Origin of the sequence: Mycobacterium sp. SMC-19, assembly GCF_045310815.1 — a bacterium.
In the GTDB taxonomy this organism is placed as follows: Bacteria; Actinomycetota; Actinomycetes; order Mycobacteriales; family Mycobacteriaceae; genus Mycobacterium.
Genome location: NZ_JBJIAM010000007.1, coordinates 56,265 through 166,525 on the forward strand (window position 1 = coordinate 56,265; position 110,261 = coordinate 166,525).

A 110,261-nucleotide genomic window follows, 5' to 3' on the forward strand; every position below is an offset into this window, starting at 1 on the left:
TTGGCCGGATCGGCGGTCGCCTTGAGGAATTCGCGCAGCAGCACATCGGGATCCATGCCCGGGGTCGGTTTGGGCAGCACCGACGGCGGCGGCGCCTCCACGGTGCCGATGGCCTGCGGCGCCGAGTTGCTGGGCACTCCGGCGCACCCCGCGAGCGCGCCGACCACCGCTGCCGCGGCAAGTATGCACGTCGCGATCCTGTTGCGCCGCATCATCCGATCCTCTCGGCGTGCTCGCGGGCCCGCTGACGACGCTCCCGCCGCTCGGCGGCGCTCACCGGTTTCATCGGCAGCGGGCTGGTGGTGACCTTGTGTCCGCGCACCAGCGGCAGGGTGAGCCGGAAGCAGGCGCCCTTGCCCGGCTCGCCCCAAGCCTCCAGCCGGCCCTGGTGCAGCCGGGCGTCCTCCACGCTGATCGCCAGGCCCAGCCCGGTCCCGCCGGAGCGCCGGACCCGCGACGGATCGGCGCGCCAGAACCGGCTGAACACCAGCTTCTCCTCGCCCGGTCGCAACCCCACTCCGTGGTCGCGCACCGTGACGGCCAACGTGTCGTCATCGGCAGCCATCCGGATCACCACCGGCTTGTGCTCGGCGTGGTCGATGGCGTTGGCGATCAGGTTGCGCAGGATGCGTTCCACCCGGCGCGGATCGACTTCGGCGATCACCGGATCGCCGGGCATGTCGACCTTGAGTTGGACGTCGGCGTCGGCAGCCAGGTGCCCCACGTTCTCCAGCGCACTGTTGACCGTCGAGCGCAGGTCCACCGACTCCACGGACAACTCGGCCACACCGGCGTCGTGGCGGGAGATCTCCAGCAGGTCGTTGAGCAGGGACTCGAACCGGTCCAGTTCACTGACCAGCAGTTCGGTGGAGCGCCGCAGCGAGGGCTCGAGGTCTTCGCTGTGGTCGTGAATCAGGTCGGCGGCCATCCGCACGGTGGTCAACGGGGTACGCAGTTCGTGGCTGACGTCGGAGGTGAACCGGCGCTGCAGGTTACCGAACTCCTCGAGCTGGGTGATCTCACGCGAGAGGCTCTCGGCCATGTCGTTGAACGACACCGCGAGGCGCGCCATGTCATCCTCACCGCGCACCGGCATCCGTTCGGACAGATGCCCCTCGGCGAACCGCTCGGCGATCCGCGAAGCCGACCGCACCGGCAGCACCACCTGCCGCGACACCAGCAAAGCGATACCGGCCAGCAGCACCAACAGCACCAGGCCGCCGGTGGCGATCGTGCCGCGCACCATGCTGATGGTGTTGCGTTCGGTGCCCAGCGGATAGATCAGGTAAAGCTCCAGGTTGGTGATTCGCGAGGTCGTCGGCGTACCGATCACCAGTGCCGGCCCGGAAAAGCCCTCGACGTGCACGGTCGCGTACTGGTAGCTGACCTGGCCGGCCTTGACGAATTCGCGCAGGGTGGCGGGCACCTGGTCGACCGGCCCGGCGGTGGTCGCCGCGCGCGGCCCCTCGCCGAGCACCACCAGCACCGCGTCGAACGCGCCGGCGGTTCCGCTGCCGGCCGCCGGGTCGGTCTTGGACATCAGCGTGTTGCGGGCCAGTTGCAGGCTCGACGTCAGTGAGCGGGCCTCTTCACCGCCGACGATGCCGCCGGCCGTGACGCGGGCACGCGCGATCTGCTCGGTGGCCGCCCGAACCTTGACGTCGAGGACCCGGTCGGTGATCTGGCTGGTCAGCACGAAGCCCAACGCCAGAATCACCACTGCCGACAGCCCCAGCGTCAGCACCACGACCCGTAGCTGCAGCGACCGTCGCCAGGCGATCTGCACCGCGCGGCGCAGGGTGTTCACGCCGAGCAGCAGTGGACCCGACCGCCGGGGGCGCCGTTTGGAGCTGAAGATCACTTGCGCCGCTCCCCGGTGGGGATCACGGAGGTCCGGCCTTGTAACCCACTCCTCGGACGGTCAGCACCACAGTCGGGTTCTCCGGGTCTTGCTCCACCTTGGCCCGCAAGCGCTGGACGTGCACGTTCACCAGTCGGGTGTCGGCCGGATGGCGGTATCCCCAGACCTGTTCGAGAAGCACCTCACGAGTAAACACCTGCCGCGGTTTGCGTGCCAGCGCCACCAGCAGGTCGAACTCCAGCGGAGTCAGCGAGATCTGCTCACCGCCCCGGCTCACCTTGTGCGCCGGCACGTCGATGTCGATGTCGGCGATCGAGAGCATCTCGGCCGGCTCGTCGTCGTTGCGGCGCAGCCGGGCCCGCACCCGGGCCACCAGCTCCTTGGGCTTGAACGGCTTCATGATGTAGTCGTCGGCGCCCGACTCCAGCCCGAGCACCACATCGACGGTGTCGGTCTTGGCGGTGAGCATCACGATCGGCACACCGGAGTCCTTGCGCAGCACCCGACAGACGTCGATGCCGTTCATGCCGGGCAGCATCAGGTCCAGCAGCACCAGGTCGGGCCGCAGCTCGTGCACCGCGGTGAGCGCCTGGGTGCCGTCACCGACGACCGCGGTGTCGAAACCCTCCCCACGCAACACGATGGTGAGCATCTCGGCCAGCGACGCGTCGTCGTCGACGACAAGAATCCTTTGCCTCATGGCGTACATGGTGTCACCAGATCGTGATAAAACCCGGCTATCACACGCGCGTTTCGCAGAGTTACCCGCGCATTTCGGCAGTCAGATCGGCCGCCAGAGCGGCCGCGTCGACCGTCGGGCCGACTACCTGCCAGCGTCCAGCAAATCCGGCGTGGGCCAAGCCGCGGTACACCTCGCCGGTGCGGCGCTGCAGACCGTCGTCGCGCTCGTAGCTGTCCCGGGCGCGTGCGGCGTCGCGGTCCTCGCGGTGCCGGGCCCGCTGCGCGGCGAGTTCGGTGGGCACATCCAGCAGCACCTGCCAGTCCGGGGCGGGAAGCGCGAGCCGCTCGAATTCCAGCCGACGCACCCAGTCCACCACCTCGCCGGCGGCGTCCTGATGCAGCCGGGCGGCGCTGTAGGCGGCACTGGAGGCGACGTACCGGTCGAGGATCACCACGTCGTGGCCGCCGAGCAACACGTCGATCTGGTCCTTGGCACCGGCACGATCCAGCGCGAACAACATCGCCATCGCGTACACCGAATCCGCCAGGTCGCCGTGACTGCCGCGTAGCGCCTCGGCGGCCACATCGGCGGTCACCGAGACGCCGTAGCGCGGAAACGCCAGTGTGGCCACCGACCGACCGGCCCCCTCGAACGCCGTGCGCAACCCCTGGGCCAGGGTGTTCTTGCCGGCGCCGTCAACGCCTTCGATCGCGATCAGCACGGCGGGAAGCCTATCCGAGCGAACACAAAAGCCCCCATTTCCAGGCCGGAATGGGGGCTTTTGTGACTGTTCGCGAAAGAGATCAGTACCGGTAGTGGTCCGGCTTGTACGGGCCTTCGACGTCGACGCCGATGTACTCGGCCTGGTCCTTGGTCAGCTTGGTCAGCGTGCCGCCCAGAGCCTCGACGTGGATGCGGGCCACCTTCTCATCCAGGTGCTTGGGCAGCCGGTAGACCTCGTTGTCGTACTCGTCGCCCTTGGTCCACAGCTCGATCTGAGCGATCACCTGGTTGGAGAAGCTGTTGCTCATCACGAACGACGGGTGCCCGGTGGCATTGCCCAGGTTGAGCAGCCGGCCCTCGGACAGCACGATGATGGACTTGCCCGTGTCGGGGAAGGTCCACACGTCGACCTGCGGCTTGACGTTGTCGCGCACCGCGCCGGAGGACTCCAACGCGGCCATGTCGATCTCGTTGTCGAAGTGGCCGATGTTGCCCAGAATGGCCTGGTTCTTCATCGCCTTCATGTGCTCGAGGGTGATGATGTCCTTGTTGCCGGTCGTGGTGATGACGATGTCGGCATCGCCGATGGCCTGCTCGACGGTCTGCACGTCGTAGCCCTCCATCAGTGCCTGCAGCGCGTTGATCGGGTCGATCTCGGTGACGGTCACCCGCGCACCCTGGCCCTTGAGGGACTCCGCGCTGCCCTTGCCGACGTCGCCGTAGCCGCACACCAGCGCCTTCTTGCCGCCGATCAGTGCGTCGGTGCCACGGTTGATGCCGTCGATCAGGGAGTGCCGGCAGCCGTACTTGTTGTCGAACTTGGACTTGGTGACCGAGTCGTTGACGTTGATCGCCGGGAACACCAGCTCACCCGCGGCGGCCAGCTGGTACAGGCGCAGCACGCCGGTGGTGGTCTCCTCGGTGACGCCCTTGACCGACTCGGCGATGGTAGTCCACTTGGTCTTGTCGGTCTCGAAGCGGTCGCGCAGCGTGCCCAGGAAGACCTTCCACTCGTGAGAGTCGCCGTCCTCGGCGGGCGGAACCACGCCGGCCTTCTCGTACTGGGCGCCGCGCAGCACCATCATGGTGGCGTCGCCGCCGTCGTCGAGGATCATGTTGGTCGGCTCGCCGTCCCAGGTCAGGGCCTGCTCAGCGCACCACCAGTACTCCTCCAGCGACTCGCCTTTCCAGGCGAAGACCGGGGTGCCCTTGGGCTCCTCGACGGTGCCGTGCGGCCCGACGACGACCGCCGCGGCAGCGTGGTCCTGGGTGGAGAAGATGTTGCAGGAGGCCCAGCGGACCTCGGCGCCGAGGTCGACCAGGGTCTCGATGAGCACCGCGGTCTGGATGGTCATGTGCAGCGAACCGGTGATGCGGGCGCCCTTGAGCGGGTTGACCCCGTGGTACTCGTGACGCAATGCCATCAGACCGGGCATCTCGTGCTCGGCCAGCCGGATCTCCTTGCGGCCGAACTCGGCCAGCGACAGGTCAGCGACCTTGTAGTCGATTCCGTTGCGGCTGTCCGCGGTCAAACTCATCAGTACGCCCCCGTTAGGTTCGGTGAATTGGCTCCGCTACAAGCTACCGGCGCAAGCCCAAGTCTGCTCGGTCGGGTCATTCGGTGTCGACGACACCGTAGGTCTGTGCCGCCGGGGTGAACAGTCGGGCCAGGTCGGCGGCCACATCGTGGTCGGCTTCCGGCGGCATGGAGACATAGCTCATGGCCAGCCGCACGACGGCCCGGGCCAGGATTCCGGCGTCGTCTTCGCTGACCTTGACCCAGCTGTGCATGAACGACGACGTGAGCCGCGCTGAGCTGCGGGTGATGATCGGGCCGCTGTCGGTGGTGATGATCTGCAGCAGGTCGGGCTTGGCGGCACCGGTCAGCAGCGAGATCACCAGCGGGTCGGCGGCCGAATCGGAGAAGAAGGACCGGAACCCCTCGAGGAACGCGGCGTGGATGTCGCCGACGTTGTCGGACATGGCGCTTTCGACGGCATCGACCAGGCGGTCGGCCAGCCTGACGGCATAGCCCTGCGCCAAGCCCTGACGCGAGCCGAACTCGTTGTAGATGGTCTGCCTGCTGACCCCCGCCGCCTCGGCGACCGCGGCCAGCGTGATCGAGGACCAGTCTCGGCGAGTCAGCAGTTCCCGCATCGCATCCAGCACCGAGTCGCGCAACAGCGCCCGGGATGCCTCGGCGTAGGGGATGCGTTTCACCACCGCGAGATTAGCGGGTGTCATGCCCGAGCAACCTCTACCAACTCGAATTCGGCCCCGGCCGCGCCGCCATCACGCCGCCGCCGCATCTGTCGCGCGATAGCGGGCCAGGATCTTGGCGCGCCGGCGCGGATCGATGTTGACCCGGGTGATGTCCCCGCCGTAGTGCGCCAGCACCCGGTGGTCCATCAGCCGCCGCCACAGCGGCGGGATGTAGGTGAGCCCGATCAGCGACGCGTATCCGCTGGGCAGGTTCGGAGCCCCGGCCATGCTGCGCAACGTCTGGTAGCGCCGGGTGGGGTTGGCGTGGTGGTCGCTGTGCCGCTGCAGGTGGTAGAGGAACAGGTTGGTCACCAGATGGTCGGAGTTCCAACTGTGTTCGGCCGTGCAGCGTTCGTAGCGGCCGTTCGCACGGGTCTGGCGCAGCAGCCCGTAGTGCTCGATGTAGTTCACCGACTCCAGTAGGGAAAAGCCGTAGACGGCCTGAACAATCACGAACGGGATGAGCGCCGGGCCGAACACCGCGATCAACACCCCCCAGAGCACCACCGACATCAGCCAGGCATTGAGAACGTCGTTGGACAGTCGCCAGGGTCCCTTATCGAGCCGGCGCAACCGCGCGGCTTCCAGCTGCCAGGCCGAGCGCAGCCCACCGAAGACGGTGCGCGGCAGGAACTCCCAGAAGGTCTCGCCGAACCGGCCCGACGCCGGGTCTTCTGGGGTGGCCACCCGCACGTGGTGGCCCCGGTTGTGCTCGATGTAGAAGTGGCCGTAGCAGACCTGCGCCAAGGTGATCTTGGACAGCCAGCGTTCGAGCTGATCCTTCTTGTGCCCCAACTCATGCGCGGTGTTGATGCCGACCCCGCCCAAAGTGCCCACCGACAGCGTCAGCCCGATCTTGGCGAACCAGCTGAGAGACCCCTCGACTCCCAGCCAGCTCAGATCGGTGGCGGTGAACAAATAAGCGCCCAGCACCAGGCTGGCGTACTGGCACGGAATGTAGGCGTAGGTGCAGTAGCGGTAGTACCGGTCGTTCTCCAGCTGCGCCATCACCTCGTCGGGCGGGTTCTGCCCGTCGGCGCCGAACCGCAGATCCAGCGCCGGCAGCAGCACGTAGACCAGAATCGGACCGATCCAGAACGGCAACTGTGCGGCCAGGTGCCAACCGAACCGGTTCATCGCCCAGACGAACGGCAGCATGGTGAACATCACCGTCGGGGCGATCAGGCCCATCAGCCAGAGGTATCGCTTCTTGTCCCGCCATACCTCCGCGGTCTGAGTGCTCATCCACGCCCTCCTTGTGAGTTCAACCACCGTCGCGTCTGGACATTACATCCTTGTTCGTACGCCGTCTAGACATTTGACGGCAATTTGTACACGAAAGATGCCGCGCCGCGTCGGGCAGATCCGTATAACTTGAGTGCACAACGCACTCAGGGATGGGCACGACCGCAATGACGACTGCAGGTTCGCAAGCAGGCGCGCGGCCGCGTACCGCCATCCGGGTCCGTGACTACGCGACCGGACTGGCCTTCGCCCACCTGCTGACCAGCGCCGAGGCGATCGCGGTGGTGGTGTCGCTCAACGGCGAAACCCCCCTCACCGACACCACCTTGCTGTCGGTGCCCAACCTGGTGCTGGTCGCGGTGCTGGTCACGCTGGGCACGCTGGCCGTCGTCGCCGCGGGAAGTGCCAGCATCGCGCCGTCAGTGCGCTGGTACACCGCCGGAGCACCGCCCGATCCCGGGCAACGGCGCTCGGCCATCAACATCCTGCGCCGGCAATCGGTGATCGTGCTCGGAACCTGGCTGATCGGCGGGGCCATCGGCCTGGCCGCGCTCCACTCACACAACATGGGGCTGATCGTGCTGCTCAGCGCGATCATCGTGTTCGGGGGCACGGCATCGCTGAGCACCAGCATGTTGTTCACGCAGCGCACCTTCCGGCCGATCGTGGCCGCCGCCTGGCAAGGCACCGACGTCCGCGCGACCGCCCCCGGCGTGTTGGCCCGGCTGGTGACCATGTGGTTCATCACCTGCGCCATGCCTTCGGCGGCCATCATCGCGCTGATCGTCTGCCGTCAGCGGGGCTGGATCATCGACCCGGACTCGTCGGTGGAGATCCCGGTGCTGGTGCTGTGCGTGGTGGCGGTGCTGCTCGGGGTTCGCGCCATGATCCTGGTTTCCCGATCGATCTCCGATCCGGTCGGCGAAGTCGTCAACGCGATGGCCCGGGTCGAGCGCGGCGAGATGACCACCTCCGTCGGCGTCTACGAACAATCCGAGATCGGGCGACTCCAAACCGGATTCAATCGCATGGTGGCCGGTCTGGCCGAACGCGACCGACTCCAGGACCTGTTCGGCCGCCACGTCGGCTCCGATGTGGCCCGGCTGGCGGTGGAGCAGGATCTCGCGCTGTCCGGCTCGGTACAAGAGGCGGCGATCCTGTTCATCGACCTGGTGGGCTCAACCGAACTGGCGGCCACCCACCCGCCGGACGAGGTCGCCGGGGTGCTCAACGACTTCTTCCGCATCGTGGTGGACGCCGTCGACGCACAGCGCGGATCGATCAACAAGTTTCAGGGCGATGCAGCGCTGGCGTTGTTCGGCGCCCCCGTCCCGTCCGACGGGGCCGCCACGGCGGCGCTGGCCACGGCCCGCACCCTGATCGCCCGGCTTCGCCGGCTGCCGCTGGTGGACTTCGGCATCGGCGTCTCGGCGGGGCCGGTGTTCGCCGGCAACATCGGCAGCGAGAACCGCTACGAGTACACCGTGGTCGGCGACGCCGTCAACGAGGCCGCGCGGTTGGCCGACGGCGCCAAGGCCGTCACGGCCCGGGTGTTGTGTTCGGCGACCGCGCTGGAACGCGCCGACGACGCCGAGCGGGCGCGCTGGGTGCACTACGGGTCGGCGACATTGCGCGGCCGGGCGCAACCCACCCAAATGTCGACGCCGATCACCGAGCCCGCGACCGGGGGTGACCTGGCTGCCAGGCTCATGCCAGACTCCGAGCATGGCTTATGACATCGCCCGCCCTCAGATGGAGGGGAACATCGCCGTCGGCGAGAACCGTCAGCTGGGTTTCGCCGAATTCGGTGCGCCGCAGGGCCGGGCGATGTTCTGGCTGCATGGCACGCCTGGTGCCCGCCGGCAGATTCCCGTCGAGGCACGGCTGTACGCCACCGAAGCCAACATCCGTCTGATCGGGGTGGACCGACCCGGGATCGGGTCCTCGACCCCGTTCCAGTACGAGACGGTGTCGCAGTTCGCCGATGACCTGCGCACCGTCGCCGACACGCTCGGCATCGACAAGATGGCGGTCATCGGGCTGTCCGGTGGCGGCCCGTACACGCTGGCATGCGCAGCAGCTATGCCCAAGCGGGTGGTGGCGGCCGGCGTTCTGGGCGGTGTCGCCCCGGCGGTGGGCCCCGAGGCCATCGACAGCAATCTGATGCGGCTGGCCCGGCTCGCCGAGCCGGTACTCGACCACGCCGGGCGACCGATCAGCGTGCTGGCCGCCGGACTGATCCGAATGATCCGGCCGGTGGCCTCCCCGGCACTGGAGCTCTACGCGCGGCTCTCCCCCGAGGGTGACCGCGAGATGCTGTCGCGCCCGGAGTTCAAGGCGATGTTCCTCGATGACCTGCTCAACGGCTCCCGCAAGCAGCTCGCCGCACCGATCGCCGACGCCATCCTGTTCGCCCGCCCCTGGGGCTTCCGGCTCGCCGACATCACGGTGCCGGTGCACTGGTGGCACGGCGATGCCGACCACATCGTCCCGTTCTCACACGGCAAACATGCGGTGGCACTGCTTCCCGACGCCCGGCTCTACCCGATTCCCGGAGAGAGCCATCTGGCCGGATTGGGCCGCGCCGAAGAGATTCTGTGCACCTTGCTTCAGGCGTGGGACGAGGCGGTCGAGCCGACGTCATGACCGCGCCGCAATCGATCCGGGAGTTGTTCGCCCAACTCGGTCTGGAGGAGGTGCCGTCGGCCGACGGCACCCTGACTCTGCAGATGCCGGTCGACGAGCGGGTGGTCAACACCTCCGGCGAGTTGCAGGGCGGATTGATCGCCACCATGGCCGACGTGGCGGCCGGACAGCTCGCCGCGCGTAGCACGCAGTTCGGCAACGGTATTGCCACGACGGATCTGTTCATCCGCTACCTGCGGCCGATCAAGGTCGGGCCGGCCCGGGCCGTCGCGTCCATCCTGCGCACCGGCCGGCGTTCGGTGGTGGCCCAGGTCGACATCTACCGAGGCGACGACGATCAGCTGGCGGCCACCGCGACGGTGAACTTCGCCGCCATCGAGCTACCTGGCTGAACGCCTAGCGCCGACGGCGACGGCATCACCGGTGGCGCTGGAGGCGACGGCGGAATCGGTCACCCGCACGACCACGACCACGACCACTAATGCGAAATCGCCGCTGCGGACGTCACGCGGTCGGTAGCGAACACCTAAAGCGCTCGGCTGGGGTATCCCAGTCGAGCGCTTTACGTTTCCTCCCGTTGTTGCCGGCTGTCGTCGGCTTTATGGTCGACCCGTCCTAGTGCCGGTCTCGCGGACCGCGTCAGTAGCGGCATGCCAAGATCTGCTCATGTCGGTAGTGCTGGTGCACGGAAACCCGGAATCTGACGCGATCTGGGACCCGCTGGTCGACGCCCTGGGCCGTCGAGATGTCGTACGGTTGTCGCCACCGGGATTCGGCGCTCCACTGCCGCAACACTTCTCCGCAACCTACGTTGCCTACCGCGACTGGCTCGAACGCGAGCTCGAAGCCCTCGGCGACGCGGGCGAGCCGATCGACCTCGTCGGACACGACTGGGGCGGGGTCCACGTGGTCAACCTGGCGATGCATCGCCCCGACCTCGTGCGCAGTTGGACCACCGACATCATCGGTGTGTTCGACCCGGACTACGTCTGGCCCGAGACGGCCCAGGTCTGGCGGACCCCAGGCAAGGGCGAGCGGTTGGTCAAGAACATGCTCGGCGGCACAGTGGAAGACCGGACGGCGCTGTGGTCGGCCACCCTGCCGGCCGACATCGCCAGGTCGATGGCGCAGGCGCAGGGCCCGGAGATGGGGCGGGCAACCCTGCTGCTGTACCGCTCGGTGGAAGGCCCCGGGGCCATGGCACAGACCGGCGGCGGGCTCGAGCGCGCGCGGGCCCGTCCGGGCCTTTCCCTGTTGGCCACCGGCGACCCCTACGTGGGGTCCGAGGAGATCCGGCGACGCGCGGCGCAGCAAGCGGGCGCCCATACCGAAGTGCTTGACGGGCTTGGCCACTGGTGGATGAGCCAGGACCCGGGGCGCGGCGCGGCCGCCCTCACATCCTTCTGGGCATCGGTCGCCGAAACTGGGTGACTCAGTTCGGCGCGCTCAGCCGACTCTCGATGAAGTGCGGCAACCGGAACCGCCGAGGCGCATGCATGACCGGTGTGTCCTGTGGCGCTCCGCCGTTCTGGGCGGCGGTGTAGGCCGCGGAATTACCGGTGACGTGCAGCACCTGACCGCGCCAGGTGATGTCGGCCTCCCGGTAGGCCTCCACCAGCGCACGTTCCAGCAGCTTGTCGGCCTCGGCGATCGACAACGCGGTCAGTTCGACGAATTCCCCGTCGCGGGCATCGAGTTTGAGCGTGGTGGGGCCGGTTTCCACCAGGTCGCAGTTGGCCCGGATGCTCAGTTCGGCGTTGGAACGCGCCAGCCCCGCCAGCGCATAGGCGGCCAGCAGGACGCGGCATGCCTCGTCGCCGGCCGGACCGCAGTCGAACCGCAGTTGCCGCAGTGCGGCGAAGCTGAGCACCTGGGTGCGGATGATCCGGGTGCAGCACACACCGGTGTCGGCCACCGCACGGGAATCCGTCGATGCGCCATCGACCAATACGCCGATGATCTCGCCGGACAGCACTCCGCGGAACCGGCTTTGGCCGGTGCCCAGGGCCGCGTCGATCGCACCGAAGACCAGGCTGCCGGGGCTCAACTCCAACAGTGCGCGAGCGTTGTCCGGTGTGCTCTCGCGGGCCACTCGGTAGGCGGGGTGTGCGATCGCGGGCTTGCCGTCGATGGAGCCGGTGAGAAAGTGCCCGTCGAAAATGCGTTGCGGCATTTCAAGATCGGTGTAGGCCAGCCGGCCACCCTCGTAGGAAACCTCCATCCGCGGCACCCGGCTCAACAGCGGATGCTGGTCACGGATGGCCTGCAGAATCGCGGCTTCGACACGCTGGACCTGGCTCTGGTTGTCATCGATGAGCACCGTGGCCGTCGGTTCCCCGTCGATCAATCGGGTCTCAGCGGCCGACGCTGAGCGCGCGGCGCGGTGGACCGGGCTGATCGCGGCGTGGGCTCCCCCGGCGGGCGCCAGCTCGGTGGACAGGCTCAGGGTGCTGGCGCCACCGGCCTGGCAGGCGGCGATCAGCTGTGGAAAGGAAAGTTTGGACAAAGCGATCAACCTTTCTGGTCCACCGAGTGTGGCACAGGCGTCCGGTCCAGGTCCGGCTCGAGATAGATGACCAGCGCCGCCGGCACGGCCGCGCGGATATTGGCTTCGGCGGCGTCGATGGTGGCCGCGACACCGGCCAGGTCCAGCCGGGGAACCACGGCGATCTTGGCCCCCACCAGCATCTCGTCCGGGCCCAGGTACTGGGTGCGGATGTGGATCAGGCGGGTGACGTTCTCGGTTCCCTCCAGCGCCGCGCGAATGGCCTGATCCTCGGCGGCAGTGGCGCCCTCACCGATCAGCAGGCTGTGCATCTCCACCATCAGGAAGACGGCGACCACACCGAGCAGCACACCGATCCCGAGGGTGCTCACGCTGTCCCACACCGGGTTTCCTGTGAGCACACTCAGTCCCACGCCGGCCAGCGCCAGCACCAATCCGATCAGCGCGGCGGTGTCCTCCAACAACACCACCGGCAGCTCGGGATTGCGCGAGTTGCGAAGGAACCGCCACCAGCTGCTCTGGCCCTTCAGCGGGCGCGACTCGACGATAGCGGTCCGAAAACTGTAGGACTCCAACGCGATCGCCACCACCAGGATCGCGATCGCCACCAGCGGCGAGCTCAACTCGACGGGGTGGCGAAGCTTCTCGTACCCCTCGTACAGCGCGAACATCGAGCCCAGGCTGAACAGCACCAGCGCCACGACGAACGACCAGAAGTAGCGGCTGCGGCCGTGCCCGAAGGGGTGCAGCGCGTCGGGTGCCTTGGTGGCGGCGCGCTGTCCGAACAGCAACAGCGTCTGGTTGGAGGTGTCGACCACCGAGTGCACCGCCTCGGCGAGCATGGCGGCGCTACCGGTGATCACGTAGCCGGTGAACTTCGCCACCGCGATGCCGGCGTTGGCCGCCAGGGCCGCGATGATGGCCTTGGTACTACCGGAGGAAGACACTCACAGGCCCATCGTCGCCCGGAACAGAGCGGCTGGTTTTTGGGCGAGCAGCCGGATCGGCCCGTCGTCGCAGGGCACCCAGGCGGACTCGCCGCGGTGCAGCGTCAGCGTCTTGGACTTGGCGTGCACGGTGATTGAGCCCTCGGTGCACAGCAGGATCTGTGGACCGTCGTGGCGCGCCGGCGCGTCGACCTCGTGGCCGAGGTGGGTGCCGTCGAGGGTCAGTCGCGACAGCGCGAATTCCTCGGCGGGGGTCTGGTAGACCACCTCGAGTCCGTCGGTGTAGGTGGCCGGCCGCAGCGCCTCCTCGGTGGTGGGGGTGAAATCCAGCACCCGCAGCAACTCGGGGACGTCGACGTGTTTGGGCGTCAGTCCGCCACGCAGCACGTTGTCGGAGTTGGCCATCACCTCCAGACCTACGCCGTGCAGGTAGGTGTGCAGGTTGCCGGCCGATACGAAGATGGCCTCCCCCGGCGCCAGACTGACCCGGTTGAGCAGCAGCGAGGCCAGGACGCCCGCGTCACCGGGGTACCGCTCTCCCAGTTCGAGGACCGTCTTGGCCTCCGCGGAGAATTCGCCGGCCTCAGAACTGAGGTACTGGATGGCCCCTTCCAGCACGGCGGGCACCAACACGTCCAAATCGGGCTGGGGTGCGGTGATCCATGTGGTGAACAGCGCCCGCAGGCCGTCGGCGTCGGACTGCACATCGGATTGACCGTTGCCGGACTGGCCGCCGAGCAGGTCGATGAACGGGTCCAGGTCCGATACCGCCAGCCCCCTCAGCAGCTCGATGGTGCGCGCCACCGGGCGGAAGCCGGCCAGCGCCTCGAACGGCTGCAGCGCCACCAGCAGTTCCGGTTTGTGACTGGTGTCGCGGTAGTTGCGGATCGGCGAGGACACCGGGACCCCGAGCCGCTCTTCGCGCTCGTAGCCTTCGATCGCCTGCATGGCGCTGGGGTGGGCCTGCAGCGACAGTGGCTCGTCGGCGGCCAGCACCTTGACCAGAAACGGCAGGCGATCACCGAAGCGGGTCTGGGCGAGCGGCCCCAGCTGGCCCTCCGGGTCTTGGGCTAGGACGTGGAGCAACGACACCTCGCCGGTGTCGGTCTCCAGGCAGGCCGGATCCCCGGGGTGTGCACCCAGCCACAGCTCGGCCTCTGGATGTGCCGCCGGAACCGGCCGGCCGGTGAATTCGGCGATAGCTGTCCTCGAGCCCCAGGCGTAGGTCCGTATCGCACCGCGTAGTTGTTCCACTGTTCCCGTCAACCCCGCAAAAGTCGCACATAGGCGGCGGCCATCTCCAACCGCACTGCCAACACCGCAAGTTGTTGTTCGGCCGGGCCTGGGCCGCTCGGGGGCGGCGCCTGGGTCGGGTTCGCGGTTTCCGCCGAGGCACCCGGCGCCACCGGCACATCCCCGGCTGCGACCAGGTCCACATCGCCCAAGCCGTTGATTCGGGCCGCCACCACGGTACGTTCGGCGGCCAGCGTCAACGCCAGCACCCGCAACCGGTCGAGGGCCGGGCCGTCGATCTGCTCGTCGTGGAAGATGTCGGCGTCATCGTTGCCACCGGCGGACCGCGCCCGCAGGGCGCTCACCGCGTCGGCCAGCCCGGTCGCCGCCACCGCGGTCTGACCGATCCGCAGCATCGCCGCGCTGCCGTGTCGCGCCAGCGCCAGGGTCGCCGCGCAGTCACCGGCCAGCGCGACGGCGCGGCCGACAATGCGGTCGGCCAGCAATTTCGCTGGGTTGGTGAACAACTCACGCGCGGCGCTGTTGCGCAGCGCCTCGGCGTCGAGCTCGTCGGCCAGTGCGCCCAGGTCACTCGGCGCACCCGCGCCGCCCAGCTCCAGGGCGTCCATGATGGCCAACCCGGCGGCCAGGTAGCGCGGCAGGCCGAACTCCGCCGCGACGGCGATCCGCGGTTCCAGCACTGCGACGCGGCCGGCGGTCGCGTCGCGCAGCGGCCCCTCATAGGGCGCGACGACCACCACCCGCGCCCCGCGACGTACCCCGGCCGCGGCCGCGGCGACCAGCGCCGGATCGCCCGGGTCATCACCGGCGATCACCACTACGTCCAGCGAACCGATCCACGACGGGGCCTCAGCGGCCAGCACCAGCGGTGCGCGCACCGAATCGCCGTGCGTGGCGGCCAGCAGGCTCCCGGCCGTGGCCGCGGTACCGCGGGTGGCCAGCCAGATGACCGCCCGCGGCGGGTAGTCACGGCTTTCACTGCGCACGGCATCCAGGGCACCCTCATCGACCGCCGCGGCGGTGGCGCGCACCTGTGCCCCGGCCATCGACGCGGCCCACAGCGCGCCGTCGCGGTCGGCCGCCAATAGGGCCTCGGTGTCATCGAGGTCGACGGTGGAGAAGGAGCCGGAGAAAGCGGTCACGGACGAGACTTCTCCGCGGAGCTGACAGCCTCGATCTGCGCAGCGACCCGGGCCACCACCGCGTCCACCGCGGCGGCGTCGGGTGCCTCGACGTTGAGCCGCAGCAGCGGCTCGGTGTTGGAGCTGCGCAGGTTGAACCAGCTGCCCGCACCCAGGTCGACGGTCACGCCGTCCAGGTGGTCCACGGACACCTGGTCGCCGAACGATCCGACCACCGCATCCACGCACGCCTGTGCATCGGCGACGGTGAAATTGATCTCTCCCGACGCCGCGTAACGCTGGTAGTTGGCGGTCAGCTCGGAGAGCGGCCGCTGTTGTTCGCCGAGCGCGGCCAGGACGTGCAGGGCGGCCAGCATGCCCGAGTCGGCACCCCAGAAATCCCGGAAGTAATAGTGCGCCGAGTGCTCCCCGCCGAAGATGGCCCCGGTCTCGGCCATCAGCGCCTTGATGTAGGAGTGCCCGACCCGTGACCGCAACGGTGTGCCGCCGAGTTCGGTGACCAGTTCCGGTACGGCGTGCGAGGTGATCAGGTTGTGAATCACCGTCGCCCCGGGCTCGCGGGCCAATTCGCGGGCGGCCACCAGGCCGGTCACCGCCGACGGGGAAACCGGCTCTCCGCGCTCGTCGACCACGAAGCATCGGTCGGCGTCGCCGTCGAAGGCCAACCCGATATCCGCGCCCTGCTCGCGCACGAAGGCCTGCAGATCGACCAGGTTGGCCGGATCCAGCGGGTTGGCCTCGTGGTTGGGGAAGTTGCCGTCCAGCTCGAAATACAGCGGCAGCAATGTGATCGCGCCGACCGATCCGAACACCGCAGGGGCGGTGTGGCCGGCCATTCCGTTGCCGGCGTCGACGGCCACGCGCAGCGGACGCAGGCCGGAGATGTCGACCAGCGAGTGCAGGAATGTCGCATAGTCGGCCAGCACGTCGCGGTCGGTGACGGTTCCGCGCGGTCCGTGGCCGTCGCCGCCCGGGGCCCAGTCGGAGTCCAAGCCGGCGATCAGCTCATCGCGGATTCGGCCCAGGCCGGTATCGGCGCCCACCGGCTTGGCGCCCGCCCGGCAGAGCTTGATGCCGTTGTAGGCGGCCGGGTTGTGGCTGGCGGTGAACATCGCACCCGGGCAGTCCAGCGCCCCGGAGGCGAAATAGAGCTGGTCGGTCGATGCCAACCCGATCCGGACCACATCCAGGCCGCGGGCGACCACGCCCTCGGCGAACGCCGCCGACAGCACTGGCGAACTGTCCCGCATGTCGTGGCCGATCACCACCTGCCGGGCGCCTTCCTCGGCCATCAGCCGGGCAAACGAGGACCCGACCTCGGTGACGAGGGATTCATCGATCTCCGAACCGACCAGGCCGCGTACGTCGTACGCCTTGATCACACGGTGGACAGCCGCAGCGGGCCGAGACATGGACAGGGCTCCTGACGCAGTGGACTCTTGACGCTCAAGCCTAGCCCGGAACCCGCGATCAGTCCGACGGGTCTGGCAACACCCGCAAATGGCCACGGCGCCGACCATTGGTCTTGCCGGGCGGACCAGGCGGTGCCAGCACGCCGCCACCGGGTCCGGCGGTGGGCGCTCCCCGGGTCGCGGAGTCGACCGGATTGGTCTGGGGGTACCACCCGTTGGCCGGGGCCGCTCGCCCGGATTCACGCTCGCGAACCGCCTCGGCAAGGGCGATCAGGTCATCTTCTTCGGGAGACACCCAGGGGCCGGGGTGGCGGACCAGTTCCCAACCGCGCGGGGCTGTGATCCGGCCCGCATGGTTGAAGCACAGGTCCCAGGAATGCGGCTCAGCGGCAGTCGCCAGCGGGCCGACCACGGCGGTGGAGTCCGAGTAGACGAACGTCAGCGTCGCCACCGCATAGTGCGGACACCCTGGCCGGCAGCAACGACGGGGAACGTTCACGCCCGTGAGGCTATCGTGGCCGCGCTCCCCCGCAGCGCCGGACACGCGCAATGGGCCGGCACCCTATGCACAACCGTTACCATCTTCTGCGTGATCGCCACGCGTCGCCGCAGGCGCGGCCGTGAAACCCGCGGACCGCTGTTGCCGCCGACCGTGCCGGGCTGGCGCACCCGTGCGGAACGGTTCGACATGGCGGTGCTGGAGGCCTACGAGCCCATCGAACAACGTTGGAAGCAACGGTTGACGGCTCTTGACGTCGCCGTCGACGAGATCCCGCGGATCGCCGCCAAGGATCCCGACAGCGTGCAGTGGCCGCCAGAAGTGGTCGCGGACGGACCGATTCCGCTGGCCCGGTTGATTCCCGCCGGGGTGGACGTTCGAGGAAATCCGACGCGGGCCCGAATCTTGCTGTTCCGCAAGCCGATCGAGCAACGCGCAAACGACAGCACAGAACTCGGCGACTTATTGCACGAGATTCTGGTGGCTCAAGTCGCCACCTACTTGGATGTCGAGCCCAACGTCATCGACCCAACGATCGACGACTAGTCGCCGGCTCAGATGATGCCGCGCTTGAGGCGGCGGCGCTCACGCTCGGAAAGCCCACCCCAGATACCGAAACGCTCGTCGTGCCCCAAGGCGTATTCCAGGCACTCGCTGCGGACCGAGCACCGCTGGCAGATCTTCTTGGCCTCTCGGGTCGAGCCGCCCTTCTCCGGGAAGAACGCCTCGGGGTCGGTCTGCGAGCACAGGGCGCGGTCCTGCCATTGCTCATTGGTGGCCGACGCAGGGTCGAACGGCTCGAATTCGTCGTAGTCCTCGGGCTCGGGAACCAGGCTCAGATGCGGCCGGCTGGGCATCGGCTCCAACGCCTCCGGCGCCTCCAGCCCGCTCGGCGTAGCCATTTCGGCACCGGCGTGCGGTGCTCCCCCCATCACGCCCCAAAGGTGCTCATAGGACATGCTCCGCCTCCTCACCTGTAGCGCGATCCTGATATGTCGCTCGAATCGGAAGATATTGACCATCCCAATTCGAACATGTGATCGAATCTCGGTCTGCGACACCGAAATCGGCTGGCCAACCGGGAAATGACACTAGTGTGATTAGACACGGGTTGATCAGCCCGGTCAAGCTGATTGGCCAAATTCCTTACCATCCCGTGATCGATTTCCAACGTGTCCGAGACCGGCGAGTCCCTGTCATCTACCCCACACCCGCCCCTCGGCGTGTCTTACCGCGTCCCCGATGGAGCGACGACGGCGGTCCGCCACGCCAGCCATCTCGGCGCCAAAGGTACTGTCGTGCGCTGTGAAGGTCACCGTTCTCGTCGGGGGGGTCGGCGGCGCCCGGTTCCTGCTCGGCGTCCAGAAACTACTGGGTCTGGGCCAATTCGCCGAATCCCCAGCTGACACCGGGGCCGACGCGCACGAACTGACCGCGGTCGTCAACGTCGGCGACGACGCCTGGATGCACGGGGTGCGCATCTGCCCCGACCTGGACACCTGCATGTACACCCTGGGCGGCGGCGTCGACCCCGAGCGCGGCTGGGGTCACCGCGACGAAACCTGGCACGCCATGGAGGAGTTGGCCCGTTACGGGATGCAGCCGGACTGGTTCGGCCTCGGCGACCGCGACCTGGCCACCCATCTGGTCCGTACCCAGTCGCTACGCGCCGGTTATCCCCTGACAGAGGTGACTTCGGCGTTGTGCCAGCGTTGGCAGCCGGGCGCGCGGCTGTTGCCGGTCACCAACGACAGCTGTGAAACGCACGTCGTCATCACCGACCCGGCCGACGACACCCGGCGCGCAATCCACTTCCAGGAATGGTGGGTGCGCTACCGCGCCCAGGTTTCCACCCACGGGTTCGGCTTCGTGGGCGCAGAGAAGGCCACGGCCACAACGGAAGTCGTCGATGCCATCACCGGCGCCGGCATCGTCCTGCTGGCGCCCTCCAATCCGGTGGTGAGCATCGGCGCCATCCTGGCCGTTCCGGGTGTCCGCGCGGCGCTGCGCTCCACCGCGGCACCGATCGTCGGTTACTCCCCGATCATCGCAGGTAAGCCGTTGCGCGGCATGGCCGATGTCTGCCTGAGCGTGATCGGCCTGGACTCCACCTCTCGAGCCGTCGGCGAGCATTATGGCGCCCGCAGCGGAACCGGGATCCTGGACTACTGGCTGGTACACGAGGGCGAGTCCGCCCATGGCGACGACATCGCCGGCATGACCGTAAGCGCCGCCCCGCTGTTGATGACCGATCCGGCCGCCACGGCCGAGATGGTCCGCACCGGAATGGATCTCGCGGGGGTGTCACCATAAAGGGGCAGGGCGAGCACGGTAGCGCCGCCAAGGTCGAGATCTTGCCGGTGACCGGCTTGGGCGAGTTCCGCCCCGGCGACGATCTGGCCACCGCACTGGCCGAGGCCGCCCCATGGCTGGCCGACGGCGACATCGTGGTCGTCACCAGCAAGGTGGTGTCCAAGTGTGAGGGCCGCATCGTTCCGGCGCCGCACGACGCCGAGGCACGTGATGCATTGCGCCGCCAACTGGTCGAGGCCGAGGCGGTACGCGTGCTGGCCCGCAAAGGCCGCACCTGGATCACCGAGAACCGCCTCGGTCTGGTGCAGGCCGCCGCCGGTGTGGACGGCTCCAACGTCGGCTCCGACGAACTCGCGCTGCTGCCGGTCGATCCCGACGGCAGCGCCGCCGCGTTGCGCGCCGGGCTGGCCGAGCGTCTGGGGGTCAGCGTGGCGGTGCTGATCACCGACACCATGGGCCGCGCCTGGCGCCACGGCCAGATCGACCTCGCGATCGGGGCGTCGGGCCTGTCGGTGCTCAACGGCTATGCGGGATCCGTCGACCGGCACGGCAACGAACTGGTGGTCACCGAAGTGGCCGTCGCCGACGAACTCGCCGCGGCCGCCGACCTGGTCAAGGGCAAGCTCACCGATGTTCCAGTGGCGGTGGTGCGCGGCGTTACCAGCCCCGACAACGGTTCCACCGCCGCCGCACTGGTGCGTTCCGGCCCGGAAGATCTGTTCTGGCTCGGTACCGCCGAGGCTATCGAGGTCGGACGCGGCCAGGCGCAACTGCTGCGCCGCTCCGTGCGCAGCTTCGCCGGCGAGCCCGTTCCGGCGCAACTAATCACCGACGCCATGGCCGAGGCGCTGACCGCGCCGGCCCCACACCACACCCGCCCGGTCCGGTTCGTCTGGCTTCAGACCCCGAGCGTGCGCACGCGGCTGCTCGATGCCATGGCGCAGCAGTGGCGATCCGACCTGACCGGTGACGGCAAGTCCCCCGAGTCCATTGAGGCCCGGGTCTCACGTGGCCAGATCCTTTATGACGCACCTGAAGTCGTCATCCCGATGATGGTCCCCGATGGCGCCCACCACTACCCCGACGCCGCCCGCACCGCCGCCGAGCACACCATGTTCACGGTTGCCGTGGGCGCCGCCGTCCAGGGGCTGTTGGTGGCACTGGCGGTACGGGGTGTGGGCAGCTGCTGGATCGGTTCGACGATCTTCACCCCCGAGTTGGTCCGCACCGAGCTCGATCTGCCGCCCGACTGGGAACCCTTGGGCGCCATCGCGATCGGCTACCCGACCGACCCGCCCGAACCCCGCGCACCGGCCGACGTCGGCGACCTGCTGGTGCGGCGATGAGTCTGCACGACTCCGCGGTCGCGGCACTGAGCGCTTGGGCCGCACCGGATTCCGCGCAAGACTCGCTCCGACATGCGGTGCTGGCGTTTCTGGCTGCCCGCCCCGACGCGTGCCGGCGTGAATGCGTTCCCGGCCACATCACCGCGTCGACACTGGTGCTCGACCACACCGGTGAGCACGCGCTGCTGACGCTGCACCCGCGGGTAGGCCGCTGGCTACAGCTCGGCGGGCACTGCGAGGACACCGACCCCGACATCGTCGCCGCCGCCCTGCGCGAAGCCACCGAGGAATCCGGCATCGCCGAGCTGCGGCTGGATCCGGCACTGGCCGCCGTGCATGTGCATCCGGTGACCTGCTCGCTGGGTCTGCCGACCCGGCACCTGGACCTTCAGTTCGTGGCGCACGCGCCCGCGGGCGCGCAGATCGGAATCAGCGACGAGTCGCTTGCCCTGCGCTGGTGGCCGGTGGATGCGCTGCCGCCGGACGCCGACGACGCGCTGGCGCATTTGGTGGCGCGGGCCGTCGCGGCCGCCTGATCCAGGCGTTGACTCTGCGTCTACTGCGGGAAAGTTCGAGAAGGGTGCGCCCTGAGCGCAGAGTCAGCGGAAAGCCGGCTCACACGTCGGACGAGTAGCGGATCCCGCAGTCCGGGATCGACACCCCGGGCCACACCCGGGCCCCGCGCAGCAACTCGCAGCGGGCCCCGATGTCGGCGCCGTCGCCGATCACCCCGTCACGGATCAGCGCCCGCGGACCGATTCGGGCGCCGAACCCGATGATCGAGCGTTCGATCACGCTGCCGGCCTCGACTTTCACGCCGTCGAAGATCACCGCACCGTCCAGCCGGGCGCCCGGGCCGATCTCGGCGCCTCGCCCCACAACCGTGCCGCCGATCAGGACCGCGCCCGGCGCCACCGAGGCGCCGTCGTGCACCAGGGCCTCACCGCGCTGCCCGCCCAGTGCCGGTGACGGCGCGATGCCACGCACCAGATCCGCCGAGCCCCGCACGAAGTCCTCCGGGGTGCCCATGTCGCGCCAATAACTGGTGTCCACGTAGCCGCAGACCTTCACACCGTCGGCCAGCAGCGCGGGGAACACCTCGCGTTCCACCGAAACCGGGCGTCCCCGCGGGATGCGGTCGATGACCTCCCGGGACAACACGTAGCAACCGGCATTGATCTGGTCGGTCGGCGGGTCCTCGGTCTTCTCCAGGAACGCGGTGACCCGCCCGTCGCTGGTGGGCACGCAGCCGAAGGCCCGCGGGTCGCCGACTCGTACCAGGTGCAGGGTCGCCTCGGCACCCTGCTCGCGGTGGTAGTCGTGCAGCTCGGTCAGATCGGCCCCCGACAGCACATCACCGTTGAACACCATCGCGGTGTCGTGGCGCAGCTTTCCGGCGACGTTGGCGATGCCGCCGCCGGTGCCCAGCGGCTCTTCCTCGGTCACGTAGTCGATCTGCAGACCCAGTGCGGCTCCGTCACCGAATTCCTCGGCGAAGACCTCCGGCTTATAGGACGTGCTGAGGATCACGTGCTCGATGCCGGCGGCGGCGATCCGCGACAGCAGATGAGTGAGGAACGGCAGACCCGCGGTCGGCAGCATCGGCTTGGGCGCCGACAGGGTGAGCGGCCGCAGCCGAGTCCCCTTGCCGCCCACCAGGACGACCGCGTCGACTTGGCTCAGTGTCACGGGTGCCCCTTCGTCAGTTTGCGGCGGGCGTTACGCACCGCCAATTGTGAGCGCACCGCCAGCGCGCCCCGCATGGTCCAGCGCAGCGGGGCCCGCCACCAGCCGGGGTGTCGGTCGGCCAGGTAGGTGTAGGTGCTGCGGTGGTGGGCGGCCAGGTTGCGTGCCGGATCCTTGCCGGTGGCGTGGCCCTTCTGGTGCAGCACCTCGGCCTCGGGCACGTAGACGTTGAGCCAGCCGGCCTTGGCCAGGCGGTCCCCCAGGTCGACGTCCTCCATATAGAGGAAGTAGCGCTCGTCGAAGCCGCCGATGGCGTCGAACGCGGCGCGGCGCACCAGAAGGCAGGCGCCCGAGAGCCACCCCACCGCCCGCTCGCTGGGCTCCAGCCGCTCCTGCCGGTAAGCGCGGGTCCACGGATTGTTGGGCCACACCGGGCCGACCACAGCGTGCATCCCGCCGCGGATCAGGCTGGGCAGGTGACGCGCCGAGGGATACACCGAACCGTCCGGTTCCCGGATCAGCGGACCCAGCGTCGCCGCCCGGGGCCAGCGCGCGGCCGCATCCAACAGGGCCTCGATGCTGCCCGGACCCCACTGCACGTCGGGGTTGGCCACGATGAGAAATTCGCTGCGTTCGCCGTCCTCGGCGTCGAGCAGCGCCACCCCGGCATTGACCGCTCCGCCGTAGCCCAGGTTGGCCCCGGTATGCAGCAATTGCACGTTGGGATAGCGCTGCGCGGCTTCCTCCGGCGAACCGTCGGTAGATCCGTTGTCGGCCATCACCACCCGCACCGGGCGATCGGTCGCCAGCGACAGCGATGCCAGGAAGCGGTCCAGGTGCCAGCCCGGCGAATAGGTCACCGTCACCACCGGTAGCGCCTCACTCACGGCGTAGAGGTTATCTGGCCACGGCGGCGGACAGTGCATCGCTCCACCGGCGCAGCGGTGTCAGGCCGGCGCGCGCCGACTCGGCCCCCGACAACGCGGAGTAGGCGGGCCGGGCGGCCGGGCGCGGATGCGCCGCACTGCTGACCGGCCGCACCCGGTCCGGATCGGCGCCGACGGCGGCGAACACCGCACGGGCCTGTTCGTACCGGCTCGCGGCACCGGCGTTGGCGGCATGCAACACCCGGGCACTGGGCGGTGCGGCCGCCAGCGCCAGCAGCGCATCGACGAGATCGCCGACATAGGTCGGGGATCCAATCTGGTCGTCAACCACCTCCACGTCCGCATCGCCCGCGGCCCGCTCGCGCATCACCGCGACGAAGTCGGAGCCGCCGGCAGCGCCGGTGTAAACCCAGGCGGTGCGCACCACCAGGGCATCCGGCGAAGCTGCCAGCACCGCGTTCTCACCAGCCAGTTTGGTGCGGCCGTAGACCGACAGCGGCCGGGTGGCTTCCCCCGGCTCGTACGGGCGGGGCGCGGCGCCGCCGAAGTCGCCGTCGAAGACGTAGTCGGTGGAGATGTGGATCAGGCGGGCACCGGCTCGCGCGCTGGCGGCGGCCAGGTGACCCGGTCCAGTGGCGTTGACGGCATGCGCCCGCTCGGCATCCTGCTCGGCGGCGTCCACGTTGGTGTAGGCCGCACAGTTGATCAGCACGTCACCGGGCCGCAGGTCCACGGCGTCCACCGCGGCGGCCTTGGTGATGTCGCACTGGGCCGACGTCAGTGCCAGCACGTCATGACCGGCCTCCGCGGCGCGTTTGGCCAGGAAGGTGCCGACTTGGCCGCCGGCGCCGGTGATCACAATCCGCTGCCGAGTACTCATGACCGTCGAGCTTATGCGGCGGTTCCAGCTTCGCCTCTCCTCCGTCGAGGCTCGCTAAACCACCGGTCTGGCACGCCGCACCCGGCTACCGGCGATACAGCAGTTACGCAAGTAATCTGAAGTGATGCCTGCGCAACGTGTGATTCGTGTGATTGCCACGGTGGCAGCCGTCGCCGTCGTCTTGGGTACCGGAGTGGCGTGGAGTCAAGTCCGGTCGTTCGAGGACGGCATCTTCCACGTCTCGTCGCTGGCCCTGGGCAACGGCGGATCCGATGGCGCGGTCGACATCCTGCTGGTCGGGATGGACAGCCGCACCGACGCCCACGGCAATCCGCTGACCCCCGAAGAGCTGGCCGCACTGCGCGTCGGGGACGACGAAGCCACCAACACCGACACGATCATCCTGGTCCGGATCCCCAACAACGGGAAGTCGGCCACCGCGATCTCGATCCCCCGCGACTCCTACGTCGCGGCACCCGGCCTGGACAAGACCAAGATCAACGGCGTGTACGGGGCCACCCGACTGGAGACCGCCGACGCGCTCGTCGAATCCGGAATGGACCCGGTCCAGGCCCAGGCGCGCGGTACCGAAGCGGGCCGGGAGGCCCTGATCAAGACGGTGGCCGACCTGACCGGAGTCACCGTCGACCACTACGCCGAGATCGGACTGCTCGGGTTCGCACTGATCACCGATGCCCTGGGCGGCGTCGACGTCTGCCTCCGGGAGCCGGTCTACGAAGAGCTCTCCGGCGCGGACTTCCCGGCCGGCTGGCAGCGACTCGGTGGCGCCCAGGCGCTCAGCTTCGTGCGACAGCGCCACGAACTCCCGCACGGCGACCTGGACCGGGTCCGGCGTCAACAGACGGTGATGGCGTCGCTGGCGCACCAGGTGATCTCCGGAAAGACGCTGTCCAGCCCCGGCACCCTGTCGCGGCTGCAGGCGGCGGTACAGCGGTCGGTGGTGCTGTCGGCCGGGTGGGACGTAATCGACTTCGTCACGAAAGCCCAAGACCTGGCCGCGGGCAAGGTGGCGTTCGCCACCATCCCGGTGCTCGAGGAGTCGGGCTGGAGCGACGACGGTATGCAAAGCGTGGTGCGTGTCGACCCCGACCAGGTGGCGGACTGGGTCGCGGGGCTGCTGCACGATCAGGACGAGGGCAAGACCGAACAACTGGCCTACAACCCGGAACAGACCACCGCCAGCGTGCTCAACGACACCGACATCAACGGCCTGGCCGCCGCGGTTTCCGGCGTGCTCAGCGCCAAGGGCTTCGGCACCGGAGCCGTGGGAAACAACGAGTCCGGGCATGTGCCCACCAGTCAGGTGCAGGCCGCCTCGGCCGACGACCCCGGCGCACGGGCGGTGGCCAGGGACCTCGGCGGATTGCCGGTGGTGTCCAATGAGTCGCTCCCGGCCGGCGCCGTCCGCGTCGTGCTGGCAGGCGACTACACCGGGCCCGGATCGGGCATGGGCTCCGGGGGCGCCAGCGCGCAGGCGGCCGGCATCTCCAGCTACGACGACGGCGAGGCACCCCAAATCCCCGTTGCGTCACCGATTCTGACCGCGGGTTCCAACGATCCCCAGTGCGTGAACTAACGTCGCTGCGGTGACCAACCTCAGCTCGGCGATCCTTGACCCGATCATGCGCGCCGACCCGGTGGGGCCACGGATCACCTATTACGACGACGCGACCGGGGAACGTATCGAGCTGTCCGCGGCGACGCTGGCGAACTGGGCCGCCAAGACCGGCAACCTGTTGCGCGACGAGCTCGGCGCCGCAGCCGGCAGTCGCATCGCGGTGTTGCTCCCCGCGCACTGGCAGACGGCGGCGGTGCTCTTCGGCGCCTGGTGGATCGGGGCCGAGGTGGTGCTCGGCGATCCGGACGGCGATGCCGATGTCGCATTGTGCACCGCCGACCGGCTCGCCGAGGCCGACGCGGCGGTGGCCGCCACCGGCGGCGAGGTGGTGGTGCTGTCCCTGGATCCGTTCGGCCGGCCCGCCCCCGACCTGCCGGTGGGCGTCACCGACTATGCGACCGCCGTGCGGGTGCACGGCGACCAGATCGACGCCGAGCGCGCCCCCGGCCCCGCCCTGGCCGGATCGTCCGCCGACGATGTGCTGGCCTCGTGCGAGAAGTGCGCGGCGGCACTGGGTTTGACGTCGTCGGATCGGGTTTGGTCGACCAATAGCTGGGACAACCCGACCGAGCTGATCGACAACATGTTGACGGTGTTCGCCGTCGGCGGGTCGCTGGTCCAGGTCGCCAACCCCGATCCCGACCTGCAGGAGCGCCGCCGGGCCAGCGAGAAGGTCACCCGACATCTGAGCTGACCGACGGTCGACAGACCATCGGTCGCACACTTCGCGAGCCATGACTCATGCATAAATGCTTATATGCTGATACGCTTGCCCGCAAGAACCCGCCGTACGAAGAGGAGATGACTCATGGCAGTGCAGGGATTGCTGGTGAAAGCGGCGTCGACGGTGTTCACCGGACTGGTTGGCGTGAGCGCCTATGAGGTGGCCCGCCGGGCACTGGCGAAAGCTCCGCTGCACGAGGCAGCGGTGACCGCCACCGAGTGGAGTCTGCGCGGAACCCGGAGGGCCGAAGAGGTCGCCGAGTCGGCACGGCTGAAGGTGGCCGACGTCGTGGCCGAGGCCCGCGAGCGCATCGGCGAGGAGGCCACCCCGCCGGCCGCGGCCGTCGAGCACGACCACGACCACTGACCGACCGGCGCCGAGGATGGGGAGCGCAGCGATGAACAGCAGCGCCATAGCAACCGTGCCCGCCGGCGATGAGCTGACCGTCATCTCCGACGCGGCCGGCCGGATGCGGGTGCAGGTCTCGTGGGTCCGCGGCGATTCACGGCGTGCGGTGGCCGCCGAAGAGGCCGCCGGCCGCGTCAACGGCGTACGTACCGTGCACGCCTATCCGCGTACCGGCTCGGTCGTGGTCTGGTACTCCCCCAAGCGGAGCGACACCGCAGAGATCCTGGCGGCCATCGCGGCTGCGGCCACCGTCGCAGCCGAGCTGATCCCGGCCCGCACGCCACGCTCGGCCGACATCCGCAACACCGATGTGCTGCGCATGGTGATCGGCGGCGCGGCGCTGGCGGTGCTGGGGGTGCGCCGCTACGTCTTTGCCCGGCCGCCGCTGTTGGGGCCCAGCGGCCAACTCGTCGCGACCGGCGCCACGGTCTTCATGGGTTATCCCTTCCTGCGGGGCGCACTGCGCTCGATCCGGTCCGGCAGGGCCGGCACCGACGCACTGGTGACCGCCGCGACCGTGGCCAGCCTGGTGCTCCGGGAGAACGTGGTCGCACTGACCGTGCTCTGGCTGCTCAATATCGGTGAGTACCTGCAGGATCTGACGCTGCGCCGCACCCGCCGCGCCATCTCGGATCTGTTGCGCGGCAACCAGGACACCGCGTGGGTCCGGTTGCCCGACGGTACCGAAGTACAGGTGCCGATCGACACGGTGCAGATCGGCGACGAGGTGATCATCCACGACCACGTGGCGATCCCGGTCGACGGCGAAGTCGTCGACGGGGAGGCCATCGTCGACCAGTCCGCGATCACCGGCGAGACGCTGCCGGTCAGCGTGATCGCCGGGGCGAGGGTGCACGCCGGTTCCGTGGTGGTGCGCGGCCGGGTGGTGGTCCGGGCCACCGCAGTGGGAAACCAGACCGTGATCGGCCGCATCATCAGCCGCGTCGAGGAGGCACAGCACGACCGCGCACCGATTCAGACGGTCGGCGAGAACTTCTCGCGGCGCTTCGTGCCGGCCTCCTTCATCCTGTCGGCGATCACCTTGGTGCTCACCGGCGATGTCCGTCGGGCGATGACGATGCTGCTGATCGCCTGCCCCTGCGCGGTGGGGCTGGCCACGCCGACCGCGATCAGCGCGGCGATCGGCAACGGTGCGCGTCGCGGCATCCTGATCAAGGGCGGCTCGCATCTGGAGCAGGCCGGCCGGGTGGACGCGATCGTGTTCGACAAGACCGGCACGCTGACGGTGGGCCGCCCGGTGGTGACCAATATCGTTGCCATCCACAAGGATTGGCAGCCCGAACAGGTGCTCGCCTACGCCGCCAGCTCGGAGTTGCACTCGCGTCACCCGCTGGCCGAAGCGGTGATCCGCTCCACCGAAGAACGCCACATCAGCATCCCGCCGCATGAGGAATGCGAAGTCCTGGTGGGGCTGGGCATCCGCACCTGGGCCGACGGCCGCACCCTGCTGCTGGGCAGCCCGAACCTGCTGCGCTCGGAGAAGGTCCGTATCTCCAAGAAGGCGGCCGACTGGGTCGCCAAGCTGCGCGCACAGGCCGAGACCCCGCTGCTGCTGGCTGTCGACGGCACCCTGGTCGGGTTGATCAGTCTGCGCGACGAGGTACGCCCAGAGTCGCGCGAGGTGCTTGAGGCGTTGCGCGCCAAAGGTGTTCGCCGCATCGTCATGCTCACGGGCGATCACCCGGAGACCGCGGCAGCGGTGGCGACCGAACTCGGCATCGACGAATGGCGAGCCGAGGTGCTGCCGGAGGACAAGCTGGCGGTGGTACGCGGCCTGCAGGACGAAGGCTACGTGGTGGGCATGGTCGGTGACGGCGTCAACGACGCACCGGCATTGGCCGCCGCGGATATCGGGATCGCGATGGGTCTGGCTGGTACCGACGTTGCGGTGGAGACCGCCGATGTCGCCCTGGCCAACGACGACCTGCGCCGACTGCTCGACGTCCGGGACCTGGGCGGACGTGCTGTCGAGGTGATCCGGCAGAACTACGGCATGTCGATCGCGGTCAACGCGGTCGGCCTGTTGATCGGCGCCGGCGGCGCGCTGTCACCGGTGCTCGCGGCGATCTTGCACAACGCGTCGTCGGTGGCCGTGGTTGCCAACAGCTCGCGGTTGATTCGTTATCGGCTGGGCTCCGAAGCGTTGGCGCCCGACCCCGCGGTGCCGTAATCTGTCTCCCGTCCCGACTGTTCCTGTCGAGCACCACCACCAGCTCCAGGGCAGTCGGGACTTTGCGTCGGTAGACGCGACGCCTCAGCGGCGTTCAGCAGCCGCAGCCCTCGCCGCGCCAGGACCGGAAGCCCTGCCACACCGAAACGGCGGCCACCCCCAGACCGATCAGCGGGTCCAGCCACCAACCGCCGGACCACTGCGCGGTGAGGGTCAGGCCGACCAGCACCGCGGCGGCCTGGATCGCACACAGGTAGTTCTGCACTCCCTCACCGACGGTCGCCGCCGAGCCGAGCCGCGTGCCGAGCCGTCGCTGAGCCCGGCCCAGCACCGGCATCACCAGCACGGCCGCGGCGGTGACCGCGATGCCGATGGTGCTGCCTTCGCTGCGATGGTCGCCGAAGAGGTGGCGTACCGATTCGGCGGCGATATAGGGCGCGTTGATCCAGAACGAGATCGCCACGCCGATCTGGGCGCGCCGCTCGGCCGTCTCGGACAGGGTGCGGGCACCGGTGAATCGCCAGATCACCACGGCCCCGGCCATCGCCTCGGGAATGGCGCCCAGCGCCCACCCAGTCAGGGCGATCGAACCGGCGGCCAGGCCCTGCCACAGACCCACCACGCCTTCGATTCCCACCAGGACCAGGCTGACCCAGGCAAGCCGTTGCGCCCACGTCGCTGCGCGGTGCCAGCCCCCATCGCGCACGACTCGAACGCCATGGGCATGCCCGGCGTGATCGTGATCGTGATCGTGATCGTGGTCGTGGTGTCCGATGGTCGTGCCCCGGGCGTCGGTCACCGGATCGGTGACGGCCGCTGCGGGGCCCACGACGCTACTGTCCACGCAAAAAATGTTACCTGGCGTTTCGGTGAGGCAGCCGTCACAGCACCGGCGCCTCAGGCGGTCCTCAGCTGTCCGCGTCCACCTTGACGACGCGGTCGTTGCCGCGGTCGGCGACATAGACATTGCCGTGCTTGTCGACCGCAACGTCCAACGGGGCGTTGAGACCGGTGAACGGCAGCACCACCGGGATCGCGGCACCGGCTGCCAATTTCACCACCTTGTTGCGGTTGTGCTCGGTGACGTAGACGTCGCCGGCCTCGTCCACCGCGATACCCCACGGCGCGACGATCCCGGTGAAGGGCAGCACCACCTGCTCACCTGAGGCGGCCACCAGCTTGAGCACCCGGTTGTTGCCGGTGTCGGTGACGTAGACATTGCCGGCGGAGTCCACCGCCACCCCATCGGGCTTGTTGAGGCCGACGAACGGCACCGTGGTCTGGGTGTTGGTGGCCGTGTCCAGCCGCAGCACCACGTCGTTGCCGCGGTCGGCGACATAGACGTTGCCGCCGTCGGCATCCACCGCCACCCCGTCGGGGTCGTCCAGGCCGACGAACGGCAGCACCGTGTGAGTGTCGGCGTCCGCCCCGACCTTGACCACCCGGTCGTTGACGTCGGAGAAGTACACGTTGCCGATGCTGTCGACCACCACGCCGCGCGGCTGGTACTGGTCGCTGAAGGGCACCACCGTCGAGGCAGTCGAGTCGGCGGCCAGGCGCACCACCCGCCCGTGCATGCCCTCACTGGTGACGTAGACATTGCCGTCACCGTCCAGAGCCACCCCACCCGGTGAGAGCCGGTAGTCCAGGTCGGTGAACGGCAAGACGTCCTGTGGGGGTGCCGCGACCGGCGTCGCCGACGAGGGCTCCGACACCAGGTGCGTGATGCCGGCGACGACGGCGACCGCGGCGATCGCACCGGCCGCCACCAGCACCGGCTTGCGGGGCAGCCGCCACCGCCGGGACGGAGTGGGCATGGCCGAGATCGGAGTCTGCAGATCGTTACGCAGCAGGGGCGACATCGGGAACGGAGCCGGGGGCGGGCCGCCCAGACCGGCACCCAATGCAGTACCCAATCCGATGTCCGACGGCGCCCATCCTGCTCGGCTCACGGCGGCCGGCAGAGCAGTGCCGCCCCGCCTCTCGGACCGGGGCTCGGGTTCCAGGCCGCCGGGCAGATGCAGTGCGGGCTCGCCGCGCCGCAGGAACCGGGACACCTGGTGGCGTTCGGGCTCGGTCAGCGCCTGGTAGGCAGCGGCGGCGAGCTCACCGGCGCTGCTGTAGCGCTCCTCGGGTTTGCGAGCCAGCCCGCGGGCCAGCACCGTGTCGATGGCCGCCGGAACCCGCCCCGGGCGCAGCTTGCTCGGCTGCGGTGGCTCGGCGGTGCGACGTTCCTCGATCGCCTCGTCGACGCTGTCGGCTAAGAACGGACGCACCCCGCTGAGCGCCTCGGCCAACACAGCGGCCAGCGAGTAGATGTCGGCCAGGTGGGTGACCTGCTCGCCGGTCAGACGCTCGGGAGCCATGTAGGCGAGGGTGCCGACGGACGGCTTGGCCCGGGCGCCCGGTTCGGCGATCGCCGCGGCCACCCCGAAGTCCATCAGATACGCCAGATCGTCCTGGGTGACCAAGATGTTGTCGGGTTTGACGTCACGGTGCACGACATAGGCATTGTGTGCCGCGTCCAGGGCCGCGGCGACCTGCCGCACGATGGCCACCGCGCGTGGCGGGCTCAGCGGACCTCCATCGGCCAAGACGGTGGCCAGATCCGTGCCGTCGATCAGGCCCGTCTCCAGGTAGAGCACCTCATCGATCTCGCCGTAGGCGCGGATCGGCACCACATGCGGCTCGGTCAGCTGACCGGCGGCTTCGGCCTCGTCCTCCAGCCGGCTGCGGAACGCCTCGTCGGCGGAGAGCGACTCAGAGATGAGCTTCAGCGCCACTGTCTCGTCGTTGCGGGTGTCCTCGGCCCGGTAGACATCACCCACGACGCCGTGGCCGAGCAACCGCCCCAATTGATAGGGGCCGAATCGCGACCCGGTCCGCGAACCCGGCTCGGGATTGTTCACCGACGACGCTCCCTTCGACCACAGTGCCGCGCACTGCGGCGAAAGATTGGCTATCAGACTAACCGGCGCCGACGCCGCAAACGGTCACGAGATCGCGTTGACCGTAGTCAGGAGCCTGGATTTGAAGGACGCCGGCAGTGGAATGAAGCCGTACTGGTCCAGCCCGTCCTGGCCTGGACCGATCGCAGCCTGCAGGAACGCCTTGACCGCAGTGCCGGTGGCGGTGTCGGGGTATTTGGAGCAGACCGTCTGGTAGGTCGCCGACACGATCGGATAAGCACCGTGTTCGGCGGGCCGGTAGAGCGACGCCGTATCCAGCACCAGGTCGTTGTTCGGATTCGCGTCCGACACGAATTTCACCCCAGCGATCGTCTTGCCGACCGATTCGGCGGAGATCGCCACCGGTGCCGAGCCGCCCGCGGTGCTGATCTGCGCCATGGGCAGCTGCCTGCCGACCGCGAACGACCATTCGTTGTACGTGATGGATCCGTCGGTGCTCTGCAGCGCCGCCGCGACACCGTTGTTGCCGGTGGCGGCTTCGCCGATGCCGCCGTTGAACATGTCGCCGCCGCCGGCGAACCACCCGCCGTCAGAGGCGACCTCGAGGTACTTCTGGAAAGTGGCGGTGCTCGGCGACCGGTCGCTGCGATACACCACGTGGATGGGCAGCGCGGGCAGCGCGACACCGGCGTTGAGCGCCTTGATCGCGGGATTGTCCCAGCTCCCGATGGTGCCGTTGAAGATCTTCGCCAGGGTGGGCCCGTCCAGGCTCAGGCTGTTCACCCCGTTGAGGTGATAGGTGACGGCGATCGGGCCGAACACCACCGGCAGGTCCCAGGCCGGCGAACCGCACCGCTCCGCGGCCCGTTCCGGCTGCGTCTTGGTGGGGTCCAGCGCTACCTCGGAGCCGGCCAGATCGATCGCGTTGGCGATGAAGTCATCGACTCCGGCGGTGGAGCCGTTGGCGTTGTAGTCCAGTCCCTGTCCGGGGCAGGCACGGGAATAGGCGTAAGCGAACTGTTCGATCGCCCTTGCCTGGGCGGTCGAGCCGCCGGCGCGCAGTGCCTGCTTGCCCCCGCAGTCCACGCCCGCCGCCGGGTCCTCGGCGGACCCCAATTGCGCAGAGTCGTCACCACAGGCCGAAACCGTCAGTGCGCCAACAACCAGCAAGGCCGGCAGCACGGTCGATCGGCCGAATTTCACAGGACGAAACTGTACCGCGACCCGCCGCGAGCGGGCCTGGTACTGCCGGATGCGATCGGGACCGGCACTCCCCTGCCGCCCGATCAGGACCGCGACGGGATGGGCGACGACGTGTTCGACGCCGGCGAGCCTTGCCCAGAGACCAGCAGCCGCGCACCGGTCAGCGCGGCCAGCATGACCGCGACGCAGATCAGTCCGTCGTCTTTGAGGCCCCACTTGACCGCGACCAGCGTTGCGGCGCCGGCCGCCATGAGCAGCAGGCCCGCGGCGGTGCCACGGCCCGGCCCCGCCGAGATCCGGCCGTCCCAACCGGGCAGCGGGTTGTTCTCCAGTGGCCGCAACACCGTGAACAACAGCGCCACCACGGCGGCCACGACGATCAACTGCGCGACGCTGATGGCGACGAAATGCGGCAGCCCCGGGTAGCGGGCCCAGCCCAGTTGATCGAAGAGCAGGTGCACACCCAGCAGCACCGGGATATGCCACAGGTACAGCGTCATGGCCCCGGAGTTTCCGACCGCGGTCAGCCACCACACCCGGGGCCGCTGCGCCCATCGGGTGATCGCTGGCGCGACGCAGATCGCCAGCGCGCTCATCGCGATCGCGTGCCCGGCCAGCAACAGCGACGGCGGGCTGGTGTTGGACAACTGGTGGTCGCCGGTGCCCACCATGCTCAGTTGGTAGGGCCCGAACCGAACCAGTGCGACGTCGATCGCCACCATGATCACTGCGATTGCCAGCGCCGCGCGCCGCGGCAGCAATGCGCGCCGGTAGCCGACACCGAACATGGCCGGGATGAGCCAGACGGCGAGGTTGAGATAGCCGATCGGCGCCAGCGCCGGGTGTTGCAGTCGTAGTACGTCGACGACCGCTATCGCTCCGTAGACCACGGCGACACCGACGAAAAGCGTTCCGGTGGTGGCGATCCGGCACAGCAGCGGCATCGCGGCCAGCACCAGCACGTAGGCGCCGAGAAACCACAGCAGCTGAATGCTGACGCCGGCCACCGGTTCGTAGACGTGTTGCGGCAACAGCGGGCGCAGCACCGCCAGCGTGGCGGCCCAGAACCCCAGGTAGAAGAAGACCGGCCGGAACAATCGGGTGCAGCGTTTCATCAGCCAGCCTCCCCACTGTTCGCCGGGCCGCCACGTGGTCAGGCAGGCGGCGGCGCCGGCGAAGAAGAACAGCGGCATGATCTGGAAGACCCAGGTCAAGCCGGCCAGCGCGGGCGAGGCCGTCAGGAGGTTGTCCCAGATCAGCACACCGTCGCGGATGACGCTGGTGGCCATCACGGTGTGGCCGATGACGACGCCGAGCAGCGCGGTGATCCGCATGACGTCCAGGGCGCGATCGCGCCCGGCGGGCGTGGCCGCGGCCAGCTCGGTGGGGTCGGGGAAGCCCAGCAGGGTTGTCATCGCCGGTTACCTCTCGTCCTGCTGCGCCAGGCTGCGGGCGTAGCCGGTGCCCATCCCCAGCAGCAGCAGGCCCGCGACGATGAACGCCGCAACCCGGAACATGCCGTCGAGGGTGTCCAGATCGAACAGGAACAGCTTTGCGGTGGCGGCGGCGGTGAGCGCCAGGCCGGCGGTGATCGCCCAGGTGCGGGCCTCGCGGTCAGCCAAACGCAGCGCGTGGCGCAGCAGCCCGGCCGCCATCGCGATCCAGCAGAGGGTGGCCGCCATGTGGCCTGCCAAGAACCCGCCTTCGGTCCCCCCGATCGCGACACCGGCGGTGACGGTGAACGCGGTGACGGCGTAGCCGATCGACGCCCCGCCGGCCACCGCCAGGATCGGCGCATTCGCGGGTTTCGCGCCGTCGGCGCCGGCGTATGCGCGGGCCATGACGATCACCAGCGCGATCAACAGCAGGCTGGCGATCAGCGTGGACACCGTGTCTGCGGTCGGCATCGCCGTCGCGGTGATCAGGTTGTCCGGTGCCGCGTAGCCCAGGTAGACGACCGCGCCTGCGAATCCGAATCCCGCTGCGACCCACCGGGCCACACCGCTGCGTGGGCCGGCGACCGCGACGACTACCGCCATGGCCAGCAGCACCGGGGCCAGCACCGAGCCGTGCACAGCCGTGGTTACCGCGATCAGCGCGGCGACGGCGGACAGCGCCGAGAAAACCTGCACGACAACCGGCGGCAGTGCCCGATGAGCAAGGACGATCGCGAGCATGACGACCGACAGTGTCGCCGCCAGCACGGTGGCCGGCACCGTGTCGACCGCGGCGCCGGCCGCCAACACCGGGAGGGTTCCGGCGGCGGTCAGCAGCGCGAGTGCACCTGGCCGGGTGCTGGTGGGCAGCACCAACAGCCCACTGACCACGGCCAGCACCGCGCCCACGGCGCTGGCGCCGCCGACCAGCCACCGATGGTCGTCACCACTGACCGCGCCCAGCGCCAGCAGCGGCAACGTCGCGGCCGCGATGCGGGCGGCGAACATCGCCGTCCAGTCCTTGCCCAGCTGTACCGGCAGGGCCGCCGCCGACAATGCCAGCAGGAAACCGACCAGCAGCAGGTCGACGTCGCCGGTGATGATCGGGGCCAGACCGATCAGCGGGACCAGCACCAGCACCCCGAGGTGTTCGGAGTCCCAGCGCCGCGCCAGTAGCAGGCCGACGCCGCCGACCGCTGCCGCGACCACCAACCCGACGGCCGCCGGCACCCATTGGTAGTAGGCGGTGACGGCAATGATGTCCAGATAGGCTGCGGCAATCCCGGTGGCGGCCAATGCAATAGCCCCGGTCCGTCCGCCCGGTCGGCTGTGCAGCCGGCACGCCGCACCGACCAGCACGGCCGAGAGCACGAAGCCACCGGCCACCCGGATCTGCGGGCGCAAGATGCCGGCCTGGGCGGCCAGCACCAGCAGCAGCACCACGCCGACCAGCGTTACCGCGACGCCCGCGACGGCCAGTACTTTGCCGATCCAGCTCGTGTCACCCGCTGCGGTAGCAGGTTTCGGTTCTGCCGCCGCCTCCGGAAACGGTGGGTTCACCGGCATGGCCGCCGGAGTCGCCGGCTCCATCGGTACGGGAGGCGACACCGGGGCGGGCGCGGTGTGCAGTTGCCGATCCAGGTCGGCGAGTTCAGTCGAGACCCGGTAGAGCTGCCAGGACAAGGCGTGGCATTCCGCGGTAAGCCGGTGCAGCACGGCATGTGGTTCGGTCACGCAGGAAACGATGCCGCATCGGGGGCGGAGATCGGATGAGTAGGACTACTCGACTTCGCCGGTCAGCTGTCCAGGCCGTGCTCGATCGCGTAGCGGGTCAGCTCCACCCGGTTGGCGACCTGCAGCTTGCGAAATGTCGCCTGGACATGGTTTTCCACGGTGCGGTGGCTCAGGCAGAGCCGCTCGGCGATCTGCTTGGCGGACAGGCCCTTGGCCACGTGACGCAGCACCTCGGTCTCCCGCTCGGTCAGCGCGGGAGTGGCTGGCCCGGCGTCGGGGCTGCGTTCCAGGCGCCGGTATTCGCCCAGCACCAGCCCGGCCAGTCCCGGAGTGAACACCGCGCGGCCGGCTGCGGTGGCGTGCACCGCGTCGGTCAGCTCCTCCCGCGAGGCGCTTTTCACCAGATAGCCGACCGCGCCGGCTTTGACCGCCTGCAGCACGTCCTCACGCTCGTCGGAAGCCGACAACACGAGCACCCGCGATGCCGGGGAGACCTCGAGCACCGCGGTGGTCGCGGCGACCCCGTCGCCGTCTGCCAGCCGCATGTCCATCAGCACCACGTCGGGCTGCACCGCTGCGGCCCGGCGGCGCGCCGCGTCCACCCCCTCGGCGGTGGCGACCACGGTGAAGCCGGAATCGGCCAGATCGCGGGCAACGGCGTCGCGCCAGATCGGATGGTCGTCGACCACCATCACCGTCGGATGGACAGTTCCCATTCGGTTCCCTCCCCGACCTCGGTGTGCAAGACCGCGCTGCCACCCAGTGCGGCGATCCGGCCGATGATCGACTTCGATACTCCGACATGACCTTGGCGCGCGGCCTCTTCCAACACCCCGGCGGCGATGCCCACGCCGTCGTCGCGCACGCTGACGGTCACCGTCTCGCCCAGGTCTTCGCAGAGCACGAAGGCGCGGGCGTGCGCACCGGCGTGGGCCCGCACGTTGTCCAGGGCATTGCCGACGGCGGCATCGAGTTCGGCGGCCGCGTGTTGTTCCAGCAGCACCGGTGTGCCGGGCAGGCTCAGCGACACCCGATCGTCCGCGCGGCGGCTCAGCAGTGCCCGAAGATCGGTGGCGCCGACGTCCGTGGTGAAGTCCGCCGAACTCACCAGCCGGCGCAGCGCGCGTTCCTGCTCGCCGGCCAGCTCAGCCAACTCTGCTGTGGCGCCACCGATTTCGCGTCCTCGGCGGGTGACCAGGGCCAACACCTGGATGACGCCGTCGTGGACGTGTCGCGACAGCCGCTCGCGTTCCTCGGTGGCGGCGGCCAGCCGCGTTGCCCGCTGCAGGTCGTCGTGGGCTCGCCGCGCCGTCTGCGCTGCCATGCCGATCGCCAGGCCGAGGGCCAGCTCGACGATCATGGTGGCGTTGCGGCCGAAGTTGAGGCTCACGTAGCCCTTGACGAAGGCGCTGGCCGCGGTGACCACGGCCGCAGTCGCCATGCCGCCGGTCGAACCGAACTGCAGGGCAGCCGAAATGGTGGCGTTGCTGGCCCACAGTGTCGTCGGCCAGGTCTGATTGTCGAGTTCCCACTGTCGGGAGGCGACCACCTCGGTGGAGAGCATGAGGGCTACGACAACGACGATCTCGGCGATCACCCACGCCGGGCGACGGGCGAAGCCGCGCAGATAGCCGACCGCGCAGAGGCCACTGAAACCGATCAGGACCGCGAACAGTGCCCAGGCCAGCCCGGGCCGGCGCAGATCGTCGTTGATCGCGAGCTGAAATCCCAGCGCGTACAGGCAACTCAGCAGTCGGAACACCTGCGCGGCCCGCCACAGCGGGGCCACCGGGTCCAGATCTCGGGCGAGGCTCACACGAACTGCCAGGCAGCCCTGGCTATCGCCAGCTCTTCGTTGGTGGGAACCACCAAGACGGTGGTGGGCGATCGGTCGGTTGAGATGATCCGGGCGCCCTTGCCTGTGCGGTTGCGTTCGGGGTCCACCACGATGCCCAGTCCGTCCAGGCCGGCCAGCGCGTCCTCGCGCACGCTGGGCGCGTTCTCCCCCACCCCGGCCGTGAAGGCGATGGCGTCGACCCGGCCCAGCACCGCCAGGTAGGCCCCGACGTATTTGCGCAGTCGGTGAATGTAGACGTCGTAGGCCAGCCCGGCTGCCTCGCCGAGCGCGCCGCCGGCCTCCCGCTGCTCCAGCAGCTCCCGAAAGTCGTTGACCCCGCACAGGCCTTTGAGACCGGAGCGGCGGTTCAGCAGCTCGTCGAGTTCATCGACGCCCATGTGAGCGGTGCGGTTGAGGTGAAAAAGCACGCCCGGGTCGACGTCACCGCTGCGGGTCCCCATCACCAGGCCCTCCAGCGGGGTCAGTCCCATCGAGGTCTCGACGGCCACCCCGCCGCGCACGGCCGAAGCCGAGGCCCCGTTGCCCAGGTGCAGCACGATGATGTTCAGCTCGCCGGGGTCACGGCCCAGCACGGCGGCAACTTCACCGGCGACGTATTCGTGTGAGGTGCCGTGGAATCCGTAGCGGCGGATGTCGTATCGGGTTGCGACGTCGTGGTCGATGGCATAGCTGGCGGCGGCCGCCGGTAGAGAGTGGAAGAAGCCGGTGTCGAACACCGCCACATGCGGTACGTCGGGAAAGTCGTGGCGAGCCACGTCGATCCCGATCACGTTGGCCGGATTGTGCAGCGGGGCGAGCTCGGCCAGCCGCGCCACCTCCGCCACCACCTCATCGGTGATCAGTGTGGGCGCGTGGAACAGGTTGCCCCCGTGCACCACCCGGTGCCCCACAGCACGGACGGCGGCCAGGTCTATACCGGAGTCGACCAGCTGCCGATGGATCAGCCGCAGCCCGGCGGCGTGGTCGGCCACCGGACTGTCCGCCTCGCCGATCTGCTCCACCAGCCCGGACAGCAGCGCGGTACCGGCTACCGGGTCGACCAATTGGAATTTGATCGACGACGAGCCGGAGTTGAGTACCAGCACCAGACCGGACGCGGTGTCGGTCACGGAGCCACCCCCTGCGCCTGGATCGCGGTGATGGCGACGGTGTAGACGATGTCGTCGACCAGCGCACCACGGGACAAGTCGTTGACGGGCTTGGCCAGTCCCTGCAGCACCGGGCCGATCGCGATCGCACCGGCGCTGCGCTGCACCGCCTTGTAGGTGTTGTTGCCGGTGTTGAGGTCCGGGAAAACCAGCACGGTGGCTCGTCCCGCGACCGGCGAGTCCGGCATCTTGGCCGCGGCCACCCCTTCGTCGACGGCGGCGTCATATTGGATGGGGCCGTCGGCGAGCAGATCGGGGCGGCGCTCGTGTACCAATTGCGTTGCGGCACGGACTTTGTCCACGCCCGCGCCGGAACCGGATTCGCCGGTCGAGTAGGACAGCAGTGCGACTCGGGGTTCGATGCCGAACGCCGCCGCGGTGGCCGCCGAGGAGATCGCGATGTCGGCGAGTTGGTCGACGGTCGGATCGGGCACCACCGCGCAGTCCCCGTAGGCCAGCACCCGGTCGGACAGGCACATCAGGAACACGCTGGACACCGTGGACACCCCCGGTGCGGTCCGGATGATCTCGAACGCCGGCCGGATCGTGTGGGCCGTGGTGTGCACGGCGCCCGACACCATCCCGTCGGCGATCCCGGAGTGCACCATCATGGTGCCGAAATAGGAGATGTCGCGCATGATCTCGCGGGCACGGTCTTCGGTCACGCCCTTGTGCGCACGCAACCGGGCGTATTCGGCGCCGAAGGTATCGCGCAGGTCACTGGTCTCGGGGTCGATCACCCGTGCCGCGTCCAGGTCCACGCCCAGCTCGGCACCGCGCTGGCGCACCGCGCCTTCCACACCGAGCAGGGTCAGATCCACGATTCCGCGGGACAGTAACCGTCCGGCCGCCAACAAGATCCGGTCATCTGTTGCTTCCGGCAGCACGATGTGGCGACGGTCGGCCCGGGCCCGTTCCAGCAGCCGGTACTCGAACATCTGCGGGGTGATCACGGTGGACGCCGGCACCCGGATCCGCTCGGCCAGCTCGGCGCCGTCGATGTGCTCGGCGACCAGGGCAAGCGCGGTGTCGATCTTGCGCAATGCACCGACGGTGATCCGCGAGCCGGTGTGCGACACCCTTTCAGCGGTGTCGTAGGTGCGGTGGCTGGTGGCGATCAGCGGCAGCGTGGGCCGCAGTCCTTTCACCAATTTGTCGATCGCCGGGTGTGGCAGCAGACCACCGTTGAGAATGATGCCCGCCAGCGATGGGAAGCCCTGTGCTTCATGGGCGTTCACCAGCGCCAGCAGCACGTCGGAGCGGTCGGCCGGCACGATCACCACCTGGCCCTCGGACAGCCGATCGAGAATGTTCTCAGCGGTCATGCCGCCGACCATGACGCTGAGCGCTTCGCGGCGCAGCAACTCCGGGTCGCCGCTGTAGACGGTGCCCTCCAGCGCAGTGCAGAGTTCGGCCATCGTCGGGGCCGACAGCAACGCCACCTCGGGAACCGCGAACGCCGGAACGTCCGCGCCGGCCAGGCGCACCGAGATCGCCTGGGTGACATCGGCCAGCCGGTCCGGGTCGCAACGGTTGGCGATCACCGCTGCCGGATGGGCGTATACCGCGGCCACTTCGGCCAGGCAACGCTCGGTGATCTCCGCGACGGCCTCCGCGTCGCGGTTGTGGCCGTTGACCGCCAGCACCAGTGGCGCGCCGAGGTTCACCGCGACCCGGGCGTTGAAGCTCAACTCACTGGGGTTGACGACGTCGGTGTAGTCGCTGCCGACTACCAGCACGGTGTCGCAATGCCGGGCGACTTCGTGGAATCGCGCGACGATCTCCCCCAGCGCCGCCTCCCGGTCGGCGAAGACGTCCTGGTAAGTCACGCCGCGGCAGGCACTGTGGTCGTCAATGGTGGCGGTGGCATGGGCGAGCAGCAGTTCGAGTTGCCCGTCCGGCTCGTCCAGCGACCGCACGACCGGGCGGAACACGCCGACCCGCGCCGACGAGGCGGCCAGAAGGTGCAGCAGGCCCAGCGCGAGCACGGACTTGCCGGTGCCGCCCTCGGCGGCAGCGAGGTAGATGCTCGACGTGCCGGCGTTACCTTCTGGCATCGGATCAGGCCGAGGCGATCCGGTCGATCGCGGAGCCCAGTCGCGCCACCGTGCCCTCGATATCGGCCAACTTGTCCAGACCGAACAGCCCCAGCCGGAAGGTGCTGAACGTCGCCGGCTCATCGCACTGCAGCGGCACTCCCGCCGCGGTCTGCAGGCCCTGGGCCAGAAACTTTCTGCCGGTGCGGATGTCGGGGTCGGTGGTGTAGCTGACCACCACGCCGGGCGCTTCGAATCCCGGTGCGGCCACGCTGGGGAAGCCCCGCTCGGCCAGCAGCGCACGCACCTTGCGCCCCAGGGTGAACTGCTGCTCGCGCACGGCATCAAACCCGCGTTCGCGGGTCTCGGCCATGGCGTCGCGAAGGCCGCTGATCACGCCGGTCGGCATGGTCGCGTGGTAGGCGTGGCCACCGTTCTCGTAGGCCAGCATGATCTCGCGCCACTTCTTCAGGTCCAGCGCGAAGCTGGTGCTCTGGGTGCGCTCCATGACCTCCAGCGCCCTGCCCGACAGGCCGACCATGGCACAGCCCGGCTCGGCACTCCAGTCCTTCTGTGGCGCGGTCACCAAGACGTCCACCCCGAGGGCCGCCATGTCCGCCCAGACCACGCCGGCGGCGATGCAGTCCAGGACGAACAGGCCGCCCACCGCGGCCGTCGCCGCGCCGATGCGCGCCAGGTAGTCGTCGGGCAGCAAGATTCCACTGGCGGTTTCGACGTGCGGAACGCAGACCACCGCCGGCCGGATTCGCGCGATCGCCTCCTCGACTTCGTCGATGGGCGCGGGAGCGAAGGGCGCCTGGTCGCCGTCGCCGGTCGGACGGGCCTTGAGCACCGTGACACGGTCGGTGATGCGGCCGGCCGCAAGGATCTGGCTCCAGCGGTAGCTGAAGAACCCGTTCCGGACGACGAGCACGTCAGCGTCGTTGGCGAACTGCCGCGCTACCGCCTCCATGCCGCACGTCCCGTTGCCGGGCACAATGACTGCCGCGTCGGCGTGGTAGACCTCGCGCAGCATGGCCGAGACGTCGTTCATGACGTCCTGGAAGCGTGCGGACATGTGGTTGAGTGCCCGGTCGGTGTAGACGACGGAGTACTCCAGCAAACCGTCGGGGTCGACCTCGGGAAGAAGTCCTGGCATGAAGCCTCTCCTAGGTGGGACGGACAGCGCCGACTGCCAATCTTAGGGCGGTCGGATTCCTTCGTTCACCGATGCGCGCGAACGCCTCAGCCGATCTCGACATCGGATATGTTGCGGCCGCCGAGCCATAGGCCCAGCGCTTCTGCGGTGCCGTGCACAACGGTGCCACGGCCACGGGGCCGGCCGATCCCGTTGGTGGGCTCGACCCGATACCGCAGCAGCGTCGGCTGCAGCTTCTGCACGGTCAGGCTCACTCCCTCGGCCAGGATCGCGGCCTCTTCAACCGGCGGGATCTCCCGGCTACGGCCCAGCCCGCGCAGCACATCCTGGTGATGCATCGCCAAGTCGCCCAACAGGAGCCCGGCCACCACGCGATCGGGCACCTGCGCCCAGCGCCGGGCGTCGGCGATCAACTCGGCTCGGTCGCGACCACGTCCCTCCGCGACGACCTCGGCGTTGATCTTGTGCAACCGCCACGGAGCACGCAGGTATCTGCCGATCTCGGAAGTACCGATCAGATGGGCCAGTACGTCACGCGGCGACCATTGGGTGCACAGGGTGGTGCCGTGGTCGAATTCGTCGTCGCCGAGCCCGTCGACTGTGTCGACGAAGGCATGCCGCGCCGCGCGGACGATGTCGATCCGGTTTGTCATCGCCGCGGTGTCAGCGCAGTAGGTGTCGGCTCATGACGACGCGCTGGATCTGGTTGGTGCCCTCATAGATCTGGGTGATCTTGGCGTCGCGCATCATCCGCTCCACCGGGAAATCAGTGGTGTAACCCGCCCCACCGAACAACTGCACGGCGTCGGTGGTGACCTCCATCGCCACGTCCGAGGCGAAACATTTCGATGCCGCCGAGATGAAACCCAACCCGGTCTCACCGCGCTCGGCACGTGCCGCCGCCGAGTACACCATCAACCGAGCAGCCTCGAGCTTCATCGCCATATCGGCCAACATGAACTGCACACCCTGGAAGGTGCTGATGTTCTTCCCGAACTGCTTACGGTCCTTGGTGTACTCAATCGCCGCGTCCAACGCACCCTGCGCAATGCCAACCGCCTGAGCGCCGATGGTCGGACGGGTGTGGTCCAACGTCCGCAGCGCGGTCTTGAAGCCAGTACCGGGCTCACCGATGATCCGGTCGCCGGGGATCCGGCAGTTCTCGAAATACAGCTCGGTCGTGGGCGAACCCTTGATGCCGAGCTTGTGCTCCTTGGGCCCGATGGTGAAGCCCTCGTCGTCGATGTGGACCATGAACGCCGAGATCCCATTGGCATCCAAATCCGGGTCGGTCACCGCCATCACCGTGTACCAACTGGATTTTCCGCCATTGGTGATCCAGCACTTGGAACCATTGAGAATCCAGTCATCCCCATCAGCCTTGGCCCGCGTCCGCATCGCCGCGGCATCACTGCCCGCCTCACGCTCGGACAGTGCATAGGAGGCCATCACCTCACCAGAGGCCAAACCCGGCAACACCTGCGCCTTGAGCTCATCAGAACCCGACAAGATCAAACCCATCGTGCCCAACTTGTTCACCGCCGGAATCAACGACGACGACGCACACACCCGGGCGACCTCTTCGATCACGATGCAGGCGGCGACCGAGTCCGCACCCTGACCGCCGTACTCCTCCGGGACGTGCACGGCATTGAAGCCCGACGCATTCAACGCGGCCAGGGCCTCTTCGGGGAACCGGGCCTTCTCATCAACATCCTTGGCGTACGGAGCGATCTCCTTCTCCGCCAACGCCCGAATCGCCGCCCGCAACTCATCATGCTCCTCGGGCAACTTGAACAGATCAAACGAGGGATTCCCGGCCCACCCAGCCATCACAGCCTCCTAAGCTACTCGCCGGTAACTTTACCTTGAAGCATCGCGTCCTTCGCAAGCACGCTCGCGGCCAGCTGGTCTTGAAATGCCGCCATGCGGGCCCGCAGCGCGGCGTCGGCTGAGCCCAGAATACGCACTGCAAGCAAACCCGCGTTGCGTGCGCCGCCGATAGAAACGGTGGCCACAGGCACTCCGGCCGGCATCTGCACGATCGACAGCAAAGAGTCCATGCCGTCCAGGCGGGCCAGCGGGACCGGCACCCCGATCACCGGCAGCGGTGTGGCCGAAGCCACCATCCCGGGCAGGTGCGCGGCTCCGCCCGCCCCGGCGATGATCACCTCGATGCCGCGGCCGGCGGCGTCGCGGGCGTAGTCGAACATCCGTTGCGGGGTGCGGTGCGCCGAGACCACCCCGACCTCGAACGGGATCTCGAACTCGGCCAACGCGAGCGCGGCCTCTTCCATCACCGACCAGTCGCTGTCGCTGCCCATGATGACGCCGACCCGGGGTCCGGGCTTGTGCTCAGTCATGCGGATCCCATCCATCGCTCCATTCCCCGTGCGACAACCAGTGTGCCGCGCTTTCGGCCCGCTCGCGCAGGTTCGCCGAGTCCTTTGTGTCCGCACCCAAGAGGTTGATGTGGCCGATTTTGCGGCCCGGCCGTTCGTCCTTGCCGTAGAGGTGGACTCGGGCGTCGGGATAGCGGGCGAACAGGTGGTGCAACCGCTCGTCCATCGTCATCGCTGGCGTTTGCGGGGCGCCGAGGACATTGGCCATCACGGTCACGGCCGCCACCGGTGTGGTTGCGCCGAGCGGATAGTCCAGCACCGCGCGCAGATGCTGTTCGAACTGGCTGGTGGCGGCACCGTCCATGGTCCAGTGTCCCGAGTTGTGCGGCCGCATCGCCAGCTCGTTGACCAACACCTGGCCATCTACGGTTTCGAACAGTTCGACGGCCAGTACCCCGACCACGCCCAGCTCATCGGCCAACCGCAGCGCCAATTGTTGTGCAGCAGCAGCGGATTCGTCTGGAAGATCGGGAGCGGGAGCGATCACCGTCACGCAGATTCCGCTCTCTTGAACGGTCTCGACCACCGGCCACGCCGCGCCCTGACCGAAAGGGGACCGCGCTACCAGCGCCGAGAGTTCCCGGCGCATAGCGACCCGCTCTTCGGCCAGTACCGGTACTCCGGCGGCCAGATAGTCGGCAACGACCGCCCGGGCCTGGTCCACGTCGTCGACGATGAACACCCCGCGCCCGTCGTAGCCGCCTCGGGCCGCCTTCACCACCATCGGGCCGCCGGTCAGGGCCGCGAAGTCGTCGAGATCCTCGGACGTCTCGATCGCGGCGAACCGCGGCACCGGCGCGCCCAGCTCTGCCAGCTTGCGGCGCATCACCAGCTTGTCCTGGGCGTGCAGCAGCGCCGCGGGCGGCGGCGCGACGTTGACACCCTCGGCGATCAGTTGGTCCAGCAGCTCGCTCGGGACATGCTCGTGGTCGAAGGTGAGCACGGTGGCTCCGGAGGCGGCCCGGCGCAGGTCATCGAGGTTGGTGTGGGATCCGATCACCAAGTCCGGGGTGACCTGGGCGGCCGGCTCGTCGGCCGCGGCGGCCAGCACCCGCAGCCGCTGTCCGAGCGCGATCGCGGCCTGATGGGTCATCCGCGCCAGCTGGCCGCCGCCCACCATGGCGACGAGGGGGCTGCGTCCGCCCGCAGGGGGCGTCGGGGTGGGGGGGTTCGGCACGGCCAATATCGTGTCACGCCGGTGCGCGGCGATCGCAAGTGCTGCGCAGCGAGGTCGTTACGCAGTCGTTAGGCGCGGAGGGGGCCGAGTCCGTACACTGGCAACTTGTGTCTTTTACCGACGCCACGATCGCCCGCCTGCCGCGGGTGATCCGTCCGCTGGCCGAACGCCATCATGAGCTGATCAAGTTCGCCATCGTCGGCGCGACCACATTCCTCATCGACTCGGCGCTGTTCTACACCCTCAAGCTGACCATCCTGTCGCCCAAGCCCGTCACGGCCAAGGTCATCTCGGGGATCGTCGCGGTGATCGCCTCCTACATCCTCAACCGGGAGTGGAGCTTCAAGGATCGGGGCGGCCGGGAGCGTCACCACGAGGCGCTGCTGTTCTTCGGGGTCAGTGGCGTCGGCGTGGTGTTGTCCATGGCGCCGTTGTGGTTCTCCAGCTACGTACTTGGGCTGCGGGCGCCCATGGTGTCGTTGACCGTCGAGAACCTGTCGGACTTCGTCTCGGCTTACATCATCGGCAACCTGCTGCAGATGGCGTTCCGGTTCTGGGCGTTCCGCCGCTGGGTCTTTCCGGATGAGTTCGCTCGCAGCACCGACGCCGTGCTGGACGCGACGATCGAGACCGGCGCGCTCGCCGAGGCGATCGAGGATTCACTGGAGGGCGGCCCCGATACCGGCGTCGTGACGCTTTTCCGGCGTCCGGCCCGTCATCAACCGCCGGCGGACGGCCTGTCGAAGACGTCCTGACCGGGGCCGCCGAAGTCCTTCCGGTCGGAGCCGTCGAAGACTTCCCGGTAGAGAAGCGTATGAACCTGCTCCACCCGCGGGATGTCGTAGAACTCCAACGGTTCCTGTGAAGCCGACTCGATGATCAGCGTCCCGGTTCGCAAGATCCGGTCAATGAACCCATGGACGAACTCCACACTGTTGATCCGCGCCAGAGCGATATCGATGCCCCTGCGGGTCAGCAATCCGTGCCGGAACATCACGCGCCGGTCGGTGACGACGAAATGCGTCGTCAGCCAACTCAGGAACGGCCAGAGCGTGAGCCAGCCGACCACTACCAGCCAGATCGCCCAGATCACCCCGAAGACGACGTTCTTGGCGACCGGATCCCAAGTCCGCGGGTTGACGAACCCGGCGGCGAACGCGGCGAGGGCGGTGGCCAGAAACAGCGCCAGTACCGGCAGGATCAGACGTTTGACGTGGGGGTGGCGATGCAACACCACCTGTTCGTCCTCGGCCAGCACGTTCTCCGGGTAACCCACGGCCGGCCCTAACCGCTGCCCGTATTCGGGCGCAGCCGGGTGACGTCGCCTGCCGACACCGTGACGGTGCCATTCCCGGTGTTGATCACCAGGCGGCCGGCGTCATCGATGGCCTCGGCGAGCCCCTCCACTCGTTGGTCGCCGGGGATGTCGGCGCGCACCTGGGCTCCCAGCGTGCAGCTGTGCCGCCGATAGTCCGACACCAGGGCGTCGTCCGCCCCACCGGCCGCGCGCCAGGCCGCGACCCGAGCCGCGAGGTGGCGAAGAACCTTGTCGGCAAGGGCATTTCGATCAAGCACCGAGGACCCGAGCATGGCCAACGAGACCGCTACGGGATCCGGAGCCTCCTCGGCGGTCATCGTCACGTTGAGCCCGAGCCCCACCACGATCAGCTGCTTCGGGGCGGCTACCTCGGCGAGGATGCCGGCCAGCTTGCCGTCGCCGGCGATAACGTCGTTGGGCCACTTCAGGCCCACCTGCAGGCCCGAGGCTTCGGCGATCGCATCGGCGACTGCGACCCCGGTCGCCAGCGTCAGCCAGCCCCAACCCGATGTCGGCACCGTCGCGGCGGCGACTCCCACCGACAGCGCGAGCTGGCTGCGCGCCGGGGCACTCCAGTGTCGACCGTGACGCCCACGGCCGGCCGTCTGATTTTCAGCCAGCAGTACGGCGCCGTCGATGTCCTCCCCCGCTGCGGCGCGGGCCAACAGATCGGCATTGGTGGAACCGGTGTCGTCGACGACATCCACGGTGCGCCATGGCCCGCTCGAACCGGCCAGCCCATCTCGCAGAGCGGTCACATCCAGCGGCGGCCGTGGCACAAGACTCATTGCGCCAGCTTACTCAACCGGCGCTGCAGCCACGCCGGTTGAGACGCCCGACGCGCGGGTAATCGGACAGGTGGAGGAGGTGATCGACGTGGTCACCAGGGGATTGACGAGGCGAATTCACCGCCGGCACAGCGCACAATCAGTTGCGGTGGGGCTGGCCAGCCGGTTCGTGGTGAAGAACCTGGTGCGCGCGTGGGCAGTCCGACCGGATCTGGCCTGGCCGCTCGCATCGGTCGACCGCATGGCCGGCTTGGTGCCGCACCGGCACACCGCACACGCCGAGCGCTTCCGCTTGGGTTGCTGTGTCGCCGAACGGGTTCAGGCCGCAGACGTCTCGACGCAACGGGCCATTCTCTATCTGCACGGCGGCGCGTTCCTGACCTGCGGGCTCAACACCCACCGCTCACTGGTGACTCGATTGTCCCGAGCTGCCGACGCCAGCGTTCTCAACATCGACTATCGGATGTTGCCTGCGCACCGGATCGCCGACGCGATCGAGGACGGCCTGAGCGGATTGCGCTGGCTGCTTCGCCATGGCTACGACCCGGAGCAGATCGTGATCGCGGGCGATTCCGCCGGCGGATACCTGGCTTTCATGACCGCCCTGACATCGGCGCAGTTGAATCTGGTGAAACCTGCTGGGATAGTGACAGTTTCACCGTTCACGGACGCAAACCCCACCGCCAAGCTCCAGCACCCCAACGCCCGCCGATGTGCGATGTTCCCCTGCGAGGCACTGCTGGCGTTCACCCGATACCTACTCCGCGCCCGGGCGGCGTCGCCGATCGACGCCGACCTGTCGTTGCTGCCCCCTATCGCCATCCACGCAAGTACTGACGAGCTGCTGCTGCCCGACGCCGAGACCATGGCGCAACGCCTGGATGCCGCCGGGGTCCGCTGCGATCTGCATCTGTGGGAGGGCCAGGTGCACGACTTCCCCTTGGCGGCCGACGTGCTGCCCGAGGCGCGGCGGGCGATCCGCTACATCGGCGAGTTCGTCAAGGAAGTCACCGCGCCCACTAAGCCCGGTACCGCAGCCGCCTGACTTCGCCCGGTTTGTCACTGCATTCACTTGTGTCACAATCATTTTGGTGATGGACGAGTTTCCGCGCCTTGTCGGACCCCGCAGCTACTGTTAGCACATGCGTTCGGATAGTCGCGAGGAGGTCGTCGCAGTCTTCGACGCCCTGTCGACTGACCTGGATCGGGCGCTGGATCTGGACTTCGACGCCCTGACTCCGCGGGAATGCCTGGCACTGTTGCGGCGCTGCGAGGTGCTGCGGCGGCGGCTTCCGGCGGTGGAACATCCGATGGTCAACGCACTGGCCGCCACCGACCCCACCGAACTGGGCGGCAAGCCTCGCTGGGTGCTGGCCGACGAGTTGCACCTGACCCGGGGTGAGGCGGGACGGCGTATCGCTGAGGCTGCCGAACTTGGTGCCCGCCGCAGTCTGACCGGCGAACCGTTGGAACCCGTTTTGCCGAGCGTGGCCGCCGCCCAACGTTCGGGGAAGATCGGGGCCGCTCATATCGCGGTGATCCGTTCCTTTTTCACCTATCTGCCCGCCGATGTCGACGCGGGCACTTGATCCCAGGCCGAAGCGCAGCTGTCCGGCCTGGCCACCGGGTGTCGCCCCGACGAGCTGGCCAAACTGGCCCAACGCCTCGCCGACTACCTGCATCCCGACGGCAACTACACCGAGGACCAGCGCGCCAAACGCCGAGGTGTGGTGCTCGGCCCGCAAGACCGCGACGGGATGACATCCATCAAGGGCCATCTCGATCCCCAAGCCCGCGCCACCCTCGACGCTGTACTCGCGCGATGGGCCGCCCCAGGCATGTGCAACCCCAACGACGAGATCCCCTGCACCGCCGGCACCCCTTCCCAAGCCGCGATCGACACCGACACCCGCAGCGCTGCCCAACGCAACCACGACGCCCTGACCGCCATGGGCCGCGCCCTACTCGCCTCGGGAAACCTCGGTCAGCACAACGGCTTACCGGCCACCATCATCGTCTCGGCCACCCTGGCCGACCTGGAAACCGGCACCGGCAAAGCCCACACCGGCGGCGGCACCTGGCTCCCCATGTCGGATGTGATCGCCATGGCGTCGCATGCGCACCACTACCTGCGGATCTACCACGGCGCCCAAGAACTCGCCCTGTTCCACACCAAACGCCTGGCCTCACCGGCCCAACGCATCGTGCTCTACGCCAAAGAACGCGGCTGCTCCCACCCCAACTGCCCGGTGTCCGGCTACCACTGCGAAGTCCATCACGACCACGACTACGCCGAAACAGGTCGTACGGACATCACCGACCTGACCCTGCGCTGCGGCCCCCACCACCAACTCATCACCACCGGCGGCTGGAAAACTCGCAAGCGCCACGACGGCACCACCCAAACCCTGGCGCCGCCACACTGAGACCACGGCCAACCCCGAACCAACCACTACCACCACCCCGAGCGGCTACTGCGGGAAAACGAAGACGACGACGACATTCCCTAACCGGTCCGGTCGGGCGGTCCGATCGCCCACACTTTAAGATCGTTTCTTATGACCAGTGTTACTGAGCACTCCGGCGAGGCCCACGTAGAGGCGCAAGCCGAGCACGTCGTCGACATCCACACCACCGCGGGCAAGCTCGCCGACCTCAAGCGTCGGACCGAGGAGACCCTGCACCCGGTCGGTGAGGCCGCGGTCGAGAAGGTGCATGCCAAGGGCAAGCTGACCGCTCGTGAGCGGGTCTACGCACTGCTCGACGAGGGTTCGTTCGTGGAGCTCGACGCGCTGGCCAAGCACCGCAGCACCAACTTCGGCCTGGCCGACAAGCGTCCGCTCGGCGACGGTGTGGTGACCGGCTACGGCACCATCGACGGCCGCGAGGTCTGCATCTTCAGCCAGGACGCCACGGTGTTCGGCGGCAGCCTCGGCGAGGTCTACGGCGAGAAGATCGTCAAGGTCCAGGAGCTGGCCATGAAGACCGGCCGGCCACTGATCGGGATCAACGACGGCGCCGGCGCCCGCATCCAGGAGGGTGTGGTCTCGCTGGGCCTCTACAGCAAGATCTTCCACAACAACATCCGGGCCTCGGGCGTGATCCCGCAGATCTCGCTGATCATGGGCGCGGCCGCCGGTGGTCACGTGTACTCCCCCGCCCTGACCGATTTCATCGTGATGGTCGACCAGACCAGCCAGATGTTCATCACCGGCCCGGACGTGATCAAGACCGTCACCGGTGAGGACGTCACGCAGGAAGAGCTGGGCGGCGCCCACACCCATATGGGCAAGTCGGGTACCGCGCACTACGTCGCCTCCGGCGAGCAGGACGCGTTCGAGTATGTCCGGGACCTGCTGAGCTACCTGCCCCCGAACAACTACGCCGACCCGCCGCACTTCCCGGTGCCGGCGCCCGAAGGTGCCATCGAGGACAACCTCACCGCCGAGGACATCGAGCTCGACACGCTGATCCCGGACTCGCCGAACCAGCCGTATGACATGCACGAGGTCATCACCCGGATCCTCGACGACGACGAGTTCCTGGAGGTCCAGTCCGGTTACGCGCAGAACATCATCGTCGGCTTCGGCCGTATCGAGGGGCGCACGGTCGGCATTGTGGCCAACCAGCCCACCCAGTTCGCCGGCTGCCTGGACATCAACGCCTCGGAGAAGGCCGCCCGGTTCATCCGGACCTGCGACTGCTTCAACATCCCGATCGTGCTGCTGGTCGACGTGCCCGGCTTCCTGCCCGGTACCGAGCAGGAGTACAACGGCATCATCCGGCGCGGCGCCAAGCTGCTCTACGCCTACGGTGAGGCCACCGTCGCCAAGATCACCGTCATCACCCGCAAGGCCTACGGCGGCGCGTACTGCGTGATGGGGTCCAAGGAGATGGGCGCCGACGTCAACGTGGCCTGGCCGACGGCCCAGATCGCGGTGATGGGCGCCTCGGGCGCGGTCGGGTTCGTCTACCGCCAGCAGCTCACCGAGGCCTCGAAGAACGGCGACGACGTCGACGCGCTGCGTCTCCAACTGCAGCAGGAGTACGAGGACACGCTGGTAAATCCCTACGTCGCCGCCGAGCGGGGCTACGTCGACGCGGTGATCCCGCCGTCGCACACCCGCGGTTACATCGCGGCGTCGCTGCGGCTGCTGGAACGCAAGATCGTCCAGCCGCTGCCCAAGAAGCACGGAAATATTCCCCTGTGATCGACGCGAGCAGTACAGCTCCGGTGAGCCACGAGAGCGGAGTGAGCTTGTGAGCGAAGAGAACGAAGCGACCACGGCCGTCGAAGAGACTGCTGCGACGGCCGAACCGCACATCAAGGTGCTGCGGGGCAACCCCACCGACGCGGAGATCGCGGCGTTGGTCGCGGTGCTCGGCACGGCAGGCGGCGCGGGTGCCGAAGCCGGTGCGCGGGACCGCAATCTGTGGGGCCACCCCGTCGACAAGCTGCGGATTCCGGTGTTCAGCTGGCAGCTGATCACGCTGCGGGAACGCACCCACATGCGCCGATGACCCGACGGTGACGAACTTTTGACGAGGCTGGTCCTCGGCTCGGCATCCGCAGGCCGGCTGGCCGTCCTGCGCGGCGCAGGGATCGACCCGCTGGTGGTGGTATCCGGTGTCGACGAGGACGCCGTGATGGCCGGCCTGCCCGCCACTGCTTCCCCGGATGACGTGACCGGCGCCCTGGCTGCCGCAAAGGCTGAGCAGGTCGCGTCCACTCTGCGACCTCCGGTGAGTACCGATTGCGTTGTGTTCGGCTGTGATTCGATGCTCTACATCGACGGCAAGCTGTGCGGCAAGCCGCCGACGGTCGATGAGGCCCGCGACCGCTGGCGTGGCATGGCCGGCAATTCCGGCCAGCTCCACACCGGCCACAGCCTGATCCGGTTGCGCAACAACGAGATCACTCATCAGTTCACCGAAACCGCTGTCACCACAGTGCGTTTCGGCCGCCCTGATGACGACGACCTGGAGGCCTACCTGGCCAGCGGCGAGCCACTGCGGGTCGCCGGCGGATTCACTCTGGATGGCCTGGGCGGCTGGTTCGTCGACGGCGTCGACGGTGATCCCTCCAGCGTCATCGGCATCAGCCTGCCGATGCTTCGCCGGCTGCTGCGCCCGGCCGGGCTCTCGGTCGCTGCCCTGTGGGCGGCCAACCCCGTCGCCTGACCAGGTCACGCCCACCTGACGTCGCAGAGATTTCCGGGCAAGAAAGTGGCACAGCGGTTACCGACCGGTAGGCTCGGGATCGTGCCAGTTCCTGCCGACCCCAGCCCCGCCCTGCAGTCCTACGCTCACCCGGAACGGTTGGTGACAGCCGACTGGCTCGCGGGCAATCTGGGCACGCCCGGCCTCGTCGTGGTGGAGTCCGACGAGGACGTCTTGCTCTACGACATCGGCCACATCCCCACCGCGGTCAAGATCGACTGGGTCACCGATCTCAACGATTCCCCGGTCCGCGACTACATCACCGGTGAGCAGTTCGCCGACCTGATGAACCGCAAGGGCATCTCCCGCGACGACACCGTGGTGATCTACGGCGACAAGTCCAACTGGTGGGCCGCCTACGCGCTGTGGGTGTTCACCCTGTTCGGCCACGAGGACGTGCGGCTGCTCGACGGCGGACGCGACCTGTGGGTTTCCTCGGGCCGCGAGACCACTCTGGACGTGCCGTCGAGGACCACCGCCGGTTACCCCGTCGTCAAACGCAACGACGCCCCCATTCGGGCCTACAAGGACGACGTGCTGGCCAACATCGGCCAGGTGCCGCTGATCGACGTCCGCTCGCCGCAGGAGTACACCGGCGAACGCACCCACATGCCGGAATACCCGGAGGAGGGCGTGCTGCGCGGTGGCCACATCCCCACCGCGGTGTCGATCCCATGGAGCAAGGCGGCCGACGACGCCGGCCGGTTCCGCAAGCGCGAGGAGCTCGAGGCGCTCTACGCCTTCCTCAAGCCCGACGACAAGCCGATCGCCTACTGCCGCATCGGGGAACGCTCCAGCCACACCTGGTTCGTTCTGACCCACCTGCTCGGCCTCGCCGATGTCCGCAACTACGACGGTTCCTGGACCGAGTGGGGCAACACCGTGCGCGTGCCGATCGTCGACGGCCCCGAACCCGGACAGCTGCGAGGAGCCCAGGAGGGTTCAGCCAGCTGATGAGCCTGCCGGAGGGATTGGCGCAGGTGGTGTCCGACTTCGCCGAAGTCGAAGGCCAGGACAAGCTCAAGCTGCTGATCGAGTTCGCCGACGAACTGCCCGACCTGCCCGATGAACTGACCGAATCCGCCATGGAACCGGTACCGGAGTGCCAGTCGCCGTTGTTCCTGCATGTCGATGCCGCCGACCCGCAGCGGGTACGGCTGTACTTCAGCGCGCCGGTAGAGGCGCCGACGACGCGCGGCTTCGCATCGATCTGGGCCGCCGGCCTCGACGGCCAGCCGGCCGACGTCATCCTGGGCGTGCCGGAGGATTTCGCGTCTCGGCTGGGGCTGGCCGCCCTGATCAGCCCGTTGCGCCTGCGGGGTATGTCGGCCATGTTGACCCGCATCAAGCGGCATTTACGCGCCGCATAAGGGGCACTGGAACAGGTTCAGCGGTCGCGCTTTACACTGCCTGAAGCTAGATTCTTAAAGACATTTCTTAAACATGCCATCAGGAGGGCCAGTGGCGAACCATGCCAGCTCGAAGATCTCCAAGGTGCTCGTCGCCAACCGCGGGGAGATCGCAGTCCGGGTGATCCGCGCCGCGCGCGACGCCGGATTGGCCAGCGTGGCCGTGTACGCCGAACCCGATGCCGACGCACCCCACGTCCGGCTTGCCGATGAGGCGTTCGCCCTGGGTGGGCAGACCTCGGCCGAGTCGTACCTGGTGTTCGAGAAGATCCTCGACGCCGCGGCCCAGTCCGGCGCCAACGCCATCCACCCCGGCTACGGCTTCCTCTCCGAGAACGCCGACTTCGCTCAGGCCGTCATCGACGCCGGGCTGATCTGGATCGGGCCGAGCCCGCAGTCGATTCGCGACCTCGGCGACAAGGTCACCGCACGCCACATCGCCGCCCGCGCCAAGGCTCCGCTGGTTCCCGGCACCCCGGACCCGGTCAAGGATGCCGACGAGGTGGTGGCCTTCGCCAAGGAGTTCGGCGTGCCGGTGGCGATCAAGGCCGCGTTCGGTGGCGGCGGTCGCGGCATGAAGGTGGCGCGCACCCTCGAGGAGATTCCCGAGCTGTTCGAGTCGGCCACCCGTGAGGCGATTGCGGCCTTCGGTCGCGGCGAGTGCTTCGTGGAGCGCTACCTGGACAAGCCGCGCCACGTCGAGGCCCAGGTCATCGCCGACCAGCACGGCAACGTCGTCGTCGCGGGAACCCGCGACTGCTCGCTGCAGCGCCGCTTCCAGAAGCTGGTCGAGGAGGCCCCCGCGCCGTTCCTGACCGACGCACAGCGCAAGGAGATCCACGAGTCCGCCAAGCGGATCTGCAAGGAGGCCGGCTACTACGGCGCCGGGACCGTGGAGTACCTGGTCGGCCAGGACGGCCTGATCAGCTTCCTGGAGGTCAACACCCGACTGCAGGTGGAACACCCGGTCACCGAGGAGACCTCGGGCATCGACCTGGTGCGTGAGCAGTTCCGGATCGCCAACGGCGAGACGCTCGACCTCACCGAGGACCCCGAGCCGCGCGGCCACTCGATCGAGTTCCGCATCAACGGCGAGGACGCCGGTCGTGGCTTCCTGCCCGCCCCCGGCCCGGTCACCCGCTTCGACCCGCCGACCGGCCCGGGCATCCGGATGGACTCCGGCGTGGAGACCGGTTCGGTGATCGGCGGACAGTTCGACTCGATGCTGGCCAAGCTGATCGTCACCGGCGCGACCCGCACCGAAGCCCTGGAGCGCGCCCGGCGCGCCCTGGACGAGTTCCACGTCGAGGGTCTGGCCACGGTCATCCCGTTCGACCGTGTGGTGGTTCGCGACCCGGCGTTCGTCGGCGACGAGAACGGCTTCACGGTTCACACCCGCTGGATCGAGACCGAGTTCGAGAACAACATCGAGCCCTTCACCGGCGGTGAGCCCCTCGACGACGAGGACGTGCAGCCGCGGCAGAAGGTGGTCGTCGAGGTCGGCGGCCGTCGCCTGGAGGTGTCGCTGCCGGGTGACCTGGCGCTGGGCGGCGGCGGAGCCGGCGGCGCCGCTGGAGCCATCCGGAAGAAGCCCAAGGCCCGCAAGCGTGGCGCGCACGGCGGCGCGGCGGCGTCCGGTGACGCAGTGACCGCACCGATGCAGGGCACCGTGGTGAAGGTGGCCGTCGAGGAGGGCCAGGAGGTCGCCGCCGGTGACCTGGTCGTCGTCCTGGAGGCCATGAAGATGGAGAACCCGGTCACCGCGCACAAGGACGGTGTCATCACCGGCCTGTCGGCGGAGGCCGGATCGGCCATCACGCAGGGCACCGTGCTCTGCGAGATCAAGTAACCGACATCGAGCCCGTCGAGATCAACGCCGGCCCGTGGTATCTGCGGATACCACGGGCCGACGATCGTATAGACGACCGTGTGACCCTGGCCGAACTCGGTGAGACGGATCCGGATTACGTCGCGAAGGCGGAATCAGGCTGGGCCGACGACTCGCGCTACCTGTGGGCGGTCTGCGAGCCGACGACGGGGGAACTGTTGGCCGAGGTGACGCTGAATCCCACCTCGGGCGAGATCGCCAGCCGGCACCGGCCAAGTCATGCGCAGGCCGCGATGACCGGGGCACAGGCGGTGTCCCGGTTCGCTGCGGGCGCGTTAGGTCTGACGCCGGTGATGACCGGCGTGGGTGGTGCGGTTTCGCCCGATGAAGACCCAGGCCAAACCGCCGATCGCCAACGCTAGGACCGCGATCCCGAAGCCCAGCGTCCACCCGGCGTCGTGCTGGGCGGCGGCGCTCATGAAGCCCACCAATGCCAGTGCCGCCATCAGCAGCATGGCCAATCCCGGCAACTCCCGGCGGTCCTTGAACACCAGTCCGGCCCGCGGCTGGGTCGTACGCCTCTGATCGATTCCCTCATCGGTGTCGCTGATGTCGCTCATGAGGCCCCTTGTACCCTCGGCGCTTGCACCCGAAACCCGCTGCGCTGATGGCGGCCACCTGCTACGCCCGGCTCCGCCGCGCTCGCAGTGGCCTTTAAGGTGCGTCGCGCAGTGCCGCCAGCAGCGGCTCTGCGGCCTCCTTGAGGAAGGCCTCCTGGGCCTCCCCGCCGATCTGGATCAGCGCGATGTCGGTGAAACCGGCGTCCCGGTAGGCGCCGACGGCGTCGACAATGGGATCCAGTTCCGGCCCGCAGGGTATGGCCCCGGCGACGTCGCGCGGCTGCACGTAGCGGGTCGCGGCAGCGAACGCCGCCGGTGTCGGCAGCTCAGAATTGACCGACCAGCCGCCGCCGAACCAGCGGAACTGCCGGTGGGCGCGCTGTATTGCCTGATCCCGGTCGAGGTCCCAGCACACCGGTAGCTGCCCGATGATTCGCCCGCCCGCCAATCCGGCCGTCTGTCGTGCGGCGTGCCAGGAGTGGACCAGATCACGGTCGGGCTGCACTGCGATCAGGTGATCGGCCGCTGCGGCGAATCGGTCGACACCTTTGGGCCCCGACATGGCCACGGCCAACGCGACCGGGATGTCCGGCAGGTCCCAGAGCCGCGCCTGGTCGACTTGGAAATAGTCGCCGTGGTGGTCGACGGTCTCCCCCATCAGCAGCTCGCGGATGATCTTGATGGCTTCGGCGAGCATGGCCTGCCTGCGCGCTACGTTCGGCCACCCCGCTCCCGTCACGATGTGCTCGTTGAGGTTCTCCCCGCTGCCCAGCCCCAGGGTGAACCGGCCCTCGGCCAAGATCTGCACGGTGGCAGCCTGCTGGGCCACGATCGCCGGGTGATAGCGCATCGTCGGACAGGTCACGTAGCTGTACAGGCCTATGTCTTGTGTGGCCTGCGCGACCGCGCCCAGCAGCGCCCACGCGTTGGGGGCGTGGCCCTGCGACGCCAGCCACGGAGAGAAATGATCGCTGCACACCGCGAAGTCGAAACCGCGTTCCTCGGCGGCAACGGCGCAGCCGACCAGATCCGCGGGCCCGCTCTGTTCGGTCATCAGGGTGTAGCCGAAGCGTGTCATGCTGCCCGAATACCCAACGGCAGACCACCGAAACGGGGGCCCGTTTGGCGCAGTCCAGGTGGCGGGTATCCGCAATCGTGTCCACCGCAACGATCCACACCGAACCCCGCCTACCCGCCATGTGCGGGCCGTTGTCAGCGGCGGTGTGCGACCTCTTGCGCCGCCCCGCCGGCGCAGTCCAGAAGTTCATCTCCCCGAGCACCGACACCGACCCCTACGGCCGCGACCTTCACCTGGCGCTCTACGTCTGCTACGAGCTGCATTACCGCGGGTTCGCCGGGGTGGACCCGGGCTGGGAGTGGGACGCCACCCTGTTGGACCTGCGTGCCAAGCTCGAACACGCGTTTCTCGATGCCGTCCGCCGAGACATCGGGGTGATACCGCCCCACGCGACGGCCAATGCCGAAATGGATGCCGCGGCAACCGAGCCCATGCAGGGCAGCGGGCCCTCGTGGTATCTGCGTGATCAGGGCACCTGGGAGCAGGCACGCGAGTACTTCGTCCACCGGTCGCTCTACCACCTCAAGGAGGGCGATCCGCACGCTTGGATCATCCCCCGCCTGACCGGCCAGGCCAAGGCGTCGTTCGTCGCGATCGAGTTCGACGAGTTCGGCGCCGGGCGGGGTGCGCGAGTACACCAGCAGCTCTTCGCCGACCTGCTCACCGCGGCCGGGCTGGATGCCGGTTACCTCGCCTACCTCGATGTTGTTCCCGCCGAGTCGCTGGCGGTGGTGAACCTGATGTCGCTGTTCGGGTTGCATCGCCGCTGGCGGGGTGCGGCCGCCGGGCACTTCGCGGCGACCGAGATCACCTCACCTCCGGGCTCGAGCCGGCTGGTCGCGGCGCTGCGGCGGATGGGTGCGCCGCAGCCGTGCGTGGCGTTCTACGCCGAGCACGTCGAGGCCGATGCGGTCCACGAACAGGTGGTCCGCAATGACGTGATCGGCGACCTGTTGGAAGGCAATCCGCATTTGGAGACGGATGTCGTATTCGGTATCCGAGCTCTCGCCGCTGTGGAAAGTCGGCTCGCCGACCTCATGACGTCGGCCTGGTCAGCGGGACGTTCGTCCCTGCTCACAACGTGAAAATTAAGGTTTCACTGGGATTTTCCCGAAATTGTCGGGCACCTCTTTGCCAATCGGATCGGTTCTGGGTAACGTCTGATTCCTCCGGTTGAGTTCACAGCCGCAGTGAAACGTCACCGCGTAAGCGCAGCCCCGGAAGTGATTACGTTGACGTGATCCAACAGCACGATTCGTCGACTGATGGAGCCACAGCATGACGATCAGCAAGGTTACTCAGAACGCATTCGCCACTCCCGCAACGGAAGCCACCCAAGTTTGGCGGAATCATACCGCCAAATTCACGGTCCATTGGGGTCGCACCGGAGCCGTCGTCGCCGTGAACGGCGAGATCGACGCGGCGAATGCCGGCCCATTCGCCGACTACGCCAAGCGCTGCGCCGAATGCTGCGAATGGCTGGTAGTGGATCTGTCTGAACTGACATTCATTGGAACCAACGGGTTTTCAGCCCTTCAGTCGATCAGCGCGCAATGTTCCAGCACGCAGACCAACTTGAAGGTGGTCCCGAGTCCCGCACTGTGCACCTTGCTGCGGATCTGCGACCCACACTCGCGACTTCCGCTGGTGGAGTCCCTGACGGACGCGTTGAGCGAAGTGCAGCGGTCCGGGCGGCCGCTTCGCCTGGTTCCTTGATCTAGCGATCTAGGCAGGAACCGCGTCGGCCGAGCGGCTCCAGACGCGGTGTTCGGCGAGTGCCGCGGCGAACGCGTCGAAGAACTCGTCGTTCAGATCCTTCGCCGCGGCCGTGGTGGTCACTACCCCGGCCGTGGCGACCACCGTGGTGTCCTCGGCCGGCTGCTCGGAGATGCCGGCCTTGGGCAGCAGCTCCACCCCCGCCCCGAATGCCCCGATCACCTTGAGGTGTTTGTAGGCCTCCGTCACGAAGTGCACCGCATATCCGTCGCCGGACAGCGCCTCCACGGCGTCTGGCCCACACGGCACCACCACCGCGTCGTAGAGCACCGATGCCATCGTCGTGAAGGCCCGGTCCACACTCAGCCGGCCACCGGAGCCACCGGCGAGCTCGCCGCCGGCGACCGGCGCCAGCACTTCGGCGATCGCCCCGCGTTCCCGCATCGCCGCGACGAACCGTTCGACGCCCACCACGTCCACGCCGTCGGCGGCCAGCACCGCGATCTTGCGGCTTTCGATGCCGGGCGCCTCCTCACTCGCGGGGGTACCGGCATCGGTCAGCTGCGAGAGCGCAGGTGAGCGCACCACCTCCTCGACGGGCTGCTCGTCGGGTGTGGCCAGCCCCAGTTTCTCGGCCACGTGGCGCGCCAGGTCGTGGTCGATGCGGTTGAGCTGTTCGACGGCGCGCTGCCGGATCTCAACGTGTTCGCATTTCCCCAGTTCAAAGGCGTAAGCGGCGACGATGTGCTTCGCCTCGGGGGTGGACATGCTTCGATAGAACATCCGCGCCTGGCCGTAGTGGTTCTCGAAGCTGGCGGCGCGCTTGCGGATCTTGGCCCCGTCCAGCTTCTCGGTGTAGTGCCGGAACACGCCCTCGTCAGCCAAGGCTGGGCAGCCACCACCCAACGAGTTCTTGTAGTAGCTGGACTTGCCCTGCGGAATCGCGTGTTGGCCGTAGCCGTCGTGCTGGTTATTGCGCACCTGAGCCACCGGCCGATTGATCGGCAGCTGAGCGAAGTTCGGGCCGCCGAGCCGGATCAACTGCGTGTCCAGGTAGGAGAAGTTGCGGAACTGCAGCAACGGGTCGTTGGTGAAGTCGATTCCGGGCACGACGTTGGCCGTGCAGAACGCCACCTGCTCGGTTTCGGCGAAGAAGTTCTCCGGGTTGCGATTGAGCACCATCTTGCCGACCGGGCGCACCGGAACCTGTTCTTCGGGAATGATTTTGGTGGCGTCCAGCAGGTCGAAATCGAATGCGAACTCGTCGTCTTCTGCCACCAGCTGGACACCGAGTTCCCATTCCGGGAATTGGCCGGCCTCGATGGCGTCCCACAGATCGCGCCGGTTGAAGTCGGGGTCCTTGCCGGCGATCTTCTGGCATTCGTCCCAGATCAGCGAGTGCACGCCCAGCTTCGGCTTCCAGTGGAACTTCACGAACGTTCCCTCGCCGCTTGCATTCACGAAGCGGAATGTGTGCACGCCGAAGCCCTGCATCATCCGGTAGCTGCGCGGCAGGGCGCGGTCCGACATCAGCCACATAATGGCGTGCAGTGTCTCCGGCTGCAGTGACACGAAGTCCCACAGCGTGTCGTGAGCCGACTGTGCCTGCGGAATCTCGTTGTCCGGCTCGGGTTTCACCGCATGCACGAAGTCCGGGAACTTGATGCCGTCCTGGATGAAGAACACCGGAAAGTTGTTGCCCACCAGATCGTAGTTGCCCTGATCGGTGTAGAACTTGGTGGCGAATCCGCGTACGTCACGCACGGTGTCGGCCGAACCGCGCGAGCCGGCCACGGTGGAGAACCGCACGAACACCGGCGTCCTGGTGCCGGGCGTGGTCAGAAAGCGTGCCGCGGTGTACTGCGCAAGCGAGTCGTCATAGGGCTCGAAGTAGCCGTAGGCGCCCGCCCCGCGGGCATGCACCACGCGTTCGGGAATCCGCTCGTGATCGAAGTGGGTGATCTTCTCCCGGGCGTGGAAGTCCTCCAGCAGGGTGGGCCCACGCTCACCGACAGTCAGTGCGTCGTCGGTGTGGTCGACGCGCACGCCCTGCTGCGTCGTGAGGTATCCGGACTGCCGGTCGACCCGGTAATCGTCGAGTTGTCGCTGCTTGCCGTCACGGTCCTCGGTAGCCACCGCTTTTCCTCTCGTCGGTATTTGGGAAGTCCCTGGGTGGGTATCCCAGCCAGGTCATCCGCAAACGGCCAGAACCATTCGCGAACGGGAGGGGAAGAGCGTGAGCGCCCAATCGGCTGTGTTGTTCGACGTCGACGGCACCCTGGTCGATTCGAACTACCTGCACGTGCACGCCTGGCGGCGTGCGTTCGCCGAGCTAGACCACGAGGTGGAGTCGTGGCGCATCCACCGCGCCATCGGAATGGACGGATCGGAGTTGGTGCGCCTGCTGTCCGACGACGCACCCGACGATGTCCGCCGGCGCCTGGAGGACCTGCACTCGCAGTACTATCTGCAGTCATCGGACTTGCTGTCGCCGCTACCGGGCGCCCGCAAGCTGTTGGAACACGTAGTCGCTCTTGATCTTCCGGTGGTGCTGGCCACCTCGGCACCCGAGAACGAGTTGGCGGTTCTGCGCAAGGTGCTCGGTTGCGACGACCTGGTCGCGGCGGTCACCTCTTCGGCCGATGTCGACGTCGCGAAGCCGAATCCGGACATCATCTCCATTGCGCTGGACCGGGTCGGAGCAACGGCGGAGCGCGCCGTCTTCGTGGGTGACGCGGTCTGGGATGCCCAGGCGTGCGTGCGGGCCGGGCTGCCCTGTATCGGACTGCTCAGCGGCGGCGTCTCGCGCGCCGAATTGGAAACGGCCGGTGCGACGGTAGTTTTCGACAACGCCGAGGATCTGCTGGGGCACCTGGATCAAACGCCGATCGCCGGCCTGGCCAAGGGGCGGGGCGCCCATGGATGAATCCGCTTTCCTGGCCACCCTGACCCGGACAGTCGGCGCACTGCATCGCGCCGACGTGCCCTTCGCCCTGGCCGGCGGCGCGGCGGTATATGCCCGCGGCGGTCCGCACTCCCACCACGACATCGACCTGCTGGTCGAGCCGTCCGAAGCCGAGCGGGCGGCGATAGTGCTCGCCGAGGCCGGCATGTCACGTGTCCAGCCGCCGGAAGACTGGCTGCTCAAGGTCTTCGACGGTGACGTGCTAGTGGACCTGATCCATCACCTCGGCGAGATCCCGATCAGCGCCGACACCATCTCCAGCGCTCCGCCGATCCAAGTCGGTTCGGTGATCACGCGGGTCATCACCGCTACCGATCTGATGGTGCAGAAGCTTGCGGTGCTGGATTGTCACCGTTGTGATTTCGCCGAGCTGCTCATCGTCGCGCGGATTCTGCGCGAGCAGGTGGAGTGGCCACAGGTGCGCCGCCGGCTGCGAAATTCCCCGTTCGCCGAGGCCTTCTGGCACTTGCTGTGTGGGCTGTCCATCGTCGACCACGACCACACCGAGCAGCCGCAGCCGCCCGCCCATCTGGTCGCCGTCATACGCCGCAGGCTCGCCGAAGACCCCGAGATTTCAGAGCTGGGGATCGGGATCGAGATCGACGACGAGTCGGTGTGTCTCACCGGGTCGGTCAACGGCCCGCAACGCCGAGCGAGGATCGAATCGGCTGTGCGGCGCATCGTCGCTCCGCGCACCGTGATCAACGAGATCGAAGTGGTGCAACTGTTCGAACCCGCAGAGCAGGTGACCGGGTGATTCGGGTTGCGGCCGTCGGTGACATTCATCTGGGCGAGGATTCGCGCGGCACGATGCGCTGGCACGATATCGATGCCCGCGCCGACATGCTGGTGGTCGCCGGCGACCTGACCCGGCACGGGACCGCCGCCGAGGGCCAGGTGGTCGCCGATGAGCTCAGCGACTGCCCGGTACCGGTGGTGTGCGTGCTCGGCAACCACGACTACCACCAGAATCAGCAGCACGAGATCACCGCGGCACTGCGCAATGCCGGGATCGCCGTGCTGGAAGGCGAGACCCACACCGTCGACGTGCGACAGCAGCGGGTCGGCGTCGCCGGCGTGAAGGGATTCGGCGGCGGCTTCGCCGGCAGATGCGCGACGGCCTTCGGCGAACCGGAGATGAAGGCTTTCGTCGGCGCCACTCAAACGGCATCCGACCAGCTGCGTGATGGCCTGCGCGCGCTGCGCACGGACTATCGGATCGCGCTGCTGCACTACTCCCCCGTCGCCGACACGCTGTACGGCGAACCGCCGGAGATCTATCCGTTTCTGGGCTCGTGCCTGCTGGCCGAGGCTATCGACGACGCCGGAGCCGACCTGGCTGTGCACGGCCACGCCCACGCCGGAACCGAACAGGGCCGCACCGCCGGTGGCGTCGCGGTACGCAATGTGGCTCGGCCGCTGATCCGCGCGCCCTACGCCGTGTATCAAGTCAGCGGTAATCCGATAGCGGCAGCCAGTACGGCCAGCGCCGCGAACATCCACGCGACGTAGTCCCCGATGTGCCCCGAATGCACGGCACGCAGTGTGCTGAGCAGTGGCGCGGCGGCAGCGGTGGCCATCCGATGTGCCACCGGATTCCAGCGGACCAGTCCGGCGGCCGCCACCAATGCCGCCGTCAGGGCGCCGCCGGCACTCATGGCGGCCCCGGCCACCGTCCAGCCCGGCACAGTTGCGGCGGACGCTGCGCCGACTTCGACGAAACGTGCTGCGGCGCTCTGCGCCCCGCGCGCGACCCCGGGCAGTAGGCCGGCGGCCAGGCAACCGGCCAGCAGCATCCCGATCGCCAGGTACATGCTGGCCGGTGTTCGCCGCAGCCAGGTGTCGGGTTCCTCGTCGCCTCGGGTCCGGCGCCCGGAGGCCACGTCGTCGGACGGCTCGGTTCGTCCGCCGACACCGGTGAAACAACGGATGCCGGCCCGCAGCACGGCACCACCGGTGAGTGCTGAAACAGCTAAGAACAGCGCCGCTCCCCACCCGCTGCCGATCGCCTCCTCGCACAGGGACTTGCCGAGCGCGGTCCCGAACGGCGGAAGGCCGGCCAGGGCGACGGCCGCGATGCCAAAGCAGGCGGCCAGCATCCGCTGGCCCCGGCCGCGTCCCGCCAACTCCCATTCGTCGACGCTGTGGTGGCGGTCCAGCAGAATCCCCACGATCAGGAACAGTGCCGACTTCGCCCCGGCGTGGCCGATCAGGTAGACCGCTGCGCCGGCTACCCCGTGAGCGGTCAGTGTCGCGGTGGCCACCAGCGCCAACCCCATGTGACCGACGGTGGAGTAGGCCAGCAGCCGCTTGAGGTGGCGCTGCAACAGGCACATCACCGCGCCGACCGCCGCGGTCAGCACTCCTGCCAGCACGAAGACTCGGCTGACTACCTGCGGGGGCAGCACACCCGCGAACACCTCCCAATACACCCGCCACAGCCCATAGAGACCCAGCTCCACCATGACTCCGGAGAACAAGACGCACACACCGGCCGGCGCGACCGCATGCGCGTCGGCCAGCCAGAAGTGCAGCGGGACAATGGCGGCCTTGACCAGAAGTGCCGCCGACACCAATACAAAGGCGGCCACCACCAGGGCGTCAGGCGGGCCGCCCCGTAGGGCCGCCCCGAGCTGGGCCATGCCCAACTGGCCGACGCGCCCATAGAGCATGGTGATGCCGATCAGGGTCACGCACGCACTGAGCGACTGAATGATCCCGAAGTTGAGCGCCCCCTGGATCGCCGAGCGATCCTCGATCTTGATGCCGGTCAACGCGTAACCGACCGCACCCATCAGCTCGAAGAACACGAACAGGTTGAACAGGTCGGCGGCCAACACGAAGCCGTTCATCGCCGCCAGGAAGATCAACAGCAGCACGTCGAAGCGCGTGCCGGCCTCATCGAGGCCGCGGCGGCTGTACAACGCCGCGCACACGGTCAGGGAGCCGACCAGCACCGCCAATCCCGCCGAGAGTGGATCCGCGGCCAGGGCAATACCGACCGCCAAGCCGGACTGCGGGCGCCAGTCACCGATCCAGGCCACCACCGTGTGGCTCGACGCCGCAGCCAGCACACAGCCGCTGCCCGCGGTGCAGGCCGCCGATACGGCCAGCACCACCGCATTGGCCACCGGCCGAGAGACCCGCCCGCTCAGCGCCAACAGCAGGCATGCCATGAGGATCGGCACCGCGACCAGCGTCGGCAACAGAGCGGAGGTGCTGGCCGGCACGGCGATTCAGCCTCGCAGTGCCGAGAGCTGATCCGGGTCCAGGGTGTGGTGGCGCTTGTGGACTTGGATGGCCAACGCCAGAAGCAATGCGGTGACGGTGGCCTGAATGACGATGTCGGTAAGAGTCATCGCCTGCACCACGGGGTCGACCACAGCAGTCGGGCCGGGAGAATCGACAAAGATCGGTGGCGCCGCGCCACGCTGGTAGCCGACGGTCAACAGCAACAGGTAGGTGCCCGCCTGCGCCACCGACAGGCACACCACTGCGTGAATCAGGTTGCGGCTACGTACGATTCCGAACGATCCGACCAATACCAGCCAACCCGCCACGCCATAGAGGTAGCCGCTCACGATTTCTCCCGTCGCGGCGCGACAGTGATCTCCTGAGCCAGGAACTGTGCGAGCAACACGGTTATGCCGCATGCCACCGCGATACCGACCGCCGCATTGAGCAGCGGTACCGTCCCTGCCGACAGCAACTGGCCCCGAGTGCCGGTCGGCAACGTGTTGAGTAGGAACGCTCCGCCGGTGATCAAGGCGACGAGGCCGATGGCGACGAATGCCGCTGCGCCCAGCGCCTCGCCCACGTCGAAGACGTTGACCGGACGCAATCGATCCAGCGCCCGGAAGCTTCCGGTGACGTAGAGCAGGTGCAGACCGGCGGCCAGCAGTACCCCACCCTGGAAACCCCCACCGGGGGTCAGATGTCCGTGCACCACCACATCGACTCCCACCGCCAGGGTCACCGGAAACAGTAGATATCCGACGAACTGGGTGGCGTCCAGGGCCGTTCGGCGACCGCGGTTGTGATATTCACGCTCCTCGACAGCAGGCCGCAGCAGGGCCATCACCCCGGTCACCGAGGCGACCAGGATGGTCTCCTCGACAAGCGTGTCCAGGGCGCGCTGGTCGAAATTCACCGACGCCACCACGTTGGCGGTGGCGTGCGAGAACGCGGCCCGCACCGCCAGATCCCGATACGGGTGATGCGCCTGACCGAACGCGGGAAGCCCGGCGAATCCCAGCCACAGCAGCACGCCAAGTCCGGCCGCGCCGGCGAGGAACAGCGCCGCGCGCACGCCGCGGCTCACCGGCCGATCTCCCGGTGTTGACGCTGCACCGTCCGGACGGTCAGCATCACCATCAAGGGCACGACCACCCCGCCGATCAGCAACTGGGACAACGCCACGTCGGGCGCCTGCAGGAGCACGAACAACACCGTCAGCGCCAGGCCGAAAACCGACAGCATGATCGCCTGGCGCTGTGGGTCGCCGGTCAGCGCGACGATGGCTCCGGTGATACCGACCGTTGTGAGCGAGACCAGGATCAGTGCGGTCATGGCGGCGAATCGGCTTCCACCACACCGGCTTCGTGGGCGGTCAGCCGAGCGGTGGCCGCCGACATCACCGGCGCGGACAACAACACCAGCGCGGCGATGAGCACAACCATCGCCGACGCTTCGGAGATGCCGCGTTGCACTATCAGGCCCAGCGCCATCAGCGGGAAGCCGACGGACGTGGTCACGCTCAGCAGGTGCAGCCGGTCCAACACACCTCCGACCGCCGCGGCCCCAACCGCGCTGCACGCCATGACTGATACGCCACCGAAGATCAACAGCCAGGCGATCATGGCTTGCTCGTCAGCAGCCGGGTGTAAACCAGGGTTCCGGGAAGCGTGATCAGCACCAACACCAGTGGAACGATCAGGGTCCAGTCCTGGTGCCACGAGACGGCCAGCACCATCAAGGTGGATACGGCGCCGACACCGGCGAATTCCAGGCCGACCAAGCGCCGCCGGGGCGAACCGCGTGACGCCATCCACATTCCCGGCGCGAACACCCCGGCCTGCAGCGCCAGCGCAGCCGCCTCTCCCGGGCTCACCGCCGCACCGCCTTCTCCAACCTGCCGGGACGTTGCCCGACCCGGTGTACCCGCACCGCGTGCCCGGCCGCGTCGAGCACCACGGTGCCGGGGGTGGTGGCCAACGCCATGGTTGCGGCGGTACTGCGGGCGGCAGCCACCGCTGCCGGCTCCCGGGGCAACGTCACCGAGTCGACCGCCGATTGGGCACGCCGTGACGGAATCAGGAGGTAAGCCCACACCTTGGCGGGTTGCGTCAGCAACTCACCGGCGACCACCGCCGCCCAGCGCAGCCATACCAGCCGAAAGCGCCACTCACCGCCGTTGGCCCGCCGCGCCGCACGGGCAACCGCGGCACACGGCAGCGTGCACAGTGCCCCGGCAAGCATCTCGGGGGTGGACCGCCCAGTCAGCGTCACCACCCACACCGCGCCGGTGGCCAGCCACCACAACAGTGTTTCGGCGAGAGCTCCCGTGAGCCGGCTATTTACCGCGGACACGGCGATTGTGCTTCTTGATCGCCGTGACCAGTTCGGATTTCCGCATCGTCGATCGTCCGTGAATGTCCAGTCGGCGGGCGACATCCAGCAGATGCTGCTTGCTGGCGTTGGCATCGACGCCCTCCGCGGAGGGTCCGGAGTTGTTCGGACCTCCGCCAGCCGCGCGCTTATCCGACGGGCCGCGCTTCTTTTTGGGCTCCCAATGGTCCCCGACCTTCTCGAAACTGTGCTTGAGCGCCGCATAAGCGACCCGGTGCGCCCGCTGCTCGCTGCCGTATTCCTTGGCGGCAGCATCGTGCGCTTTGGCGAAGGTGCGTTGCGCCTTGGCGCCGGAGCGCTGCAGCGTGCTGGGCAACTCGCCGCGTTTGGCGGTGCCGCTCTTCGTCGTCTTGGGCATGAGACCTCCAATCAGCGACTGTGATCGGGGTTGGTTACCCCCTGAAACGGCTCAGCAACCATTTCGAAAGAGGCCACGATTCGTCGGCACGCCGATCGGGCAAACCCGACAAGTGTGTGCGCCGAATGATTCCGTCAATTGCTCACCGGCCATGCCCAATTCATCTCGGTGTGCCACCCGCTGCCGGCAGCCCCGGCCTGAGCGGTGCCGGTCACCAACCCGTCGGGTCGGCCTGTACCGCAGCGTCCGAGGGCGCCGCTAGGTCGTCATCGTGCAAAACGGCCAGTGGGCAGTGACAGCGCGGCGACAGCGCCGAGCCGACCGAGCCGAAGAACAGATGCCGCAACCGTCGCCGGCTGCTCGATCCGACGACGACCAGATCGGCTTGTCGCGACAATTCTTCGAGCGCGTCAACCGGGTCCGCGAACTCCACCTTGGTGTTCAGCTGCGCGGGCGCGCCGTCTGAGGCGCTGTCGGTCGCGACTCCGACGGCGTCATCGACGATCCGTTGCACACGACGGTGCGGCAGTTCATGTTGACCGAACACCATCCAGCGGGCCATCAGAGGTGACAGCCGGGTTGACGCCGCATGGACCAGAGTCAGTGGTAGTGCGCGGCGTTCAGCTTCCTGGGCGCCCCAGCGCACAGCGTCCTGCGACGCCGGCGACCCGTCGACGCCGACTACGATTCCTGCGGTATTCGAAGCCATAATGGGCGCAGGTTAGCCATTGCACCTTCGGGTCAAACCTCTACGTGTCGTCGCTTCTGGCTTCGGCGCCGGTTTCGCCGGCATCGAAGGCATCATCGGGACTTGTCCGCCCCACATAGCTGCCGTCTTCACCCTTGCCGGCACGCGACCACGCCTGGTGGGCGTCGGGTTCGACGTCTGCCTCGGCCTTCTGGCCTTTCTTTCCAGCCATTGCCGGCTTCCTTTCCTCGTCTTCGTCTCTTCGTCGGGCTCAACGCGGCCGACGTGCGGCCAGTACCCCAGCCCCGGCCACCCCCAGCGCGGTGGCGGCCCCGGCCACCATGCCGGCGGCGTGACGGGCCGCCCAGATCTGCGGGCTGTGCGCGTGCGAGGAGTCGTCGAACGCCCCGCGTGCACCGTGGTCGGTGCCCGGCCGTTCGTCGAGCGGTTCCCAGAGGTTGTATGGCTTGTCGCCGTCGACGCGCTCGCCGGTCTGCTGCGAGTCGTATCCGGTGCGGGCCAAATAGCGATCGAGCAATGGCGCGGCGAATCGCTGAGCCAGCAAGGTGGCTACGGTGCTTTCGCCCACCCAGTACTGCTTGCGCCGGGGATGGTCGGCGGCCCGCAGCACCGCTTTGGCCACCAGCTGCGGCTGGTAGATCGGCGGCACCGGCTGCGGGTGGCGGGGAAGCCGGGACAGCACCCAGGAGAACTGTGGGGTATTGACCGCCGGCATCTGAACGAGGGTGATGTTCACCTTCGAACCGTCATGCAGCAGCTCGCAACGCACCGATTCGGTGAAGCCGTTGACGGCGTGCTTGGCGCCGCAGTAGGCCGACTGCAACGGGATCGAGCGCTCCCCCAGGGCCGAGCCCACCTGTACAACAGTGCCGTGGTCACGCGGCTTCATCCGGGCCAACGCCGCCATGGTGCCGTAGACGAAGCCGAGATAGCAGACCTCGGTCACACGTTTGAACTCCGCGGGCCCGATCTCGGTGAACGGCGCGAAAACCGATGCGAAGGCGACGTTGATCCAGGTGTCGATCGGCCCGAACTCGGCCTCGACACGATCGGCGGCGGCCGCCACCGCGTCGGGGTCGGCGACGTCGGTGGGAATGGGCAGCGCGGTGCCCCCGGCCTCTTCGACATCACGCGCCGCGCCGCGCAGGCCTGCCTCACCGCGCGCGAGCAGGGCGACATTGGCGCCCCGCTTGCCGTACAGCTGTGCAACGGCTCGGCCGATCCCGGCGCTGGCTCCGGTGACGACGACGGTCTGTGTCATGGCTGGACTCCCTTCTGCGAGATGCGCTTACCGGCAAGGCGTTCGGCGAGCCGCGAAGCCAGCGCCATGATGGTCAGCGCCGGATTGGCCGACCCCTGAGTTGGGCAGACCGAGCCGTCGGAGATGAACAGGTTCGGCACACCCCACACCCGGTGGTCTGCGTCGACGACGGAGTTCTCCGGCGCGGTACCCATCCGAGCGCCACCGATCAGATGGGCGTAGCGCTGGATGGTCAATACGTCCTGGGCGCCCGCCGCGTGCAGGATCTCGGTGATCACCCGGGTCGAGTAGGCCATGTTCGCCTTGTCGTTCTCGCAGCGCGTGTAGTCCATTCGGGCCACCGGGATCCCATAGCCATCGACTTCGTCGGCGAGGGTGATCCTGTTGTCGGGCAGGGGCAGCAGTTCATTGAGTACGCCGATCGTGCTCCAGTGGTTGTAGTCGCGCATGTACTCGCGCATCGCCCTTCCCCAGTGCCCGTCGGCGAGCACGTGCTCCGACCAGCCGATCGGCAGCGGCGACACGGTCTGGATGGAGAATCCGCGGGCGAATCCCCGAGCGGAGTCGGTCTCGTAGAACTGTTCGCTGGTCACCTGCGGCGGCGGCGCCTTGTACATCCGCAGTTCCTCGGACCAACGGCCCGCGGTCTGAGCCGCACCTTGAACCATGACGTAGCGGCCGACCTGATCGGAGTTGTTTCCGAGCCCGTGCGGGAACCGGGCGCTGGTCGAATTGAGTAGCAGCCTTGGGGTTTCGATCGAGTACCCGGCGACCGCCACAACCTTGGCACGCTGCAGGTGCTCGCCACCGGTGTTGTCGTAGTAGACGACACCACTAGCCGCCCCGGAGTCATCGAGTTCGATGCGGGAAGCCATGCAGTCCGCACGGATCTCCACACCGTGTGCCAGCGCGTCGGGCAGATGCGTGACGTACGGGCTTGCCTTGGCGTTGACCTTGCAGCCCTGCAGGCAGTAGCCGCGGTAGATACAATGCGGTCGATTTCCAAAGGTGCCGTTGACGATTCCGACCGGGCCTACCCGCATCTCAATCCCCAGATTGCGGGCTCCTTCCCACAGCCTGGATGCGGCAGCGGAGATCGGGTGTGGCGACGACGGGTAGCGGTGCGGATATCCCCATGGCCAGTTCTGCCCGGCGACTGGCAGTTCAGCCTCGAGAACTTCGTAGTGACGACGGATATCCTCATAGTCGATCGGCCAATCCGCCCCCACCCCGTCGAGGCTGAATGTGCGCAAGTCGCTGGGATGAAAACGTGGACAGTAGCCGGCGTAGTGCACCATCGAGCCGCCGACGCCGCGGCCGGAATTATTCTTACCCAGTTCGATCGGATCGTCCCCGCCGATGATGCGCTTCTGCGTCCAGTACAACGGATGTGATCCGGCTTCGTCGGAGACCCAGTCGCTGTCGGGATGCCAGAACGGTCCCGCCTCAATGATCACCGCGCGCCAGCCGGCCCGCGCCAGTCGTTGCGCCAGCACCGATCCCCCGGCACCAGCGCCGACGACCACCAAGTCGACCTCGTCATCGGCGCCATACCGGCGCATCGTCTTCTCGCCGGGCAGCTCTCGCGACTGCACATCCAGCAGGAACCGCGAGTCATTGGCTGGTGGGCCCAACGATCCCTTGAGCAGACCGCGCCAGAAATCGCCCACTACGAATCCTCTTCTTGCACCAGCTCCACCGGGTCCTTGTCGATGGCACCGCGAGTTTCGAACGGTTCACGCGCCGCCGCCGGACCGCTCGGTCCGCCGAGCCGCATGAATCCGCGCGGGTAGGCCGGGCCGCCGAAGCCGATCTCGTTCCACGCCCAGGGGTGGGAGTAGAACGCCGACAGGGTCATTCGCATACACACCGACCAGGCTCGGGTCTGGTTCAGCTGCGACCAGGAGCCACCCTGCAACCGGCCTCGGGAGAACTGATCGACCAGAGCCAGCTGGGTGGGCACCTCGGCCTGCGCGAATGACGCCTTGCCGTACCGCTGGCCGGCGGCCTCGTCCAAGCCGCGCAACACCAGACGCCAGGTGTCCCGATCGTCGGGCATGTCGGCGTACTGGTAACCGTCGAGCTGACCGTCGGCCAGCTTGGCATCGACGAATTCGGCGACCGGCACCCGAGGCTCGCCGTCTTGCGCCAGCACGATGTCACAGAATGCCCGCAGCGTAGGCTCCTCCGCCGCGGTGAAGAACCGCAGCGGCCGCGGCGGTTCCAGCCGGGCCAGCACCACCTGTCTGGTGGCCTCGTCCCAGCTGTCCTTCGACGCCAGCACGTCGAAATCCGGATAGCGCCCGATCATCTGCGGCGTGACGCCGCGGCGTTGCCGGGGCAGCCAGGACGGGTGCGGCGGTTGACGATCCGCCCGCAGATTCGGCAGGTGGTCGGGACGGGAGGTGTCGGCCATGGCTGCCGGCACCTCAGCGTTCGCGGCGTAGCACCGCCGCCAGCAAGCCCATCCCGCCGACCATCGCCATCAGGCCGGGCGCTGCGATCGGCGGCCCCATCGGAACGTTGTAGGACGCCATCTTCCAGCATCCGGGCTTTCGGGCCACCCCGCGAGCGTGCAGGTACTCCCCCAGTAGGCCGTTGGCGGCGTACACCCCTGCGGTCAACGGCAGCCAGCGCTTGGCCCAGCGGCGGGAGAACACCCCACCGATCCCGGCGACCACCACCGGCGGCGTAACCAGAACCGGGCTCCACATCCACTTGTTGCCGAAGCCGGCCTTGTAATGCTCGAGGTAGATTTCGGCGGTCGTGACCATCGCGGCGAACGCCGTCATCGCCGATAAGGATCTTTCGAAGCGGCCATGCGCGACATTGCGCAGCATCCGATCGACGATATCGCCGGCTTCGCCGATCCACTCCGCGTGACTGCCTGCCCGCGCGCCGGATTCGCCTGTTTCCAGCAACATCATCCGCGCACCCCCATTCCATTCGGCAATGTCCCCCGAATCCCGGCAGTACCCCGCCCACGACCGCGGCCAAACATCGCTCGGCTCCCGAAATGGCTCTCAGGTTTCGACAAGGGTCGAACGGGGAACTGATCGGGGTACAGATGAACGGAGGACGGATGCGAATCGGTGGATTGGCCGGGACCATTGTGCTGATCTGGCTGCTGGTCGGCGTCTTCGCTGCATGGCAGCGCGACTACTTCCACGGTAGCCAAACGAGCTGTGCAAATGCCGGAACCATCGCTGTCACCACGTTGGCGGGTCCGTTGAACTACCTCGGGTTCAACCCGGTTGTATCCGATTGCCGTTTACCGCAGCCCTCTTCGCTGGGTGCGGTCGGTTTGATTGTGTGAGAGAAGGGATCGGTAATGATTGCCCTCGGAGTGGTCCTGCTTATTCTGGCGCTCATCTTCAAGATCAATGTCCTCTGGACGATCGGCGTCATCCTGCTGGTCGTCGGCGCTGCACTGTGGATTCTGGGCGCGATCGGTCGTCCGGTCGCCGGTCGGCGCTACTGGTATTGATGCCGGCCGCGACTCAGCGCAAACCGACGGGCCGTGCCTCGCAGAGCCGAGGTTGAGCTAGCTCTGCGGCCCGTTCACGTTGGATGACAGGGGCACACTCGATGACCGTCGCTGCCGACGCTGATCGCGGCTCCTTCAGGCATATCGCGCTGTTCTACCGTTCCCCGCAGGAATACCTTGATTGCCTGGTGCCGTATATCGCCGACGCGGTGGCCGCCCATCTCCCGATCTTGGTGGCGGTACCTGAGCCAAATCTCTCACTGCTCCGCAATGCCCTGCCTGCAGGCGCACTCGAGTCGACAAGCCTGTCCGATATGAGCCAGGTCGGGCGCAATCCCACCCACATTCTGGGCGGAGTGCAGGGAGCTTTCGCTGCCCGACACCCGTCGGGTCCGGTACGGATGGTAGGCGAGCCGGTCTGGAGCGGCCGGTCAACGCTGGAGTATCCGGCCTGCGTGCAGCATGAGGCTCTGGTCAACGAGGCGTTCATCGGACGGGATCTCACGATGCTTTGCCCTTACGACGCAACAACTCTGGACTCCGACATTCTCGTCGACGCCGAGATCACCCACCCGAGCCTGGGCCTTTCCGGGCACCCGGTACGCGCCAGCTCCGGCTTTGCTCCCGACGCCGCGTGGGCGCGCTACAACGAGCCACTGCCCAGCAGCCCCACGGCGGCAAGCTACACCCTGCATCGACTTACCGATCTGGCCGGCGCCCGGCAGTTCTCCGCCAAGTACGCCCGCTGGTTCGGCTTCGCGGGCGCCGATATCGCAGACCTGCAGTTGATCGTCAACGAGCTGGCTTCCAACAGCCTGCAGCATGGCAGGGGCCTGTGCACCCTGCTGTTGTGGGCGGCGGACGACCAATTGATATGTCAGGTCAGCGATTCCGGTCGATTGACTGACCGGTTGGCTGGCCGGCGGCCGATCATCAGCGACTACGACCACGGGTGCGGGCTTTTCGTGGTCAACGCGACAGCCGACCTGGTACGCATTCACACCGCGGCGAGTGGAACCACGGTGCAGGCGCATCTGCGGATGAGAAAGTCGGCGTGATGGGTGCATATCGGGCAGATCGGTCGGGCGAATTCGGCCACGTCGGTTGGGAATACCGGGATCCCGCGGAGTTCCTGCACCACGCGGCGGAGTATGTCGCGGACGGTCTGGACCTCGACCAGCGAGTCGCCTACGTCGGCGCGGACGATCCCGCCACGATGCGGGCGGCCTTGGCGGCGGCCGGCCTCGGAACAGATGCCCGCGAGGTACATGTCAAGACCGTGCCGGAGCACTTCGTGTTCCGGGGTGACGTCGTCGACGCCGAGCGTATGACCGAGCGCTATGCGGCGGCCGCGGTCGCTGCGGTCGCCGACGGCTACAGCGGCCTTCGGATCGTCATCGATGTCACACCGGTAGTGCGCACACCCGCGCAGCGCGACGCCCAGGCGGCTCTGGAATTCCTCGGAGACCGGCGAATCTCCACCCTGCCGGTCGCGGCGATGTGCGGCTACAACGTCGCCGAACTCGGTGAGGCCGCGGCCGGTTTGTTGTGCCTGCACCCGGCGGCCGGACCGAGTTCGGTGCCGTTCCAGCTGTATGCCCAGCCCGCCGGGCGCAATGCCATCGCGCTGGCCGGCACTCTCGACGCCGCCAGCGAGCCGCTGTTCCTCACCACTCTGCAGCGGGTCCTGCCGCTGCTGTCGCACGACACCCTCGAGATCGACGCGCGGGACTTGGACTTCGTCGGGCACCGGCAGCTCTGCCTGCTCGACCGCCTCTGCGCCGCCCACGGCCGAACGGCCTTACTGCGCAGCGATCAAGCAGTCGTGCACCGGCTGGTCAACTTACTGGACTTCGCCAACGTCAGCATTGAGGCGACGGTGTGACGCCCTGCTGATCGACTTCTGTGAGGACGACGAGGCACGCTGCTGCCGGGGAGAGCAGTGGCGGCAGCGTGACCCCGTCGGGCCCTGCGGTGACATCGTGCGCAGCCCAGCCTGTTTCGCTGCCACATCGGTGGCGATGCGCGCGCAGCCTCGGTCTGCGTCGAAGGCGCTCGAATGGTCGGACATCGGTGAGCAACGCACGAGTCACCGCCGGGGTGTCACGGAGGGGACCGCTGCGTGGGCCACACTCTCGTGTTTCGCCGCCGCGTGGCCGGCCGGTGTTGGCGGCTGGCCGGTAGCGATGCATCGCGCTGTTCGGAAATGACGCTCAACAGGGCGAGCTTCAGGGAGCGAGGCCGGGCGACGGGCATTTCGGTGGGAACCGCGGTCCAGTGCCCGGGTACTGCGGCGGTCAACACGCGCAGCCATTCGGCGCGCACGATGTACTCCGCCTCGTCGAGTACCTCCGCGGCCAGAGTGTCGGTGGTCATTGCGCTCACCTCCTACACCGGGTAGCAGGCCGCCGCCCGGCCCCTCGCAATCAAGCGTTGATGGCTCGCTCGCCGTGGCTGCTGGCGATCTTGATCCGCCGTGGCTTTGCCTTCTCGGCGACCGGAATGGTCAACCGCAGCACGCCGTCTTGATAGCTGGCCTGGATCTGCCCGGCGTCCAGATTGTCACCGAGGAACAGCTGGCGGCTGAACACACCGCGTGGCCGTTCCGCGGACACCATCTCGCGGCTTTGATCCAGGCCCGGACGTTCGGCATGCACCGTCAGCACATTGCGTTCGACATCGAGATCCAGGGAATCCTCTGCCACGCCAGGCAGGTCGAACTCGACGATGAACTGGTCGCCGTCACGCCAGGCGTCCATCGGCATGACCGCCGGTCGCGCCGCGGTGCCCAGCACCTGCTGGGTCCAGCGGTCGAGATCACGGAACGGGTCGGTACGCATCAACATCATCTCCACCTCCTCGGTCTGCGGCAGATCATCTATGTCTGCCGACATAGATTTTTATATAGCACCGGTGGTAGGTTCACGCAAGAGGAGCACCAGAAATTTTCGGCGAGTGGAAGAGAAGCGCGGTGGCCGACGAGATGAATGCCCGCTCCGGGCTTGGGGTATACGGCATCTCGGTGGCAGCCGAGTTATCCGGGATCGGTCCGCAGACCTTGCGGCTCTACGAGAGCCGCGGCCTGCTCACCCCGGCGCGCACCGCGGGCGGTACGCGCCGCTACAGCGATGACGATCTTGCGCGGCTTCGACGGATCACGGAGCTGGTAGAGATCGGCATCAATGTGGCAGGTATCGGGCAGATCCTCGGCCTGGAAGCACGTAACGCCCGATTGGAGTCCGACAACACCCAGCTGAGGTCGGACAACTCCCAACTGAAAACGGACTATGCGCTGCTCGCCGCCAAACGTGCCGACCCGCCCCGAACGCGGAAACGAAAGGGGTCATGATGACCAACCCTGATGTTCCAGAGGCAGATCTCGCCGAACAGCGGATCCCCGCCGACGCGAGCGACGACGACGGACTGGATCCCGCCCTTCTGGAGAATGCCGAGGACACCGATGCCAACCCGGCCGACCTGATCGATCAGGCCATCAGCGTTCCACTGCCCGACGACGGCTACGACGCCGACCGATGAGCCAACCGCCGGCATTTACTCGCTTTTGACACCATCCGCGTCGGTACGACGGTCTGACGTTTTCCGGCGCCGATGGCTGGTGTCGCACAGTGGATAGTTGCGGCTGCGCCCACAGGTGCAGATAGCCACCATGAAGCGATCGGATTCGAGGACGCCCTCGGGCGTCTCGATCCGGACCGGGCCGGCGATCAGGACCGGGCCGTTGCGGACCGGTTGTACCACTCTTTTCTCCGGCGTCGTCATGGCTTGTCCGCCCGGATCACCACGAGTTGTTCCACGCGGCAGCCGTGCGACACCCGGCCGGTGGATTCCAGCCAGCCCGCACGCGCCGAAAGCACCGGCCCGAACGGAATATTCTTGACCGCGGCAATCTCGGCTGACAGTCCCGACTCCCGCAACCTCCCCAGTGAGTGCGCGACGTCGGCGAGGGCGGACTGCACCAGCAGCAGGGAACCGCCGCGACGCAACAGCGTCGCCGCCGACCGGCAGAGCGGATCCAACACGACCCGCCCGTCAACACCACCGTTCCACGACCGTTCCGGACCGCCCGCCGAAGGAATGGGCCCGCCATCCCGCGGCGAAGGCACATAGGGCGGGTTGGTCACCACGAGATCGAAAGGGGCGCAGCACAACGCGTCACTCCACGGCCCCCGCCGGACCGCTACGTCCATGCCGGCGGCACGCGCGTTGTCCCGGGCGCAGCGCACCGCGCGCGGGCAGATATCGAACGCGGTGACACTGTCCGCGCCCAGCTCGGCCGCCGCGATGGCCGCTATCCCACTGCCGGTGCACAGGTCCAGCACCCTGGCCCGGCGGGCCAACCCGGTGCGTTCCATGGTCTCGATGAGAAGGTGCGAGTCCTCTTGCGGCACATAGACACCGTCTAAGTTCGGCGGCCGACGACGCAGGGCGCCGGGCACCCCCAAGGTGGTCATCGGCGATTACCCGCCGTTCTTGCTGCGGATGTCGCGCACCGACTGCTTAGCCGATTCGGTGAACTCGTGCATCTTCTGCTTTGCGCCCTTGGTGACCACGCTTACTCGGTCCGGGTCCTTGATGATCGCTTTAGCGGTGTTCTTGGCGATCATCTTTTCGATATGTGGCGGCACCGGCGGGATGTCGGGGTCCACCACGACTTCCAGCACCACCGGCCCGGGCGCAGACAGCGCTTGGTCCCAGGCCTGTCCGATGGTGTCCGGGCTGTCACACCGAATTCCGGTCAGCCCGAGAAGTTTGGCGAATTCGGCGTAGGGCACGTCCGGGATCATTTGCGAGTCTTCGAACTTGGGCTCCCCTCCCATGGCCCGCTGCTCCCAGGTCACCTGGTTGAGGTCCTGGTTGTTGAATACGCAGAAGATCAGCGGCCCGTCAGACAGCCGGTCCAGGTAGCGCTTCACGGTGATCATCTCGGCCATGCCGTTCATCTGGAAGACACCATCGCCGACGACGGCGATCACCGGCCGGTCCGGATGAGCGAGCTTGGCGCTGATCGCATACGGCGTGCCGGGGCCCATGGTCGCAAGGTTTCCAGCAAGTGAGGCCGCCATGCCGCGCCGCAGCCGCAGATGCCGCGCCCACCAGTTGGCGACCGAGCCCGCGTCGGTGGTGACGACGGCGTTGTCGGGCAAGCGCTTGGAGAGCTCGTGGACCACCAGTTCGGGATTGAGCGGATTGGCCTTGTCGTGCGCCCGGTCGTCGAGAACCCGCCACCAGGTCTCCACTTCGCTTTCGATCTTGCGCCGCCAGGACCGATCCTTCTTGCGGTTCAGCAACGGAATCAGTTCGGCCAGGGTGTCTTTGGAGTCGCCGATCAGGTTGGCCTGTACCGGGTAGCGCACCCCGATCATCCGGCCGTCGTGGTTGATCTCCACCCCGCGGGCCTGCCCTTCCTTGGGCAGCCACTCAGCGTAGGGAAAACTGGTCCCGATCATGAGCAAGGTGTCGGCACCCGACATCATTGCCTCGCTGGCCGTGGAGCCCAGCAGGCCAATCGGCCCGGTCACATACGGCAGTTCATCGGGTAGTGCGGCGCGTCCCAATGACGTCTTGGCGACGCCGGCGCCGAGCAGGTCGGCGGCCTCCACCACTTCGTCGGCGGCATCGGCGGCTCCCGCACCCACCAGGATCGCCACCTTCTCACCCTCGTTGAGGATCTCGGCGGCTTTGCGCAGCTCGTGCTGCGGCGGGATCATTCGCGGTTTGGTCCACCCGACACTGCTGAAGACGGCCCCATGCTGGCGCGGTGGCGAAGGGACCGCCTCCTCCTCGGCAACGTCCTCGGGAAGGATGATGGTTGCCACGGTTCGATTGGTCAGGGCCACCTTGCAGGCCCGGTCCACCAGGTGGCGTGCCTGGACCGGCGCCATGCAAGTCTGGACGAAGTCCGAAGAGACGTCCTTGTACAACGAGTTGGGGTCGATCTCCTGCTGGAAGGCCGCGCCCAGCGACATCCGCTTCTGCTGACCGATGATCGCAACCACCGGCTGGTGGTCAAGCTTGGCGTCGTAGAGCCCGTTGAGCAGATGGATCGCCCCGCCGCCGGAGGTGGCCAGGCAACATCCGATCTCCCCGGTGAATTTGGCGTGGCCGGTGGCCATGAACGCCGCCATCTCTTCATGGCGCGGCTGGATGAGTTCCGGGTCTCCCCCGGCCCGGTCCAAGGCGCCGACCATCGACAGAATGCCGTCGCCGGGGTATCCGAAGATCCGGTGCACCCCCCACTGACGGAGCCTATCGAGGATGAAGTCCGCGGTCTTCGGCATTGGTTGCTCCCTTCAACACGCACACGGTTACCCGCCACCGGCTTTGTCAAACGGCGGGGTGCACCAGCGGTGCGCTACCTTCGGTCACGGCGCTGCGGGCTATCCGCAGGTCGTCGACGAATGCCTCGTAGGCCTGCGCATGCTGGTCACTGCGGTCCCGCAGCACCGCCGAGGGATGAACGGTGGCCAGGACCCGCGGCCGGCCGTTGGAGCCCGCCAGGCCAGGCAGACACAGCAACTCACCGCGCCCGCTGGAGACGCGAAACGACGCACCCAACAGTGACTGCGCGGCCGTGGCGCCCAGACAGATCACCACTTCTGGCCGCACCGAGTCGATCTCGGCGATCAGCCACGGCCGACACGCCACCACCTCGGTGCGGCCCGGCTTCTGGTGGATCCGGCGCTTGCCCTCGCGGCGGGTGAACTTGAAGTGCTTGACCGCGTTGGTCACATACGCCGACGACGGATCAACGTGTGCGTCGCGCATCGCACGGTCCAACAACCGCCCGGCCGGGCCGACGAACGGGTGGCCCTCAAGATCCTCGTGATCGCCGGGCTGCTCGCCAACCAGCATCAGCGGCGCCCCCCGGCGCCCCTCGCCGAACACCGTCTGCGTCGCGTCGCGGTACAGCGTGCAACCACGGCACTGCGCGGCCGCCTCACGCAGGGCGCTCAGCGTCCGCCGCTCTGGCAGGTACCGCTGCGCCCCAGGCTCTTTGGTCGCTGCCATTACGCCGACGCCGCCAGCTCGTTGGGATGGAACTCCTCGCAGGACAACGCATAACCCAGGGTCGTCATGAGTCAGACATACCCGTAACGCAGGGGGCTAATCGTGGCAACGATTGCAGGCCTGACCGGGCAGACGACGCTCCTCAGTTCCCGGTGGCCGGGGCGCTGGCAGAAGTGGTCCCCGAGACCGTGGTGACCGCTGAACTCGTGGTGGAAGATGTTGTGTTGGCTTCAGAGTCCGGGTCCGCATTCGCCGGACCAACCGAACCCGGCGCCGCCATCACCACTACGGCCGCCGCCGTGACACCTGCGAACGCTGCCATCGACCCTAGCGCCTTGCCCGTTATTCCCAGCACGCCCATGATGTCCTCCAGTCGGCTCCATCGATATCGCGCCGTCAGTGGCGCGCGATCACGACGTTTACCCCGGTTGCCTTGGGATAAACATCGTGATCGGTCATCCGAATGGGCCCGACCCCCCGATCGGGCCCATCTCGGCTCGGCATCAGGCCTTGCTGGTCCAGATCAGCACGTCCTGGACGCCGTCGTTATAGACCACTCCGTCCGGCGGCGGGCCGGTCACGTCGAAGTAGATCTTCCCGTCGGCGGCAGCACCCTGGGCGATGGGCCCGGGATTGATACCGCCCGGCGTGGGCACCGTGTTGATCACGCGGTAGGTGTCGCTGTTGGCCGCCCTGGCGTTGAAGTCGGTGACTACCGGGGTCACCGTGCCGCGGTCCGCACGAGCGGTCACGTCAGCCTGATACAACTTGCCGTGGGGCTGGTAGCCCGGAATGGTGACGTGGGCCGGGCCCAGGTTGCTGACCGTGTAGGACGTAGCCATCGCCCCGTCGTTGAGCTGTTCGGGCGTGCCGAACGGTTGGATCGCCGGCTCGGCCATGGCGGTGGTCGCGGAGAAAGCGCTCAGCGCGGCGATTCCGGCCGCGCCGGCGGCCGTCTTGGCCGCAGTCTTGGAGAGCTTCACTTGTTGACTCCTTCCATCGAGTCGATACTTCGCGGCGGTCCGCTTTGCTGGAACACGCCTGTCACAGCGCCTACCCGGAACGGCCGACGGGAAAACACGGTGGTAGTTGCGCGGCGCGGCGAAATTGTGGATAGTTACGTCGCTCGGGCGTTCAGCAGGTAGCGCCGGTCTGGATCGTCCGTGCATTCATCCTGCGATTCCAGGCCGCGGTTTGCCCCCGCCGGCCGTTGGAATCAGCTCATACTGTTGTGTACGAGAAGGCGGGTATGCGGTGGTCGGGGATGTCAACGCTTCGTTCGTGACGCCAATGGGCGGCGAGTCTGTGGTCCAGAGTGATCTCGACCTGGTGGTCAGTCACGGCGAGCCGCAACGGGTCGGACGGTTCCATTACTGGCTCGGCGAGCAGCGCTGGGAGTGGTCGGATACGGTCGCCCGGATGCACGGCTACGAGCCGGGCACGGTGACGCCCACGACCGAGCTACTCCTACAGCACAAGCATCCCGAGGACCGGGCCCAGGTGGCTGAGGTGCTGGAGCGCGTCGTGGAGGGCGAGCCGTTCAGCAGCCGGCACCGGATCATCGACACCGGCGGCCAGGAGCACTGGGTGATCGTGGTCGGCGATCGCATGCTCGACGATGACGGCACAGTGACCGGAACGGCCGGCTTCTACGTCGACGTCACCGATGTGCTGCAGGCCGATGTCAGCGCCGCGGTCTCCGAGGTCGCCGAGTCCCGTGCGGTGATCGAGCAGGCCAAGGGCGTTCTGATGGTCGCCTACGGCATCTCCGCCGAGCGCGCATTCGACATCCTGGTGTGGCGCTCGCAGGAGACCAATGTCAAAGTGCGTGACCTGGCAGCCCGCTTCCTGGCTGCTTTCACTGGCAGACTGCCGTCAGAGGTGCTCTCCGATCTGGACCACACTCTGTTGACCGTGACCTGAAATTGCGGCAGCACGACAGGTGAACTTGTCGGCACTGGCGGGTAATTGGTCCCTTAGTGGTGAACGAGTGCGACGACGGACTGAAGACCGGGTGCGGCCATGACTAGGGCGCCAGGTCCAGTCACTGTGTCGGCAAGTGACGTTGGCGGGGTTTGCCTGCTGACCGCCGTCGGAACGCTGGACAGCAGCAACTACCTCGAACTGCGCGACCGCGTGATCAAGGCGGCGCTCGACGAACCGCCGGCGGTGCTGGTCGACGTCGGCGGCCTGGAAGTCCCGGCGCGCTCGGCATGGTCTGTGTTCACCAGCGCTCGTTGGCATGTCAGCGTTTGGCCCGATATCCCGATCCGGTTGGTCTGCGAGCGACCCGACACCATGGCGCGGCTCTCCGAAACCGGTGTGACGCGCTACGTCCCGGCACACCCCAACCTTGAGACTGCGTTGGTCTCGCTGCCACGCCCCAAACGCACCCGCTGCAGGGTCAGCGCAGAACTTCCACGCCGCTTGAGCAGCTTGCGCCGTTCCCGTGACTTCGTCGCGGAGTGGCTGTCCAGCTGGTCGCAGGATCAGCTGATACCAACGGCCAAGGTGATCGTGGACGTGCTCGTGGAAAACGTCTTACGCCATACCGACAGCTCACCGACTGTCCTGCTGGAAAGGGCGGGCTCGACGGTCACCATCGCGGTCCAAGATGCCGATGCCGCCCCGGCTGTGCTCCACGAGGGCCCAGACGGCTTGCCTGCCCGAGCGTCAGGCTTGGCCGTAGTCGGTGCGGTCTGTCGCGCGTGGGGCAGTACACCCACTCGTCCCGGCAAGACCGTCTGGGCGGTGATCAGGCCGGACAGCCGGCTTTAGCCCACCAGCTCACGGCGCCCGGCCGTCGCGTCTCACCAATTGCTGTGCCACCTCAGCCAGCGGCGTGTTGGAGGTCTGCGACAGTCGTTTGAGCAGCTCGAAGGCTTGCAATGCGTCGATGGCAAACCGCTCCATGAGGATGCCTTTGGCCTGACCGATGATGTCGCGGGAGGCCAGCGCACTGCGGAACTGTTCGTCGCGGCGAACCATGTGCCAGGCCAGCGCGGCATGGGTCGCCAGGGCCAAACCCAACTCCACCGAGTCGTCGTCGAAGGCGTTGGCGGCGTGGGAGTAGAAGTTCAGGGCACCCGTGGTGTCCTCGCCGGTGAACAGTTCGAACGCCAGGATCGACCGGATCGGCGTCGTGGCCGCGACCTCCCGGCAATACGACGGCCAGCGCTCGTCGCTCTTGACGTCATCCAGACGAACGACATGATGCTTCCAGGCTGCCGCCAGGCACGGCCCCTCGCGCTGCCGGCGCTGGATGTCATCCAGCACGGCCGGGTACCGGTCTGTCGCAGAAAGGGTTTGGACATCGCCGCTCGACGTCGTGAGCGTGACACCGGCGTGTTGAGCACAGGACATGTACGTAAGCAGATTTGTCACCAGCTCATCCAGCGCGCCGTCGGATTCGATGTGCGATCGCTGATTCAACGTGTGAACCAGATCCGCCACATCGCGCATCATGTCGTTGCGGCTCGTCAACGCCATGTCTTCGTTCCGCTCAGCTCGCCCGTTCGATGTGTCCATGTTCCTCCGATCAGCCTGCAGCGGCAATCGCCCCAGCGTCGTCGGTGACAGACAAACCCTGCCCCGAACCAAGAGCTTTGTGCACCCGGTTCTCAGCCCGTCCCCAACACCCGGGTTGCCGCCGGTGCCGCTACGGGCAGGAGCCGGTCGTACACCCGCAGGGTGTCAGTGGCGACCCGGTCCCAGGAGTACCTCGAGCGGGCCCGCTCTCGCCCGGCCTTGCCGAAGCCGGACGCGGCTCGGCGATCCCGCAGGATGGCGTTGATGGCATTCGCGCAGGCACGCGGATCCTTTGGCGGTACCAGCAGTCCCGTCACGTCGTGGACGACGGTGTCGAGCATGCCGCCCACCGCCGAGGCCACCACCGGCACGCCGCAGGCCATCGCCTCCAGCGGCACGATGCCGAACGGCTCGTACCAAGGCGTACACGCAACGACATCCGCCGAGCGCAGCAAGGCCGGCATGTCCGCCCGGGCGACGGAGCCGCACAGCGACACCCGTTCTGCCACACCGAGGTCGGCGGCCAGTTTGAGCAGCCGACAGGCTTCCGGAACCGTCTCGAGTTCTGCCCGCTGCGGTCCGCCGGCGATCACCAGCTCAGCGCTGGGCACCGTCGTCAATGCCTCTATCACCGTGTCGAATCCCTTGCGGGGGACAAACCGCCCTACCGCCACGATGCGCCGCCGCCCGGAATGTTCTGCGACCGGACCGCGCGGGGAGAACCGCTCCACGTCGACACCACCGGGCACCACCGAGATTCGCAACCGGTCTCGGCCCAGCCGCATCAACTCGAAAGCCTCATCACTGCAGCCAGCTGTCACCCATGTCGCCTCTTCCGCGACGCGGGTCTCCAACCGCAGCCGTTCGGCGGGGCTGGTGTCACGCCGGCCCTGGTGTCGCTGCTTGACCACGCCCAACGCATGAAAGGTCTGAACCGTGGGCACCCGCCGGTGTTTGGCGGCCAGCTGCGCGGCGATCCCGGACATCCAGAAATGTGCGTGCGCGATGTCGGGACGCTCGCGGTCCCACTGCGCGTCCAGGTACCGACCGAAGGCGACCATGTACCGCAAGAGTTCATCTTTGGGCACCTGGCGCGGCGGCCCCACCGGCACGTGAACCACCGTGTAACCCTGGTCGGTGCGCACCCGCTCGGGCAGCTCCGGGTCATCGCGGCGGGTGTAGACGTCGACATCGTGGCCACGGCGGGCCAACGCCGCCGACAGCTCAGCGACGTGGACGTTCTGGCCGCCGGCATCGGCCCCACCCAGCGCGGCCAGCGGGCTGGCATGTTCGGAAATCATCGCGATCTTCACGGCAGTACCCCCCCGCTACTCCCGGCGCTGCACTGCGCCTCGATGACCTGGTCCCATTGATGAAGGAATCGGTCGAGGCCGAAGTGCTCCATGGCGTAGTTGCGTGCCGCCTTACCGACCACCTCGGCCAGGTAGCGGTCGGCGATCAACCCGCTCAGCGCGGTCCGCAAGGTGTCGAGGTCCGCGCTGACGACGCCTGCCTCGGGGGGCACCACCATCGGTGCCATCGTGGCAGCCACCGCCACCACCGGCATTCCCAGGAACATGGCTTCCAGCAGCGACAGACCCAGCGACGTCCAGCGCGCGGTGTGCAGATAGACCCGCCGGTGCGCCAGTTCCTTCATCAGTTGGTCGGTGCGCAGGTCACCGTGGCCGACGACGCCAGCGCACCGATGCGCCGGATCGTTGAGGTCTTCGGTGCCGATTCCCCAGACATCGACGGCCGCGGATTGCCCCAACGGGCCCAGCAAGTCCGCGCCGACGGTGCGCCACCGCCGCAGCGGTTCGTTGATCAGGGCACCGGCGGCCGCGATGTCCCCGGTGTACAGATGGCCCGGATCGGCGATGCCATGATCGATCACCCTGGTGGGTGCACGGCCGTTGTCCCACATCAGCTGGTTGAACGCGGTGACGTGGATCAGCGGGATGTCTGCGCGGTCCGCGATCGGGTGCAGACTCTCCACCACGAACGGCCGCGGGGTGTTGTGCTCGACGTACACCGCGGGAACATCGATTCCGGGCCGCCGGCCCAGCACCCGCGCGGTCAGCTCGATCTCATGTGGCCGCTGCAGCACCACCAGATCGATTTCTTGTTCGCGCAGTTCAGGCAGGGGCACTTCCTGCGCCCTCGGCCAGTCGCGACCGCACAAACCCCGGCCGTCGAGATCACGTGGGGCGTTGACCGGAATGAGGTAGCGGTGTTCGCCGGCGACGAAGGATTCCATCCACGAGCCGTGCACATGCCAGACGAGCAGCGAACGCTGGGTGGTCTGCGGAAATGCCATAAGCGGTTGTTACCCGCGACACCGGCGCTTAAACGTGGAAAAGGTCCCCGAAACGGTTTGCTACAAGGGGATTCGGAGGCGGTCGAAGAAAGCACCGTTACCGAATCGTTGCAGTGCGCCGAACATAGGCGTAGGTTCGTTAGCAGGTTGAGTTAACAGCCACCCGGAAAGACGCGTCAACCACGCTAGCCAGGGAGGCTTCCTCCCTGCATCTCATCCGTGAAGGTGTAACTCGCATCGACGCGATCCACAGTACGAGTTTCGACTGATGGAGTAATTCAATGCCCGCTTTAAGAACCGCCGGATCGGTGTTCCCGGCGACCCGAATAGATTCCCTTCCCCCGTCAGATACCTGGGCGAGCCGCACCGCCCGTTCCGTCACCCGCTGGGGACGCTCAGGAGCAGTGATCAGCGTCGGCGGTGAACTCGACGCCTCCAACGCCGGCCAGCTGGCCGACTACGTGCAACGTTGCGCGAGCTACTGCGAGTGGCTGGTACTTGACCTTAATGACCTGGAATTCATTGGTACCGCAGGCTTTTCGGCACTCAAGACGATAACCGACCGATGCGCCGAAACGATGGTCTATTGCACGACGGTGCCCGGTGTCACGGTGTCGCGCCTGCTGCGGATCTGCGATCCCGGAAACGCACTCCCCACCACCACGTCGGTGGCTGACGCGCTGGCCGGCGTGCAGGGGTTCCGGCAGGTCCGTTAGCTTTTGCGTCCTCGGGCGAGTTCGCGCGCCCGTGCCTCGCTCTCCACTGCCGGCCCCGAGCCGGGTAGTCGCCGTCCGGCGACTTCGGGGGTGAATACCAGCGCGAGCGCACCGATAGCCCCGGCTGCGACCAAAAGGTAGGCCGGGGCCATCGGGTTGCCGGTGCTTGAGACCAGTGTCTCGGCTATCAGGGGTGTGGTGCCGCCGAATGCCGAGACCGACAGGTTGAACCCTATCGCCAGCGCCCCGTAACGCACCGGGGTGGGAAACAGGGCCGGCAGGGTGGCCGGCAATGTCGCATCGAAGCACAGCAGCATCAGCCCGACCAACAGAACTCCGGCGAACGCCGTCGGATAGTCGTGGGCGGAGTGGATCAGGCTGAACGCCGGAATCGAAAGAGCCAGCAGCATGGCGCATCCCGTCCACAGCACCGGTTTGACTCCGATGTGATCCGACAGCCGGGCCACCAGGACCACGGTCGCCATCAGAACCAACAGCGTCAGCACGATCACCAGCAGCCCGGCGGTGTGTGGGATCTGCGCAGTCCTCTGAAGGTACGTGGGCAGATACCCGGTGAGCAGGTAGTCGGTGACGTTGTAGGTCAGCACCAGTGCGATGCACAGCAGTAGGGGCCTCCACTGCCTGGCGGTGCGCCGCAGTTGCCGCGCGGCGGTGTCGTCGGAGTCTTCCTGCCGGCCGCCCGCCTGTTCATAGACCGGTGATTCCTCCAAACGCAGTCGCAGGTAGAGGGCGGCGAGCCCCAGTGGCGCGCTGAGCAACAACGGGATTCGCCACCCCCAGCCAAGCATTTCCTCGTCGCTCAACCGACTCTGCAGTACGGTGACCAGCGCGCCGGCTGCGACGTAGCCGGCCTGCGAACTCAACGGTAGAAATCCGGCCATCATGCCGCGCTTGTTGTCCGGGGCCTGTTCGCCGACGTAGACCATCGCGCCGACGTATTCGCCGCCGGCGGAGAAGCCCTGCACCATTCGCGTCGCGACGAGCAGGATGGGTGCTGCGACACCGATAGCGCTGTAGCTCGGAAGCAGCCCGGTAGCGGTGGTGCCGAGTGTCATCAGCAGCAGGGTGGTGACCAGCACCCGCTTACGCCCGATCCGATCACCGAGTGGGCCGAAGACCAATCCGCCGATCGGGCGCACCGCGAACGCCGCTGCCAGGGTGCCGAAGGCGCCGATCAGGCTGCCGGTGCCGGTGCCTGGGTAGAACACCCGCGCGATGGTGGTGGCCAGATAGCCGTAGACCCCAAAGTCGTACCACTCCATGAAGTTACCGATGGCGGTACCGCGGATGGAGCGGCGGACCTGCTCAGGATCGGTGACCCGGATCTGCTCGCGCCGCCAACGTCGGCGGCGATGTCTGCGACCGGCCAGCGGGCTATCCCACCCGGCCTTGGAGCTGGCGGGCGGCGAAGTCGGCCCCTTGTTGGACCATCGTTGCGTCGTCGCCGGCGTAGCTGTCATGTGCCGCGAAGTTCATGCCGTCAGAGCACACCGCGTCCTCGACGGCGCACACCTGCAGGGTCTTGGCCTGATACAGGGGTCCGATCGCGATCGTGGGTTCTTTGAGGAAGTTCATCGCCCGTTCGTTGGGCATGGCGAACAACACGACCGCAGCGACATGGTCGGCGACGTCGGGGTCCAGCGGCTTGGGCACTGTCGCCGGATCGACGCCGTCGGGCACCTGAGCCGACGTAACGAAACCCATGACCGCCGCGCCCTGTGAGTAGCCGCCCAGCACCATCTTGGTTCTGGGACAGCTGGTCGCCCGGGAGACGACGTGGGCACCGGCGTCCCGAATGCCGTCGACGCCGGTGTCCCAGTGGTCATTGGCCGGGTAATTGACCGCGTAAACGGCTGGGCTTGTTCCCAGCCGTGCGTTCAGCGCATTGAGAAACGCCTGACCGGTCGGGCCCACGCCCGGCGGCTCACCGGTTCCCCGCGCGAAGACCACCTCGGTGTCGGGACACGGCGCAGCCCGAGCGGTGGGAGCGCCGGAAGCCAGAAGCATCGCGGTACCGGCTACCGATACCGCGATTGCCAGCGGGCCAATGGAATCGAGGCTGGTACGCGCGGACATGTCGGTGTAGGTGCCCACCGCGCCACCGCCTCAAACCGTATGTCCAAAAAATTTATATCCCGGCAGCGCTTTGGCGAACACTCTGGACAACGGTCCCCCACTTTGTTAAGACAAGAAGGTTAGATATCTGTCTTCAGACTGCAGGGCAGCCATCCGCGGTATCTCGCAATGCCGACGGCTGGACCCAAAGCCTCCCGACCCTGTGTCGATCTCTCCCCTCTCGCACACCCGGCCGACGGGCCTTGGTGCTCGGGTCTGCGCGAAAGGGGAGAACGATGTGGAACAACGCAACGCACCGGCCGCGCCGGGTCAGCGCGGTCGCAGCGGCGACGGCGTTGCTGCCGGCATTGATCGGCTTGGGCGCATCGGCCCCGCCCGCCGCGGCTGCCGGGCCGGAATTCCTCTCTGTGCCGTCGCCGAGCATGGGGCACAACATCACCGTGGAATTCCAGGGCGGCGGCGCACCGGCCGTCTACCTGTTGGACGGTTTGCGCGCTCGCGACGATCGCAGCGGCTGGGACATCGAGACGCCGGCGTTCAGCGAGTACGCCGGTTCCGGGATATCGGTGGTGGCACCGGTCGGTGGGCGCTCCAGCTTCTACACCGACTGGTACGGATCGGCCAACGGGCAGACCTATAAATGGGAGACGTTTCTGACCAGTGAACTGCCGAACTTCCTCTCGGGGAAAGGTGTGCGCTCCACCCGCAACGCGGTGGTGGGCATCTCCATGTCCGGGTCGTCGGCACTGATTTTAGCGGCCTACCATCCGCAGCAATTCGCTTATGCCGCGTCACTTTCGGCGCTGCTGACGCCGTCCAGCGGCAACGGGCCGACGTTGATCGGGATGGCGATGAACGACGAGGGCGGCTTCAACCCCCAGGACATGTGGGGCCCCTCGGGCAGCGCAGGATGGCAACGCAACGACCCGACGGTCCAGGCCGGGCGCCTGGCGGGCAACGGAACCCGGCTGTGGATCTACAGCGGCAACGGCACCCCGTCGGAGATCGGCGAGGGCAGCCTGCCCGGCCAGGTGATCGAGCAGGTTGTGATGCAGAGCAACGTCGCATTCCGCGACGCCTACACCGGTGCGGGCGGTCACAACGCCACGTTCAACATCGACGCTGCCGGGGTGCACAGTTGGGGCTATTGGAACGCCCAACTGGTGGCCATGAAACCCGACATGCAAGGCACGCTGGGCGCCGGCGGGCGAGTCTGACGTGGGTGCCCGGCGGGGAAGACCAGCAACGGCGATCAGTACCAGTAGCGCCTGCCGGCCACCGGTCGGCCCACCGACCCTAGTATCCAGAACACCGCACCCACGACCAACAGGACGATCCCGACCGCCCACAGCACGTAGATGTTGAAAACCAGACCCAGGATCAGCAGCAACACCCCGAGGCCGATCATGAGTCATACCCCAGGATCGCGTCGCGTGCCCGGTCCACCATCGAGGCAAACGGGCCGACGAAGGCGTTGGCAAGCGCGCCCTCGACCCCAGCGTGCGGCCTGGTCGGTGCGATCGCCTCGGCGAGCCTGACCGCCCGCTCCAACAGCTTCAGTTCTGATTCGCTGAGTTCGTCACGCAGCTGGGCAAATTCGTCGTGTTCTTCGTGGCCGGCATGTTCGAGGACGTCGTCGCGAAGTTCCCGGAGCTTTTCGGTGAAGAACTCCGAATCGACGTTGACGTTCTCCAGCTCGCCCAGGGCCTCTTTGGCCTTCTTCTCCTCGGCCAGCCGTGCGTCGATCATCGCGCGCCCGTTGTCGAGCTCATGGGCTGCCCGCGGATGCACGATCTCTTCTTCTGCCGTCTCGTGAACGGCCAGCAGCCGGCGCAACCGCACGAACGACTCGTCGCGCTCGCCGCCGGCGGCCAGCAGCGTCTCGTCGAACAGCGTTTTGATGCGCTGGTGCTGTTCGGTGAGGAAATCGACCACGTCTGTCCGGCTGTGCAATGTCGTCTGTGCCATGGCTATGGGCTACCCCGACGCAGTTGGGGCAAAACCCGCGCCTAAGCCACCACTCGGATGTGCTCGAGTGACGAATCCGCGGCGTCGGGCAGCGCCATCCCGCCGGCCAGCCCCGAGCGCAGGTAATCGATAACGGCGGTGTTGAGCCGCTCGCCGGGCACCACGGCCGGCACGCCCGGCGGATACGGCGTGATCTGCTCTGCAGCGATACGTCCGGCAGCCCGCGCTGCGGCGATCATCTCGGTGGGGCCGAAGAAGGCATCCCGGGGCAACTGCACGGTTTCCAGCTGCAGTTCCTGCGGGGAAGGCAATCGGATCGCAGGCGGTCGCTGGAAGGACGTCGCGGCGTCGCGCCAGCCGCACAGCGCCTCCAGCAGCCGGTCAGCCGTTCGGTGGTCATCGGCGAAGGACATGGTGATCAGGATGCGCCGGTGATCGGCCAATCCCACGTCGAGGCAGCGCTGTTCGCGTAGCCAGTCTCTGGCCTGATAGCCCGACGTCCCGGTTGCCGACACGTCGACCAGCACCTGCAGCCGGTCCAGGTCGTGGGAGGCCTCCTTGCCCAACAACGCATGCTCAAGCACCTCGACGTCGGGTATCTCATCGATGCGCCCGCGCACGTCGCGCGCCAATTTGATTGCGGCGTCCAGTAGTTCATGCCCGTGGTGCACCATCTGGCGGCGCCAGCCGTCCAGTGCCGCGTAGATCGGCACGCTGGGGCTGGTGGTCATCAACAGATCGGCGCACGCCGTCAGTCGCTCCCGGTCGATGAGATCGCCCTGGATGTGGTAGACCGAGCCCTGCTCGAAACCCGCTCCCATCTTGTGCACGCTGACCACGCAGACGTCGGCGCCGGCGTCCATCGCCCAGGTCGGCAGGTCTTCATGGAAGGGCAGGTGGGCGCCCCAGGCCTCATCGACGATCAGTGGCTTGCCCCGCTCATGACAAATGTCGGCGATGGCAGCCAGGTCCGCGCAGGTACCGTACGGCGACGGGCTGACCACCAGCGCACCCGCGGCGTCGGGATTCTCCTCCCACGCACCGGCCACCCGTTCCGGTGAGGGCGGGTGGCACAGATGCCGTTCGGCGTCCCAGCGTGGGGCGATCCAGCGTGGCTGGATGCCGGAGAAGATCAACCCGCCCACCACAGATTTGTGACTGTCGCGCGGCAGCAGCAGCCCGCCGCTATCGCCGCCGGCCACCGCCATCATCGCGGCACGAACGGAAAGCGAACTGCCACAGGTGGAGAAGAATGCCGTCGAGGCACCCACGGCGTCGGCCATCAGTTGCTCGGCATCGGTCAAGAACTCTGCGCGTGCTTCCCAGTCATCCAAGCCGCCGCGGGCGAGCACATCGGCGCGGAACAGGTCGGCCCCCAACACCTCGAGCACTGACATGTCTGCGCCACGTCCCCGGCGGTGTCCGGGCGGGCTGAACCCATAACGGTCCCTGCGTTGGTAATCGGCCAGGGCTTCCAGAACAGGTGCTCGGCGCTGATCCATATCGGCCATCCGCCCGTCGTTCAGCGTCGGAAGGCGATCACCAGCGCCAGCAGATCGACCCCCAGCAGCACCCAACCGGCCACCGGCACCAGGAAACCGCGGCGGCGTCCCGCCGTGAAGAAGGAGGCCAGAATGGTCAGTGCGGCAATGGCCGGCGCGCCGTAATAGAGCAGTCCGAACACGGCTCCGCTGGGCCCGAGATCGGGACACTCGGCGGTGCTACAGGCGGCGGTGCTCATCACCGCGCCGGTCGCTACCACCATCACCAAGGCGGCCCCGGCGGCGGTCAGCAGAGCAGCGGCCCAGTTCACCCAGAGCCGGGCGCGGCGGTTGTCGGTCTCGACCGGTACCGGCATCGGCTCTGTCATCACAACGTCGCCCCGCGCGCCGCGAACTCTTCCACCAGCGCATCGCAGAAGGCCGGCAGGTCGTCGGGTTTACGGCTCGACAAGAGGATCGATGGCCCGCAGTCGCAGCGCACCAACTCCTCGTCCACCCAATCACCGCCCGCATTGACGATGTCGGTACGCACGCTCGGCCACGACGTAATCCGCCTGCCGGCAACAACTCCGGCTTCCACCAGTGTCCATGGGCCATGGCAGATAACGGCGACCGGTTTACCCACGTCGAAGAACTCCCGCACGAACGACACCGCGCGTTCATCGGTGCGCAACTGGTCGGGGTTGGCCACCCCGCCCGGCAGGACCAGCGCATCGAAGTCATCCGCCGACACATCCTTGACCTGCCGGTCGACGTCGAACTTGTCGGCGCGGTCCAGATGGTTGAAGGCCTGAACGGGGCCGTCGGCTGTGGACACCAGCGCCGGGCGCCCACCGGCCTCAGTGACCGCGCGCCACGGTTCGGTCAGCTCGACCTGTTCGACACCTTCCGGCGCCACCAGAAATGCGACCCGTCGCCCTTCCAGCGATCCGGACATGACCTCTCCTTCCTGTGCTGCCGTCAGCTCCCGGTAGCGACCCGCATACCCGGGTGCCCGGTCGCACAAACGAAGCGGTGTAGTACTGCGCTTACGGGGGTACCCCGCCGTCATGAATTGGGGGGCCGGGTTCGGGGCGACAGTGGCCGGCCTGCTGGCTTGTGCGGGCTGCTCGGCCCCGGTCTCGCAGACCACGGCGGAAGCCGTCTCGGTGCCGGTGCGGATGCCACTGCACTCCCCCGTCTTGTCCTATGCCACCGGCGCGCTGCTCGCACTCACCGACGACGGGCGATTGGCGGCGGTCGATCACCCTGAGCAGCCGGACACGGCGGCCATTCGGCTGTCGCAACCGCTGGGCGCCGGGCGCAACGTACAGATCAGCCGCGCAGATGATCGGACCGTGTTCGTGCCGCAGCCGGCGCGCGATCGCGTAGCAGCGGTCGAGTTGACCGGCCTCCGGCAAATCGGCGACATCGACGCGGGGCCGGCGCCGAACTATCTGTCCGAGGATTCAGGTATGCGGGTGCTGCTCGCGTTATCCAGCGACGGGGCGACGGTGACCCCGGTCGAGGAGGTCGGCCTGCGGAAGCTGCCCGGCGCTCGGGTATCCGCGGGCCCCACCGGTGCCATCGACGGCGCCAACCGCGGGCGCACCATCGAATACCACGTCTATGGGCCGGGCGGGCTCTCGTATTACAAGGGCCCATCGTCGCCGCCGGAGCAACACGGTCATTACGACGCAAGAGTTTTCGTGGCGGCGGGTGACGGCACCGCGACAGCCCGGGTCTATCTGGCCGACGCTCGCGGCGACACGCTGTACGCCGTCGAGCCCGCGCGCGGCGGGCACGGTCTACAGGTCATCGGCCGCTCGCCGGTCGCCTCACCGATCCGCTACCTAGGCTCCGACGATACCCGGGTGTACGCCGCCACCGACACCGGCGTAACCGTTTTCGAGTCGGCGACTTTCACCGGCTACCCCCACGCCAGCATTCCGGTGCTACGCGTCCTTGACTACCGGGCCGGTCTACCGTCCGGGCCGGCCCGGTCCGCTCCCCTGTCCGGCATGGCGATCGGCCCCGACCGGATATACCTGACCTTTCGGGGCCAGCCGGTTGTCGTCAGCGTCGCCAAGCCGCCGCTATGACAATCAGCATCGACGACGACGTCGCGGTGCTGACCGAGCAGCTGCGCGCGCTGCGGGATCTGGGGCGGCGCAGCGAGATCGGCGAGGAACAGGTCTATGACCTGAGCATCCGGTGGGGCACTGCGTTGGCCGGGCGGCTGCGCCGACTGGTGTACTACCACAGCCGTGGCCTGCTCGACGACGACGCCAAGCGCCGCTTTGTCGCGATCTGTGGCGAGTTGCGCGACGTGGCGGATCTGGTGGAGCGATTCGATCTGGCCCGCCCCGACCTGCCCCGCTGACTGACTCTGCGTCCACGGCGCAAAAGTGCGAGTGCACTCCGCCGTGGACGCAGAGTCAACGCCGGGGGGCTAGCCGAGGAATTCCTTGTATCGCAGCCGGATCGCGGTTCGCGGCTGCGGGCAAGCGGGATCACGGCAGGTCAGTGCGACGAGGTAGGCGTCGTGGTCTTCATCGAGGAACAAGAAACCCAGGTACAGCGCTTGACCGACCGCGAAATCGGTTCCACCGCAGGCCGCGCAGTGTCCGCCGCGCACCGTGACCAGTTCCGACACCCGATCGCTGGCGACTTGGCTCAGATCGATCAGTTCCGGGCGGGCATCGACCATTGCGGTCACGTCAGATCTCTCCGTCCATGCCGTAGTAGACGTTGTCCTCACGCCAGCCACCACGCCCCTTCCCGATATGGACATAGTCGTCGACAAACTCGATCTGGTTGATCCACTTGGCCATTTTGAAGCCCACCTGCGTCTCGGCCCGAAGCCGCAGCGGTGCCCCGTGCTTGATCGGCAGCGGCCGGCCGTTCATCGCATAGGCCAACAACATCTGCGGTTTATGGGCCAGCTTGAGGTCGAGTACCTCGTAGAACTGGCCTCCGCCCTCCGCACTCGGCTCGTCTGTGCTGTTGTCCTGCATGCTCATAAAGCAGATGTAGCGAGCCTGCGGCAGCGGCCGCACCAGGTCCACCAGGGTTCCCAGCGCAAGTCCGGTCCACTCGCCGACCGACGTCCAGCCCTGCACGCAGTTGTGCAGTACCCGCTGGGTCTGCGGCTCGGCCAGCGCACGCACCCCGGCCAAGTCCAACGTCACCGGTTGCTCCACCAGCCCGCCGACCCGCAGCCGCCAGTCGACGAAGTTGTGCACCGCCATCACCTTGTAGTACTCGGCGGTCGGCGGCTTGCCATTGACACGGTGCTCCCTCGAGAGCATGCGCACCGGGTAGTTCTGCCGAGAGTCCAAGCGGCGCAGCAGACCCTTGCGCGGAACGCTGATCAGCGCGCCGAGCACCCGACGCACCGACGCGGGGCTGCGCTGACTCCACACGGTGGCCGCAATGTGGACCGCGACGATCGTCGCGATGATGAGCACTGAGAGACCAGTCGCCCAGTAAGCGTTGCGAACCGACCCGAAGATCATCAATGCCGTGAGCCGGCCCCAGCCCCAGAAGAAGACCATCGTCAGGTGGATCGCGATGAAAACCGCGAACGCGACCAGGCCGAGGAAGTGCAGGCTGCGAGCAGCTTGCCGGCCGCCGAACAGCCGCACATACCGCGGCAACCGTGCCTCGATCGCCGGTGACTGCGCGGCCCCGGTGAGGATCTGAAATGGTGCCAGCACGAAGATCACCCCGGCATAGGTCAGCTTCTGAATGGCGTCCAGCGGTTCGCCCGGCAGCAGCGGCGGCAGGTTGAAGCTGGCGTAGGTGACGACGTCGTTCCAGGCCTCGGCGAAGATCGACCAGGAGTACGGCCAGTACCGGTGCCATTGTCCGGTCGCGAAAAGCGATACGTAGTAAGACAATCCGACGAGAACCCAGCCGATGACCGCGGCGAAGTGCCAATGCCGGCCCATGCCCAGTGCTTTGTGGCCAGGCAGCGCGATCAGCGGAGAGTAGTCCTCTTCCTCATCCAGGGTGTCGTAAAGCTTGTCGGTGGGCATCACCTTGCGGGTGAAGCGAGCCCACTCAGTCCCGGGAGCGCTGTCCGCGTGCCAGTACAGCTTGGGATGGGTGGAGAGGATCTCGACGCCGCTGCGCAGCAACAGGGTCAGGAATAAGACGTTGAGCCAGTGGTCAATCCGCAGCCAACCCGGATAGTCGAGCAACATCAGTCATACCAGCCCCTGCGCTGCCCGAACGCCACATTGACCCCGGTCAGCACCGTCAGATACAGCACCAAGAAGGCCGCCGCGCAGGCCAGCGCGAGGTTGCCCGGAGCCAGATCCCATCGCCCGGTCAGCGCCGACAGGCCCGGCAGGCTGACCACCCGGCTGATCGGATAGCCGATCAGGAACGCCGTGCACAAGATGCCGCCCGCCACCCAGCCCGCGGCCGGCACAACGTCGTCGACGTCAATCCAGGTAGTCGCGGCGGCGACCACACAGCCGACGACCACCGTGGCGCAATACCCCGCGAAGTACCCGGGACGGTGCACGGCGGTGGCCAACATGTAGGCATGCATGCCCGCCAAACCCAGCAGGGCGGCGTCGGCGGCCAGCGTCACCGTCCGCGGCAGGTTGAAGGCGATGCTGCGCATTGCGGGTCTAGCCTGCGCACTTCGATACGACCGGCGACCTCGCGGCATCGCGGCGATCCAAGACGCCCGAGCGCTCCAAAGACTCAGTCAGGTGGCCGGCCAGTGCTGTGGTCGTCGATTGCTTCGGCATCAAGGAATCTCCGATCTCACTGCTGGGCCATCTGCTGGGCTTTCGCGTAAGCCAGCTGCAGAAAATCAGCACCTGCGAGCGCGCTGAACGTACCCGCGACCAGCCGGGTCAGCCTCGGGGCCAGTACCAGCCCGGCGGTGAACGCGGTGGCCACCCACATATCCAGACAGAACGGGCATGTCAACAGCTCCCCCAGGCTGTGACGCACCGCGCTGGAGTGCCTGGTCTCCTCCATCACTTCGGCGGGGCCACCGGTGCCCGTGTAGTGGGCGAAAGGTGCGCGCAACGGGCTGGTCACCGCGTCCTTGGCCAACGTTCTGGACAGCTTGTGGGTCCCGAGAGTCACCGTCAGCAAGTCTGCGGTCGCCCAGCCCTGCGGCAGACGACGGCCGGTGGCCGCGGCGGCCACGGTTACCGCCGCGACCAACCCGCCGTAGACCAGCAACACCAGCACGTATCCCCCCAGCGGACGCGGGTTGTCGCCGCGGTACGCGTCGGCTTCCCGCTTGGCCGCGTCCGAGATGGTGCCGCCGGCCCCGGGCGATTGAGCCATCACTCAGTACTTGTCACAGGTCTTGGCGATGGGACCGACCATGTTGACGAACGGCGCCGCCTCCGGCACCCCCTGGGCCTGCTCGAGCATCTGCTCACGCTGCGGCGCCGGAGAGGCCAGGAAGTTCTGCAGGAACGACTGCGCCATGGGTGTGGCGTTGAATTGTGCCGCGGTGTCAGGTGATTGCGCGTTCATTGCCGCAACGACCTGGGAATAGCTGCAGGTCGTGTTCACCGCGGGATTCTGTGACCATTGGCCCGGCTGGCCGGGTTGGCCGGGCTGGGCTGGCTGGCTGGGCTGGGCCGGCTGCCCCGGTTGCGCTGGCTGAGTCGGTTGCGCCGGTGCGGCGTTTGCCAGTCCGGTGCCGCTCGCCAACGCCAGCGCCATGCCGCCGGCCGCGGCCAGCCTGGTCAAAGACGTTGTCATCATGGGTTTCTCCCCTTCAATCCTAGAATTCATGTTTGACACATGCTCCGTCGACGACGGCACCGAATTAGGCTTGCCGTTTTTGCCCGAGCTAAACCACGGTTTGCCCATTGGTTGTACTGGGTATCGGACGAAGTGCTGTGATTACTCGGATCCTCACCGCGGTGACCCTGTCTGGCTGCACGCTGTTGTGTTCGCCGGCCGCCGGCGACGCAGTAGCCGCCGGCTGCCCCGACGTTCAGGTGGTGTTCGCGCGTGGCACCGGCGAACCGCCCGGGGTCGGATGGATCGGTCAGCAGTTCATCGATGCACTACGGTGGCGCACCTGGGGTCGCAACGTGGATGTCTACCCGGTCGACTTTCCGGCAGTACCCGAATTCGGCCCGTCCGCCACCGGGGTCACCGACGCAGCCGGCCACGTCCGCGATATGGCAACCGGTTGTCCGAACACCCAACTGGTCCTTGGCGGATACTCGCGTGGCGCTGCGCTGATGGGGTATGTCACCGAACCGACGGCCGGCGGGCTCGGGGCCGCCCTGCCGCCCGAGGCGGCCGGGCACGTCGCCGCCGTGGCGCTGCTGGGAAAGCCGTCCGCGGCGTTCCTGAATTCCATCGGCGCGCCGCCGGTGACGGTAGGGCCGGGCTATGCAGCCAAGACGATCGACCTGTGCGCGCCCGGCGATCCGGTCTGCTCGGTGGGCGGGGACGGTGCCGCGCACGCGGCGTACGCGGCCAACGGCATGACCGCGCAAGCGGCGGACTTCGCCGTCGAACGTCTCAAACCACCCGAAAGCGTTCCAGGTCAGTCGCTTTGACCGCAAGACCGTGCCCGGCAGAGCTGCGGTCGGGACGCAGCACGCCGCCCGCTTGCGGAAGCAGAACACCGTCGAAGGCCATCTGCTCGATCCGCACATGGTCGTGGAAATACTCCAAATGACGCAGATGCCACAGTGCGGTGCCGACGTGCGCGCTGATCTGGGGTGCGCAATGCAACGACAGATCCAAACCGCGGGCATCGCACAGCGCACCCACCTTGAGCACTCCGGTAATGCCCAAGCAACGGGTGACGTCGGCCTGCAGACAGTCGACGGCACCAGCGTCGAGCATGCGCTGGAAATACGGAACGTCGTAGCCGTATTCGCCGGCGGCGATATCCATGCCCGCCGGACTGCGGTCGCGCAGTAGATGCAGGCCTTCCAGGTCGTCCGAGCTGACCGGTTCCTCGAACCAGCTCACCTGATGTTCGGCGAAGCGCTGCGCCCAGCCCAGTGCCTGCTTGCGCTGATAGGCACCGTTGGCGTCGACGAACAACTCGGTGCTGGTGCCGATCGCCCGGCGGGCCGCGGCGACGCGTGCGGCGTCGACGGCGGGGTCGCGGCCGACTTTCATCTTGACCCGGGCGATGCCCTCTTCCACCCATCCGGCGAGCTGGCGGCACAACGCGTCGTCGTCATAGGAGGTGAAGCCCCCGCTGCCGTAGATCGGGGTGGCCTCGTGTACCGCCCCCAGCGCGACGGTCAGCGGTTCGTCGAGCAGGCGGGCCCGCAGGTCCCACAGCGCGATGTCGACGGCGGCGATCGCCTCGGCCACCACGCCGGGCCGGCCCAGGTTGCGCACCGCGTGCACCATGTCCGCCCAGCGAGCCGGCGGGACGGTGGCGTCGCCACCGGTAACAACCTCGGTCAGCTCGTCACGCACCGCCGTGGCCGCCGCCGTACCGGCGTAGGTGTAGCCGGTTCCGATGTGTCCGGCGGCGTGCACCCTCACCAGCACCATCGTGGTGGAATCCCACCTGGCGGTGCCGTCGGATTCCGGCGCGTCCGTGGGAATCGAGTAGGCGGCGGCCTCCACCGAGTCGACCGGAACCGGCATGCCGCAGGGCAGGCTCATGAATCGGTGACTACCCGCGCGCGGCGGCGGGTATGCATCCGCCATGGACGAGGGACTTCCGCTGCTCGAACGCTTCCCGCCTCAGGTGTTGCGGCAGTATGCGTTGATCGCCGATGGTGAGCGCGGGATCGTGGTCGGACCGCGTGGCGATTTCTGCTGGATGTGCCTGCCCCGCTGGGACAGTCCGGCGGTCTTCAGTTCGCTGCTCGGTGGCTCCGGGGTCTATGCGGTCACCCCGGTGCTGCGCTACGTGTGGGGCGGGCGATACGAGGAGCGCTCGCTGATCTGGCGTTCCCGCTGGGTCACCACCGATGGCATCGTGGAGTGCCGCGAGGCGCTGGCCTTCCCCGGCGACATGCACACCGCCGTGGTGTTACGTCGCATCCGCGCGCTCGATCGGCCGATGCGCATGCAGATCGCACTCGACGTTCGCGCCGACTTCGGCGCCACCGCCATGTCGGGACTCACTTGCGAAGGTGGGGTCTGGACCGGCCGGTCGGGGCCGCACCGATTCCGCTGGGCGGGCGCGGCGAAGGCCCGCCCCGCCGCCGACGGTTCGCTGCGTCTGGTGCTCGACGTCGCACCGGGAAGCGACCACGATCTGGTTTTGGAGTTGTCCGATCGCGAGCTGCCCGCGCAGCCCGCCGGTGCGGCACAGGCCTGGTCAGCCACCGAAAGCGCTTGGAGACAAGCAGTTCCCGAAGTCAACGGCACCCTGGCCGACGTCGATGCGCAACTGTCCTACGCCGTATTGCGCGGCCTGACCAGCACCGGCGGTGGCATGGTCGCGGCGGCGACGATGTCGCTGCCGGAGCGGGCCAAAGAAGGGCGCAACTACGACTACCGCTACTGCTGGATTCGCGACCAGTGCTACACCGGACAGGCGATCGCGGCAGCCGGCCCGCATCCGCTGCTCGATGACGCCGTCCGCTTCGTCACCGAGCGGGTGCTGGCGGACGGGCCTGATCTGCGACCGGCCTACTGCGTCGACGCCACGACGCCACCGCCCGAACACGACCTGTCGCTGCCCGGGTACCCGGGCGCCTCGGCCAAAACCGGAAACTGGGTGGGCCAGCAGTTCCAACTCGACACCTTCGGCGAGGCGCTGCTGCTGCTGGCCGCAGCCGGCCGGCTTGACCGATTGGACGGCGCCCACTGGGGTGCGGTGCACACCCTGGTGGAGGCGATCGAAAAACGTTGCACCGAACCGGACGCGGGCATCTGGGAACTCGACGACCAACGCTGGGCTCATTCCCGTTTGATGTGCGCAGCCGGGCTGCGCCGCATCGCCGGCGTGGCGTCGCTGGCTGAAGGGGCACGCTGGCAACAGCTGGCCGACAGGCTCGTCAGCGATACCAGCGCCGACTGTCTGCACCGAGACGGCAGATGGCAGCGCGCACCCGATGACCCGGGTATCGACGCGGCCCTGTTGCTGCCCGGTCTGCGCGGAGCCGTCGCGACCGACGACGCCCGTACGTTGGCCACCTTGGCCGCCGTGCGCCGGGACCTCGCCCAAGACGGGTTCGTCTACCGCTACCGGCCCGATCAGCGCGGTCTCGGCGAGGCCGAGGGGGCGTTCCTGTTGTGCAACTTCGTCATGGCGCTCTCCGATCACCAGCAGGGCAATGACCTTGCCGCGCTTCAATGGTTCGAGCGAGGCCGCACCGCGTGCGGGCCGCCGGGCCTACTGTCCGAGGAATACGACGTGGGCCAACGTCAGTTGCGCGGCAATCTGCCGCAGGCCTTCGCGCACGCGCTGCTGTTCGAAGCCGCACACGTGTTGGCCCGCCCTGACACGGATTGAGTTACGGCTTGAGCGTGATCTTCACCGCGCCGTCGCGCTTCTCCTGGAACATCGCGTAGGCCTCTGGTGCCTGTTCCAACGACAGCTCGTGAGTGGCGAAGGCATCGACCCCCAGCGGGTCGTCGTCGGTCAGCAGCGGTATCAGCCGCTCGACGCGCGGTTTGACGTTGGCCTGCCCCATCCGCAGGGTGATCTGCTTGTCGAACAAGGTAAACATCGGCAACGGGTCGAGTTTGCCGCCGTAGACTCCGACGATCGACAGGGTGCCGCCGCGGCGCACGATGTCGATCGCGGAGTACAGCGCGGCGAGCCGGTCGATGCCCGCCTTACTGATCAACGGTCCCGCCACGGCGTCCGGCAGCAGGGAACTGAGCTGCTGGACGGCCTTGGCGCCGCCGGAGCCGTGAGCCTCCATGCCGACGGCATCGATCACCGCATCGGTTCCGCGGCCGTCGGTGCGGTCACGAATCACCTCGCCCAGATCGGATACCTCACTCAGGTCGACGATTTCGATCCCTCGCCGCGCCAACCGGCCCAACCGCTCGGGCACCAGATCCACGCCGATAACCCGGGCCCCCTGATGCGTGGCGATCCGGGCCGCCATGTCTCCGATCGGTCCGAGGCCCAGCACGGTCACCGACCCGCCATCGGGTATCGCGGCATAGTCAACTGCCTGCATCGCGGTCGGCAGCACATCGGACAGATACACGAAGCGCGAATCCGGAGGGCCCTCAGGTACTTTGATGTGAGTGTATTGCGCCTGCGGCACCCGCAGGTACTGCGCTTGCGCGCCCGGAACCTGACCGTAGAGCTTGGAGTAACCAAACAGTGCGGCTCCGGTGTCCTGCTCGCGCACCCGAGTCGTGTCGCACTGGGTCGGCAGACCGTGTCGGCACATACAGCAATGACCGCAGGCGATCTGGAACGGGATGACCACCCGGTCGCCCGGTTTGAGATTGCTGACCGAACGACCGACTTCGGCCACAACGCCGATCGGCTCGTGCCCCAGGATGTCGCCGGGGTCCATGAACGGACCGAGCACCTCGTAGAGATGCAGATCGGATCCACAGATGTTGGTGGTTGTCACTTCGATGACGGCGTCGGTCGGATTCTGGATCACCGGATCAGGCACCGTGTCGACCTGAACTTTGCGCTTGCCCTGCCATGTGACTGCCCGCATCGGGTCGCCTCCGTCGTGTCTCGCGAACACCGCCCGGCTACCCGCCCGCAGCCCGGTGCAAACGCCTTGGGCATGCTGGCGAATCTCGTACGTTTCACGGCCGTACCGCGGGGTACCTGATCGACCATGACCTCGCTGTGGCTCGCCGACCGGATCACAACATCACCGGCCTCGGGCACCGCCGACGATCTGCCCGATATCGCCGACGTGGTGGTGGCGGGTGCCGGCATCACCGGCTTGATGACCGCGGTGCTGCTGGCGCGCGCCGGCCGCCAAGTGCTGGTGCTGGAGGCCAGGACGGTCGGCGCCTGCGCGACGGGAAACACCACCGCCAAGATCAGCCTGCTGCAGGGAACTCAGCTGTCGACGATATCGGCGAAGCAGGGCAAGAGTCTGGCGGCTGCATACGTGGACGGCAACCGCGCCGGACAGGACTGGTTGCTGTCGTTCTGCGCGGCTACCGGGGTGCCGGTCCAGCGCGAGGACGCCTACAGCTTCGCCCAGTCCGAGCGTGGCGTGGCGGCGGCGCGCGCCGAGTACGAGGCCTGCCGCGCCCTGGGTCTGCCGGCAACGTGGGAGGCGGACGCCGACGTGCCGTTCTCCTACCACGGCGGCGCACGGCTGGGCGATCAAGCGCAGTTCGACCCGATGCAGTTTCTCGACGCGCTGCGCGCCGAGTTGCTCGCGACCGGCGGACAACTGCTGGAACACACACGGGTACAGCGTGTTTCCAGCAGTCGTCACGGTCTTCGACTGGAAGTAGGCGGTCCGCGCAGGCAGGCGGAACTGCGGGCCACCCAGCTGGTGCTGGCCACCGGGATCCCGATCTTGGACCGCGGCGGATATTTCGCCCGAGTCAAACCCAGCCGCTCATACTGCATGGCTTTCGACGTGCCCGGCGAGATAACCCGCTCCATGATGATCTCCACCGATTCACCGACGCGATCGCTGCGCTATGCCCCGGTCAACGGCTCGCAGCTGCTGCTGGTCGGCGGGGCCGGGCACACCGTCGGCCGGGAAAAGCACCCCATCGATGCGTTGGCCGAACTCGAGTCGTGGACGGTCAGGAACTATCCGGGCGCAACCCGCACCCATCTCTGGTCAGCGCAGGACTACGCGCCCGTTGACGCGCTGCCCTATGTCGGGCCCATCTTGCCGGAGAACGACGCCATCTACGTGGCAACGGGTTTCAACAAGTGGGGCATGACCAACGGGGCGGCCGCCGCATTGGTGTTGTCGGGCCGGCTGCTCGGCGAGCGACCGGGGTGGGAGCGGGCATTCGCCAGTTGGAGTCCCCGCGAGCTGCGCGGCCTGCCGGCGGCTCTGACGGCCAATCTTGCGGTCGGCGTCAATCTGGCGAAAGGCTGGATCACTCCGACGGCCCACATCGGGCGGCAATGCCTGGGCACGGACTCCGGTGTGGTCAGCGGGCCACCCTGGCGCCTGCAGGCCCAGTGCCGGGTGGACGGCGTCGAACATCGCCTCTCCCCGGTCTGCCCTCACCTGGGCGGCATTGTCACCTGGAACGATGCCGACCGGGCTTGGGAGTGCCCGCTGCACGGGTCGCGCTTCGCCCCTGACGGCACCCTTCTGGAAGGCCCGGCCACCCGCGGCCTGACCGCCGGCGACTGACGAGCCGGCGGCCGTCGTTTACCGCACGCCGGGGCGGGTAATCGACCGCTGGGCGGTGAAAGACGGCTGCGAAGCGACGGGGTGAGCGGTGTGCATCATCGACCATGACATGCGCCAGATCGTCGAGAGCGCAAAGCTGGCGTTCGTGGCCACCGTCTGCGAGGACGGCTCGCCGAACCTGTCACCGAAGGAGTCACTGCTGGTCTACGGTGACGAACACCTGGTGTTCATGCACATGGCGTCGCCGACGACGGTGGCCGATCTGCGCCGTGACCCGCGTATCGAGGTCAACGTGGTGGACTTCCTGAAACGGCGCGGCTACCGCTTCAAAGGCACCGCGCAGCTGCGACCCCCCCGGCGACGAGGTTTACGAGTGGCTGCGGCAATGGGTCATCGACACCCACGGACCACAGTTTCCGTGCCGTGAAGCCGTACTGGTACGGGTCGAACGTGTGCTGCCGATCGCCTCACCGGATTACATGTTCGGCGACGCCCACGAAGCAGAACTCAGCCGGTTGTGGTCGGACATCTACGGGCTGCACTGAGCAGGGCTACTGCAGCTGATCACGTAGTTTCGCCAGCGACTTGGCCAGCAGGCGGGACACGTGCATCTGCGAAATACCGACCCGCTCGGCGATCTGGGTCTGGGTCATCGATTCGAAGAACCGCAGCACCAGCACGGTGCGTTCCCGCTCCGGGAGTGCATCCAACAAGGGCCGCAACGCCTCTCGGTCCTCGATCCGGTCCATCCGGGCATCGACCTCGCCGAGGGTGTCAGCGATCGAACGGACGTCGTCTTCATCCGAACTGCCGCCGCCGTCAATCGAGAGCGTGTTGTACGAGCTGCCCGCGACCAACCCTTCGACCACCTCGTCGCGGCTCAACTCGAGCTCGGCCGCGAGCTCGGAGGCGGTCGGCGCTCGCCCCAGTCGTTGCGACAGTTCGGCTGTGGCCACCCCCAGCCGAAGGTGCAGCTCTTTGAGCCGGCGGGGCACCTTGACCGACCAGCTGTTGTCGCGGAAGTGGCGGCGGACCTCGCCCATGATCGTCGGAACCGCGAACGAGACGAAGTCCGAGCCGGTTTCGACGTCGAAGCGTGTTACGGCGTTGACCAGACCGACCCGGGCGACTTGGACCAGGTCGTCCCGCAACTCTCCGCGGCCCTCGAACCGGCGAGCGATATGGTCGGCCAGCGGCAGACACCGCTCCACGATCTTGTCTTTGCGGTTGCGGAAGTCGGGCGAGTCGGCGTCGTATTGGGCGAGCTCACGAAACATGTCGCCAACGTCGGCGTACTCCGATCCGGACTGTGAGCCGCTGCCGGCGGCACGCGGACTCACCTCCCGGAGTCCGCCCGGCGGGTTGTCAACGTGACCCCGAATACCTCACCCGCACCGTTGGATTCATGCCCGTCGCGGAATGCCTGGACGTCATCGACCAGCGACGTGAGCACGTGCCAGCTGAAGCTTCCCGGGGTCAGCACGCCGGCCCCGTCACCGGCTGCCGACGCCTGAATCGTCACATAATCGTCGTGCGGGTCGATGACGACAGTCAGCATCGCGCCGGGCGCGGCACTACGGATCAGCTGGGTGCACAGCTCGTCGATCGCCAGCCGCAGATCAGCGACGGTGTCGACGTCAAGATCCTCGTAGGTAGCGATCGCACCGACCAACATGCGTACCACCGCCAGGCTTTCCAGCCTGGGCGTAACCCGCAGTTCGACGGCCCGTTCGCTGCACGATCGCTGAGCCCGGTCACTGTGAATGTCGGTCATAAGGCCTCCCGGCGAAATCGGACCGAGACTACTGCTGCGTGTCAATCGACTGCTCACCACCCTCGCCTGCAGGCACCCTCGTGCATTTCGCCCTCAGCCGGCACCGTCACCATCGCACGCCGGCTGCCCGGAGATCAGTCATGGGAAGTCTGTACCCGATCGCCGGGGAACTCAATCATCGATTTCGGCACGTAGTCGTAGCGCGGCCCGGCCGGAATACCGGCCGGGCCGACTTGACCCCTCGGGTTAACTCGTGGAGGCCTGCTGACGCATCTCGGCGTGCGCCAAGTGCCACTGATGGTTCACCTTGCCGATCCGGCGATGCTCGAGCAGCAGCCAGACGGTGCCCAGGGCGGCGGCGAGCACTGCGACGACCGCGACTTCCACGCCCTGACGGTCGTGGCCGGTCCCGAATGCGGCGAGGCAGCCGATTCCGGCCACCATGCCCACCACCAGCAAGGAATAGCCCGGCCAGCCCATGACGTCGATCATGGCGCGACCCGCGTGGGGCCGGGTCGTCCGGACATGGTCGACCGGGTCATGAAAAGTGTCACCCATTGCGATTCCTCCTCCTGAACAGCGATTTCAGAAGCCGCCCCAAGCGGTCGACCGGTATGAGGTGGACCCGTCCGCGACCCAAAACTATCGTATGCCGATACGTTGAAGACGCCGCCTCCTTAACAGGATGTTCACAGTCATGCAACAGCGATGCCCATGCCACGGCGGGCGATCAGCCGCTGCCCATGATCGGTACAGCGCTCATGAGCAAGACGACCAGCATCAGCGTCAGCAGGAACCACCCGGCGCCCTGCCAACCCCACCAGGTGCCCCGGGCGCGCCACACCCGGTACGTGCGCACAAACGCCCGCAGCCCACCGGCAGCCAGAATCAGCGGGGCACCAACGGCAAGTACGGTCCGGTAGGGCCGTCCGCACCCCGCCGTGGCCGACTGGGGGTCGCACGAACCCACCCACAACACGGCTATGACGACAAACGCCAGCGCGGTGGCGACGATCAACCCGGCAAATCGAGCGGCCGCGCGGACCTCCCGGTCCTCTTGGCCCAGCCGGTCGCCACCGGAAGTAGAGCGCGACGGTGTGCGCGATTCCACATCTCCCACCGTCCGCGCTGATGAGCTCTGCGTCAAGGCGATTCATTCATCTGCGTCAACGTTTGGGCGCGCGGCAGCCCGGGAAGCCTTGCCGTTGTGGCGGGCCTCTACACCGTGTGGGGCTGCCACAAGAACACGAAGGGAGGGCTCATGTCGGACGACAAGAGCAGCGCTACCGAAGACGGCATCCGCGGCACCGTGGAAGGCGTCAAGGGCAAGGCCAAGGAAGCGTTAGGGGCCGTGACCGGCAACGACGAGCTGGCCCGGGAGGGCCGGGCGCAGCAGGACAAGGGCGAAGCGCAGCGCGACGCCGCCAAGCACCAAGCCGAGGCCGAATCGGCCCGAGCGGGCGCGAAGGCGGCCGAGGCGCGCGAGCAGTCTCACCAGTAGCCCGAGGGGAGGGCAGGCCCGGTCCGCTTGGCGGGCCGGGCCTGTCGCTACGTGATCGGGTTACTTCCTGCGAGCAACGGGTAGTAAAAGCCTTGAGGCGACATAGCATCCATGGGTTGGAGCCACGCGATGAAGATCCTGTTACTGACCGACCGCGACGAATTCGCACGGTCATTGTCGGGGATTGGTGTCTTCGGGCATTCGATCGTCCGTAGTTCACTGACCCTCACCACGCGAGCCGACTGCCACGGGGCGAACGCCGTTCTGGTCGATGGCTGTTCTGACGTGCCGGTAGCGCGGGAGACCTGCCGCAAACTCGGAGCCTGGGAGCCGTCGGCTGCCGTGCTGGCCGTGGTTGCTGCCGAAGACCTCGCCGCAGTCGGCCTGGACTGGCACGTCGACGATGTCCTGATCGCCACCGCAGGCCCCGCCGAGGCGAACGCGCGGCTGCTACTGGCCCTGGCACGTCGGGACGAATCCGCCCCCCACAGGTTGCAATTCGGCGCCTTGGTCATCCACCCGGACAGCTTCACGGCGTCATTGTCGGATCGCGATCTCGACCTCACGCTCACCGAATTCAAACTGCTCAGCTATCTGGTGCAGCACGCCGGCCAAGCGTTCACCCGGGCCCGGCTGCTGCGTGAGATCTGGGGCGGCGAGGGCGGCCGTCGCAAGGTCGACGTTCACGTGCAGCGGTTGCGCGCGAAGCTCGGGGCCGACCACGACTCGATCGTCGACACGGTCCGCGGCGTCGGGTACATGACGCCGGAATCGCCGCAGCCGCAATGGGCCATCGCCAACTGAGAGGGCCACAGGCCATGACTGGACAACCCGATTTCGATTCAGCGGCCACCGACACCACCGGCGACGACACGCTACCGCCGAGTGAGGCCACCGAC

124 protein-coding genes and 1 pseudogene (2 of these 125 cut by a window edge) are annotated in these 110,261 nt (G+C 67.6%); 46 read left to right on the forward strand and 79 right to left on the reverse strand.

The genetic code is table 11. The annotated features are described in order from the left end of the window. From lpqB to ACJH5R_RS16365, 7 genes are all read right to left on the reverse strand, one after another. Positions 1–215, reverse strand: the 5' end (the start) of a protein-coding gene (gene lpqB / locus ACJH5R_RS16335; protein WP_406758133.1) for an MtrAB system accessory lipoprotein LpqB. The gene continues 1,552 nt to the left of window position 1, outside the view; the window shows 215 of its 1,767 coding nt (coding positions 1–215); the start codon lies at positions 213–215; its stop codon lies beyond the left edge, outside the window. After that, positions 212–1,861: an MtrAB system histidine kinase MtrB gene (gene mtrB / locus ACJH5R_RS16340; protein WP_406758132.1), complete on the reverse strand. Its 1,650-nt coding sequence runs from the start codon at positions 1,859–1,861 to the stop codon at positions 212–214. Before mtrB ends, lpqB begins: the two co-directional genes overlap by 4 nt. 22 nt (positions 1,862–1,883) lie before the next feature. Beyond that, on the reverse strand, positions 1,884–2,570 hold the full coding sequence (gene mtrA / locus ACJH5R_RS16345; protein WP_013829915.1) for a two-component system response regulator MtrA: 687 nt from the start codon (positions 2,568–2,570) through the stop codon (positions 1,884–1,886). A 52-nt stretch (positions 2,571–2,622) separates the two neighbouring features. Then, entirely contained in the window at positions 2,623–3,264 is a 642-nt protein-coding gene (locus tag ACJH5R_RS16350) for a dTMP kinase (protein WP_406782371.1), read from the reverse strand. An 82-nt stretch (positions 3,265–3,346) separates the two neighbouring features. Further along, a complete protein-coding gene (ahcY, locus tag ACJH5R_RS16355; RefSeq protein ID WP_406782372.1) occupies positions 3,347–4,804 on the reverse strand; it encodes an adenosylhomocysteinase in 1,458 nt (485 codons plus the stop codon). A 76-nt stretch (positions 4,805–4,880) separates the two neighbouring features. Next, complete coding sequence (locus tag ACJH5R_RS16360) at positions 4,881–5,510, reverse strand: TetR/AcrR family transcriptional regulator (protein WP_406758129.1); 630 nt, start codon at positions 5,508–5,510, stop codon at positions 4,881–4,883. A 48-nt stretch (positions 5,511–5,558) separates the two neighbouring features. After that, positions 5,559–6,773 carry an alkane 1-monooxygenase gene (locus ACJH5R_RS16365; RefSeq protein WP_406758128.1) on the reverse strand — a complete coding sequence of 405 codons (1,215 nt, stop codon included), beginning with the start codon at positions 6,771–6,773 and terminating at the stop codon, positions 5,559–5,561. Between the two features lie 167 nt (positions 6,774–6,940). On the opposite strand from ACJH5R_RS16365, the gene ACJH5R_RS16370 reads away from it, so the two are divergent. The 4 genes from ACJH5R_RS16370 (at position 6,941) to ACJH5R_RS16385 (ending at position 10,850) form a co-directional block, all read left to right on the forward strand. Then, positions 6,941–8,509 carry an adenylate/guanylate cyclase domain-containing protein gene (locus tag ACJH5R_RS16370; RefSeq protein ID WP_406758127.1) on the forward strand — a complete coding sequence of 523 codons (1,569 nt, stop codon included), beginning with the start codon at positions 6,941–6,943 and terminating at the stop codon, positions 8,507–8,509. After that, entirely contained in the window at positions 8,499–9,419 is a 921-nt protein-coding gene (locus ACJH5R_RS16375; RefSeq protein WP_406758126.1) for an alpha/beta fold hydrolase, read from the forward strand. The genes ACJH5R_RS16370 and ACJH5R_RS16375 overlap by 11 nt, the downstream gene beginning before the upstream one ends. Then, the gene (locus ACJH5R_RS16380; RefSeq protein WP_406782373.1) at positions 9,416–9,811 is read left to right on the forward strand and encodes a PaaI family thioesterase; all 396 of its coding nucleotides are present in this window, start codon (positions 9,416–9,418) and stop codon (positions 9,809–9,811) included. The genes ACJH5R_RS16375 and ACJH5R_RS16380 overlap by 4 nt, the downstream gene beginning before the upstream one ends. Before the next feature lie 274 nt (positions 9,812–10,085). Continuing rightward, positions 10,086–10,850: an alpha/beta fold hydrolase gene (locus ACJH5R_RS16385; RefSeq protein WP_406782374.1), complete on the forward strand. Its 765-nt coding sequence runs from the start codon at positions 10,086–10,088 to the stop codon at positions 10,848–10,850. 1 nt (position 10,851) lies between these two features. Here the strand turns inward: ACJH5R_RS16385 and ACJH5R_RS16390 are convergent, their stop codons facing one another. From ACJH5R_RS16390 to ACJH5R_RS16415, 6 genes are read right to left on the reverse strand one after another with little or no spacing between them, the layout of a single operon-like run. Further along, a complete protein-coding gene (locus ACJH5R_RS16390) occupies positions 10,852–11,925 on the reverse strand; it encodes a type I-U CRISPR-associated protein Cas7 (RefSeq protein ID WP_406758123.1) in 1,074 nt (357 codons plus the stop codon). 5 nt (positions 11,926–11,930) lie between these two features. After that, a complete protein-coding gene (locus ACJH5R_RS16395) occupies positions 11,931–12,872 on the reverse strand; it encodes a cation diffusion facilitator family transporter (RefSeq protein WP_406758122.1) in 942 nt (313 codons plus the stop codon). Beyond that, positions 12,873–14,126: a mannose-6-phosphate isomerase, class I gene (gene manA / locus ACJH5R_RS16400; protein ID WP_406782481.1), complete on the reverse strand. Its 1,254-nt coding sequence runs from the start codon at positions 14,124–14,126 to the stop codon at positions 12,873–12,875. It lies immediately after the preceding gene. Between the two features lie 8 nt (positions 14,127–14,134). Next, entirely contained in the window at positions 14,135–15,268 is a 1,134-nt protein-coding gene (locus ACJH5R_RS16405) for a TobH protein (protein WP_406782375.1), read from the reverse strand. Further along, on the reverse strand, positions 15,265–16,680 hold the full coding sequence (locus ACJH5R_RS16410) for a phosphomannomutase/phosphoglucomutase (protein ID WP_406782376.1): 1,416 nt from the start codon (positions 16,678–16,680) through the stop codon (positions 15,265–15,267). Before ACJH5R_RS16410 ends, ACJH5R_RS16405 begins: the two co-directional genes overlap by 4 nt. Positions 16,681–16,738: 58 nt before the next feature. Then, positions 16,739–17,179, reverse strand: coding sequence for a DUF3499 domain-containing protein (locus ACJH5R_RS16415; protein WP_406782377.1), 441 nt, complete (start codon positions 17,177–17,179; stop codon positions 16,739–16,741). Positions 17,180–17,272: 93 nt separating this feature from the next. Between ACJH5R_RS16415 and ACJH5R_RS16420 the strand changes: the two genes are divergently transcribed. Next, entirely contained in the window at positions 17,273–17,725 is a 453-nt protein-coding gene (locus ACJH5R_RS16420; protein ID WP_406758201.1) for a metallopeptidase family protein, read from the forward strand. An 8-nt stretch (positions 17,726–17,733) separates the two neighbouring features. Here ACJH5R_RS16420 and ACJH5R_RS16425 read toward each other — a convergent pair whose 3' ends face one another. Beyond that, positions 17,734–18,138 carry a WhiB family transcriptional regulator gene (locus tag ACJH5R_RS16425; RefSeq protein ID WP_406758118.1) on the reverse strand — a complete coding sequence of 135 codons (405 nt, stop codon included), beginning with the start codon at positions 18,136–18,138 and terminating at the stop codon, positions 17,734–17,736. A 346-nt stretch (positions 18,139–18,484) separates the two neighbouring features. Between ACJH5R_RS16425 and cofD the strand changes: the two genes are divergently transcribed. From cofD to ACJH5R_RS16440, 3 genes are read left to right on the forward strand one after another with little or no spacing between them, the layout of a single operon-like run. Further along, on the forward strand, positions 18,485–19,492 hold the full coding sequence (gene cofD, locus ACJH5R_RS16430) for a 2-phospho-L-lactate transferase (protein WP_406782378.1): 1,008 nt from the start codon (positions 18,485–18,487) through the stop codon (positions 19,490–19,492). Then, positions 19,489–20,838, forward strand: a complete 1,350-nt coding sequence (locus tag ACJH5R_RS16435) for a coenzyme F420-0:L-glutamate ligase (protein WP_406758200.1) — start codon at positions 19,489–19,491, stop codon at positions 20,836–20,838. Before cofD ends, ACJH5R_RS16435 begins: the two co-directional genes overlap by 4 nt. Next, the gene (locus tag ACJH5R_RS16440; protein ID WP_406758116.1) at positions 20,835–21,374 is read left to right on the forward strand and encodes an NUDIX hydrolase; all 540 of its coding nucleotides are present in this window, start codon (positions 20,835–20,837) and stop codon (positions 21,372–21,374) included. The genes ACJH5R_RS16435 and ACJH5R_RS16440 overlap by 4 nt, the downstream gene beginning before the upstream one ends. 79 nt (positions 21,375–21,453) lie before the next feature. Here the strand turns inward: ACJH5R_RS16440 and ACJH5R_RS16445 are convergent, their stop codons facing one another. Genes ACJH5R_RS16445 through rfbD form a run of 3 tightly spaced genes read right to left on the reverse strand, consistent with a single transcriptional unit; the run spans position 21,454 to position 24,291 of the window. Continuing rightward, complete coding sequence (locus tag ACJH5R_RS16445) at positions 21,454–22,527, reverse strand: sugar phosphate nucleotidyltransferase (protein WP_406758115.1); 1,074 nt, start codon at positions 22,525–22,527, stop codon at positions 21,454–21,456. Then, on the reverse strand, positions 22,524–23,393 hold the full coding sequence (locus ACJH5R_RS16450; RefSeq protein ID WP_406758199.1) for a glycosyltransferase family 2 protein: 870 nt from the start codon (positions 23,391–23,393) through the stop codon (positions 22,524–22,526). The genes ACJH5R_RS16445 and ACJH5R_RS16450 overlap by 4 nt, the downstream gene beginning before the upstream one ends. A gap of 28 nt (positions 23,394–23,421) precedes the next feature. Then, on the reverse strand, positions 23,422–24,291 hold the full coding sequence (rfbD, locus tag ACJH5R_RS16455; RefSeq protein WP_406782379.1) for a dTDP-4-dehydrorhamnose reductase: 870 nt from the start codon (positions 24,289–24,291) through the stop codon (positions 23,422–23,424). Between the two features lie 121 nt (positions 24,292–24,412). On the opposite strand from rfbD, the gene ACJH5R_RS16460 reads away from it, so the two are divergent. The 4 genes from ACJH5R_RS16460 to ctpC all read left to right on the forward strand — a co-directional run bounded on the left by ACJH5R_RS16460 (position 24,413) and on the right by ctpC (position 29,253). After that, positions 24,413–25,888 carry an LCP family protein gene (locus tag ACJH5R_RS16460; protein ID WP_406758113.1) on the forward strand — a complete coding sequence of 492 codons (1,476 nt, stop codon included), beginning with the start codon at positions 24,413–24,415 and terminating at the stop codon, positions 25,886–25,888. 10 nt (positions 25,889–25,898) lie between these two features. Continuing rightward, a complete protein-coding gene (locus ACJH5R_RS16465; RefSeq protein WP_406758112.1) occupies positions 25,899–26,624 on the forward strand; it encodes a TIGR03089 family protein in 726 nt (241 codons plus the stop codon). Between the two features lie 114 nt (positions 26,625–26,738). After that, positions 26,739–27,020, forward strand: coding sequence for a DUF1490 family protein (locus tag ACJH5R_RS16470; protein ID WP_046284995.1), 282 nt, complete (start codon positions 26,739–26,741; stop codon positions 27,018–27,020). A 31-nt stretch (positions 27,021–27,051) separates the two neighbouring features. Then, the gene (gene ctpC, locus ACJH5R_RS16475) at positions 27,052–29,253 is read left to right on the forward strand and encodes a manganese-exporting P-type ATPase CtpC (protein WP_406758111.1); all 2,202 of its coding nucleotides are present in this window, start codon (positions 27,052–27,054) and stop codon (positions 29,251–29,253) included. Positions 29,254–29,347: 94 nt separating this feature from the next. On the opposite strand, the gene ACJH5R_RS16480 is transcribed toward ctpC, so the two are convergent. From ACJH5R_RS16480 to ACJH5R_RS16545, 14 genes are all read right to left on the reverse strand, one after another. Next, entirely contained in the window at positions 29,348–29,959 is a 612-nt protein-coding gene (locus tag ACJH5R_RS16480) for a cation transporter (RefSeq protein WP_406782482.1), read from the reverse strand. 202 nt (positions 29,960–30,161) lie between these two features. Further along, positions 30,162–32,162: a serine/threonine-protein kinase PknD gene (locus ACJH5R_RS16485; protein ID WP_406782380.1), complete on the reverse strand. Its 2,001-nt coding sequence runs from the start codon at positions 32,160–32,162 to the stop codon at positions 30,162–30,164. 84 nt (positions 32,163–32,246) lie between these two features. Then, positions 32,247–33,365: a phosphate ABC transporter substrate-binding protein PstS gene (gene pstS / locus ACJH5R_RS16490; RefSeq protein ID WP_406782381.1), complete on the reverse strand. Its 1,119-nt coding sequence runs from the start codon at positions 33,363–33,365 to the stop codon at positions 32,247–32,249. Positions 33,366–33,448: 83 nt separating this feature from the next. Continuing rightward, on the reverse strand, positions 33,449–34,780 hold the full coding sequence (locus ACJH5R_RS16495; protein ID WP_406782382.1) for an acyltransferase: 1,332 nt from the start codon (positions 34,778–34,780) through the stop codon (positions 33,449–33,451). A 6-nt stretch (positions 34,781–34,786) separates the two neighbouring features. After that, positions 34,787–36,535, reverse strand: coding sequence for a DUF2339 domain-containing protein (locus ACJH5R_RS16500; RefSeq protein ID WP_406782383.1), 1,749 nt, complete (start codon positions 36,533–36,535; stop codon positions 34,787–34,789). Positions 36,536–36,597: 62 nt separating this feature from the next. Beyond that, positions 36,598–37,251, reverse strand: a complete 654-nt coding sequence (locus ACJH5R_RS16505; RefSeq protein WP_406782384.1) for a response regulator — start codon at positions 37,249–37,251, stop codon at positions 36,598–36,600. After that, positions 37,227–38,351: a MacS family sensor histidine kinase gene (gene macS, locus ACJH5R_RS16510; protein ID WP_406782385.1), complete on the reverse strand. Its 1,125-nt coding sequence runs from the start codon at positions 38,349–38,351 to the stop codon at positions 37,227–37,229. The genes ACJH5R_RS16505 and macS overlap by 25 nt, the downstream gene beginning before the upstream one ends. Further along, positions 38,348–39,502 (reverse strand): acetate kinase, encoded by a 1,155-nt coding sequence (locus tag ACJH5R_RS16515; RefSeq protein WP_406782386.1) that lies wholly within the window; start codon positions 39,500–39,502, stop codon positions 38,348–38,350. The genes macS and ACJH5R_RS16515 overlap by 4 nt, the downstream gene beginning before the upstream one ends. Then, entirely contained in the window at positions 39,499–41,598 is a 2,100-nt protein-coding gene (gene pta / locus ACJH5R_RS16520; protein ID WP_406782387.1) for a phosphate acetyltransferase, read from the reverse strand. Before pta ends, ACJH5R_RS16515 begins: the two co-directional genes overlap by 4 nt. A gap of 4 nt (positions 41,599–41,602) precedes the next feature. After that, a complete protein-coding gene (locus tag ACJH5R_RS16525) occupies positions 41,603–42,736 on the reverse strand; it encodes an aminotransferase class V-fold PLP-dependent enzyme (protein ID WP_406758102.1) in 1,134 nt (377 codons plus the stop codon). Positions 42,737–42,822: 86 nt separating this feature from the next. After that, the gene (locus ACJH5R_RS16530; protein ID WP_406782388.1) at positions 42,823–43,389 is read right to left on the reverse strand and encodes a maleylpyruvate isomerase family mycothiol-dependent enzyme; all 567 of its coding nucleotides are present in this window, start codon (positions 43,387–43,389) and stop codon (positions 42,823–42,825) included. A gap of 10 nt (positions 43,390–43,399) precedes the next feature. Further along, entirely contained in the window at positions 43,400–44,569 is a 1,170-nt protein-coding gene (locus tag ACJH5R_RS16535; RefSeq protein ID WP_406758100.1) for an acyl-CoA dehydrogenase, read from the reverse strand. Positions 44,570–44,583: 14 nt separating this feature from the next. Further along, the gene (gene purE, locus ACJH5R_RS16540) at positions 44,584–45,099 is read right to left on the reverse strand and encodes a 5-(carboxyamino)imidazole ribonucleotide mutase (protein ID WP_406758099.1); all 516 of its coding nucleotides are present in this window, start codon (positions 45,097–45,099) and stop codon (positions 44,584–44,586) included. Further along, positions 45,092–46,258, reverse strand: coding sequence for a 5-(carboxyamino)imidazole ribonucleotide synthase (locus ACJH5R_RS16545; RefSeq protein WP_406758197.1), 1,167 nt, complete (start codon positions 46,256–46,258; stop codon positions 45,092–45,094). The genes purE and ACJH5R_RS16545 overlap by 8 nt, the downstream gene beginning before the upstream one ends. 164 nt (positions 46,259–46,422) lie before the next feature. On the opposite strand from ACJH5R_RS16545, the gene ACJH5R_RS16550 reads away from it, so the two are divergent. Beyond that, positions 46,423–47,070 (forward strand): GtrA family protein, encoded by a 648-nt coding sequence (locus tag ACJH5R_RS16550; protein ID WP_406758098.1) that lies wholly within the window; start codon positions 46,423–46,425, stop codon positions 47,068–47,070. On the opposite strand, the gene ACJH5R_RS16555 is transcribed toward ACJH5R_RS16550, so the two are convergent. Together ACJH5R_RS16555 and ACJH5R_RS16560 are read right to left on the reverse strand one after the other, a co-directional pair. Beyond that, a complete protein-coding gene (locus tag ACJH5R_RS16555) occupies positions 47,034–47,591 on the reverse strand; it encodes a PH domain-containing protein (protein WP_406758097.1) in 558 nt (185 codons plus the stop codon). The two genes, ACJH5R_RS16550 and ACJH5R_RS16555, sit on opposite strands and share 37 nt — an antisense overlap. 8 nt (positions 47,592–47,599) lie before the next feature. Then, a complete protein-coding gene (locus ACJH5R_RS16560; protein ID WP_406758096.1) occupies positions 47,600–48,421 on the reverse strand; it encodes a biotin--[acetyl-CoA-carboxylase] ligase in 822 nt (273 codons plus the stop codon). 88 nt (positions 48,422–48,509) lie between these two features. On the opposite strand from ACJH5R_RS16560, the gene ACJH5R_RS16565 reads away from it, so the two are divergent. From ACJH5R_RS16565 to ACJH5R_RS16605, 9 genes and pseudogenes are all read left to right on the forward strand, one after another. Then, positions 48,510–49,466: an alpha/beta hydrolase gene (locus tag ACJH5R_RS16565; RefSeq protein WP_406758196.1), complete on the forward strand. Its 957-nt coding sequence runs from the start codon at positions 48,510–48,512 to the stop codon at positions 49,464–49,466. A gap of 97 nt (positions 49,467–49,563) precedes the next feature. Continuing rightward, positions 49,564–50,931, forward strand: a pseudogene (locus ACJH5R_RS16570) (HNH endonuclease signature motif containing protein). Positions 50,932–50,979: 48 nt separating this feature from the next. Then, positions 50,980–52,632, forward strand: a complete 1,653-nt coding sequence (locus ACJH5R_RS16575) for an acyl-CoA carboxylase subunit beta (RefSeq protein ID WP_406758095.1) — start codon at positions 50,980–50,982, stop codon at positions 52,630–52,632. A gap of 49 nt (positions 52,633–52,681) precedes the next feature. Next, positions 52,682–52,942, forward strand: a complete 261-nt coding sequence (locus ACJH5R_RS16580; protein ID WP_406758094.1) for an acyl-CoA carboxylase subunit epsilon — start codon at positions 52,682–52,684, stop codon at positions 52,940–52,942. An 18-nt stretch (positions 52,943–52,960) separates the two neighbouring features. Further along, entirely contained in the window at positions 52,961–53,602 is a 642-nt protein-coding gene (locus ACJH5R_RS16585) for a Maf family protein (protein ID WP_406758093.1), read from the forward strand. Positions 53,603–53,683: 81 nt separating this feature from the next. Beyond that, entirely contained in the window at positions 53,684–54,595 is a 912-nt protein-coding gene (locus tag ACJH5R_RS16590; RefSeq protein ID WP_406758092.1) for a sulfurtransferase, read from the forward strand. Further along, positions 54,595–55,011: a SufE family protein gene (locus ACJH5R_RS16595; protein ID WP_406758091.1), complete on the forward strand. Its 417-nt coding sequence runs from the start codon at positions 54,595–54,597 to the stop codon at positions 55,009–55,011. The genes ACJH5R_RS16590 and ACJH5R_RS16595 overlap by 1 nt, the downstream gene beginning before the upstream one ends. Before the next feature lie 91 nt (positions 55,012–55,102). Further along, positions 55,103–56,899, forward strand: a complete 1,797-nt coding sequence (locus ACJH5R_RS16600; protein ID WP_406758090.1) for an acetyl/propionyl/methylcrotonyl-CoA carboxylase subunit alpha — start codon at positions 55,103–55,105, stop codon at positions 56,897–56,899. A 5-nt stretch (positions 56,900–56,904) separates the two neighbouring features. Continuing rightward, complete coding sequence (locus tag ACJH5R_RS16605) at positions 56,905–57,300, forward strand: hypothetical protein (protein WP_406782483.1); 396 nt, start codon at positions 56,905–56,907, stop codon at positions 57,298–57,300. On the opposite strand, the gene ACJH5R_RS16610 is transcribed toward ACJH5R_RS16605, so the two are convergent. Next, entirely contained in the window at positions 57,214–57,498 is a 285-nt protein-coding gene (locus ACJH5R_RS16610) for a hypothetical protein (protein ID WP_406758089.1), read from the reverse strand. The two genes, ACJH5R_RS16605 and ACJH5R_RS16610, sit on opposite strands and share 87 nt — an antisense overlap. A 94-nt stretch (positions 57,499–57,592) precedes the next feature. Beyond that, the gene (locus ACJH5R_RS16615; protein WP_406782389.1) at positions 57,593–58,576 is read right to left on the reverse strand and encodes a TIGR03557 family F420-dependent LLM class oxidoreductase; all 984 of its coding nucleotides are present in this window, start codon (positions 58,574–58,576) and stop codon (positions 57,593–57,595) included. 77 nt (positions 58,577–58,653) lie between these two features. Between ACJH5R_RS16615 and ACJH5R_RS16620 the strand changes: the two genes are divergently transcribed. After that, positions 58,654–59,661, forward strand: coding sequence for an iron-containing redox enzyme family protein (locus ACJH5R_RS16620; RefSeq protein ID WP_406782390.1), 1,008 nt, complete (start codon positions 58,654–58,656; stop codon positions 59,659–59,661). Positions 59,662–59,854: 193 nt separating this feature from the next. After that, positions 59,855–60,292, forward strand: a complete 438-nt coding sequence (locus ACJH5R_RS16625; RefSeq protein ID WP_406782391.1) for an STAS domain-containing protein — start codon at positions 59,855–59,857, stop codon at positions 60,290–60,292. Positions 60,293–60,301: 9 nt separating this feature from the next. Here ACJH5R_RS16625 and ACJH5R_RS16630 read toward each other — a convergent pair whose 3' ends face one another. Further along, a complete protein-coding gene (locus tag ACJH5R_RS16630; protein ID WP_406782392.1) occupies positions 60,302–62,428 on the reverse strand; it encodes a catalase in 2,127 nt (708 codons plus the stop codon). A 100-nt stretch (positions 62,429–62,528) separates the two neighbouring features. Between ACJH5R_RS16630 and ACJH5R_RS16635 the strand changes: the two genes are divergently transcribed. Genes ACJH5R_RS16635 through ACJH5R_RS16645 form a run of 3 tightly spaced genes read left to right on the forward strand, consistent with a single transcriptional unit; the run spans position 62,529 to position 64,769 of the window. Next, entirely contained in the window at positions 62,529–63,218 is a 690-nt protein-coding gene (locus tag ACJH5R_RS16635) for an HAD family hydrolase (RefSeq protein ID WP_406758084.1), read from the forward strand. Then, on the forward strand, positions 63,211–64,014 hold the full coding sequence (locus ACJH5R_RS16640) for a BON domain-containing protein (protein ID WP_406782393.1): 804 nt from the start codon (positions 63,211–63,213) through the stop codon (positions 64,012–64,014). The genes ACJH5R_RS16635 and ACJH5R_RS16640 overlap by 8 nt, the downstream gene beginning before the upstream one ends. After that, positions 64,011–64,769, forward strand: coding sequence for a metallophosphoesterase (locus ACJH5R_RS16645; protein WP_406758082.1), 759 nt, complete (start codon positions 64,011–64,013; stop codon positions 64,767–64,769). The genes ACJH5R_RS16640 and ACJH5R_RS16645 overlap by 4 nt, the downstream gene beginning before the upstream one ends. Here ACJH5R_RS16645 and ACJH5R_RS16650 read toward each other — a convergent pair. From ACJH5R_RS16650 to ACJH5R_RS16715, 14 genes are all read right to left on the reverse strand, one after another. Continuing rightward, positions 64,703–66,487, reverse strand: coding sequence for a complex I subunit 5 family protein (locus ACJH5R_RS16650; protein WP_406758081.1), 1,785 nt, complete (start codon positions 66,485–66,487; stop codon positions 64,703–64,705). The genes ACJH5R_RS16645 and ACJH5R_RS16650 overlap by 67 nt on opposite strands. A gap of 6 nt (positions 66,488–66,493) precedes the next feature. Further along, positions 66,494–66,838 carry a sodium:proton antiporter gene (locus ACJH5R_RS16655; RefSeq protein WP_406758080.1) on the reverse strand — a complete coding sequence of 115 codons (345 nt, stop codon included), beginning with the start codon at positions 66,836–66,838 and terminating at the stop codon, positions 66,494–66,496. Then, on the reverse strand, positions 66,835–67,578 hold the full coding sequence (locus ACJH5R_RS16660; RefSeq protein WP_406758079.1) for an MnhB domain-containing protein: 744 nt from the start codon (positions 67,576–67,578) through the stop codon (positions 66,835–66,837). Before ACJH5R_RS16660 ends, ACJH5R_RS16655 begins: the two co-directional genes overlap by 4 nt. Then, complete coding sequence (locus ACJH5R_RS16665; protein ID WP_406758078.1) at positions 67,575–67,826, reverse strand: Na(+)/H(+) antiporter subunit B; 252 nt, start codon at positions 67,824–67,826, stop codon at positions 67,575–67,577. Before ACJH5R_RS16665 ends, ACJH5R_RS16660 begins: the two co-directional genes overlap by 4 nt. Next, positions 67,823–68,116, reverse strand: a complete 294-nt coding sequence (locus tag ACJH5R_RS16670) for a monovalent cation/H(+) antiporter subunit G (RefSeq protein WP_406758077.1) — start codon at positions 68,114–68,116, stop codon at positions 67,823–67,825. Before ACJH5R_RS16670 ends, ACJH5R_RS16665 begins: the two co-directional genes overlap by 4 nt. Beyond that, positions 68,113–68,367 carry a hypothetical protein gene (locus ACJH5R_RS16675; RefSeq protein WP_406758076.1) on the reverse strand — a complete coding sequence of 85 codons (255 nt, stop codon included), beginning with the start codon at positions 68,365–68,367 and terminating at the stop codon, positions 68,113–68,115. The genes ACJH5R_RS16670 and ACJH5R_RS16675 overlap by 4 nt, the downstream gene beginning before the upstream one ends. Further along, complete coding sequence (locus tag ACJH5R_RS16680) at positions 68,364–68,846, reverse strand: hypothetical protein (protein WP_406758075.1); 483 nt, start codon at positions 68,844–68,846, stop codon at positions 68,364–68,366. The genes ACJH5R_RS16675 and ACJH5R_RS16680 overlap by 4 nt, the downstream gene beginning before the upstream one ends. Beyond that, positions 68,830–69,243 carry a ChaB family protein gene (locus ACJH5R_RS16685; protein WP_046282948.1) on the reverse strand — a complete coding sequence of 138 codons (414 nt, stop codon included), beginning with the start codon at positions 69,241–69,243 and terminating at the stop codon, positions 68,830–68,832. Before ACJH5R_RS16685 ends, ACJH5R_RS16680 begins: the two co-directional genes overlap by 17 nt. Before the next feature lie 211 nt (positions 69,244–69,454). Next, positions 69,455–69,952, reverse strand: coding sequence for a universal stress protein (locus ACJH5R_RS16690; protein ID WP_406758074.1), 498 nt, complete (start codon positions 69,950–69,952; stop codon positions 69,455–69,457). Positions 69,953–69,992: 40 nt separating this feature from the next. Next, complete coding sequence (locus ACJH5R_RS16695; RefSeq protein ID WP_406758073.1) at positions 69,993–70,163, reverse strand: hypothetical protein; 171 nt, start codon at positions 70,161–70,163, stop codon at positions 69,993–69,995. A gap of 39 nt (positions 70,164–70,202) precedes the next feature. After that, the gene (locus ACJH5R_RS16700) at positions 70,203–71,213 is read right to left on the reverse strand and encodes an SDR family oxidoreductase (RefSeq protein WP_406758072.1); all 1,011 of its coding nucleotides are present in this window, start codon (positions 71,211–71,213) and stop codon (positions 70,203–70,205) included. Next, on the reverse strand, positions 71,210–72,883 hold the full coding sequence (locus ACJH5R_RS16705) for a GMC family oxidoreductase (protein WP_406782394.1): 1,674 nt from the start codon (positions 72,881–72,883) through the stop codon (positions 71,210–71,212). Before ACJH5R_RS16705 ends, ACJH5R_RS16700 begins: the two co-directional genes overlap by 4 nt. Next, complete coding sequence (locus tag ACJH5R_RS16710) at positions 72,883–73,629, reverse strand: gluconate 2-dehydrogenase subunit 3 family protein (protein WP_406782395.1); 747 nt, start codon at positions 73,627–73,629, stop codon at positions 72,883–72,885. The genes ACJH5R_RS16705 and ACJH5R_RS16710 overlap by 1 nt, the downstream gene beginning before the upstream one ends. A gap of 13 nt (positions 73,630–73,642) precedes the next feature. Beyond that, entirely contained in the window at positions 73,643–74,053 is a 411-nt protein-coding gene (locus tag ACJH5R_RS16715) for a hypothetical protein (RefSeq protein ID WP_406782484.1), read from the reverse strand. A gap of 242 nt (positions 74,054–74,295) precedes the next feature. Between ACJH5R_RS16715 and ACJH5R_RS16720 the strand changes: the two genes are divergently transcribed. The 4 genes from ACJH5R_RS16720 (at position 74,296) to ACJH5R_RS16735 (ending at position 76,585) form a co-directional block, all read left to right on the forward strand. Beyond that, positions 74,296–74,529, forward strand: coding sequence for a hypothetical protein (locus tag ACJH5R_RS16720; RefSeq protein WP_406758069.1), 234 nt, complete (start codon positions 74,296–74,298; stop codon positions 74,527–74,529). Between the two features lie 15 nt (positions 74,530–74,544). After that, positions 74,545–74,700 (forward strand): hypothetical protein, encoded by a 156-nt coding sequence (locus tag ACJH5R_RS16725; protein ID WP_406758068.1) that lies wholly within the window; start codon positions 74,545–74,547, stop codon positions 74,698–74,700. A 101-nt stretch (positions 74,701–74,801) separates the two neighbouring features. Further along, complete coding sequence (locus ACJH5R_RS16730) at positions 74,802–75,758, forward strand: anti-sigma factor RsbA family regulatory protein (protein WP_406782396.1); 957 nt, start codon at positions 74,802–74,804, stop codon at positions 75,756–75,758. Further along, positions 75,758–76,585, forward strand: coding sequence for an MEDS domain-containing protein (locus ACJH5R_RS16735; protein WP_406782397.1), 828 nt, complete (start codon positions 75,758–75,760; stop codon positions 76,583–76,585). Before ACJH5R_RS16730 ends, ACJH5R_RS16735 begins: the two co-directional genes overlap by 1 nt. Positions 76,586–76,803: 218 nt before the next feature. On the opposite strand, the gene ACJH5R_RS16740 is transcribed toward ACJH5R_RS16735, so the two are convergent. Continuing rightward, positions 76,804–77,076 (reverse strand): hypothetical protein, encoded by a 273-nt coding sequence (locus ACJH5R_RS16740; protein ID WP_406782398.1) that lies wholly within the window; start codon positions 77,074–77,076, stop codon positions 76,804–76,806. Positions 77,077–77,126: 50 nt separating this feature from the next. After that, positions 77,127–77,549, reverse strand: coding sequence for an Hsp20/alpha crystallin family protein (locus ACJH5R_RS16745; RefSeq protein ID WP_308484012.1), 423 nt, complete (start codon positions 77,547–77,549; stop codon positions 77,127–77,129). 134 nt (positions 77,550–77,683) lie between these two features. Here ACJH5R_RS16745 and ACJH5R_RS16750 point away from each other — a divergent pair, with 134 nt between their 5' ends. Together ACJH5R_RS16750 and ACJH5R_RS16755 are read left to right on the forward strand one after the other, a co-directional pair. Then, entirely contained in the window at positions 77,684–78,049 is a 366-nt protein-coding gene (locus ACJH5R_RS16750; protein ID WP_406758193.1) for a helix-turn-helix transcriptional regulator, read from the forward strand. Then, entirely contained in the window at positions 78,049–78,237 is a 189-nt protein-coding gene (locus ACJH5R_RS16755; protein ID WP_406782399.1) for a hypothetical protein, read from the forward strand. Before ACJH5R_RS16750 ends, ACJH5R_RS16755 begins: the two co-directional genes overlap by 1 nt. A 15-nt stretch (positions 78,238–78,252) precedes the next feature. On the opposite strand, the gene ACJH5R_RS16760 is transcribed toward ACJH5R_RS16755, so the two are convergent. The 6 genes from ACJH5R_RS16760 to ACJH5R_RS16785 form a co-directional block, all read right to left on the reverse strand. Next, complete coding sequence (locus ACJH5R_RS16760) at positions 78,253–78,480, reverse strand: CDGSH iron-sulfur domain-containing protein (RefSeq protein WP_406758063.1); 228 nt, start codon at positions 78,478–78,480, stop codon at positions 78,253–78,255. Continuing rightward, positions 78,477–79,172, reverse strand: coding sequence for a HemK2/MTQ2 family protein methyltransferase (locus ACJH5R_RS16765; RefSeq protein ID WP_406782400.1), 696 nt, complete (start codon positions 79,170–79,172; stop codon positions 78,477–78,479). The genes ACJH5R_RS16760 and ACJH5R_RS16765 overlap by 4 nt, the downstream gene beginning before the upstream one ends. A 6-nt stretch (positions 79,173–79,178) precedes the next feature. After that, entirely contained in the window at positions 79,179–80,999 is a 1,821-nt protein-coding gene (locus ACJH5R_RS16770; RefSeq protein ID WP_406758061.1) for a thiamine pyrophosphate-requiring protein, read from the reverse strand. Between the two features lie 46 nt (positions 81,000–81,045). Further along, a complete protein-coding gene (locus ACJH5R_RS16775) occupies positions 81,046–81,729 on the reverse strand; it encodes a UdgX family uracil-DNA binding protein (RefSeq protein WP_406782401.1) in 684 nt (227 codons plus the stop codon). A gap of 142 nt (positions 81,730–81,871) precedes the next feature. Further along, positions 81,872–82,051 carry a hypothetical protein gene (locus ACJH5R_RS16780; protein WP_406782402.1) on the reverse strand — a complete coding sequence of 60 codons (180 nt, stop codon included), beginning with the start codon at positions 82,049–82,051 and terminating at the stop codon, positions 81,872–81,874. Positions 82,052–82,232: 181 nt separating this feature from the next. Continuing rightward, complete coding sequence (locus ACJH5R_RS16785) at positions 82,233–82,712, reverse strand: MPT63 family protein (RefSeq protein WP_406758059.1); 480 nt, start codon at positions 82,710–82,712, stop codon at positions 82,233–82,235. 307 nt (positions 82,713–83,019) lie between these two features. Between ACJH5R_RS16785 and ACJH5R_RS16790 the strand changes: the two genes are divergently transcribed. Both ACJH5R_RS16790 and ACJH5R_RS16795 read left to right on the forward strand, forming a co-directional pair. After that, positions 83,020–83,652 (forward strand): PAS and ANTAR domain-containing protein, encoded by a 633-nt coding sequence (locus ACJH5R_RS16790; protein ID WP_406782485.1) that lies wholly within the window; start codon positions 83,020–83,022, stop codon positions 83,650–83,652. 126 nt (positions 83,653–83,778) lie between these two features. After that, positions 83,779–84,507, forward strand: coding sequence for an STAS domain-containing protein (locus ACJH5R_RS16795; protein ID WP_406782403.1), 729 nt, complete (start codon positions 83,779–83,781; stop codon positions 84,505–84,507). Between the two features lie 9 nt (positions 84,508–84,516). Here ACJH5R_RS16795 and ACJH5R_RS16800 read toward each other — a convergent pair whose 3' ends face one another. From ACJH5R_RS16800 to ACJH5R_RS16810, 3 genes are all read right to left on the reverse strand, one after another. Next, positions 84,517–85,218 carry an ANTAR domain-containing protein gene (locus ACJH5R_RS16800; RefSeq protein ID WP_406782404.1) on the reverse strand — a complete coding sequence of 234 codons (702 nt, stop codon included), beginning with the start codon at positions 85,216–85,218 and terminating at the stop codon, positions 84,517–84,519. A gap of 131 nt (positions 85,219–85,349) precedes the next feature. Continuing rightward, the gene (locus ACJH5R_RS16805) at positions 85,350–86,570 is read right to left on the reverse strand and encodes a glycosyltransferase (protein WP_406758056.1); all 1,221 of its coding nucleotides are present in this window, start codon (positions 86,568–86,570) and stop codon (positions 85,350–85,352) included. Then, positions 86,567–87,574: a glycosyltransferase gene (locus tag ACJH5R_RS16810; protein ID WP_406782405.1), complete on the reverse strand. Its 1,008-nt coding sequence runs from the start codon at positions 87,572–87,574 to the stop codon at positions 86,567–86,569. The genes ACJH5R_RS16805 and ACJH5R_RS16810 overlap by 4 nt, the downstream gene beginning before the upstream one ends. A 404-nt stretch (positions 87,575–87,978) precedes the next feature. Here ACJH5R_RS16810 and ACJH5R_RS16815 point away from each other — a divergent pair, with 404 nt between their 5' ends. Then, positions 87,979–88,290, forward strand: a complete 312-nt coding sequence (locus tag ACJH5R_RS16815) for an STAS domain-containing protein (protein ID WP_406758054.1) — start codon at positions 87,979–87,981, stop codon at positions 88,288–88,290. Here the strand turns inward: ACJH5R_RS16815 and ACJH5R_RS16820 are convergent. Together ACJH5R_RS16820 and ACJH5R_RS16825 are read right to left on the reverse strand one after the other, a co-directional pair. Then, positions 88,287–89,771: an MFS transporter gene (locus ACJH5R_RS16820; RefSeq protein WP_406782406.1), complete on the reverse strand. Its 1,485-nt coding sequence runs from the start codon at positions 89,769–89,771 to the stop codon at positions 88,287–88,289. The genes ACJH5R_RS16815 and ACJH5R_RS16820 overlap by 4 nt on opposite strands. Further along, entirely contained in the window at positions 89,686–90,405 is a 720-nt protein-coding gene (locus ACJH5R_RS16825) for a cutinase family protein (protein WP_406758052.1), read from the reverse strand. The genes ACJH5R_RS16820 and ACJH5R_RS16825 overlap by 86 nt, the downstream gene beginning before the upstream one ends. Before the next feature lie 257 nt (positions 90,406–90,662). On the opposite strand from ACJH5R_RS16825, the gene ACJH5R_RS16830 reads away from it, so the two are divergent. After that, complete coding sequence (locus ACJH5R_RS16830) at positions 90,663–91,604, forward strand: esterase family protein (RefSeq protein WP_406758051.1); 942 nt, start codon at positions 90,663–90,665, stop codon at positions 91,602–91,604. 35 nt (positions 91,605–91,639) lie between these two features. Here the strand turns inward: ACJH5R_RS16830 and ACJH5R_RS16835 are convergent, their stop codons facing one another. From ACJH5R_RS16835 to ACJH5R_RS16855, 5 genes are read right to left on the reverse strand one after another with little or no spacing between them, the layout of a single operon-like run. Then, complete coding sequence (locus ACJH5R_RS16835; RefSeq protein ID WP_406758050.1) at positions 91,640–91,795, reverse strand: hypothetical protein; 156 nt, start codon at positions 91,793–91,795, stop codon at positions 91,640–91,642. Next, positions 91,792–92,355 carry a hemerythrin domain-containing protein gene (locus tag ACJH5R_RS16840; RefSeq protein WP_406758049.1) on the reverse strand — a complete coding sequence of 188 codons (564 nt, stop codon included), beginning with the start codon at positions 92,353–92,355 and terminating at the stop codon, positions 91,792–91,794. Before ACJH5R_RS16840 ends, ACJH5R_RS16835 begins: the two co-directional genes overlap by 4 nt. Positions 92,356–92,396: 41 nt before the next feature. Then, on the reverse strand, positions 92,397–93,857 hold the full coding sequence (locus ACJH5R_RS16845) for an aminotransferase class I/II-fold pyridoxal phosphate-dependent enzyme (RefSeq protein WP_406782486.1): 1,461 nt from the start codon (positions 93,855–93,857) through the stop codon (positions 92,397–92,399). A gap of 20 nt (positions 93,858–93,877) precedes the next feature. Beyond that, positions 93,878–94,225 (reverse strand): hypothetical protein, encoded by a 348-nt coding sequence (locus ACJH5R_RS16850; protein ID WP_406758048.1) that lies wholly within the window; start codon positions 94,223–94,225, stop codon positions 93,878–93,880. Next, a complete protein-coding gene (locus ACJH5R_RS16855) occupies positions 94,225–94,794 on the reverse strand; it encodes a type 1 glutamine amidotransferase domain-containing protein (RefSeq protein ID WP_406782407.1) in 570 nt (189 codons plus the stop codon). Before ACJH5R_RS16855 ends, ACJH5R_RS16850 begins: the two co-directional genes overlap by 1 nt. A gap of 112 nt (positions 94,795–94,906) precedes the next feature. On the opposite strand from ACJH5R_RS16855, the gene ACJH5R_RS16860 reads away from it, so the two are divergent. Both ACJH5R_RS16860 and ACJH5R_RS16865 read left to right on the forward strand, forming a co-directional pair. Beyond that, complete coding sequence (locus ACJH5R_RS16860) at positions 94,907–95,938, forward strand: hypothetical protein (RefSeq protein ID WP_406782408.1); 1,032 nt, start codon at positions 94,907–94,909, stop codon at positions 95,936–95,938. Then, on the forward strand, positions 95,935–96,219 hold the full coding sequence (locus tag ACJH5R_RS16865) for a hypothetical protein (protein WP_406782409.1): 285 nt from the start codon (positions 95,935–95,937) through the stop codon (positions 96,217–96,219). Before ACJH5R_RS16860 ends, ACJH5R_RS16865 begins: the two co-directional genes overlap by 4 nt. Positions 96,220–96,288: 69 nt before the next feature. On the opposite strand, the gene ACJH5R_RS16870 is transcribed toward ACJH5R_RS16865, so the two are convergent. The 5 genes from ACJH5R_RS16870 to ACJH5R_RS16890 all read right to left on the reverse strand — a co-directional run bounded on the left by ACJH5R_RS16870 (position 96,289) and on the right by ACJH5R_RS16890 (position 99,581). Then, positions 96,289–96,546: a hypothetical protein gene (locus ACJH5R_RS16870; RefSeq protein WP_406782487.1), complete on the reverse strand. Its 258-nt coding sequence runs from the start codon at positions 96,544–96,546 to the stop codon at positions 96,289–96,291. 10 nt (positions 96,547–96,556) lie between these two features. Then, positions 96,557–98,047: a molybdopterin-dependent oxidoreductase gene (locus ACJH5R_RS16875; protein WP_406782488.1), complete on the reverse strand. Its 1,491-nt coding sequence runs from the start codon at positions 98,045–98,047 to the stop codon at positions 96,557–96,559. After that, positions 98,044–98,472: an oxidoreductase gene (locus ACJH5R_RS16880; RefSeq protein ID WP_406782410.1), complete on the reverse strand. Its 429-nt coding sequence runs from the start codon at positions 98,470–98,472 to the stop codon at positions 98,044–98,046. Before ACJH5R_RS16880 ends, ACJH5R_RS16875 begins: the two co-directional genes overlap by 4 nt. Positions 98,473–98,618: 146 nt before the next feature. Beyond that, positions 98,619–99,155: a DUF1360 domain-containing protein gene (locus tag ACJH5R_RS16885; RefSeq protein WP_406782411.1), complete on the reverse strand. Its 537-nt coding sequence runs from the start codon at positions 99,153–99,155 to the stop codon at positions 98,619–98,621. Positions 99,156–99,158: 3 nt separating this feature from the next. Next, entirely contained in the window at positions 99,159–99,581 is a 423-nt protein-coding gene (locus ACJH5R_RS16890) for a hemophore-related protein (protein ID WP_406758189.1), read from the reverse strand. A gap of 164 nt (positions 99,582–99,745) precedes the next feature. Between ACJH5R_RS16890 and ACJH5R_RS16895 the strand changes: the two genes are divergently transcribed. After that, a complete protein-coding gene (locus ACJH5R_RS16895; RefSeq protein ID WP_406758041.1) occupies positions 99,746–100,396 on the forward strand; it encodes a cutinase family protein in 651 nt (216 codons plus the stop codon). Here the strand turns inward: ACJH5R_RS16895 and ACJH5R_RS16900 are convergent. After that, a complete protein-coding gene (locus tag ACJH5R_RS16900; RefSeq protein WP_406758040.1) occupies positions 100,359–101,471 on the reverse strand; it encodes an enolase C-terminal domain-like protein in 1,113 nt (370 codons plus the stop codon). The two genes, ACJH5R_RS16895 and ACJH5R_RS16900, sit on opposite strands and share 38 nt — an antisense overlap. Before the next feature lie 43 nt (positions 101,472–101,514). Here ACJH5R_RS16900 and ACJH5R_RS16905 point away from each other — a divergent pair, with 43 nt between their 5' ends. Beyond that, positions 101,515–103,275, forward strand: coding sequence for a glycoside hydrolase family 15 protein (locus tag ACJH5R_RS16905; protein WP_406782412.1), 1,761 nt, complete (start codon positions 101,515–101,517; stop codon positions 103,273–103,275). 1 nt (position 103,276) lies between these two features. Here ACJH5R_RS16905 and ACJH5R_RS16910 read toward each other — a convergent pair whose 3' ends face one another. Further along, entirely contained in the window at positions 103,277–104,455 is a 1,179-nt protein-coding gene (locus ACJH5R_RS16910) for an alcohol dehydrogenase catalytic domain-containing protein (protein ID WP_406782413.1), read from the reverse strand. Positions 104,456–104,581: 126 nt separating this feature from the next. Here ACJH5R_RS16910 and ACJH5R_RS16915 point away from each other — a divergent pair, with 126 nt between their 5' ends. Together ACJH5R_RS16915 and ACJH5R_RS16920 are read left to right on the forward strand one after the other, a co-directional pair. Then, positions 104,582–106,087, forward strand: coding sequence for an FAD-dependent oxidoreductase (locus ACJH5R_RS16915; RefSeq protein ID WP_406782414.1), 1,506 nt, complete (start codon positions 104,582–104,584; stop codon positions 106,085–106,087). 88 nt (positions 106,088–106,175) lie between these two features. Further along, entirely contained in the window at positions 106,176–106,514 is a 339-nt protein-coding gene (locus tag ACJH5R_RS16920; RefSeq protein WP_406782415.1) for a pyridoxamine 5'-phosphate oxidase family protein, read from the forward strand. Positions 106,515–106,638: 124 nt separating this feature from the next. On the opposite strand, the gene ACJH5R_RS16925 is transcribed toward ACJH5R_RS16920, so the two are convergent. The 4 genes from ACJH5R_RS16925 to ACJH5R_RS16940 form a co-directional block, all read right to left on the reverse strand. After that, on the reverse strand, positions 106,639–107,427 hold the full coding sequence (locus ACJH5R_RS16925; RefSeq protein ID WP_406758035.1) for an RNA polymerase sigma factor SigF: 789 nt from the start codon (positions 107,425–107,427) through the stop codon (positions 106,639–106,641). Next, positions 107,424–107,861, reverse strand: coding sequence for an ATP-binding protein (locus ACJH5R_RS16930; protein ID WP_406782416.1), 438 nt, complete (start codon positions 107,859–107,861; stop codon positions 107,424–107,426). Before ACJH5R_RS16930 ends, ACJH5R_RS16925 begins: the two co-directional genes overlap by 4 nt. Positions 107,862–108,107: 246 nt before the next feature. Further along, entirely contained in the window at positions 108,108–108,419 is a 312-nt protein-coding gene (gene usfY, locus ACJH5R_RS16935) for a protein UsfY (protein ID WP_406758033.1), read from the reverse strand. A 172-nt stretch (positions 108,420–108,591) separates the two neighbouring features. Beyond that, positions 108,592–108,972 (reverse strand): hypothetical protein, encoded by a 381-nt coding sequence (locus ACJH5R_RS16940; RefSeq protein ID WP_406758032.1) that lies wholly within the window; start codon positions 108,970–108,972, stop codon positions 108,592–108,594. A gap of 150 nt (positions 108,973–109,122) precedes the next feature. Between ACJH5R_RS16940 and ACJH5R_RS16945 the strand changes: the two genes are divergently transcribed. From ACJH5R_RS16945 to ACJH5R_RS16955, 3 genes are all read left to right on the forward strand, one after another. Further along, positions 109,123–109,362 carry a CsbD family protein gene (locus ACJH5R_RS16945; protein ID WP_406758031.1) on the forward strand — a complete coding sequence of 80 codons (240 nt, stop codon included), beginning with the start codon at positions 109,123–109,125 and terminating at the stop codon, positions 109,360–109,362. 129 nt (positions 109,363–109,491) lie between these two features. Continuing rightward, positions 109,492–110,166, forward strand: coding sequence for a winged helix-turn-helix domain-containing protein (locus ACJH5R_RS16950; protein ID WP_406758030.1), 675 nt, complete (start codon positions 109,492–109,494; stop codon positions 110,164–110,166). Positions 110,167–110,180: 14 nt separating this feature from the next. Further along, positions 110,181–110,261, forward strand: partial view of a hypothetical protein gene (locus ACJH5R_RS16955; RefSeq protein ID WP_406758029.1) — the start only. 234 nt of this gene lie beyond the right edge of the window; the window shows 81 of its 315 coding nt (coding positions 1–81); the start codon lies at positions 110,181–110,183; its stop codon lies off the right edge, out of view.

Excerpts from the sequence above, each read along its gene's own strand:
- mtrA (WP_013829915.1), bottom strand. The coding sequence starts at position 2,570 with ATGTACGCCATGAGGCAAAGGATTCTTGTCGTCGACGACGACGCGTCG.
- ahcY (WP_406782372.1), bottom strand. The coding sequence starts at position 4,804 with ATGAGTTTGACCGCGGACAGCCGCAACGGAATCGACTACAAGGTCGCT.
- ACJH5R_RS16360 (WP_406758129.1), bottom strand. The coding sequence starts at position 5,510 with ATGACACCCGCTAATCTCGCGGTGGTGAAACGCATCCCCTACGCCGAG.
- ACJH5R_RS16365 (WP_406758128.1), bottom strand. The coding sequence starts at position 6,773 with ATGAGCACTCAGACCGCGGAGGTATGGCGGGACAAGAAGCGATACCTC.
- ACJH5R_RS16370 (WP_406758127.1), top strand. The coding sequence starts at position 6,941 with ATGACGACTGCAGGTTCGCAAGCAGGCGCGCGGCCGCGTACCGCCATC.
- ACJH5R_RS16375 (WP_406758126.1), top strand. The coding sequence starts at position 8,499 with ATGGCTTATGACATCGCCCGCCCTCAGATGGAGGGGAACATCGCCGTC.
- ACJH5R_RS16380 (WP_406782373.1), top strand. The coding sequence starts at position 9,416 with ATGACCGCGCCGCAATCGATCCGGGAGTTGTTCGCCCAACTCGGTCTG.
- ACJH5R_RS16385 (WP_406782374.1), top strand. The coding sequence starts at position 10,086 with ATGTCGGTAGTGCTGGTGCACGGAAACCCGGAATCTGACGCGATCTGG.
- ACJH5R_RS16410 (WP_406782376.1), bottom strand. The coding sequence starts at position 16,680 with ATGTCTCGGCCCGCTGCGGCTGTCCACCGTGTGATCAAGGCGTACGAC.
- ACJH5R_RS16425 (WP_406758118.1), bottom strand. The coding sequence starts at position 18,138 with ATGTCCTATGAGCACCTTTGGGGCGTGATGGGGGGAGCACCGCACGCC.
- ACJH5R_RS16440 (WP_406758116.1), top strand. The coding sequence starts at position 20,835 with ATGAGTCTGCACGACTCCGCGGTCGCGGCACTGAGCGCTTGGGCCGCA.
- rfbD (WP_406782379.1), bottom strand. The coding sequence starts at position 24,291 with ATGAGTACTCGGCAGCGGATTGTGATCACCGGCGCCGGCGGCCAAGTC.
- ACJH5R_RS16470 (WP_046284995.1), top strand. The coding sequence starts at position 26,739 with ATGGCAGTGCAGGGATTGCTGGTGAAAGCGGCGTCGACGGTGTTCACC.
- ctpC (WP_406758111.1), top strand. The coding sequence starts at position 27,052 with ATGAACAGCAGCGCCATAGCAACCGTGCCCGCCGGCGATGAGCTGACC.
- ACJH5R_RS16495 (WP_406782382.1), bottom strand. The coding sequence starts at position 34,780 with ATGACAACCCTGCTGGGCTTCCCCGACCCCACCGAGCTGGCCGCGGCC.
- ACJH5R_RS16505 (WP_406782384.1), bottom strand. The coding sequence starts at position 37,251 with ATGGGAACTGTCCATCCGACGGTGATGGTGGTCGACGACCATCCGATC.
- pta (WP_406782387.1), bottom strand. The coding sequence starts at position 41,598 with ATGCCAGAAGGTAACGCCGGCACGTCGAGCATCTACCTCGCTGCCGCC.
- ACJH5R_RS16525 (WP_406758102.1), bottom strand. The coding sequence starts at position 42,736 with ATGCCAGGACTTCTTCCCGAGGTCGACCCCGACGGTTTGCTGGAGTAC.
- ACJH5R_RS16530 (WP_406782388.1), bottom strand. The coding sequence starts at position 43,389 with ATGACAAACCGGATCGACATCGTCCGCGCGGCGCGGCATGCCTTCGTC.
- ACJH5R_RS16535 (WP_406758100.1), bottom strand. The coding sequence starts at position 44,569 with ATGGCTGGGTGGGCCGGGAATCCCTCGTTTGATCTGTTCAAGTTGCCC.
- purE (WP_406758099.1), bottom strand. The coding sequence starts at position 45,099 with ATGACTGAGCACAAGCCCGGACCCCGGGTCGGCGTCATCATGGGCAGC.
- ACJH5R_RS16545 (WP_406758197.1), bottom strand. The coding sequence starts at position 46,258 with ATGGTGGGCGGCGGCCAGCTGGCGCGGATGACCCATCAGGCCGCGATC.
- ACJH5R_RS16560 (WP_406758096.1), bottom strand. The coding sequence starts at position 48,421 with ATGAGTCTTGTGCCACGGCCGCCGCTGGATGTGACCGCTCTGCGAGAT.
- ACJH5R_RS16575 (WP_406758095.1), top strand. The coding sequence starts at position 50,980 with ATGACCAGTGTTACTGAGCACTCCGGCGAGGCCCACGTAGAGGCGCAA.
- ACJH5R_RS16595 (WP_406758091.1), top strand. The coding sequence starts at position 54,595 with ATGAGCCTGCCGGAGGGATTGGCGCAGGTGGTGTCCGACTTCGCCGAA.
- ACJH5R_RS16610 (WP_406758089.1), bottom strand. The coding sequence starts at position 57,498 with ATGAGCGACATCAGCGACACCGATGAGGGAATCGATCAGAGGCGTACG.
- ACJH5R_RS16615 (WP_406782389.1), bottom strand. The coding sequence starts at position 58,576 with ATGACACGCTTCGGCTACACCCTGATGACCGAACAGAGCGGGCCCGCG.
- ACJH5R_RS16625 (WP_406782391.1), top strand. The coding sequence starts at position 59,855 with ATGACGATCAGCAAGGTTACTCAGAACGCATTCGCCACTCCCGCAACG.
- ACJH5R_RS16640 (WP_406782393.1), top strand. The coding sequence starts at position 63,211 with ATGGATGAATCCGCTTTCCTGGCCACCCTGACCCGGACAGTCGGCGCA.
- ACJH5R_RS16665 (WP_406758078.1), bottom strand. The coding sequence starts at position 67,826 with ATGACCGCACTGATCCTGGTCTCGCTCACAACGGTCGGTATCACCGGA.
- ACJH5R_RS16670 (WP_406758077.1), bottom strand. The coding sequence starts at position 68,116 with ATGATCGCCTGGCTGTTGATCTTCGGTGGCGTATCAGTCATGGCGTGC.
- ACJH5R_RS16685 (WP_046282948.1), bottom strand. The coding sequence starts at position 69,243 with ATGCCCAAGACGACGAAGAGCGGCACCGCCAAACGCGGCGAGTTGCCC.
- ACJH5R_RS16690 (WP_406758074.1), bottom strand. The coding sequence starts at position 69,952 with ATGGCTTCGAATACCGCAGGAATCGTAGTCGGCGTCGACGGGTCGCCG.
- ACJH5R_RS16695 (WP_406758073.1), bottom strand. The coding sequence starts at position 70,163 with ATGGCTGGAAAGAAAGGCCAGAAGGCCGAGGCAGACGTCGAACCCGAC.
- ACJH5R_RS16700 (WP_406758072.1), bottom strand. The coding sequence starts at position 71,213 with ATGACACAGACCGTCGTCGTCACCGGAGCCAGCGCCGGGATCGGCCGA.
- ACJH5R_RS16710 (WP_406782395.1), bottom strand. The coding sequence starts at position 73,629 with ATGGCCGACACCTCCCGTCCCGACCACCTGCCGAATCTGCGGGCGGAT.
- ACJH5R_RS16715 (WP_406782484.1), bottom strand. The coding sequence starts at position 74,053 with ATGCTGCGCAATGTCGCGCATGGCCGCTTCGAAAGATCCTTATCGGCG.
- ACJH5R_RS16720 (WP_406758069.1), top strand. The coding sequence starts at position 74,296 with ATGCGAATCGGTGGATTGGCCGGGACCATTGTGCTGATCTGGCTGCTG.
- ACJH5R_RS16725 (WP_406758068.1), top strand. The coding sequence starts at position 74,545 with ATGATTGCCCTCGGAGTGGTCCTGCTTATTCTGGCGCTCATCTTCAAG.
- ACJH5R_RS16730 (WP_406782396.1), top strand. The coding sequence starts at position 74,802 with ATGACCGTCGCTGCCGACGCTGATCGCGGCTCCTTCAGGCATATCGCG.
- ACJH5R_RS16735 (WP_406782397.1), top strand. The coding sequence starts at position 75,758 with ATGGGTGCATATCGGGCAGATCGGTCGGGCGAATTCGGCCACGTCGGT.
- ACJH5R_RS16740 (WP_406782398.1), bottom strand. The coding sequence starts at position 77,076 with ATGACCACCGACACTCTGGCCGCGGAGGTACTCGACGAGGCGGAGTAC.
- ACJH5R_RS16745 (WP_308484012.1), bottom strand. The coding sequence starts at position 77,549 with ATGATGTTGATGCGTACCGACCCGTTCCGTGATCTCGACCGCTGGACC.
- ACJH5R_RS16750 (WP_406758193.1), top strand. The coding sequence starts at position 77,684 with ATGAATGCCCGCTCCGGGCTTGGGGTATACGGCATCTCGGTGGCAGCC.
- ACJH5R_RS16755 (WP_406782399.1), top strand. The coding sequence starts at position 78,049 with ATGACCAACCCTGATGTTCCAGAGGCAGATCTCGCCGAACAGCGGATC.
- ACJH5R_RS16760 (WP_406758063.1), bottom strand. The coding sequence starts at position 78,480 with ATGACGACGCCGGAGAAAAGAGTGGTACAACCGGTCCGCAACGGCCCG.
- ACJH5R_RS16765 (WP_406782400.1), bottom strand. The coding sequence starts at position 79,172 with ATGACCACCTTGGGGGTGCCCGGCGCCCTGCGTCGTCGGCCGCCGAAC.
- ACJH5R_RS16770 (WP_406758061.1), bottom strand. The coding sequence starts at position 80,999 with ATGCCGAAGACCGCGGACTTCATCCTCGATAGGCTCCGTCAGTGGGGG.
- ACJH5R_RS16775 (WP_406782401.1), bottom strand. The coding sequence starts at position 81,729 with ATGGCAGCGACCAAAGAGCCTGGGGCGCAGCGGTACCTGCCAGAGCGG.
- ACJH5R_RS16780 (WP_406782402.1), bottom strand. The coding sequence starts at position 82,051 with ATGGCAGCGTTCGCAGGTGTCACGGCGGCGGCCGTAGTGGTGATGGCG.
- ACJH5R_RS16790 (WP_406782485.1), top strand. The coding sequence starts at position 83,020 with ATGGGCGGCGAGTCTGTGGTCCAGAGTGATCTCGACCTGGTGGTCAGT.
- ACJH5R_RS16800 (WP_406782404.1), bottom strand. The coding sequence starts at position 85,218 with ATGGCGTTGACGAGCCGCAACGACATGATGCGCGATGTGGCGGATCTG.
- ACJH5R_RS16810 (WP_406782405.1), bottom strand. The coding sequence starts at position 87,574 with ATGGCATTTCCGCAGACCACCCAGCGTTCGCTGCTCGTCTGGCATGTG.
- ACJH5R_RS16820 (WP_406782406.1), bottom strand. The coding sequence starts at position 89,771 with ATGACAGCTACGCCGGCGACGACGCAACGATGGTCCAACAAGGGGCCG.
- ACJH5R_RS16830 (WP_406758051.1), top strand. The coding sequence starts at position 90,663 with ATGTGGAACAACGCAACGCACCGGCCGCGCCGGGTCAGCGCGGTCGCA.
- ACJH5R_RS16835 (WP_406758050.1), bottom strand. The coding sequence starts at position 91,795 with ATGATCGGCCTCGGGGTGTTGCTGCTGATCCTGGGTCTGGTTTTCAAC.
- ACJH5R_RS16840 (WP_406758049.1), bottom strand. The coding sequence starts at position 92,355 with ATGGCACAGACGACATTGCACAGCCGGACAGACGTGGTCGATTTCCTC.
- ACJH5R_RS16845 (WP_406782486.1), bottom strand. The coding sequence starts at position 93,857 with ATGGATCAGCGCCGAGCACCTGTTCTGGAAGCCCTGGCCGATTACCAA.
- ACJH5R_RS16850 (WP_406758048.1), bottom strand. The coding sequence starts at position 94,225 with ATGACAGAGCCGATGCCGGTACCGGTCGAGACCGACAACCGCCGCGCC.
- ACJH5R_RS16855 (WP_406782407.1), bottom strand. The coding sequence starts at position 94,794 with ATGTCCGGATCGCTGGAAGGGCGACGGGTCGCATTTCTGGTGGCGCCG.
- ACJH5R_RS16860 (WP_406782408.1), top strand. The coding sequence starts at position 94,907 with ATGAATTGGGGGGCCGGGTTCGGGGCGACAGTGGCCGGCCTGCTGGCT.
- ACJH5R_RS16865 (WP_406782409.1), top strand. The coding sequence starts at position 95,935 with ATGACAATCAGCATCGACGACGACGTCGCGGTGCTGACCGAGCAGCTG.
- ACJH5R_RS16870 (WP_406782487.1), bottom strand. The coding sequence starts at position 96,546 with ATGGTCGATGCCCGCCCGGAACTGATCGATCTGAGCCAAGTCGCCAGC.
- ACJH5R_RS16880 (WP_406782410.1), bottom strand. The coding sequence starts at position 98,472 with ATGCGCAGCATCGCCTTCAACCTGCCGCGGACGGTGACGCTGGCCGCC.
- ACJH5R_RS16885 (WP_406782411.1), bottom strand. The coding sequence starts at position 99,155 with ATGGCTCAATCGCCCGGGGCCGGCGGCACCATCTCGGACGCGGCCAAG.
- ACJH5R_RS16890 (WP_406758189.1), bottom strand. The coding sequence starts at position 99,581 with ATGACAACGTCTTTGACCAGGCTGGCCGCGGCCGGCGGCATGGCGCTG.
- ACJH5R_RS16900 (WP_406758040.1), bottom strand. The coding sequence starts at position 101,471 with ATGAGCCTGCCCTGCGGCATGCCGGTTCCGGTCGACTCGGTGGAGGCC.
- ACJH5R_RS16905 (WP_406782412.1), top strand. The coding sequence starts at position 101,515 with ATGGACGAGGGACTTCCGCTGCTCGAACGCTTCCCGCCTCAGGTGTTG.
- ACJH5R_RS16910 (WP_406782413.1), bottom strand. The coding sequence starts at position 104,455 with ATGCGGGCAGTCACATGGCAGGGCAAGCGCAAAGTTCAGGTCGACACG.
- ACJH5R_RS16915 (WP_406782414.1), top strand. The coding sequence starts at position 104,582 with ATGACCTCGCTGTGGCTCGCCGACCGGATCACAACATCACCGGCCTCG.
- ACJH5R_RS16930 (WP_406782416.1), bottom strand. The coding sequence starts at position 107,861 with ATGACCGACATTCACAGTGACCGGGCTCAGCGATCGTGCAGCGAACGG.
- usfY (WP_406758033.1), bottom strand. The coding sequence starts at position 108,419 with ATGGGTGACACTTTTCATGACCCGGTCGACCATGTCCGGACGACCCGG.
- ACJH5R_RS16945 (WP_406758031.1), top strand. The coding sequence starts at position 109,123 with ATGTCGGACGACAAGAGCAGCGCTACCGAAGACGGCATCCGCGGCACC.
- ACJH5R_RS16950 (WP_406758030.1), top strand. The coding sequence starts at position 109,492 with ATGAAGATCCTGTTACTGACCGACCGCGACGAATTCGCACGGTCATTG.